The organism is Roseovarius sp. A-2, assembly GCF_002072155.1.
In the GTDB taxonomy this organism is placed as follows: domain Bacteria; phylum Pseudomonadota; class Alphaproteobacteria; order Rhodobacterales; family Rhodobacteraceae; genus Roseovarius.
Map to the genome: position 1 here is coordinate 1 of NZ_BDIY01000004.1, position 113358 is coordinate 113358.

At 64.3% G+C, this 113358-nt stretch carries 110 protein-coding genes, 1 tRNA gene and 1 pseudogene; 43 read left to right on the forward strand and 69 right to left on the reverse strand.

Going from position 1 to position 113358, the window contains the following annotated elements; all coding sequences use genetic code 11:
• Window positions 1-398 precede the first annotated feature (398 nt).
• From msrQ to BHD06_RS07240, 3 genes are all read right to left on the reverse strand, one after another.
• A complete protein-coding gene (gene msrQ, locus BHD06_RS07230; protein ID WP_080456330.1) occupies window positions 399-1001 on the reverse strand; it encodes a protein-methionine-sulfoxide reductase heme-binding subunit MsrQ in 603 nt (200 codons plus the stop codon).
• The gene (gene msrP, locus BHD06_RS07235) at window positions 1001-1906 is read right to left on the reverse strand and encodes a protein-methionine-sulfoxide reductase catalytic subunit MsrP (RefSeq protein WP_080456331.1); all 906 of its coding nucleotides are present in this window, start codon (window positions 1904-1906) and stop codon (window positions 1001-1003) included. Before msrP ends, msrQ begins: the two co-directional genes overlap by 1 nt.
• 76 nt (window positions 1907-1982) lie before the next feature.
• Complete coding sequence (locus tag BHD06_RS07240) at window positions 1983-3476, reverse strand: FMN-binding glutamate synthase family protein (RefSeq protein ID WP_080456332.1); 1494 nt, start codon at window positions 3474-3476, stop codon at window positions 1983-1985.
• A 383-nt stretch (window positions 3477-3859) separates the two neighbouring features.
• Here BHD06_RS07240 and BHD06_RS07245 point away from each other — a divergent pair, with 383 nt between their 5' ends.
• Window positions 3860-4339, forward strand: a complete 480-nt coding sequence (locus tag BHD06_RS07245; RefSeq protein ID WP_080456333.1) for a fasciclin domain-containing protein — start codon at window positions 3860-3862, stop codon at window positions 4337-4339.
• 13 nt (window positions 4340-4352) lie between these two features.
• Here BHD06_RS07245 and BHD06_RS07250 read toward each other — a convergent pair whose 3' ends face one another.
• The 6 genes from BHD06_RS07250 to BHD06_RS07275 all read right to left on the reverse strand — a co-directional run bounded on the left by BHD06_RS07250 (window position 4353) and on the right by BHD06_RS07275 (window position 9288).
• The gene (locus tag BHD06_RS07250) at window positions 4353-5300 is read right to left on the reverse strand and encodes a hypothetical protein (RefSeq protein ID WP_139784659.1); all 948 of its coding nucleotides are present in this window, start codon (window positions 5298-5300) and stop codon (window positions 4353-4355) included.
• Window positions 5301-5390: 90 nt separating this feature from the next.
• A complete protein-coding gene (locus tag BHD06_RS07255) occupies window positions 5391-6575 on the reverse strand; it encodes an amino acid aminotransferase (protein ID WP_080456335.1) in 1185 nt (394 codons plus the stop codon).
• Window positions 6575-7432, reverse strand: a complete 858-nt coding sequence (sseA, locus tag BHD06_RS07260) for a 3-mercaptopyruvate sulfurtransferase (protein WP_080456336.1) — start codon at window positions 7430-7432, stop codon at window positions 6575-6577. The genes BHD06_RS07255 and sseA overlap by 1 nt, the downstream gene beginning before the upstream one ends.
• A gap of 91 nt (window positions 7433-7523) precedes the next feature.
• Window positions 7524-7805 carry a hypothetical protein gene (locus BHD06_RS07265; protein WP_080456337.1) on the reverse strand — a complete coding sequence of 94 codons (282 nt, stop codon included), beginning with the start codon at window positions 7803-7805 and terminating at the stop codon, window positions 7524-7526.
• 43 nt (window positions 7806-7848) lie between these two features.
• Window positions 7849-8325 carry an SsrA-binding protein SmpB gene (gene smpB, locus BHD06_RS07270; protein ID WP_080456338.1) on the reverse strand — a complete coding sequence of 159 codons (477 nt, stop codon included), beginning with the start codon at window positions 8323-8325 and terminating at the stop codon, window positions 7849-7851.
• Between the two features lie 48 nt (window positions 8326-8373).
• Window positions 8374-9288, reverse strand: coding sequence for a serine/threonine dehydratase (locus tag BHD06_RS07275; protein ID WP_080456339.1), 915 nt, complete (start codon window positions 9286-9288; stop codon window positions 8374-8376).
• An 80-nt stretch (window positions 9289-9368) separates the two neighbouring features.
• Here BHD06_RS07275 and BHD06_RS07280 point away from each other — a divergent pair, with 80 nt between their 5' ends.
• From BHD06_RS07280 to BHD06_RS07290, 3 genes are read left to right on the forward strand one after another with little or no spacing between them, the layout of a single operon-like run.
• Entirely contained in the window at window positions 9369-10184 is an 816-nt protein-coding gene (locus BHD06_RS07280) for an LOG family protein (RefSeq protein WP_080456340.1), read from the forward strand.
• Between the two features lie 15 nt (window positions 10185-10199).
• Window positions 10200-10856 (forward strand): hypothetical protein, encoded by a 657-nt coding sequence (locus tag BHD06_RS07285; RefSeq protein WP_139784660.1) that lies wholly within the window; start codon window positions 10200-10202, stop codon window positions 10854-10856.
• Window positions 10853-11530: a hypothetical protein gene (locus BHD06_RS07290; protein WP_080456342.1), complete on the forward strand. Its 678-nt coding sequence runs from the start codon at window positions 10853-10855 to the stop codon at window positions 11528-11530. Before BHD06_RS07285 ends, BHD06_RS07290 begins: the two co-directional genes overlap by 4 nt.
• Window positions 11531-11541: 11 nt before the next feature.
• Here BHD06_RS07290 and BHD06_RS07295 read toward each other — a convergent pair whose 3' ends face one another.
• Both BHD06_RS07295 and BHD06_RS07300 read right to left on the reverse strand, forming a co-directional pair.
• Complete coding sequence (locus BHD06_RS07295; protein ID WP_080456343.1) at window positions 11542-12255, reverse strand: hypothetical protein; 714 nt, start codon at window positions 12253-12255, stop codon at window positions 11542-11544.
• A complete protein-coding gene (locus BHD06_RS07300) occupies window positions 12255-13289 on the reverse strand; it encodes a succinylglutamate desuccinylase/aspartoacylase family protein (protein ID WP_080456344.1) in 1035 nt (344 codons plus the stop codon). The genes BHD06_RS07295 and BHD06_RS07300 overlap by 1 nt, the downstream gene beginning before the upstream one ends.
• A gap of 127 nt (window positions 13290-13416) precedes the next feature.
• On the opposite strand from BHD06_RS07300, the gene BHD06_RS07305 reads away from it, so the two are divergent.
• Entirely contained in the window at window positions 13417-14073 is a 657-nt protein-coding gene (locus BHD06_RS07305) for a class I SAM-dependent methyltransferase (protein ID WP_080456345.1), read from the forward strand.
• Window positions 14070-14672 (forward strand): methyltransferase domain-containing protein, encoded by a 603-nt coding sequence (locus tag BHD06_RS07310; RefSeq protein WP_080456346.1) that lies wholly within the window; start codon window positions 14070-14072, stop codon window positions 14670-14672. Before BHD06_RS07305 ends, BHD06_RS07310 begins: the two co-directional genes overlap by 4 nt.
• On the opposite strand, the gene BHD06_RS07315 is transcribed toward BHD06_RS07310, so the two are convergent.
• Window positions 14656-15393, reverse strand: a complete 738-nt coding sequence (locus BHD06_RS07315) for a glutamine amidotransferase (RefSeq protein WP_254892338.1) — start codon at window positions 15391-15393, stop codon at window positions 14656-14658. The two genes, BHD06_RS07310 and BHD06_RS07315, sit on opposite strands and share 17 nt — an antisense overlap.
• Window positions 15394-15544: 151 nt before the next feature.
• Here BHD06_RS07315 and BHD06_RS07320 point away from each other — a divergent pair, with 151 nt between their 5' ends.
• Window positions 15545-16765 (forward strand): 3-deoxy-D-manno-octulosonic acid transferase, encoded by a 1221-nt coding sequence (locus BHD06_RS07320; RefSeq protein ID WP_080456348.1) that lies wholly within the window; start codon window positions 15545-15547, stop codon window positions 16763-16765.
• On the forward strand, window positions 16762-17772 hold the full coding sequence (lpxK, locus tag BHD06_RS07325) for a tetraacyldisaccharide 4'-kinase (RefSeq protein ID WP_080456349.1): 1011 nt from the start codon (window positions 16762-16764) through the stop codon (window positions 17770-17772). The genes BHD06_RS07320 and lpxK overlap by 4 nt, the downstream gene beginning before the upstream one ends.
• Window positions 17773-17781: 9 nt before the next feature.
• On the opposite strand, the gene BHD06_RS07330 is transcribed toward lpxK, so the two are convergent.
• Both BHD06_RS07330 and BHD06_RS07335 read right to left on the reverse strand, forming a co-directional pair.
• Window positions 17782-18384, reverse strand: a complete 603-nt coding sequence (locus BHD06_RS07330) for a DsbA family protein (RefSeq protein ID WP_080456350.1) — start codon at window positions 18382-18384, stop codon at window positions 17782-17784.
• 27 nt (window positions 18385-18411) lie between these two features.
• Window positions 18412-18921 (reverse strand): DUF721 domain-containing protein, encoded by a 510-nt coding sequence (locus tag BHD06_RS07335; RefSeq protein WP_080456351.1) that lies wholly within the window; start codon window positions 18919-18921, stop codon window positions 18412-18414.
• An 81-nt stretch (window positions 18922-19002) separates the two neighbouring features.
• Between BHD06_RS07335 and mutY the strand changes: the two genes are divergently transcribed.
• Together mutY and BHD06_RS07345 are read left to right on the forward strand one after the other, a co-directional pair.
• The gene (mutY, locus tag BHD06_RS07340) at window positions 19003-20064 is read left to right on the forward strand and encodes an A/G-specific adenine glycosylase (protein ID WP_080456352.1); all 1062 of its coding nucleotides are present in this window, start codon (window positions 19003-19005) and stop codon (window positions 20062-20064) included.
• 31 nt (window positions 20065-20095) lie between these two features.
• Window positions 20096-21235, forward strand: coding sequence for an alkane 1-monooxygenase (locus BHD06_RS07345; protein ID WP_080456353.1), 1140 nt, complete (start codon window positions 20096-20098; stop codon window positions 21233-21235).
• Window positions 21236-21290: 55 nt separating this feature from the next.
• Here the strand turns inward: BHD06_RS07345 and BHD06_RS07350 are convergent.
• Window positions 21291-22151: pseudogene (locus tag BHD06_RS07350) on the reverse strand (metal ABC transporter solute-binding protein, Zn/Mn family).
• Window positions 22152-22365: 214 nt separating this feature from the next.
• Here BHD06_RS07350 and BHD06_RS07355 point away from each other — a divergent pair.
• The 3 genes from BHD06_RS07355 to BHD06_RS07365 are packed head-to-tail and all read left to right on the forward strand — an operon-like array spanning window position 22366 to window position 26244.
• Window positions 22366-23325, forward strand: a complete 960-nt coding sequence (locus BHD06_RS07355) for an ABC transporter permease (protein WP_080456354.1) — start codon at window positions 22366-22368, stop codon at window positions 23323-23325.
• Entirely contained in the window at window positions 23322-24200 is an 879-nt protein-coding gene (locus BHD06_RS07360) for an ABC transporter permease (RefSeq protein WP_080456355.1), read from the forward strand. Before BHD06_RS07355 ends, BHD06_RS07360 begins: the two co-directional genes overlap by 4 nt.
• Window position 24201: 1 nt before the next feature.
• The gene (locus BHD06_RS07365) at window positions 24202-26244 is read left to right on the forward strand and encodes an ABC transporter ATP-binding protein (protein WP_080456356.1); all 2043 of its coding nucleotides are present in this window, start codon (window positions 24202-24204) and stop codon (window positions 26242-26244) included.
• Between the two features lie 193 nt (window positions 26245-26437).
• Here BHD06_RS07365 and rpoC read toward each other — a convergent pair whose 3' ends face one another.
• The 15 genes from rpoC to BHD06_RS23670 form a co-directional block, all read right to left on the reverse strand.
• The gene (gene rpoC / locus BHD06_RS07370; protein WP_080456357.1) at window positions 26438-30685 is read right to left on the reverse strand and encodes a DNA-directed RNA polymerase subunit beta'; all 4248 of its coding nucleotides are present in this window, start codon (window positions 30683-30685) and stop codon (window positions 26438-26440) included.
• Window positions 30686-30780: 95 nt separating this feature from the next.
• Window positions 30781-34917, reverse strand: coding sequence for a DNA-directed RNA polymerase subunit beta (gene rpoB, locus BHD06_RS07375; RefSeq protein ID WP_080456358.1), 4137 nt, complete (start codon window positions 34915-34917; stop codon window positions 30781-30783).
• Between the two features lie 240 nt (window positions 34918-35157).
• Window positions 35158-35535: a 50S ribosomal protein L7/L12 gene (gene rplL, locus BHD06_RS07380; protein WP_080456359.1), complete on the reverse strand. Its 378-nt coding sequence runs from the start codon at window positions 35533-35535 to the stop codon at window positions 35158-35160.
• A 74-nt stretch (window positions 35536-35609) separates the two neighbouring features.
• Window positions 35610-36128 carry a 50S ribosomal protein L10 gene (gene rplJ, locus BHD06_RS07385; protein WP_080456360.1) on the reverse strand — a complete coding sequence of 173 codons (519 nt, stop codon included), beginning with the start codon at window positions 36126-36128 and terminating at the stop codon, window positions 35610-35612.
• Between the two features lie 257 nt (window positions 36129-36385).
• Entirely contained in the window at window positions 36386-37084 is a 699-nt protein-coding gene (gene rplA / locus BHD06_RS07390; protein ID WP_080456361.1) for a 50S ribosomal protein L1, read from the reverse strand.
• Between the two features lies 1 nt (window position 37085).
• Complete coding sequence (gene rplK, locus BHD06_RS07395) at window positions 37086-37511, reverse strand: 50S ribosomal protein L11 (RefSeq protein WP_080456362.1); 426 nt, start codon at window positions 37509-37511, stop codon at window positions 37086-37088.
• Between the two features lie 108 nt (window positions 37512-37619).
• Complete coding sequence (nusG, locus tag BHD06_RS07400; protein ID WP_080456363.1) at window positions 37620-38153, reverse strand: transcription termination/antitermination protein NusG; 534 nt, start codon at window positions 38151-38153, stop codon at window positions 37620-37622.
• Window positions 38154-38344: 191 nt separating this feature from the next.
• On the reverse strand, window positions 38345-38542 hold the full coding sequence (gene secE / locus BHD06_RS07405) for a preprotein translocase subunit SecE (RefSeq protein ID WP_080456364.1): 198 nt from the start codon (window positions 38540-38542) through the stop codon (window positions 38345-38347).
• A 91-nt stretch (window positions 38543-38633) separates the two neighbouring features.
• On the reverse strand, window positions 38634-39194 hold the full coding sequence (locus BHD06_RS07410; RefSeq protein WP_080456365.1) for a hypothetical protein: 561 nt from the start codon (window positions 39192-39194) through the stop codon (window positions 38634-38636).
• Between the two features lie 298 nt (window positions 39195-39492).
• Window positions 39493-39568, reverse strand: a tRNA-Trp gene (locus BHD06_RS07415).
• A 132-nt stretch (window positions 39569-39700) separates the two neighbouring features.
• Complete coding sequence (locus tag BHD06_RS07420; RefSeq protein ID WP_080456366.1) at window positions 39701-40582, reverse strand: ABC transporter permease; 882 nt, start codon at window positions 40580-40582, stop codon at window positions 39701-39703.
• Window positions 40582-41529, reverse strand: coding sequence for an ABC transporter permease (locus BHD06_RS07425; RefSeq protein ID WP_080456367.1), 948 nt, complete (start codon window positions 41527-41529; stop codon window positions 40582-40584). Before BHD06_RS07425 ends, BHD06_RS07420 begins: the two co-directional genes overlap by 1 nt.
• Window positions 41530-41574: 45 nt before the next feature.
• Entirely contained in the window at window positions 41575-43347 is a 1773-nt protein-coding gene (locus BHD06_RS07430; protein WP_176214305.1) for an ABC transporter substrate-binding protein, read from the reverse strand.
• Window positions 43337-44356, reverse strand: a complete 1020-nt coding sequence (locus tag BHD06_RS23665; protein ID WP_176214306.1) for an ABC transporter ATP-binding protein — start codon at window positions 44354-44356, stop codon at window positions 43337-43339. The genes BHD06_RS07430 and BHD06_RS23665 overlap by 11 nt, the downstream gene beginning before the upstream one ends.
• Complete coding sequence (locus tag BHD06_RS23670) at window positions 44353-45324, reverse strand: ABC transporter ATP-binding protein (RefSeq protein WP_176214307.1); 972 nt, start codon at window positions 45322-45324, stop codon at window positions 44353-44355. Before BHD06_RS23670 ends, BHD06_RS23665 begins: the two co-directional genes overlap by 4 nt.
• Window positions 45325-45623: 299 nt before the next feature.
• Between BHD06_RS23670 and BHD06_RS07440 the strand changes: the two genes are divergently transcribed.
• Window positions 45624-47219, forward strand: coding sequence for a gamma-glutamyltransferase family protein (locus tag BHD06_RS07440; RefSeq protein ID WP_080456369.1), 1596 nt, complete (start codon window positions 45624-45626; stop codon window positions 47217-47219).
• A gap of 25 nt (window positions 47220-47244) precedes the next feature.
• Here BHD06_RS07440 and BHD06_RS07445 read toward each other — a convergent pair whose 3' ends face one another.
• The 9 genes from BHD06_RS07445 to BHD06_RS24230 form a co-directional block, all read right to left on the reverse strand.
• On the reverse strand, window positions 47245-49014 hold the full coding sequence (locus BHD06_RS07445) for an ABC transporter ATP-binding protein (RefSeq protein ID WP_080456370.1): 1770 nt from the start codon (window positions 49012-49014) through the stop codon (window positions 47245-47247).
• The gene (locus tag BHD06_RS07450; RefSeq protein WP_080456527.1) at window positions 49011-49952 is read right to left on the reverse strand and encodes an acetamidase/formamidase family protein; all 942 of its coding nucleotides are present in this window, start codon (window positions 49950-49952) and stop codon (window positions 49011-49013) included. Before BHD06_RS07450 ends, BHD06_RS07445 begins: the two co-directional genes overlap by 4 nt.
• A gap of 4 nt (window positions 49953-49956) precedes the next feature.
• Window positions 49957-51582, reverse strand: a complete 1626-nt coding sequence (locus BHD06_RS07455) for an ABC transporter substrate-binding protein (protein ID WP_080456371.1) — start codon at window positions 51580-51582, stop codon at window positions 49957-49959.
• Between the two features lie 23 nt (window positions 51583-51605).
• A complete protein-coding gene (locus BHD06_RS07460) occupies window positions 51606-52526 on the reverse strand; it encodes an ABC transporter permease (RefSeq protein ID WP_080456372.1) in 921 nt (306 codons plus the stop codon).
• A complete protein-coding gene (locus BHD06_RS07465; protein ID WP_080456373.1) occupies window positions 52523-53419 on the reverse strand; it encodes an ABC transporter permease in 897 nt (298 codons plus the stop codon). Before BHD06_RS07465 ends, BHD06_RS07460 begins: the two co-directional genes overlap by 4 nt.
• Window positions 53416-54006, reverse strand: a complete 591-nt coding sequence (locus tag BHD06_RS07470; protein WP_080456374.1) for an ANTAR domain-containing response regulator — start codon at window positions 54004-54006, stop codon at window positions 53416-53418. Before BHD06_RS07470 ends, BHD06_RS07465 begins: the two co-directional genes overlap by 4 nt.
• Window positions 54003-55124 (reverse strand): transporter substrate-binding protein, encoded by a 1122-nt coding sequence (locus tag BHD06_RS07475; RefSeq protein WP_176214308.1) that lies wholly within the window; start codon window positions 55122-55124, stop codon window positions 54003-54005. The genes BHD06_RS07470 and BHD06_RS07475 overlap by 4 nt, the downstream gene beginning before the upstream one ends.
• Before the next feature lie 319 nt (window positions 55125-55443).
• The gene (locus tag BHD06_RS07480; RefSeq protein WP_080456528.1) at window positions 55444-55860 is read right to left on the reverse strand and encodes an Rrf2 family transcriptional regulator; all 417 of its coding nucleotides are present in this window, start codon (window positions 55858-55860) and stop codon (window positions 55444-55446) included.
• Between the two features lie 201 nt (window positions 55861-56061).
• Window positions 56062-56460: a TRAP transporter large permease subunit gene (locus tag BHD06_RS24230; protein ID WP_254892339.1), complete on the reverse strand. Its 399-nt coding sequence runs from the start codon at window positions 56458-56460 to the stop codon at window positions 56062-56064.
• 96 nt (window positions 56461-56556) lie between these two features.
• On the opposite strand from BHD06_RS24230, the gene BHD06_RS07490 reads away from it, so the two are divergent.
• The 5 genes from BHD06_RS07490 (at window position 56557) to BHD06_RS07510 (ending at window position 59603) form a co-directional block, all read left to right on the forward strand.
• Window positions 56557-57057, forward strand: coding sequence for a LysR family substrate-binding domain-containing protein (locus BHD06_RS07490; protein ID WP_254892340.1), 501 nt, complete (start codon window positions 56557-56559; stop codon window positions 57055-57057).
• 383 nt (window positions 57058-57440) lie between these two features.
• On the forward strand, window positions 57441-57896 hold the full coding sequence (locus tag BHD06_RS07495; RefSeq protein ID WP_080456376.1) for a DUF3429 domain-containing protein: 456 nt from the start codon (window positions 57441-57443) through the stop codon (window positions 57894-57896).
• A gap of 9 nt (window positions 57897-57905) precedes the next feature.
• Entirely contained in the window at window positions 57906-58523 is a 618-nt protein-coding gene (locus tag BHD06_RS07500; protein ID WP_080456377.1) for a glutathione S-transferase family protein, read from the forward strand.
• Window positions 58516-58983 carry a ribonuclease HI gene (gene rnhA / locus BHD06_RS07505; protein WP_080456378.1) on the forward strand — a complete coding sequence of 156 codons (468 nt, stop codon included), beginning with the start codon at window positions 58516-58518 and terminating at the stop codon, window positions 58981-58983. The genes BHD06_RS07500 and rnhA overlap by 8 nt, the downstream gene beginning before the upstream one ends.
• Window positions 58980-59603 carry a trimeric intracellular cation channel family protein gene (locus tag BHD06_RS07510; protein WP_080456379.1) on the forward strand — a complete coding sequence of 208 codons (624 nt, stop codon included), beginning with the start codon at window positions 58980-58982 and terminating at the stop codon, window positions 59601-59603. The genes rnhA and BHD06_RS07510 overlap by 4 nt, the downstream gene beginning before the upstream one ends.
• Window positions 59604-59607: 4 nt before the next feature.
• On the opposite strand, the gene BHD06_RS07515 is transcribed toward BHD06_RS07510, so the two are convergent.
• From BHD06_RS07515 to def (BHD06_RS07535), 5 genes are read right to left on the reverse strand one after another with little or no spacing between them, the layout of a single operon-like run.
• Window positions 59608-59847, reverse strand: coding sequence for a GlsB/YeaQ/YmgE family stress response membrane protein (locus BHD06_RS07515; RefSeq protein WP_080456380.1), 240 nt, complete (start codon window positions 59845-59847; stop codon window positions 59608-59610).
• A gap of 3 nt (window positions 59848-59850) precedes the next feature.
• Window positions 59851-60093 carry a hypothetical protein gene (locus BHD06_RS07520; protein WP_080456381.1) on the reverse strand — a complete coding sequence of 81 codons (243 nt, stop codon included), beginning with the start codon at window positions 60091-60093 and terminating at the stop codon, window positions 59851-59853.
• A gap of 4 nt (window positions 60094-60097) precedes the next feature.
• On the reverse strand, window positions 60098-61006 hold the full coding sequence (gene fmt, locus BHD06_RS07525) for a methionyl-tRNA formyltransferase (RefSeq protein ID WP_080456382.1): 909 nt from the start codon (window positions 61004-61006) through the stop codon (window positions 60098-60100).
• A 58-nt stretch (window positions 61007-61064) separates the two neighbouring features.
• Window positions 61065-61559 carry a peptide deformylase gene (gene def / locus BHD06_RS07530; protein ID WP_080456383.1) on the reverse strand — a complete coding sequence of 165 codons (495 nt, stop codon included), beginning with the start codon at window positions 61557-61559 and terminating at the stop codon, window positions 61065-61067.
• Entirely contained in the window at window positions 61556-62074 is a 519-nt protein-coding gene (gene def / locus BHD06_RS07535) for a peptide deformylase (protein WP_080456384.1), read from the reverse strand. Before def (BHD06_RS07535) ends, def (BHD06_RS07530) begins: the two co-directional genes overlap by 4 nt.
• 96 nt (window positions 62075-62170) lie before the next feature.
• On the opposite strand from def (BHD06_RS07535), the gene BHD06_RS07540 reads away from it, so the two are divergent.
• Entirely contained in the window at window positions 62171-63340 is a 1170-nt protein-coding gene (locus BHD06_RS07540; protein WP_080456385.1) for a MalY/PatB family protein, read from the forward strand.
• Between the two features lie 80 nt (window positions 63341-63420).
• Here the strand turns inward: BHD06_RS07540 and BHD06_RS07545 are convergent, their stop codons facing one another.
• Window positions 63421-64173, reverse strand: a complete 753-nt coding sequence (locus BHD06_RS07545) for an EcsC family protein (protein WP_080456386.1) — start codon at window positions 64171-64173, stop codon at window positions 63421-63423.
• 56 nt (window positions 64174-64229) lie between these two features.
• On the reverse strand, window positions 64230-64712 hold the full coding sequence (locus BHD06_RS07550; protein WP_080456387.1) for a GNAT family N-acetyltransferase: 483 nt from the start codon (window positions 64710-64712) through the stop codon (window positions 64230-64232).
• 93 nt (window positions 64713-64805) lie between these two features.
• Between BHD06_RS07550 and BHD06_RS07555 the strand changes: the two genes are divergently transcribed.
• Window positions 64806-65408 carry a flavin reductase family protein gene (locus tag BHD06_RS07555; RefSeq protein WP_080456388.1) on the forward strand — a complete coding sequence of 201 codons (603 nt, stop codon included), beginning with the start codon at window positions 64806-64808 and terminating at the stop codon, window positions 65406-65408.
• Window positions 65409-65676: 268 nt separating this feature from the next.
• Here the strand turns inward: BHD06_RS07555 and BHD06_RS07560 are convergent, their stop codons facing one another.
• Together BHD06_RS07560 and cobT are read right to left on the reverse strand one after the other, a co-directional pair.
• On the reverse strand, window positions 65677-67341 hold the full coding sequence (locus tag BHD06_RS07560; RefSeq protein WP_080456389.1) for an iron ABC transporter permease: 1665 nt from the start codon (window positions 67339-67341) through the stop codon (window positions 65677-65679).
• A gap of 85 nt (window positions 67342-67426) precedes the next feature.
• Window positions 67427-68440, reverse strand: a complete 1014-nt coding sequence (cobT, locus tag BHD06_RS07565) for a nicotinate-nucleotide--dimethylbenzimidazole phosphoribosyltransferase (RefSeq protein ID WP_080456390.1) — start codon at window positions 68438-68440, stop codon at window positions 67427-67429.
• A gap of 78 nt (window positions 68441-68518) precedes the next feature.
• Between cobT and BHD06_RS07570 the strand changes: the two genes are divergently transcribed.
• Complete coding sequence (locus BHD06_RS07570) at window positions 68519-69277, forward strand: adenosylcobinamide-GDP ribazoletransferase (protein ID WP_080456391.1); 759 nt, start codon at window positions 68519-68521, stop codon at window positions 69275-69277.
• A 345-nt stretch (window positions 69278-69622) separates the two neighbouring features.
• Here BHD06_RS07570 and BHD06_RS07575 read toward each other — a convergent pair whose 3' ends face one another.
• From BHD06_RS07575 to BHD06_RS07595, 5 genes are all read right to left on the reverse strand, one after another.
• Window positions 69623-70132, reverse strand: a complete 510-nt coding sequence (locus BHD06_RS07575; protein ID WP_080456392.1) for a CarD family transcriptional regulator — start codon at window positions 70130-70132, stop codon at window positions 69623-69625.
• 296 nt (window positions 70133-70428) lie between these two features.
• On the reverse strand, window positions 70429-70767 hold the full coding sequence (fdxA, locus tag BHD06_RS07580) for a ferredoxin FdxA (protein ID WP_080456393.1): 339 nt from the start codon (window positions 70765-70767) through the stop codon (window positions 70429-70431).
• 52 nt (window positions 70768-70819) lie between these two features.
• Complete coding sequence (locus BHD06_RS07585) at window positions 70820-71200, reverse strand: RNA-binding S4 domain-containing protein (RefSeq protein WP_080456529.1); 381 nt, start codon at window positions 71198-71200, stop codon at window positions 70820-70822.
• Window positions 71201-71202: 2 nt separating this feature from the next.
• Window positions 71203-74046: a helicase-related protein gene (locus BHD06_RS07590; protein WP_080456394.1), complete on the reverse strand. Its 2844-nt coding sequence runs from the start codon at window positions 74044-74046 to the stop codon at window positions 71203-71205.
• Window positions 74047-74066: 20 nt separating this feature from the next.
• Window positions 74067-74627 carry a tetratricopeptide repeat protein gene (locus BHD06_RS07595; RefSeq protein WP_080456395.1) on the reverse strand — a complete coding sequence of 187 codons (561 nt, stop codon included), beginning with the start codon at window positions 74625-74627 and terminating at the stop codon, window positions 74067-74069.
• 71 nt (window positions 74628-74698) lie between these two features.
• Between BHD06_RS07595 and BHD06_RS07600 the strand changes: the two genes are divergently transcribed.
• Together BHD06_RS07600 and BHD06_RS07605 are read left to right on the forward strand one after the other, a co-directional pair.
• Window positions 74699-74989 carry an SCP2 sterol-binding domain-containing protein gene (locus BHD06_RS07600; protein ID WP_080456396.1) on the forward strand — a complete coding sequence of 97 codons (291 nt, stop codon included), beginning with the start codon at window positions 74699-74701 and terminating at the stop codon, window positions 74987-74989.
• Window positions 74989-75963, forward strand: coding sequence for an alpha/beta fold hydrolase (locus BHD06_RS07605; protein WP_080456397.1), 975 nt, complete (start codon window positions 74989-74991; stop codon window positions 75961-75963). The genes BHD06_RS07600 and BHD06_RS07605 overlap by 1 nt, the downstream gene beginning before the upstream one ends.
• A 57-nt stretch (window positions 75964-76020) precedes the next feature.
• On the opposite strand, the gene BHD06_RS07610 is transcribed toward BHD06_RS07605, so the two are convergent.
• From BHD06_RS07610 to BHD06_RS07635, 6 genes are all read right to left on the reverse strand, one after another.
• A complete protein-coding gene (locus BHD06_RS07610; RefSeq protein WP_080456398.1) occupies window positions 76021-76824 on the reverse strand; it encodes a DUF1217 domain-containing protein in 804 nt (267 codons plus the stop codon).
• A complete protein-coding gene (flbT, locus tag BHD06_RS07615) occupies window positions 76821-77228 on the reverse strand; it encodes a flagellar biosynthesis repressor FlbT (protein ID WP_080456399.1) in 408 nt (135 codons plus the stop codon). Before flbT ends, BHD06_RS07610 begins: the two co-directional genes overlap by 4 nt.
• Window positions 77225-77599 carry a flagellar biosynthesis regulator FlaF gene (gene flaF / locus BHD06_RS07620; protein WP_080456400.1) on the reverse strand — a complete coding sequence of 125 codons (375 nt, stop codon included), beginning with the start codon at window positions 77597-77599 and terminating at the stop codon, window positions 77225-77227. The genes flbT and flaF overlap by 4 nt, the downstream gene beginning before the upstream one ends.
• 77 nt (window positions 77600-77676) lie before the next feature.
• A complete protein-coding gene (locus BHD06_RS07625) occupies window positions 77677-78525 on the reverse strand; it encodes a flagellin (protein WP_080456401.1) in 849 nt (282 codons plus the stop codon).
• Between the two features lie 207 nt (window positions 78526-78732).
• On the reverse strand, window positions 78733-79086 hold the full coding sequence (locus BHD06_RS07630) for a hypothetical protein (RefSeq protein ID WP_080456402.1): 354 nt from the start codon (window positions 79084-79086) through the stop codon (window positions 78733-78735).
• Entirely contained in the window at window positions 79079-79366 is a 288-nt protein-coding gene (locus tag BHD06_RS07635; protein WP_376764844.1) for a rod-binding protein, read from the reverse strand. Before BHD06_RS07635 ends, BHD06_RS07630 begins: the two co-directional genes overlap by 8 nt.
• An 851-nt stretch (window positions 79367-80217) precedes the next feature.
• Here BHD06_RS07635 and BHD06_RS23680 point away from each other — a divergent pair.
• Complete coding sequence (locus BHD06_RS23680; protein WP_176214309.1) at window positions 80218-80895, forward strand: flagellar hook-length control protein FliK; 678 nt, start codon at window positions 80218-80220, stop codon at window positions 80893-80895.
• Window positions 80896-80907: 12 nt separating this feature from the next.
• Window positions 80908-81594 carry a flagellar hook capping FlgD N-terminal domain-containing protein gene (locus BHD06_RS07645; RefSeq protein WP_080456404.1) on the forward strand — a complete coding sequence of 229 codons (687 nt, stop codon included), beginning with the start codon at window positions 80908-80910 and terminating at the stop codon, window positions 81592-81594.
• Between the two features lie 21 nt (window positions 81595-81615).
• On the opposite strand, the gene ubiB is transcribed toward BHD06_RS07645, so the two are convergent.
• Together ubiB and ubiE are read right to left on the reverse strand one after the other, a co-directional pair.
• Window positions 81616-83148 (reverse strand): 2-polyprenylphenol 6-hydroxylase, encoded by a 1533-nt coding sequence (gene ubiB / locus BHD06_RS07650; RefSeq protein WP_080456405.1) that lies wholly within the window; start codon window positions 83146-83148, stop codon window positions 81616-81618.
• A 3-nt stretch (window positions 83149-83151) separates the two neighbouring features.
• Window positions 83152-83895 carry a bifunctional demethylmenaquinone methyltransferase/2-methoxy-6-polyprenyl-1,4-benzoquinol methylase UbiE gene (gene ubiE, locus BHD06_RS07655; protein WP_080456406.1) on the reverse strand — a complete coding sequence of 248 codons (744 nt, stop codon included), beginning with the start codon at window positions 83893-83895 and terminating at the stop codon, window positions 83152-83154.
• A gap of 86 nt (window positions 83896-83981) precedes the next feature.
• On the opposite strand from ubiE, the gene mutM reads away from it, so the two are divergent.
• Window positions 83982-84833, forward strand: a complete 852-nt coding sequence (gene mutM / locus BHD06_RS07660) for a bifunctional DNA-formamidopyrimidine glycosylase/DNA-(apurinic or apyrimidinic site) lyase (protein WP_080456407.1) — start codon at window positions 83982-83984, stop codon at window positions 84831-84833.
• A 63-nt stretch (window positions 84834-84896) separates the two neighbouring features.
• Window positions 84897-85673 (forward strand): enoyl-CoA hydratase, encoded by a 777-nt coding sequence (locus tag BHD06_RS07665; protein WP_080456531.1) that lies wholly within the window; start codon window positions 84897-84899, stop codon window positions 85671-85673.
• Window positions 85674-85936: 263 nt separating this feature from the next.
• Here the strand turns inward: BHD06_RS07665 and BHD06_RS07670 are convergent, their stop codons facing one another.
• Window positions 85937-86923: an adenosine kinase gene (locus BHD06_RS07670; RefSeq protein WP_080456408.1), complete on the reverse strand. Its 987-nt coding sequence runs from the start codon at window positions 86921-86923 to the stop codon at window positions 85937-85939.
• Window positions 86920-87564: an endonuclease III gene (gene nth / locus BHD06_RS07675; RefSeq protein WP_080456409.1), complete on the reverse strand. Its 645-nt coding sequence runs from the start codon at window positions 87562-87564 to the stop codon at window positions 86920-86922. The genes BHD06_RS07670 and nth overlap by 4 nt, the downstream gene beginning before the upstream one ends.
• Before the next feature lie 91 nt (window positions 87565-87655).
• On the opposite strand from nth, the gene BHD06_RS07680 reads away from it, so the two are divergent.
• Both BHD06_RS07680 and BHD06_RS07685 read left to right on the forward strand, forming a co-directional pair.
• A complete protein-coding gene (locus BHD06_RS07680) occupies window positions 87656-88495 on the forward strand; it encodes a bifunctional helix-turn-helix domain-containing protein/methylated-DNA--[protein]-cysteine S-methyltransferase (RefSeq protein WP_080456410.1) in 840 nt (279 codons plus the stop codon).
• Between the two features lie 124 nt (window positions 88496-88619).
• A complete protein-coding gene (locus BHD06_RS07685; RefSeq protein ID WP_080456411.1) occupies window positions 88620-89279 on the forward strand; it encodes an OmpA family protein in 660 nt (219 codons plus the stop codon).
• Between the two features lie 78 nt (window positions 89280-89357).
• Here the strand turns inward: BHD06_RS07685 and fdhF are convergent, their stop codons facing one another.
• Window positions 89358-92132, reverse strand: coding sequence for a formate dehydrogenase subunit alpha (fdhF, locus tag BHD06_RS07690; protein WP_080456412.1), 2775 nt, complete (start codon window positions 92130-92132; stop codon window positions 89358-89360).
• 218 nt (window positions 92133-92350) lie between these two features.
• Between fdhF and BHD06_RS07695 the strand changes: the two genes are divergently transcribed.
• The 4 genes from BHD06_RS07695 to BHD06_RS07710 are packed head-to-tail and all read left to right on the forward strand — an operon-like array spanning window position 92351 to window position 95845.
• Window positions 92351-93001 carry a histidine phosphatase family protein gene (locus BHD06_RS07695; RefSeq protein ID WP_080456532.1) on the forward strand — a complete coding sequence of 217 codons (651 nt, stop codon included), beginning with the start codon at window positions 92351-92353 and terminating at the stop codon, window positions 92999-93001.
• Window positions 93002-93018: 17 nt separating this feature from the next.
• Complete coding sequence (locus BHD06_RS07700; protein WP_080456413.1) at window positions 93019-93633, forward strand: glutathione S-transferase family protein; 615 nt, start codon at window positions 93019-93021, stop codon at window positions 93631-93633.
• Window positions 93634-93643: 10 nt separating this feature from the next.
• On the forward strand, window positions 93644-94699 hold the full coding sequence (locus BHD06_RS07705) for a saccharopine dehydrogenase (protein WP_080456414.1): 1056 nt from the start codon (window positions 93644-93646) through the stop codon (window positions 94697-94699).
• Window positions 94700-94702: 3 nt separating this feature from the next.
• Window positions 94703-95845 carry a saccharopine dehydrogenase family protein gene (locus BHD06_RS07710; protein WP_080456415.1) on the forward strand — a complete coding sequence of 381 codons (1143 nt, stop codon included), beginning with the start codon at window positions 94703-94705 and terminating at the stop codon, window positions 95843-95845.
• 38 nt (window positions 95846-95883) lie between these two features.
• Here the strand turns inward: BHD06_RS07710 and BHD06_RS07715 are convergent, their stop codons facing one another.
• Complete coding sequence (locus BHD06_RS07715; protein ID WP_080456416.1) at window positions 95884-97092, reverse strand: aminopeptidase P family protein; 1209 nt, start codon at window positions 97090-97092, stop codon at window positions 95884-95886.
• A gap of 152 nt (window positions 97093-97244) precedes the next feature.
• On the opposite strand from BHD06_RS07715, the gene BHD06_RS07720 reads away from it, so the two are divergent.
• The 6 genes from BHD06_RS07720 to infB all read left to right on the forward strand — a co-directional run bounded on the left by BHD06_RS07720 (window position 97245) and on the right by infB (window position 104526).
• Window positions 97245-98258, forward strand: coding sequence for a P1 family peptidase (locus BHD06_RS07720; protein WP_080456417.1), 1014 nt, complete (start codon window positions 97245-97247; stop codon window positions 98256-98258).
• Window positions 98259-98306: 48 nt separating this feature from the next.
• The gene (locus BHD06_RS07725) at window positions 98307-99038 is read left to right on the forward strand and encodes a hypothetical protein (protein WP_080456418.1); all 732 of its coding nucleotides are present in this window, start codon (window positions 98307-98309) and stop codon (window positions 99036-99038) included.
• 134 nt (window positions 99039-99172) lie between these two features.
• Complete coding sequence (gene rimP, locus BHD06_RS07730; RefSeq protein ID WP_080456419.1) at window positions 99173-99748, forward strand: ribosome maturation factor RimP; 576 nt, start codon at window positions 99173-99175, stop codon at window positions 99746-99748.
• 4 nt (window positions 99749-99752) lie between these two features.
• Window positions 99753-101366, forward strand: coding sequence for a transcription termination factor NusA (gene nusA, locus BHD06_RS07735; RefSeq protein WP_080456420.1), 1614 nt, complete (start codon window positions 99753-99755; stop codon window positions 101364-101366).
• A gap of 25 nt (window positions 101367-101391) precedes the next feature.
• Window positions 101392-102015: an RNA-binding protein gene (locus BHD06_RS07740; RefSeq protein ID WP_080456421.1), complete on the forward strand. Its 624-nt coding sequence runs from the start codon at window positions 101392-101394 to the stop codon at window positions 102013-102015.
• A gap of 6 nt (window positions 102016-102021) precedes the next feature.
• Window positions 102022-104526 (forward strand): translation initiation factor IF-2, encoded by a 2505-nt coding sequence (gene infB / locus BHD06_RS07745; protein WP_080456422.1) that lies wholly within the window; start codon window positions 102022-102024, stop codon window positions 104524-104526.
• 359 nt (window positions 104527-104885) lie between these two features.
• On the opposite strand, the gene mutT is transcribed toward infB, so the two are convergent.
• The 3 genes from mutT to BHD06_RS07760 are packed head-to-tail and all read right to left on the reverse strand — an operon-like array spanning window position 104886 to window position 107365.
• Window positions 104886-105284 carry an 8-oxo-dGTP diphosphatase MutT gene (gene mutT, locus BHD06_RS07750; RefSeq protein WP_080456423.1) on the reverse strand — a complete coding sequence of 133 codons (399 nt, stop codon included), beginning with the start codon at window positions 105282-105284 and terminating at the stop codon, window positions 104886-104888.
• Window positions 105281-106510 carry a bifunctional glutamate N-acetyltransferase/amino-acid acetyltransferase ArgJ gene (gene argJ, locus BHD06_RS07755; protein ID WP_080456424.1) on the reverse strand — a complete coding sequence of 410 codons (1230 nt, stop codon included), beginning with the start codon at window positions 106508-106510 and terminating at the stop codon, window positions 105281-105283. Before argJ ends, mutT begins: the two co-directional genes overlap by 4 nt.
• A 3-nt stretch (window positions 106511-106513) precedes the next feature.
• A complete protein-coding gene (locus BHD06_RS07760; RefSeq protein ID WP_080456425.1) occupies window positions 106514-107365 on the reverse strand; it encodes a peptidylprolyl isomerase in 852 nt (283 codons plus the stop codon).
• A 192-nt stretch (window positions 107366-107557) separates the two neighbouring features.
• On the opposite strand from BHD06_RS07760, the gene secA reads away from it, so the two are divergent.
• The 3 genes from secA (at window position 107558) to BHD06_RS07775 (ending at window position 112933) form a co-directional block, all read left to right on the forward strand.
• Window positions 107558-110266, forward strand: a complete 2709-nt coding sequence (secA, locus tag BHD06_RS07765; protein ID WP_080456426.1) for a preprotein translocase subunit SecA — start codon at window positions 107558-107560, stop codon at window positions 110264-110266.
• Window positions 110267-110360: 94 nt separating this feature from the next.
• Window positions 110361-111347 carry a hypothetical protein gene (locus BHD06_RS07770; protein WP_080456427.1) on the forward strand — a complete coding sequence of 329 codons (987 nt, stop codon included), beginning with the start codon at window positions 110361-110363 and terminating at the stop codon, window positions 111345-111347.
• Between the two features lie 26 nt (window positions 111348-111373).
• Window positions 111374-112933 carry a substrate-binding domain-containing protein gene (locus BHD06_RS07775; RefSeq protein ID WP_080456428.1) on the forward strand — a complete coding sequence of 520 codons (1560 nt, stop codon included), beginning with the start codon at window positions 111374-111376 and terminating at the stop codon, window positions 112931-112933.
• A 78-nt stretch (window positions 112934-113011) separates the two neighbouring features.
• Here the strand turns inward: BHD06_RS07775 and rpsO are convergent, their stop codons facing one another.
• On the reverse strand, window positions 113012-113281 hold the full coding sequence (gene rpsO, locus BHD06_RS07780; protein WP_050662966.1) for a 30S ribosomal protein S15: 270 nt from the start codon (window positions 113279-113281) through the stop codon (window positions 113012-113014).
• Between the last annotated feature and the right edge of the window lie 77 nt (window positions 113282-113358).

Below are 113358 nucleotides of genomic sequence, written 5' to 3' on the forward strand. Positions count from 1 at the left end.
TCGAAGCAAAACCAACCGGAAGCGCCAATCTACCTAGCGCAACCCGCCAATCATACCTCAGATATTTCTAACCGCTTCCCCTCTCAAGACATCCGCCTCAGTCCGGTCCGCGTCCCAGAAGCACATCGGCGCCGCCGGTGAAGGGGCTTTTACGGTTAGCCCCAAAGAGTCGCAAGAGGTTTTTTTGCCTTTCGTCATGTTTTTTTCACAGAAGCGGATTTTGACCTGATTTTAAGAGGTTAAGGGAAATTAACGTCGATTTCAAAGCGGCGAGCGCAACTTTATTTCGGGAGAGATTTCACCGCCATTTCTACATATAGGGTTATCCACAGCGTTATCCCCAACAGAGCGTGATTTGCCCCGGATTCCCGGCAAGATTTCTGCTCATGCCGACCGATTCACGCGCGCTGAGCCCGCCGCTTTGCCCGCAGACGCAGCGCCAGTAGCCCCAGAATCACCATCAGATAGATCAGCGGCTCGATCTGAAACCCCTTGCTCAGCCAGATGAAATGCACCGCACCCAGCACCGCCACCGCGTAAGTCAGCTTGTGCAGTTGCCGCCACCGTGGCCCAAGACGGCGCAGCGACCGGTCATTCGAGGTCAGAGCCAGCGGAATCGTCAACAGAAACGCGGTGAACCCCACCGTCACATAGGGCCGTTTGACGATATCGGCCCAGATCTGCGCCGGGATCTGTACGTCGAGCACCAGCCAGACCAGCAGATGCAGTCCCACATAGGTAAATGCCAGCAGACCGATCGCCCGGCGAAACCGGATCAGGTTGATGCCCAGGACCCGCCTCAGCGGCGTGATGCAGAGGCCCAGCACCAGAAGCTGTAACGCAACCTCCCCCAGTTCCCGCTCCAACGCCTTGATCGGCTCTGCGCCGAGCCCCCCTGTCAGGCCGAGCCAGAATGTCCAGACCGCAGGCACCAACAGAACGAGCCACACCGACCAGACCGGCACGCGCCGCGCCACGGCGTTGATCCGGTCCGCCATCATCAGAATTTCTTGGTCAGGTCCATGCCCTCATAGAGCGCCGCCACCTCTTCGCCGTAGCCGTTGAACATCTGCGTCGGAATGCGCGGCGAGAACAGCCCGCCGCCGATGCGACGCTCGGTGGCCTGTGACCAGCGCGGATGATCCACCTCGGGATTCACGTTGGAATAGAACCCGTATTCGCGGACATTGGCCTTGTTCCAGCTGGTCGGCGGCTCTGCGTCGGTGAGGGTGATCCGGACCACCGACTTAATCGACTTGAAGCCGTATTTCCACGGCACGATCAGGCGCAGCGGCGCGCCGTTCTGGTTGGGGATGGCGCGGCCATAGATACCCGTCGCCATGATCGTCAGCGGGTGCATCGCCTCATCGAGCCGCAGGCCTTCGACATAGGGCCAGTCAAGCACCGGGTAGGCAACGCCGGGCATTTCCTCGGGGCGCAGCGCGGTCTCAAGGGCCACGTATTTCGCGCCAGATTGCACACCGGCAAGGTTCAGCAGATCCGCCAACTCAAAGCCGTTCCACGGCACCACCATCGACCACGCCTCTACACAGCGGAACCTGTAGAGCCGCTCCTCGACCGTCATCTTCGCCATGATCTCGTCAAAGGCGTAATCGCCGGGCTTGTCCACCAGCCCGTCGATGCGCACGCTCCAGGGCTCGATGGTCAGCGCGTCGGCATAGCGGGCCGGGTCGCCCTTGTCGGTGCCGAACTCGTAATAGTTGTTGTAGCTGGTGATATCCTCCCAGGTATTGGGCTCCAGCGCACCGTTCTGCGCCTGCGCCCCCCCGGCCCCGCCGATGAGGCCAAGGCCCGCCGCCCCCGCGATCATCTGTCGGCGGTTGAGATAGACGCCCTCGGGGGTCACGTCACGCTCGCGTAGCGTATTTGTCCAACGGTTGGCCATGTCGTCCTCCTGATCTGTCCTTCACCATATAGAGACAGTCGCGCATCATGCCAGCCAAGGGTTTCAGATCACCAGATCACAAGCCCGCGTCCGGGTTGTAGCTTGGCCGGATCTTGTTGAAGGGAATCGAGGTGCCATCGGCCTGCACCAGCCGCACATGCCGCCGCCGCATCAGCCTCGGTTCGGCCACGCCCACGGAATGCGCGATCATCTCGACCTCCTTGATCACTGATTGCGCGTAGTTGGCGACCTTGAGATACTTGTCCTCGACAACCAGCCCGCGTTGCAGGTACGGATCGTGGGTGGTGATGCCGGTGGGGCAGGTGTTGCGATTGCATTTCAGCGCCTGGATACAGCCCAGCGAGAACATGAAGCCGCGCGCCGAGGTGACGAAATCCGCCCCCGCACAGAGCGCCCATGCCACGTCACCGGGGTTGATCAGCTTGCCGCTCGCGATCATGCGGATCCGCTCCTTGAGCCCGTAGCGGTCACGCAAATCCACCATGCGCGGCAGGGCGTCGCGGATCGGCATGCCGACCAGATCCATCAACGGCATGGGTGCCGCCCCGGTGCCGCCCTCGCCGCCGTCAATGGTGATGAAATCGGGCGCGCAGTCAGTACCGCGCGCGACGATCAATTCAAACATCGCCTCCCACGCCTCCGACGATCCGACGACCGTCTTGAAGCCGACAGGACGGCCCGTCACCTCGCGGATATGCACGATCATGTCGAGCAACTCGCCGAAATCGTTGATCTCGGCGTGGCGATTGGGCGAAATGCTGTCCTTGCCGATCTCGATGCCACGGATCTCGGCGATCTCGGAATTGACCTTCTCGCCGGGAAGGATACCGCCCTTGCCGGGTTTGGCCCCCTGCGCCAACTTCAACTCGAACATCTTGATACACGGATTATCGGACACCTCGCGCAGCCGGTCATCGCTCAGCATGCCCTGTGCATCGCGCACGCCATATTTGGCCGTGCCGATCTGATAGACCAGATCGCAGCCCCCCTTGAGATGAAACGAGCTGACCCCGCCTTCGCCGGTATTGAGCCAGATGCCCGCCTTGGCCGCGCCCCGGCTCAATGCCTCGACCGCCGGGCGCGAGATCGCGCCATAGCTCATGCCCGAGACATTGAAGATCGACTTGGCCTTGTAGGGAATGGCCGCCGTCGGCCCGATTTCCATCGGGGCCGTCGCCGCGAATTGACCGTCGAGCGGCGGAAAGGCGGCAGGCACGAAAATCGGCGTGCCCGGCACCCCGAGATTGCGGGTCGAACCAAAGGCGATGGTATTGCCCTTGCCCCTGGTCGCGTGGCTGACCCAATCGCGCTGCGCGCGGTTGAACGGCATCTCCTCGCGGTCCATGGCAAAGAAATATTGCCGAAAGAATTCGCCCAGCTTGGTGAACAGCCCGCGAAACCGCCCGATCACCGGGTAATTGCGCCGGATCGCGTCGCCGGGCTGCGTCTTGTCGAGGATGTAGAAAAGCACCGCGACAAAGACCACGGCCCCCAGAAGCAAAACGAACAAAAGCGCCAGAACCTCGAGGATCTGCGTCACATACCCCATTTGAAAATCTCCAATGATCCAATATCCCGCAGGCGGGCTGTTACCTCGCAAACTGCGCTTTTCGCGGAGGGCAGGCAAGCAGCGAAATCACGAGGCACGGGCCTGTGACAAAGCGTTATCACGCCATTCGGGCCAATTGCCCGCGGGCGGTGCAATGGCAGGACAGCCCGTTTGAAACGCCCCTGAAACACAGGCGATTCTCCGCAAGAACACAAAAACGTGACTGGATGTTACAAAGCAGCTTAGCTTAGCGAAACGCCCGCTTTCGTCAAATCGCATCGGCGGAAATCCCCTGTGAACCGACCGCACATTCGGCGCGTAAGTCCTGCCATGATGCCACGCAGGCATCACTTGAAACTGTTGCTCAAAAGGAGACTACACAGATGTTTCGCAGAACCTATCTCGCCCTGACCGCAGCCACCCTGATGGCAGGCCCCGCCTTCGCCGATGACCACTCCAAGGACATCGTCGACATCGCCGCAGGCAATGATAACTTCTCGACCCTCGTCGCCGCCGTGCAGGCCGCAAACCTTGTCGAGACGCTCAAGGGCAAAGGCCCGTTCACCGTCTTCGCTCCGACCAACGAGGCCTTCGCGGCGCTGCCCGAAGGCACGGTCGAAGACCTGCTCAAGCCCGAGAACAAGGACAAGTTGACCGCGATCCTCACCTACCATGTGGTGCCGGCCAAGGTCATGTCGGGCGACCTCAGCGACGGCATGATTGCCGCCACCGTGCAGGGCGGTGAGGTCACCATCGGCACCGAGGGCGGTGTAACCGTCGATGGCGTCAACGTGGTGCAGGCCGATATCGAGGCCAGCAACGGTGTCATTCACGTCATCGACGGGGTGATCATGCCGAAGTAAGCGTGCAGCGCACTCAAACCGGGGGGCGGCTCACAGGGGTCGCCCCTTTTGTTTTCGGCAATCCCACCACATCGCGCACCATCAGCCGCGACAGGATCACATCCAACTCGCGCGCCACCTGCGCAGGTGCCGACAGATCGCGCAGGTGGCGCATCCGGTCGCGCGCCTCGTGCCATTCGGCAGTATCGTAGATGCCCTGCGCCCGCGCGAACGCCTCGGATATCGTGGCGGGCGCATGATTCTCGACCAGAAACGGATAATCCCGGCCTAGATAAAACTCCGCATCATCGGTGTCGCGCGTCACCATCACATTGGCCCCGAAGGCGGCGGCGGTGAACCCCTTGGTAAACGGTTTCGCAAGGTCGCGCGCCAGCGTCTGCGCATGATCCGGCGGGCGGATCGCGTAATGCAGGTTGAACCCGCACAGCCGGTCGAACCCGGCCTCGATCCCGCCCTCACCACCCGCGTCGATCCGCGTGACATACGCCGCGATGACATCGGGAACGTAGATGTTGCGCGGATGACCCAGATAGGCAGCCCGCAGGCCACCCGGGCCGTCCATCTGCCGCCCGACAAGGCGCGGATCATAATGATGCGTCAGATGCGCGACACCCGCGCGCCCATCCCCCGCGCCCCGGCGCGCCAGAACCCGGTTCAATATCGCCTCGCCCTTGCGCGAGGCCGCAATGTGCAGATCGGCGTGGGGCGAAAAGCAGTCCCGGGCGCGCGCATCCACGTAGTCGATGGCAACGCCCCGCGTCCGGCCGCGCAGCATCTCCATGCCCGCCTCGCCCAGGATCGCCCCGGTGCCCTTGAGCAGGATCACTATCCGCCCCGTCAGGCTCTCGGCAAAGGCATGCGCCCCGGCCTCGGTTTCCAGTTTGGGCAACGCCCGCACCGCAAATGTGTACCGATCCCCCAGATGCCGCCGCCCGATATCGGCCAGCTGATCGCAGCGCATGATCTTGGACCCGGCACGCCAGAGGCGCCTGCGACAGATGAAGACGACTTCTTGCGTCACATGCCTGCCCGCCCCGCTCTGCCCTGAGCCCTAGACGCCGACGTCGATCATCGCCCGGGCGAGGATCGGCACGGTATCGGAGTTGAGCCCGGCAATATTGATCCGGCTGTCACCGATCATGTAAATCGCATGGTCCTCTCGCAGTCGCTCAACCTGCTCGGGCGTCGCCCCCAGCCGCGAGAACATGCCCCGATGCTGCGCGATGAACCCGAACCGGTCAGACCCCGACAGCCGCTGCAACTCGCCCGCCAATTGCTCGCGCAGTTTCAGCATGCCAAGCCTCACATCCTCCAGTTCCGACTGCCAGTCGGCGCGCAGGTCCGGGTCGGTCAGAACCATGCTCACCAGCCGCGCGCCATGATCGGGCGGAAAGGAATAGTTCTGCCGGTTGAGATAGGCGAGATTGCCCTGCGTCACCTTGCCAAGCGTCGCATCCTGCGCCACCGCCATCAGGATGCCGGTGCGCTCGCGGTAAATGCCGAAATTCTTGGAACAGCTTGCCGCGATCAGCATCTCGGGGCAGTTCGCCGCGACGAACCGCACCGCCGCCGCGTCCTCCTCCAGCCCGTCGCCAAAGCCCTGATAGGCGATGTCGATCATCGGCAGCGCGCCTTTGGCGTTCAGCAGTTCCACCACCGCCGCCCATTCGGTCATGTTCAGGTTGGCCCCGGTCGGGTTGTGGCAGCAGCCATGCAGCAGCACCACATCGCCCGCGCGCACGCCTTCCAGATCGGTCAGCATCCCGGCGAAATCGACGGCACAGGTGGCGCTGTCAAAATACCGATAATTCACCACCTCCATACCCAGATGCGCAAGAATACTAAGGTGATTGGGCCATGTCGGGTCCGACACGAAAACCCGCGCGCCGGGGTTCACCATCCGGACCAGTTCGAACGCCTGCCGCACCGCCCCCGTGCCACCGGGCGTGGCGATGGTCGACACCTGATCACGCGCCACCGCGTCGCCCAGAACCAGGCCCACCATCGCATCCGTAAACGCGGGATCGCCAGCCAGCGCGGTATAGGCTTTCGTGCTCTCGATCTCCCAAAGCTGCTTTTCGGCGGTCTTGACCGCGCGCATGATCGGGGTCACGCCCTCGGGCGTCTTGTAGACACCGACGCCAAGGTCGATCTTGGTCTCGCGCGGGTCTTCGCGATAGGCTTGGCCCAGCGCCAGGATCTTGTCTGCCGGTTTTTCCTTGAGTTTCTCGAACATCATGCCTCTCCAGTGGCGACGGGCAGCGTCGGAAACGCGCCCCATTCGGTCCATGACCCGTCATAGAGCGCGTGATCGGTCTTGCCGATCCGCTCCAGCGCCAGATTGATCACCGCCGCGGTCACGCCAGAGCCGCAGGTGGTGATGACCGGCTTGGTCATATCGACCCCGGCAGCGGCAAGGATTGCGCGCAAGTCGTCGGGGTCCTTCATCGTCATGTCCTCGTTCAAAAGCGAGGTATAGGGCACGTTCTTCGATCCCGGAATATGGCCGCTGCGCAGCCCTGCGCGCGGTTCCGGCGCTTCGCCGCGATAGCGCGTGGCAGCGCGGGCATCGAGGATTTCATAATCCCCCAGCTTGGCGGCGGCCGAGACCTGCGTGACATCCTTGATCATGTGGTTCTGACGCCGCACCATCATGTGCCGGTCGCGGATCACCGGCGGCATATCCTCGATGGCGCGCTCCTCGGCCTGCCATTTCGGAAACCCGCCATCCAGAACGGCGATGTTCTCTTGACCCATCAGCCGGAACAGCCACCAGACCCGCGCGGCGGAAAACAGCCCCTTGGCGTCATAGACCACCACCTGATGGCCGTCGCCCACGCCCATCGCACGCAGCTTCGACATGAATTTCTCGACCGGCGGGGCCATATGCGGCAAGTCAGAGCGCGCATCGCTGATCTCGTCGATATCGAAAAACCGCGCGCCGGGAATATGCCCGGCCTCGTATTCGGCGCGCCCGTCGCGGCCCTCGGCGGCCATGAACATGGTGCCGTCGAGTATGCGCAGGTCGGGGTCCTTCATATGGGCCGCCAGCCAATCGGTGGAAACAAGGGTTTTCGGATCATCAGTGGCCATATGCGCCCCCCGGGTTTAGACCTTGTCTGACTACAGTCTGACGGCGCAGAGGGCAAGACCGGCCACCGCCGCACGCGGCCCGGCGCAACACTTACCTGAACAGCATTTTGCGGATCATCCCGAGGACCTGCATCACCGCGCCCCCGCCCACGGCCCCCGTGACAATCGCAGCTGTCAGAACGCCCGTATCACCGCCACCGGCCAGCCCCGCCAGATCGCCCGCCCCGGCCATCGCCATGAGATAGGCGGCCATCGCGCCGCCTATGACACCCGCCAGCGAGTTACCAATGGTGCCAAGGCTCCGCGGCTTCAGCAGGCCACCCGCGACATTGCCCCCCACGGCCCCGGCGATCAGGCTCAGGATCAATTCCATGCCATGCTCCTCCGATATTCCAGGGACCGGGACGCGTCTCCGCTCACAGCCCCTCTTTCAGCAATCTCTGCTTCTGCCGGTTCCAGTCGCGCTTGGCATCGGTCGCCCGCTTGTCGTGGTTCTTCTTGCCCTTGGCGATCCCAATCTTGAGCTTGGCAATGCCGCGATGATTGAAATACAGCACCAGCGGCACCAGCGTCATGCCTTTGCGCTGCGTTTCGCTCCAGAGCTTGGACAGCTCCTTTTTAGACGCCAGCAACTTGCGCCGCCGCTTTTCGTCATGGCCGAATGTCTTGGCCTGTTCGTAGGGCGCGATATAGGAATTCACCAGCCACAACTCGCCATTCTCGACCATCGCATAGCTCTCGGCGATATTGGCGCTGTTGACGCGCAGCGATTTCACCTCCGAGCCTTCCAGGATGATACCGCATTCCAGATCGTCCTCGATGGCATAATCAAACCGCGCCCGCCGGTTCTCGGCGATCACCTTGTAATTCGGATTTTCCTTTGCCTTGGCCATCCGGCTCTCCTATCGCCGTGCGCATCCACTGTCCAGCGGACCCATCGGTCAGGCCAGCGGATCAGGGGCGATGTTGCCATCGCAGACCAGCACCGCGACTCGCTCGCCCGGCTCGGGGACATAGGCACCGCACAAGAGCGCGGCAAGGGCGGTGGCCCCTGCAGGCTCCACCAATTGCCGCATTTCGCGCCACAACACCGCCTGCGCATCGGTAATCGCCGCATCAGGCACCAGGACACTCTCGATACCCTGCGCCTGCGCCAGACCATGGCAGATATCCCCGATCCGTCGCGCCCCAAGCGCGTTGGCCGCGACCCCCGACACCTCTACATCGACCGGTCCACCGGCCGCCAGCGCAGCATGCAACGCGCAAGATGTCTCCGGTTCCACCGCCACAACCTTGCGCCGCCCCTCCAGCCAGCCCAGCGCGCCGGCAATCAGCCCGCCACCGCCCACCGCGATCAGCACCGTATCGGCGGACAGCCCCTGCTCCTCCCATTCCGCCATCACCGTGCCCTGCCCGGCAACCGTCGCCTCGGCATCATAGGGATGCACCTGCATCGCCCCCGTCGCGGCCTGCCATTCGGCGGCGCGGTCGGCGGCCTCGGCATAGGCGCCAGGCACCACCGTCAGATCCGCGCCCTGCGCGCGAATGAGGGCGATCTTGGCCGGGCCCGCAATCTCGGGCACATAGATGCGCGCCCGGTGCCCCAGCGCCGCCGCCGCATGGGCCACCGCCGCACCGTGATTGCCGCCCGAGGCCGCGACGACCCCCGCCTCCGGCACCTCGGCCTGTAGCAGCGTGTTGAACGCCCCGCGCGCCTTGAAACTGCCGGTATGCTGCATCTGCTCCAGCTTGAGCGTGACCTCACGCCCGTCCAGATCAATCCCCGTGACCGGCGTGCGCCGCACGTGCCCCGCAATCCGTTCGCCCGCCTCGGAAATCAACGCCTGCCATGCCATCACTCACACCTCTTTGCCTTTTCTTGCCCGTTCAAAGCCTATACGCCTGATATAAAAGACCCAAGCAAGGATCGCATGCGATGAAAGACGACCGCCTGAGCCAGTTCCGCGATGCCCATTCGGACCGGTCCACCGCCGAACAGGTGCCAGATACCGCCCAGACCCGCGCGCCGGCCTATCGTCTGGCCTTCGCCGATGATGAGTTTCTATGCCGCGATGAACTGCGCCCCGTGCGCCTGCAACTCGAACTCCTGAAACCCGAGATGATCCTGAACGAGCGCGGCATCCAGAGCACCGTCGTCCTCTTCGGCGGCGCGCGCATTCCGGAACCGGCCCACAAGGACACGGCGCGCACCAAGACCCTCGCCGATCTCTCGCGCTATTACGACGAGGCGCGCAAATTCTCACGCCTGATGACCGAGAAATCCATGAGCACCTATGGCCGCGACTACGTGATCGCCACCGGCGGCGGGCCGGGCGTGATGGAGGCCGGCAATCGCGGCGCGGCGGATGCCGGCGGGGCCTCGATCGGGCTCAACATCGTGTTACCGCATGAACAGGCCCCCAATGAGTATGTCACCCCGGGGCTGTGCTTCAACTTCCACTATTTCGCCATCCGCAAGATGCATTTCCTGATGCGCGCCCGCGCCATCTGCGTCTTTCCCGGCGGGTTCGGCACGCTTGACGAGACCTTCGAGGCGCTGACCCTCATCCAGACCGACCGGATGACCAAGGTGCCGTTCCTGCTCTTCGGCGAGGAGTTCTGGCGCAAGATCATCAATTGGGAGGCGCTTTCGGAGGCAGGCACGATCAGCGCCGAGGATCTCGAGCTTTTTCGTTTTGTCGAGACAGCAGACGAAGCGATGGAAATCATCGCGAACTGGCCCGAGGCGTGACCGGGGCGCGCGATCATGTCGGCGCGCACGGCTGAGCGATTACTGCTATGGGCAATCGCCATGCTGCTCGTGGCGAGCGTGATGCTTGCCATTGGCGCGCCCGCGTTCTTCGTGCAGGTCTTCGCTGCCGAAGACGGGCCGGTCGAGACTGCCACGGCGCTTTTCCTGCTGGTCGCGGGGCTGATGCTAGCACGGCGGATCCGGGGGCTGCCCGGACTCGGGGCCGCGCTGACGGTCGTCTACGCGCTCTTGTTCCTGTTCGCGGCGGGCGAGGAGATATCATGGGGACAGCGCATTTTCGGCTGGAACAGCAATGATTTCTTCGCCACGTACAACGCGCAGGGCGAAACCAACCTGCATAACCTGACGGTGGGCGGCCATCGGCTCGCGCGGACGCTGTTCGGCAGTGGCCTGACCACAGTGATCTTGTTCTATCTGGTTGTTTTTCCTATTTTTTACTCACGGATCGCCTGGATCAACCGTATCGCGGAGAGGCTTGCCGTCCCGATACCCGGATTGCGGCATGCGGGGCTCGCAGTTGCTGCGAGCGTGATCGTGGCGGGGCTCGACGTGCCGCGCAAATGGGAGGTTTACGAGCTGGTGTTCGCCCTACTTGCCACCGCCATTTTCATCCGTCATGCCAATCATTCGGGCTGGAGGCGGCAAAGATGATCGCGCACCGGTCCGGGCTGCGCTATTTCGACGGTCTGCTCTTTGGGGCGGCATATACAGTTCTGATCTTCACGGTAATCTACCAGGTCACTGGACTGCACGAGGAATTTCGCCGTGGCTTTGCTGCCGAGGACGGACCACTGGAATGGGTCACGGTCGCGGGCCTCTTGGCAACAGCCATTGCCCTGATACGTAGCGCTATGTTTTTACGCCGTAGAAACAGGCGGGGCGCAGCACTCGCCTGCGGGGTCTACGCGCTTCTCTTCGTCTTCGCGGCGGGAGAGGAGATATCCTGGGGGCAGCGCCTCTTCGGATGGGAGCCGGGCGATTTTTTTCTTGAAAAAAATGCCCAGCAGGAAACCAATCTGCATAACCTCGTGCTGGGCGATGTGGCGCTTGTGAAGACCGTGTTCGGTCCAGTTTTGACGCTGGCGATCCTGTTCTATCTCCTTGTTTTACCCATGATCTACGAACGATCCAGCCGCGTGCAACGACTCGCGACCCGGCTTGCCATTCCCTTGGCCGACCGGCGGCATATGATTCTTGCGCTGGTGGCGACGCTGGTCATCGCAGTGGTGCAATTGCCGCTGAAATGGGAAAGCTACGAATGCGTGTTCAGCCTGCTGATGCTGTCGATTGTCCTGCATCCGCACAACGACGAACAAGTAACGTAAGCGCCGCCGGCTCAGCCCACCACGCGCAGGCTGTCGCGCGCGGCGCGCAAACGGTCCTGCCGGTCACCGTGCAGCGCCGAGACGAGCCCCCCCTGCCCGGCCTCGCGGGTGATCCCGAGCGCGGCAAGCGCGGCCTCAATATTGATGGCGTTCTGCTTCAGCCGGGGCCGGTTCGAGCGGTTGTGATGCACCCCGTCGGGCGGTTCCCTCACGTCGAGCCCAAGAGCATCCGCGACGGCGGGCACCGCGCCCGGTGCCTCGATATTGACGGCAACGAAATCGTCGCGCCCCGCGAAATGCTCCAGCGCCCAGGCGAAATAGTCGGCCCGCCGATACGCCTCGTTGACAAAGTTGCGCACGCTGAACACACGCTGGTGATGCGTGGCGATGCTGACGAGATACGCGCGCAGCGGCCGGAAATTCAGGATGAACCTGGCGTTGGGATAGGTGCGGTCATATGCGGCCACCGGGCGGACCTGTCCGAAATCGGAAAACGCGTCGAATCTTCCGGTGGGCCAGTCGCGCGCACCGTGAAAGCTGCGCAGGCCATTGGCCTGAAAGAGCCGGTGCAGCGAGGTTGTGCCGCAACGCGGATGGCCGATGACGAAATACTTGACCGCCTGCCGGTCACCCTTGGTCGTCAGCATGAAATGCAGGCGCATCCGGGCGCGGATCACACCAAGGGCCATGTCGTTGAGATCCCATGAGCGCCGCGCCGCACCCATCAGATAATCTCGTCCTCGTCATAGAGCGGCACCGCGTCGATATGTGCGCTGATGCCCTCGGCGGCGGCCTCGGCGCGGGGGGTTTCGGCCACGTGAAACAGCGCGTCGCCCTCATAGACCACCGGCATGTTGGTGCGCCCGATGATGATGCCGCTCTCTTCGGCCACGACCTCGTTCTCGATATCGCCAAAGGCATTGGCGACCGCCCCCAGCACCGTGCCCTGCTGCACCGCGTCACCGACGGCGAGGTAGCCGCGAAACAGCCCGCCGCGCGGCGCGCGATACCAGCTTGAACTGCGCGCCCGCACCGGCTGCCCCTTCGCGCGCGGCACGCCCTTGGCACCGACCATCTTGAGATGCCGCATGACCCGCAGAATGCCCGACACGCCCGCCCGCGCGGCAAATTCGTCAAACCGCAATCCCTCGCCGCCCTCGTAGAGCAGCACGTCGACACCCGCCTCCTCGGCGGCCATCCGGAGTGAGCCGTCGCGCAGCTTCGACTCCATCATAACCGGCGCGCCGAATGCTTGCCCCAACTCCTCCAGCCGGTCATTGCCGGGCGTCAGGCGAAGCTGCGGCAGGTTGGTGCGGTGGATGGCCGCCGAATGCAGGTCGATACCCACATCGGCGCGCATCACCACCTCGTTCATGAAGATATGCGCCAGTTGCGACGCCATCGACCCCTCGCTCAGCCCGGGAAACACCCGGTTCAGATCGCGCCGGTCCGGAAGGTAACGCGAATGATTGAGAAACCCGAACGTGTTGACAATCGGCACTGCCAGCAGCGTCCCGGCCATGGACTTGACCGGTGCGGCGCGCAGCAACCGCCGCATGATCTCCACCCCGATCACCTCGTCGCCGTGAATCGCCGCCGAGACGAACATCACCGGCCCCGCGCGTTTGCCATGCACCACCTCGACCGACAGGTTAACCGGCGTGTGATTGGACAGCGTGCTGACCGGAATATCGACGCGGGCACGGGTGCCGGGGGCCACGGTAGCACTGCCGATCTCGAAGGGTTTGCGCTTTGCCATGCCATCCTCTCGTCCGTGTCGCTGGTGCAGGCTTAGGCAATCCGTGCGGTGCTGTCCATGCCACGCCCCGCTTGATCCCCGGCCCCGCCCCCGGCTAAGGCAGACGGAACCCGAGCGAAAGCGCCGCATGTCACATCTCCTGCCCCCTGCCTGCCCCGTCTGTCGCGCACCTGATCCCGCACCCTTCGGCCTGTTCGACGGCTTGGGATACTGGCGTTGCGATCAATGTCAGGCGCGCGGGCTGAACCCGGTGCATTACCCCGACGCCACCACCGAGCGCGCGGAATATGACACGCACCAGAACGACATACACGATCCCGGCTATTGCGGCTTTCTCGACCGGCTCGCCGCGCCGCTGCGGGCGCGGCTGCCCCCCGGCGCGCATGGCCTCGACTATGGCTGCGGCCCCGGCCCGGCGCTGGCGCATATGCTGCGCGAGGCCGGGCATGACATGGCGGTCTACGATCCGTTTTATGCCCCTGATAAGCGCGTGCTGGATGTGCGCTATGATTTCATTACCTGCACCGAGGCGGCCGAGCATTTCCACAGCCCCGCTGACGAATTCGACCGGCTTGGCGCGATGCTCCGCCCCGGCGGCTGGCTCGCACTGATGACCTCCTTCCAGACCGAGGACGCGCGCTTTGCCACCTGGCACTACCGCATGGACGCGACCCATGTGGTCTTCTACCGTGCCGCGACGCTGGCCCATATAGCCGCGCTACGCGGCTGGTCATGCGACATCCCGCGCAAGGACGTGGCACTGATGCAGGTGCCGGGGCCATGACCAGTGCGCTGCACGACGCGCGGTTGACAGCGGTCATCGCGGCAATCGCAGAGACGGGCGCGCAAACGGTGCTTGATCTCGGCTGCGGTTCGGGCGATCTGATCCTGCGACTGGCCCCCGTGGCCGCGATCACCCGGATCACCGGGCTCGACCTCGACGTGCCAGCCCTGCGCGTCTTGCAGGGTCGACTGGAGGATCTGCCCGACACCGCGCGCGCCAAGGTGCAAATCGCCCATGCCTCGATGACCGCCCGGCATGCCGCCCTGCGCGGTTACGAGTGTGCCTGTCTGGTCGAGACGATCGAGCATCTGCCGCTCGCGGATCTTAACCGGCTGGAGCGGGCTCTCTTCGGCGACATGCGCCCCCGGCATGTCATCGTTACCACCCCCAATGCCGAGTATAACCCGGTGCTCGGCGTGCCCGCGCACCGCTTTCGCCATCCCGGCCACCATTTCGAGTGGACGCGCGACCGGTTCGGCCAATGGGCCGATGGCGTGGCCGCGCGCAACAGTTACGACGTCACGCGCCGCGATGTCGGTGGCACGCATCCCACCCTTGGCGGCGCAAGCCAAATGGCGCTTTTCAGGCGTAGCGGGTGATGAAATTGCGCAGGATACGCTCGGGCGCATGCACGTCCGCCGCGCGGCACATGGCGATCAGTTCATCGGCGGTCTCGGGCGGGAAATAACCCTTGTGCCGATAGATGCGGATGCGCGTCTCGAACCCCGCCGCATCGGCCTCGGGGTGAAACTGCGTCGCGTAGACATTCGCGCCATACCGCACCATCTGAAAAGGACAGGTCGGCGAGGCGACAAGATGCACGCAGCCCTCCGGCAAGTCCTGCAAAGCCTCCTTGTGACCGACGAAGGCGGCAAAGCGACCGGGTATACCCTCCAGCAGCGGATCGTCACCGGCCTCGGGCGTGACAATGCAATCGGCGGTGCCCACTGGTTCGCCGTAGGCGCGCTTGGCCACATCGCCCCCCAGATGTTTGCCAAGGATGCCAATCCCGTAGCAGCAGCCCAGAAACGGGATATCCTCGCCGGTGATGCGCGGCATCAGCGACAGCACGGCCGCCTCGATCCGGGCCTCCTGCGGGGTCTTGTCGTTCGGCGCATCACTGACACAGCCGGGGCCGCCGCCGACGATCACCCCGGCATACTCGGCCAGCCGCAGGTCGTCGGGCAGGTCCTGCTGATCCAGCCGGATACGATGACTCCGCGCCGCCTCCAGCCCGCCCTTGCGCAGGATCGCGGAATATTCGTCATCCGCCGCCTCGGTCTCGGGGCGCAGTTGCAGGATGAGAAAGGGTTTTGTCACGGGGCATCTCCTCGGGCTTTTAACTGGTTGCCCCGCAACGCGCGCGTCGTCAAGCCGCCGCCTTGACGCCGACGCCCCCCGGGATAGGTTGCGCACAAGTCGAAAAGGACCACGCCATGCCCGGAATATCGCGCACACGGCCTCATACGGCATGACCCGCTCTCTCAGCCTTGCAGCCTATCTCGCCTATGCACGGCGCGCCGGCCCCCCCCCCACCCCCCCCGAGACGCCCCGGCCCGACGGCGCGGTAATCTGGGCGCACGCGGTCGATGCGGCGCGCGCCGACACGCTTATCCATCTGGCCAAGCGGCTAACCCAGACCCGGCCCGGGCTGCACATGGTGCTGACCGCCACGGTGCCCGAACCGCGCCGCAGGCGCGCCGGGGGCACGGTGATCTGGCAAACCCTCCCCGAGGACAACGTGCCCGCCGCAGAGGCATTTCTGGAACACTGGCGGCCCGATATCTGCCTCTGGACCGGCGGCGACCTTAAACCCGCACTGATGGTCTGCGCCGCGCGCAAGGACATTCCGCTCTATCTGGTGGATGCGGACGAGACGCTGCTCGAGCGTCCGGTCTGGCGCTGGTTTCCCGATCTGCCACGCGCCGTACTGGGCAGTTTCACCGAGATCCTCGCACGCAGCGACGCCGCGGCGCGGCAGGTGCGCCGCCTCGGCGCACAGGAGCGGATCGTGAGCGTGACCGGGCCATTTCAGGAAGGCGCGCTGACCCTGCCCTGCAACATGTCCGACCGCGAGGAGATGGCCGTGCTGCTGCTCGGGCGTCCTGTCTGGCTGGCCGCGATGCTGCAAGTGGACGAACTTGACATCGTGCTGGGCGCGCATCGCGAGGCAAGCCGCGCCGCGCATCGCTGCCTGCTGGTGATCGTGCCCGACGATCCGGCGGACAGCGCCACCATACGGCAGCGTCTGGATTCCGAGGGCTGGCGCTATGTCACCTGGTCCGAGGGCGAGACGCCGGCCGAGGCGACCCAGATCGTGCTCGCCGATACGCGCGGCGAAATGGGGCTGTGGTATCGCCTCGCGCCGATCACCTTCATGGGCTCCTCGCTGGTCTCGGGCCAATACGGCCGCGATCCGAACGAACCTGCGGCGCATGGCTCGGCCATCCTCTACGGGCCAAACGTGGCCCGCTACCTGCACCGCTATTCGCGTTATGCCGAGGCGGGTGCCGCGCGCATCGTGCGCGACACCGAAACCCTGTCGGGTGCCGTGCAACAGCTGATGCCGCCCGATCAATCCGCCGCTATGGCGCATGCGGCGTGGGACGTGGCCTCCAAGGGCGCGGCGGTGACCGACCGGATCGTGGACATGCTGCTCGACCGTCTCGACCGGCAGGACGCCGCAAGATGAGGGCACCCGGTTTCTGGTTCACCTCGCCCGAGCGCCCCGATCCACGCGCGCGGCTGCTGGCCCCTCTGGGCTGGCTCTATGGCCGGATCACCGCGCGTCGCGCGGGCCGCGCGCCCGACTGGCGCGCCCCTGTGCCGGTCATCTGCGTCGGCAACCTGAATGCGGGCGGCACCGGCAAGACCCCGACCGTGCAGGCGCTGGTCAGCCTGTTGCAGAACCGCGGGCACACGCCGGTAATCCTGTCGCGCGGTCACGGCGGGCGATTGAGCGGGCCGGTGGCGGTTGACCCGGCATACCATACGGATACGGATGTTGGTGATGAACCGCTGCTTGCCGCCGCCTTCGCCCCGACATGGATCGCCCGCGACCGTGCGGCGGGGGCGCGCGCAATCATGGCGCAGGCGCAGGCCAGTAGCGAACGGATCGACTGCATCGTGATGGATGACGGCCACCAGAACCCTCATCTTTTCAAGGATCTGTCGCTGATCGTGGTGGATGCGGTCAAAGGCTTCGGCAACGGGCATTGCATCCCTGCGGGGCCATTGCGCGAGCCTGTTCCAGGGGGCCTGAAGCGCGCCGACCTTCTGCTGTCCATTGGGCCACAGGCGGCGCAGAAGGCCTTTCAAGTCGAATGGGGCAACCTGATTAACTCGCCAAACATACGCTCGCGTATTGAGCCATTGCAGACCGGTATGGACTGGCGCGGCGCGCGGCTGCTGGCCTTCGCCGGGATCGGACATCCCGAGAAATTCTTCGCCACATTGCAAGGCCTCGGGGCCGATCTGGTGCGCAGCGAAGCGCTGGAGGATCACCAGCCGCTGACCCCCGCGCTGATGGCCCGTCTGGCGCGCGAAGCACAACTGCTTGGCGCGCAGCTGGTGACCACGGAAAAGGACGCAGTGCGCCTGCCGCCAGAGTTTCGACGCAAGGTGCTGAGTCTTCCGGTGCGATTACGGATCATGGACAGTGCCCCGCTCGACGCGGCACTCCGCCGCGTCGGGCTGTGACAACCGGCGTCACTCGGCCAGCTTTTCCTCAATGATGGCCTTGAGATCGTCATAGGCCATGTTGGAATATTTCTGCTCGTTGATGATCAGCGTAGGCGTCGAATTCACCTCATGCGACTCGGCGTTCTCCTGGTACCACGCAACCAGCGCCTTGGCCTTCGTCTCGTCGTTCAGGCAGGCGTCGAGCGCGTCCGGCTCGATCCCCGCGACCTTGCCGATCCGGCGCAGGTTGTCGGCGATCTCGCCGGGCTGGCCATTGGTCCATTCACGCTGCTGCTCATAGAGCATGTCGGAGATGCCAAAGAACTTCTCTTCCCCGCCGCAGCGCGCCACCATCGAGGCCCAGAGACCGAACCGGTCGAAATAGACATCGCGATAGATGAAATGCACGTTGTCTGTGTCGATATAGTCGGCCTTCAACTCCTTGAGCGGACCCTTGTGGAAATTGGCGCAATGCGGACAGGTAAACGAGGCATATTCGATAATCGTCACCTTGGCATCCGCCGGGCCCATCGTCATTTCGGTGATCTTCGAGGTATCGGCGTCCTGCGCCTGAACGGGGCCTGCAAGCATGGCAAGGGCCAACGCCCCGGTTGCGATCAGTTGTTTCATCATCTCACCTTTGTCTGTTCGAAAAGTTCAGCGTTGCGATCTGCTTAATACGTTGCGCGCGAGGGATTCCAGCGCCATACGCAACCCGTCATCACTCACCGGCGCGGCCAGTTCAGTAGCGGCGCGGGTGGTTTCCGGGGCGGGGGCAACCGGGGCCTTGGCCGGGGCGCGGTGATTGAAATCGACCTGCCCGTCGGCAAACCCGGTGGGGGCGGTCTGGGTGATGCGGATGCGCGAGATGGCATTGTAGCCGTAGACGGCGTTGACGCGTGTGCGCAGCTGTTCCTTTTGCATTTCCAGCATCGGGGCCTGTGCGCCGGTGGTCAGAATGGTCAGCGTCGCCCCCATCCCCTGGCGGGCATAGGACACCTCGATAGGCCGGGCAACAGCGGCGATATCCTCGCCCGCGATCTCGGCCCAGTGGGTCAGCAGGCGAGATTGCGCGAATCCCCGCGTTTCTGAGGCACGGCGAATGCTGGGCTGGAGCAGCGCCGAGGTGCGCTTGAACCCGTATGTCGTCTGCTTTCGGCTGGCCATGCTTGGCACCCTCCTCATCGGCGCTAATCTATGCCATGTGAGCCGGGATGCCAGACCTGATTGAGAGATGGGTAATAAACTATGCGTTATGCCGCCGATCCGCATGACTTGCTGCGCTGGTATGACGCCCATGCCCGCGACCTGCCGTGGCGCGTGTCGCCCGCCGACCGCGCTGCAGGCGTGCACCCCGACCCCTATCGCGTCTGGCTGAGCGAGGTGATGCTGCAACAGACCACGGTGGCCGCCGTGCGCGCCTATTTCGAGCGGTTCACCACGCTCTGGCCCACCGTGACCGATCTGGCAGCGGCGCCCGACGCGCAGGTGATGGGCGAATGGGCTGGGCTTGGCTACTACGCTCGTGCCCGGAACCTGCTGAAATGCGCGCGGGTGGTCGCGGCTGAGCATGACGGCCTCTTTCCCGGCACCCGCACCGGGCTGATGGACCTGCCGGGCATCGGCCCCTACACGGCGGCGGCCGTCGCCGCAATCGCCTTCGACCGATCCGAGGTCGTGGTCGATGGTAATGTCGAGCGGGTTATGGCCCGGCTGCACGACATCCACACACCCCTGCCCAAGGCCAAGCCGGAACTGACCGCAGCGGCGGCGGCGCTGACGCCCGAATCGCGCCCCGGCGATTACGCGCAGGCGGTGATGGATCTCGGCGCGACGATCTGCACACCGAAATCGCCGGCCTGCGGCATCTGCCCGTGGATGGCTTCCTGTGCGGCACGCCGCGCGGGCACCGCGGCAGACCTGCCCCGCAAGACGCCAAAGAAGCCCAAACCGGTGCGTCTGGGCTATGCCTATGTCGCCCGGCGCAGCGATGGTGCCTGGCTGCTCGAGGAGCGGCCCGACAGCGGCCTTCTGGGCGGCATGCTGGGCTGGCCCGGCAGCGACTGGAACGACGCCCCCGCGCCCGCGCCCCCCATGCAGGCCGACTGGCGCATGATCGACGCCGAGGCGCGCCACACCTTCACCCATTTTCACCTGCGATTGAGGATTCTCGTGGCAGAGGTGTCGCCGCACGACATGCCGGAACGCGGCACCTTCCACCCGCACCACAGCTTTCGCCCCGCGCACCTGCCCACCGTGATGCGCAAGGTATTCGATCTTGCGCAGGGGGCATTTGCAGATACAATCTGAACCAAACGGGACAGCCAGATAGAGGTGCTGAATGATCCCCGCCCCGCAGGTCGCCCGGTTCAGCCGGGCCATGCCGTTCTGGATGTCGCTGCTGCTCATACCCGTGGCGGTTCTCGGGGCGCTACACGGCGGTTGGACGGTGATTCTGCTGCCCGTGGCGACGTGGTATTTCTTCTCGATCCTCGATGCCTTCCTCGGCCTTTACACCGAGAACGCCGATCTCGACACATCCGAGGGTCAGCTACGCTGGTACAGGGCGATCACGCTGATCTGGGCCCCGCTGCAATTCGCGCTGCTCTTCTGGATGATCTGGTACGTGACCGGGCCCGGCGACGCGCATCTGTCGGCGCTGGAAACCATCGTGCTGTTTTTCGGCGTCGGGGTGATCACCGGCACGGTGGGGATCAATTACAGCCACGAGTTGATGCACCAAAAGGACCGGGGTGAGCGGTTCTTGGGCGACCTGCTCCTGGCGATGGTGCTCTATTCGCATTTTCGCTCGGAACATCTTCAAGTCCATCACCGCCATGTAGGTACTCCGCGCGACCCGGTCACGGCGCGCTATAACGAGGGGTTTCACCGCTTCTTTCCGCGCGTGCTCAGGGGCAGCTTCTTGTCCGCCTTCCGCGCCGAGCGCGACATGCTCGCGCGCAAGGGCCGACCCTGGCACGATCTGAAAAACCCGTTCTTTCGCTATTGGGCCTTGCAGGGCTTCATGGCGTTGCTGGCCATTCTGCTCGGCGGCTGGACCGGGCTCGCGCTCTTTATCTGGCAGGCCTTCGTCGCCATCTGGCAGCTGGAACTGGTCAACTACATCGAGCATTACGGGCTGACCCGCAAACATCTGGGCGATGGCAAGTACGAGCACGTCCAGCCGCGCCATAGCTGGAACGCGGCGCACAAGGCGTCGAACTGGCTACTGATTAACCTGCAACGTCATTCCGACCACCATTACAAGCCCGACCGCCGCTTTCCGCTGTTGCAGAATTATACCGAGGCGGACGCCCCGCAACTGCCCTATGGCTATCCACTGATGACCATGGCGGCGATGGTGCCGCCCATCTGGCGGCGGGTAATGAACCCACGCGTGCGCCGCTGGCGGCGGACCTATTACCCCGAAATCACCGACTGGCAGCCCTATAACAAGGCGCGCAACCCGTTGCCGCGCTAGGCGTGGGCAACGTGTCCGCCAAGCCGCAGCACGCCCGCGCCCCGGCATGGCCCGATCAGTGCGCCTGCACCGGCAAGCCCATACTGCGCGCGAAGCCCTCGTCGAAGGTGGAGATAACCAGCGCTCGCCACGACACGGCGGTGAAGATCACCACCCCCAGAATCACCGCCGCCATGCGCGGCAATTCCGACGGTAGAGCGCGCAAGATCTCGCGGTCCCAAAGCGCGGCCCAGCCATATTTTGCAGGACGCTCCCGACAAGTTCCAGGGCCATGCTCAACTCTCCGCCGCCAGACGGTCCAGACGGCCCCTTGCTGGCGTCTCGTCCCCGCGATCAACGCAGGCACGTTGCGATCCGACACGGTGCTTTCGACGAACACCGCCTTGATATCTTGTGCCACCAGTAGGTCACCAAGGTCGCGAATACGCGCCAGACCGGTCTGGCTCTCGGTGGAAATGCCCTGAATGCCCTCAACCTCGTAACCATAGGCGCGCCCGAACTAGCCGAACGCGTCATGCGCGGTGACCAGAACGCGAGCAGGGTCTGACACCGAGGCCAGACCGCCCGCGGCATAAGACCCGAGCGCCGTGATCTCATCCTTGTAGGCCTGCGCGTTGGCCTCGAACAGGGCGCTGTCTTCGGGGCGCAGATCGCTCAGCGCCCGCGCCGCCCGGTTCACCACCGGCAACCAAAGATCGGGCACCATCCAGACATGCGGATCGAATCGGCCCTCGTAATACTCGTGGCCGATGCGGTCCTCTTGCGGCATCGCCTTGCCCACGACGCGGGCGGCATCGGCGATCATGCCGGTGGTCGCCACGACCGACAGCTTGCCCGCCTGCGCCTGCGCCCCCCCCCCGGCCCAGAGTGCGGCCCCGGCGGCAAGGCTCAGAACATGACAGCGATGGATCGCCATTCGGTTCCTCCATCGGCTGAAACTGCGATTGGATATGAGAGTGACTCGCAGAATAGTCAGGAAGATTGCAACTCATTCTCAAGATAGATGGGGAACATAACATAATCCGAAGAAAGCGTGTTCGAGCCGCCCCCACTAAACTCTCGACGCAGGCGCGCGGGCTGGTCTAGTCTCGACCTGTCACATTTTGGGTTTCTGGGGAGAAACGGATAACATGCTGGCCTTGATCATCAGGCGTCTGGCCCTTGGGCTGGTCACGGTCTGGCTTGTGTCCGTGATCATCTTTCTGGGGGTCGAGGCGCTGCCGGGGGATGCCTGCACCGCCATTCTAGAGCGCGATGCCCATGGCGAAGCGCTGGAAAAGTGCCGCGAGATCATGGGGCTGACCACACCGGCCTTTGCCCGATACATGGAGTGGTCGGCGGGCCTTCTGACCGGCGATCTCGGCGTTTCCGCCAACGGGCAGGAGCGGATCGCGGAACTGGTGGGCTACCGGCTGCGCAACTCACTGCTGCTGGCGGCGGGGGCGCTAGGCGTTGGTATTCCGCTCTCGATCCTTCTCGGCGTGGTAGCGGGGCTCTGTCGTGACCGCTGGCCGGATCTGCTGTTTTCCACCGGCGCGATCCTGGCCATGACGATCCCGGAATTCGTCGCCGCCACGATCCTGATCCTGATCTTCGCCATCTGGCTTGGATGGGTACCCGCCATCGTGCTGACCCCGGCCGATGCACCGCCGCTCGAGTTCTTCCCGGAGTTCATCCTTGCCTCGACCGTTCTGACCATGTTGATGATCGCTCATATCATGCGCATGGTGCGCGCCTCGATGATCGAGGTGATGGCGGGCGATTACGTTCAGATGGCCACGCTCAAGGGCGTGCCGCATTGGCGTATCGTGTTTCGGCACGCGCTGCCCAATGCCTTGCTGCCCGCGATCAACGTAATCGCACTCACAGTCGCGTGGCTTCTGGGCGGGGTGGTGGTGGTAGAGGTGGTGTTCAACTATCCCGGCCTCGGGCGGCTGCTGGTCGATGCCATTTCCGACCGCGATCTGCCGGTGGTGCAGGCGATCACGATGATCGTGGCGATCACCTATGTTGGGGTCAACCTTGTGGCCGATATCCTCAGCCTCGCGCTCAACCCGCGCCTGCGCAGCCATCAGGCAAGGCGCACATGAGCACCGCCCCCCCTGCCCCACGCGGTCCGCGCAGCGTCGAGGTGCTGCGCGCCATGATAGCGCGGCCCTCGGGCGCGATCGGGCTGACGCTGGTGGGGCTGCATCTTCTGATGGCAGTTCTGAGCCCTTGGATTGTACCTTACGACTACAAGGCGATGGATGCGACAATCACACTGGCGGGGCCGTCGCCTGCGCATTGGCTCGGCACTGACCATCTGGGGCGCGATGTCCTGACACGGATGATGCTGGGCGGGCGCGAGGCGCTGCTGGTTACCGGCACGGCGACACCTGTCGCCCTGATCTGGGGCGGGCTTCTGGGGGTGTACCTCGGCCTCAAGGGCGGCTGGCGTGACGAGGTGGCAATGCGCCTGGTCGATGCGTTCCTCGCCCTGCCGGGCATCCTGCCGCTCCTGGTGCTGATCACCGTCTTCGGCAGCGGCGGCGAGGTGTTGATGCCGACGCTTGCGTTTTTCTTCGGCATCCCGGTGATCCGCGTGGCGCGCGCGGCCGCGCATGAGGTGGTGGCGCGAGATTTCGTCTCGGCGGCGCGGGCACGCGGGCACCACCCGCTCGATATCGTTCGGCGCGAGTTGTTGCCCAACGTGACAGATACATTACTGGTCGAAGGCGCGATGCGGTGGTCGTGGATGCTCCTTGGTTTCTCGGCGCTGTCCTTCCTCGGCTTCGGCGTCTCGCCGCCGAAACCCGACTGGGGGCTGATGATCTCGGATGCGCGGGTCTACATGTCGCTGGCCCCTCTGGGGGTGATCGCGCCGGTCATCGCCCTCTCGACCCTGATCATCGGGATCAATCTCAGCGCCGATGCGCTGGCCAAGACGCTTGGCCTCGATCGCAGCCGCAAGGCGGTGATCTGAGATGGCAGGCACCCCGCCCCTGATCGACATCCGCAAGCTTTGCGTGGGGTTTCGCGGGCGCGCGGGCGCGATCCTGCCGGTGCTGCACGAGGTCGATCTGACGGTCTGCCGGGGCGAGAGCATCGGCATCGTCGGCGAGAGCGGATCGGGCAAGAGCACGCTGGCGCTGGCGGCCATGGGCTATCTCAAGCATGGGCTGCAAAAGATATCGGGCGATGTGATCTATGACGGGGCCGAGATGTTCGGGCGCAGCCCGGCGGACCTGGCACGGATCAGAGGTGGCCAGTTGGGGCTGATCCCGCAGAATTCCGGTCAGGCGCTGACCCCGACGATGCGGATCGGCACGCAGATCCGCGAAGCCCTGCACCTGCATTGCGCCATGTCCGAGGGCGAGCATGCGACCCGCGCGCGCGATCTGCTGGCGCAGGTGCGCCTGCCCGACCCCGAGGCGATCCTGCGCCGCTACCCGCATGAGCTGTCGGGCGGGCAGCAACAGCGGGTGGCGATTGCCATGGCGCTCGCGGGCGAACCCGATGCCCTGCTACTCGACGAGCCCACCACCGGGCTCGATGTCACCACACAGGCCCACATCCTCGAATTGCTGCGCGAACTGGCACGGGTACGCAACATGGCGATGGTCTATGTCAGCCACGATCTGGGCGTCATCGCGCGGGTCTGCGACCGGGTGCAGGTGCTCTATGCCGGCGAGACCGTGCTGGAGGGGCCGACCCGCGCGGTGTTGCGCGAACCGGCGCACCCCTATGCACGCGGGCTTCTGGCCTCGATCCCGCGCCTGGGCGAGCAAACCTTGCCGCGCGCCCTCGATGGCCGCCCGCCCGGGCCGAACGGGCCGCGCGAAGGCTGTGCCTTCGCTCCGCGCTGCGCGCTGGCCACCCAGGACTGCCGCGCCGCCACTCCACCGATGATCGAAGGGGGCGCGGATCAGATGACCCGGTGTCTCTACCCCGATCGGGTGGATGAAATCACCGGCGATCAGGCGGGCAACGCGCCCCATGGCTGCGCCGAGGGCAGCCCCTGCGCGCTCGATCTGGCGGAGGTATCGATTCGCTATGATCGGCCCGGGCTGTTTGACCGGTTGCGCGGCGCGCCACGCCCGCCCGCCACGGTGGACGGCATCGACCTGCATCTGCGGCAGGGCGAGACGATCGGCCTTGTCGGCGAATCGGGCAGCGGAAAATCGACCATTCTCAAGGCGATTGCCGGTCTGCTGCCGCCCGCATCGGGCCAGATCACACTTGGCGACGGCACCGCCCTGCCCGCCGCTGTCGAGACCCGTCGCCCCGATCAACTGCGCCGCATCCAGATGATCTTTCAAAACCCCGATGACAGCCTCAATCCGCGGCAATCGGTCGGCGAGATCCTCGCGCAACCGCTGCGGCTCTATTTCGGGCTCAGGGATAAGGCGCTGCGCGACCGCGCGGTGGCACTGCTCGACACCGTGCGCCTCGGCGCGCCGTATCTCGAGCGTCGTCCCGGTCAGCTCTCGGGTGGCGAGAAACAACGCGTGGCGGTGGCGCGCGCCTTTGCCGCCGGACCCGAGATCGTACTTTGCGACGAGATCACATCAGCGCTCGATGTCTCGGTGCAGGCCGCCGTACTTGACCTGCTCAACGATCTGAAGGCCGCACACAAGACCGCCTTCGTGTTTGTCAGCCATGACCTGACGGTGGTGCGCGCGCTGTCGGACCGGGTGGCGGTGCTCTACCAAGGGCGGATCTGCGAGTTCGGCCCGGCGGCGGCGGTCTATGGCGCACCATCGCATCCCTACACGGCGGTGCTGCTCAATGCGGTGCTGACGCCCGACCCCGACCATGCGCCGCGCCTGATGGCCGAGGATGTCTTGGAACTGTCCCCCCCCGCGCGCGGCTGCCCGTTCCAGCGGCGTTGCCCGGTGAAATGCGGCACGATCTGCGACACCGATGCACCGCCGGCGCGCGAGACAGGCGACGGGCATGTAATTCGCTGCCACATCCCGCTCGATGAGCTATGTGCGAAACAGACGGGCGAACCCCCGAAATCTTGAAAAGATTTCGGTCCGCGTTCATTCAATGAAGGCGGCACACCACCAAAGCAGTCGGCGTGAACAGCGCTCCACCTTCGTGCTTCGACGTCAGGGCATGCGTGATTTCAGAACACGGCATTCCGCTTGAACGCCTGACACGAAAAAAGCCCGACCATATGGCCGGGCTTTTTCTTGGTTTTCCGTCTTGAGACGATCACTCGTCGCGGCTCTCCGGCGTTTCAACGAAATTATCGAACTCGTCGCCGCCAACCACGTCGTCGTCGATCACCGGCGCAGCCAATGCTGCCGCCGCGGCGGCCTCTTCCTGTCGCGCCTCGATGACGATGTTGTCACGCGATTGGGCGATGCGGCGCATTTCCTGCGTGGCACGACCCGTGCCCGCCGGGATCAAGCGACCGACAATGACATTCTCCTTGAGACCAACCAGCTTGTCACGCTTGCCCTGAACCGAAGCCTCGGTCAGCACACGGGTGGTTTCCTGGAAGGAGGCCGCCGAGATGAAGCTGCGGGTCTGCAGCGACGCCTTGGTGATGCCCAGCAGGATCGGCTCGCCCTGTGCCGGACGCCCGCCTTTGGCAACCGCCTTTTCGCAAGCCTCGTCAAACTCGACCTTGTCGACATGCTCGCCCTTGAGCAGGGTGGTGTCGCCGCTGTCCTGGATCTCCCATTTCTGGAGCATCTGGCGCACAATCACCTCGATATGCTTGTCGTTGATCTTCACGCCCTGCAGACGATAGACCTCCTGCACCTCGTCGATCATGTAATTGGCCAGCGCCTCGACCCCCATGATGGCGAGAATGTCATGTGGCGCGGGATTGCCATCCATGATGTAGTCGCCCTTCTGGACATAGTCGCCCTCCTGCACCGGGATGTGCTTGCCCTTGGGCACCATGTACTCCACGGGCTCCAGAGTATCGTCGGCGGGTTCGATGGTTATGCGACGCTTGTTCTTGTAGTCGCGGCCAAAGCGCACATACCCATCGAGCTCGGCGATGATCGCGTGATCCTTGGGGCGGCGCGCCTCGAAAAGCTCGGCCACACGCGGCAGACCGCCGGTGATGTCCTTGGTCTTACCGCCCTCGCGCGGAATACGCGCGACCACGTCGCCGGCCTGCACCTTCTGGCCTTCCTCAACCGACAGGATCGCATCGACGGACATCGGATAGGTCACCGGGTTGCCCGCGTCATTGCGCATCGGCTCGCCATCCTCACCGACGATGAAGACTTCGGGCTTGAGCTCGTTGCCGCGCGGCGCGGCACGCCAGTCGGTCACGATCTTCTGGGTCATGCCGGTGGCCTCGTCGGTCACATCGCGAACCGACACGCCCGAGGTGAGATCGACGAATTTCGCCGTACCCGATTTCTCGGCCAGGATCGGCAGGGTGTAGGGGTCCCACTCAAAGAGCTTCTGACCGCGCTCCACCTTATCGCCTTCCTTGACGAAAAGCTTGGTGCCGTAACCCACCTTGTGGCTGGCCAGTTCGACCCCCTTGTCGCCGATGATCCGGACTTTCATGTTCCGGCCCATCACGAGGGTTTCGCCACTGGCATTTTCCAGCGTCTGGGGCTGTTCGTATTCGATCACCCCCTCCTGGCTTGCCTCAAGGAAGGATTGCTGACCACCCTGGGCCACGCCGCCGATGTGGAAGGTCCGCATCGTCAGCTGCGTGCCCGGCTCGCCGATCGACTGCGCGGCGATGATGCCGACAGCCTCGCCGATATTGACCATCGTGCCGCGCGCGAGGTCACGGCCATAGCACATGGCGCAGACCCCGTCCTCGGCCTCGCAGGTCAGCGGCGAGCGTAGGCGCACGGTCTGCACCGCGGCCTCTTCCAGCGAATCGGCCATGCGCTCGTCGATGAGTTCTCCCTTGGCGGCGATCACCCGGTCGCTCAGCGGATCAACGATATCCTCCGCCACGACACGGCCAAGGCAGCGCTCGGCCAGCGAGGCCACGATCTCGCCGTCATTCACCGCCGCCTCTACGGTGACCGCGCGCTCGGTGCCGCAATCGTGCTCGCGCACGATGCAGTCCTGCGCCACGTCCACCAGGCGCCGCGTGAGGTAACCCGAGTTGGCGGTCTTCAGGGCGGTGTCCGACAGGCCCTTACGGGCACCGTGGGTCGAGTTGAAGTATTCAAGAACGGTCAGGCCTTCCTTGAAATTCGAGATGATCGGGGTTTCGATGATGTCGCCGTTCGGCTTGGCCATCAGGCCACGCATGCCGCCCAGCTGTTTCATCTGCGTGACCGAGCCACGCGCCCCGGAGTGGGCCATCATGTAGACGCTGTTGGGCTCCATCACGGCCCCGTTCGCGTCTCGGCGCTCGGCAGAGATCGAGCCCATCATCGCCTCGGTGACCTCGTCGTTGCATCTCGACCAGGCATCGACGACCTTGTTGTATTTTTCACCCTGGGTGATCAGGCCGTCCATGTATTGCTGCTCGAAGCCTTTGACGTTGGAGCGGGTCTCCTCGACGATGGTCCATTTGCCGTCGGGGATCACCATGTCGTCCTTGCCGAAGGAAATCCCGGCCTTGAACGCCTCGCGGAAGCCCATGGTCATGATCTGGTCGCAGAAGATGACCGATTCCTTCTGACCGCAATAGCGGTAGACAGTGTCGATCACCTGCTGAACCTCTTTCTTGCGCAGAAGACGGTTCACCAGGCTGAACGGGGCCTTGGCGTTCTGCGGCAGGAGCGCGCCAAGCCGGGCGCGGCCCGGCGTGGTTTCCGTCCGCACCATGACCTCGTCGCCATGCTCGTCGATCTGCGGCACGCGGACTGTGACCTTGGCATGCAAATTCACCTCGCCCGCGTCGAGCGCGTGCTGCACCTCGTCAAGCGAGGAAAAGACCATGCCCTCGCCCTTCATGCCTTCGCGCATCAGCGTCACATAATAGAGGCCAAGAATCATGTCCTGAGACGGCACGATGATCGGTGCGCCGTTGGCAGGGCTGAGAACGTTGTTGGTCGACATCATCAGCACCCGCGCCTCGAGTTGCGCCTCGAGCGAGAGCGGCACGTGCACAGCCATCTGGTCGCCGTCGAAATCGGCGTTGAAGGCGGCACAGACCAGCGGGTGAAGCTGGATCGCCTTGCCTTCGATCAGCGTGGGCTCGAAGGCCTGAATGCCCAGGCGGTGCAGCGTCGGCGCGCGGTTGAGCATGACGGGGTGTTCGCGGATCACCTCGTCGAGGATGTCCCACACCTCGGGGCGCTCTTTCTCGACCAGTTTCTTGGCCTGTTTCACGGTGCTCGACAGCCCCTTGGCTTCGAGCCGCGAGTAGATGAACGGCTTGAACAGTTCCAGCGCCATCTTCTTGGGCAACCCGCATTGATGCAGCTTGAGTTCGGGGCCGGTCACGATGACCGAGCGGCCCGAGAAATCGACCCGCTTGCCCAGAAGGTTCTGGCGGAAGCGGCCCTGCTTGCCCTTGAGCATGTCCGAGAGTGACTTGAGCGGGCGCTTGTTGGCACCGGTGATGACCCGGCCGCGACGGCCGTTGTCGAACAGCGCATCGACCGATTCCTGCAACATCCGCTTTTCGTTGCGCACGATGATATCGGGCGCGCGCAGCTCGATCAGCCGCTTGAGACGGTTGTTGCGGTTGATCACCCGGCGATACAGGTCGTTCAGGTCAGAGGTGGCGAAGCGGCCACCGTCCAGCGGCACCAGCGGGCGCAGTTCGGGCGGGATGACCGGCAGCACCGTCATCACCATCCATTCCGGGCGGTTGCCGGATTCGAGGAAGGATTCAACGACCTTGAGGCGCTTGATGATCTTCTTGGGCTTCAATTCGCCCGTGGCTTCCTTGAGATCGGCGCGCAGCGTGTCGGCCTCGTTCTCGAGGTCGATATTGGCCAGCATCTCGCGAATCGCCTCGGCACCGATATTGGCGGTAAAGGCGTCCATGCCATACGCATCCTGCGCATCCATGAACTCTTCTTCGGTCAGCATCTGGCCATAGGTCAGGTCTGTCAGACCGGGCTCGATCACCACGTAATTCTCGAAATAGAGCACCCGCTCCAAATCACGCAGCGTCATGTCGAGCATCAGGCCAATGCGGCTTGGCAGCGATTTCAGGAACCAGATATGCGCGCAGGGGGCGGCCAGTTCGATATGGCCCATGCGCTCGCGCCGGACCTTTTGCAGCGTGACTTCAACGCCGCATTTCTCGCAGACGACGCCGCGATATTTCATGCGCTTGTATTTGCCGCACAGGCATTCGTAATCCTTGATCGGGCCAAAGATACGCGCACAGAAAAGGCCGTCACGCTCGGGCTTGAACGTGCGGTAGTTGATTGTCTCGGGCTTCTTGATTTCGCCATAGGACCACGAGAGGATCCGTTCGGGGCTGGCCAGAGAGACCTTGATTTCGTCGAACACCTTGGCGGGGGCCACGGGGTTGAACGGGTTGTTTGTGAGTTCCTGGTTCATTTTACGATCCTTGAAGGCTGGCAGAGGGGGAGAGAGGGGCCCGGATTTTTCGCCGAAAAATCCGGGGGGTAGAATTTTCCGCGAAATTTCTGCCCTTACTCATCTTCCTCCGCATCCAGGAGTTCCATGTTGAGGCCGAGGCCGCGCACTTCCTTGACGAGCACGTTGAACGATTCCGGCACGCCGGCTTCGAAATTGTCCTCGCCCTTGACGATGCTCTCATAGACCTTGGTCCGGCCGGCCACGTCATCCGACTTGACGGTCAGCATCTCCTGCAGGGTGTAGGCGGCACCATAGGCTTCGAGCGCCCAGACCTCCATCTCACCAAAGCGCTGGCCACCGAACTGAGCCTTGCCGCCGAGCGGCTGCTGCGTAACGAGGCTGTAAGGCCCGGTTGAGCGCGCGTGGATCTTGTCGTCCACCAGGTGGTGCAGCTTGAGCAGATACTTGATGCCCACGGTCACCGGACGTGCAAACTGCTCGCCCGTGCGCCCGTCAAAGAGCACCGACTGGCCGCTCTGGTCAAAACCCGCCCGCGCCAGGGCGTCGTTTACGTCGCCCTCTTTCGCGCCGTCAAAGACCGGGGTGGCGATCGGTACGCCGCGCGTCACGGTGCCTGCCGACTCGATCAGCGTCTGCTCGTCCATGCCTTCGATGCCCTCTTCGTAGACATCGTCGCCATAGGCGATGCGCATCGCCTCGCGCACCGGCGTCAGATCGCCGGAGCGACGATACTCCTTGAGCGCCTCGTCGATCTTGAGACCCAGACCGCGCGCAGCCCAGCCCATATGGGTCTCGAGGATCTGACCCACGTTCATGCGCGACGGCACACCCAGAGGGTTGAGGCACAGATCAACCGGGGTGCCGTCCGCAAGGAACGGCATGTCCTCGATCGGGATGACCTTGGAGATCACGCCCTTGTTGCCGTGCCGTCCGGCCATTTTGTCGCCCGGCTGAAGCTTGCGCTTCACCGCGATGAAGACCTTGACCATCTTCATCACACCCGGCGGAAGGTCGTCACCGCGGCGGACCTTCTCGACCTTGTCCTCGAAACGTGCATCGAGCGTGCGCTTCTGCGCCTCGTATTGCTCGTGCAGCGCCTCGACGATCTTGGCGTCGGCCTCGTCCTTGAGGGCCAGCTGCCACCACTGACCCTTGGTCAGGGTGCTCAGCAACTCCTCGGTGATGTCAGAGTTGGCCTTGACGCCCTTGGGACCCTTGACCGCGACCTTGCCGAGGATCAGCGCTTTCAGACGCGCGTAGATATTGCGGTCGAGAATAGCCAATTCGTCGTCGCGGTCACGTGCCAGACGCTCGACCTCTTCGCGCTCGATCTGGAGCGCGCGCTCGTCCTTTTCCACACCGTGGCGGTTGAACACGCGGACCTCGACCACCGTGCCGAAATCACCCGGCTTGACGCGTAGCGATGTGTCGCGCACATCGCTCGCCTTTTCGCCAAAGATCGCGCGGAGAAGTTTTTCCTCCGGCGTCATCGGGCTTTCGCCCTTGGGAGTGATCTTGCCCACCAGGATATCGCCCGGCTCTACATCGGCACCGATATAGACGATTCCCGCCTCGTCGAGGTTGCGCAGAGCCTCCTCGCCCACGTTGGGAATGTCGCGGGTGATCTCTTCCGGCCCCAGCTTGGTATCTCGGGCCGCAACCTCGAATTCCTCGATGTGGATCGAGGTAAAGACATCATCGCTCACGATCCGCTCGGAGATCAGGATGGAGTCCTCATAGTTGTAGCCGTTCCACGGCATGAAGGCGGTGATCACGTTCTTGCCAAGCGCCAGTTCGCCCATGTCGGTGCAGGGGCCATCGGCGATGACCTCGCCCTTCTGAACGGTATCGCCCACCTTGACCAACGGCTGCTGGTTTATACAGCTGTTCTGGTTCGAGCGCTGGAACTTGCGCATGCGGTAGATATCCACGCCCGGGTCGCCGATCTCCAGATCGGCGGTGGCGCGGATCACGATCCGCTGCGCATCGACCTGGTCGATTACCCCGGCGCGTTTGGCCATGATGGCGGCGCCCGAGTCGCGGGCCACGACGCCCTCGATCCCGGTCCCCACCAGCGGTGCCTCGGCGCGTAGCGTCGGCACAGCCTGACGCTGCATGTTCGAGCCCATCAGGGCGCGGTTGGCGTCGTCGTTTTCCAGGAACGGAATGAGCGAGGCCGCGACCGAGACAAGCTGTTTCGGGCTGACGTCGATCAAGTCCACATGCTCGCGCGGAGCCAGCATGTATTCGCCGGACTGGCGGGTCGAGACCAGATCGTTGACGAAGCGGCCCGCGCCATCGAGATTGGCGTTGGCCTGCGCCACGGTGTGGCGCATTTCCTCGGTGGCGGACATGTATTGCACGTCATCCGTCACCTGGCCGTCCACGACCTTGCGATAGGGGGTTTCGATAAAGCCGTACTTGTTCACCCGCGCAAAGGTGGCGAGCGAGTTGATCAGACCGATATTCGGGCCTTCCGGCGTCTCGATCGGGCACATCCGGCCATAGTGGGTGGGGTGCACGTCGCGCACCTCAAAGCCCGCTCGCTCACGCGTCAGGCCGCCCGGCCCGAGCGCCGAGAGGCGGCGCTTGTGCGTCACTTCCGAGAGCGGGTTGGTCTGGTCCATGAACTGGCTGAGCTGCGAGGAGCCAAAGAATTCACGCACAGCGGCAGCGGCAGGCTTGGCGTTGATCAGATCCTGCGGCATCACCGTGTCAATCTCGACACTGCTCATCCGCTCCTTGATCGCGCGCTCCATCCGCAGCAGACCGACGCGATACTGGTTCTCCATCAGCTCACCGACCGAGCGCACCCGGCGGTTGCCCAGGTGATCGATGTCGTCGATATCGCCCCTGCCGTCGCGCAGTTCCACCAGCGCCTTGACGCAGGCAACGATATCCTCGCGATCAAGCGTACGCTGCGTATCGGGCTTTTCGAGGTTGAGGCGCATGTTCATCTTGACCCGGCCGACGGCCGAGAGATCGTAGCGCTCCGCGTCGAAGAACAGGGTCTCGAAGAGCGCCGCCGAGGCCTCTTCGGTGGGCGGCTCGCCGGGGCGCATGACGCGGTAGATATCCATGAGCGCGGTCTCGCGGTTCATGTTCTTGTCCGCCGCCATGGTGTTGCGGATATAGGGGCCGACATTGATGCCGTCGATATCCAGCACCGGAATGTCGGTGATCCCGGCATCGAGCAGTTCCTGCAGGCTGCCGCCGGTGATCTCACCGGCCTTGTCGTATTCCAGCGTCAGCTCATCGCCCGCCTCGACATGGATCGCACCGGTTTCCTCGTCGATGATATCACACGCCACGAACTTGCCGACGATATGCTCGAACGGCACCAGAAGCTCGGTTACCTTGCCCTCGTCGATCAGTTGCTTGACCGCGCGGGGGGTAACTTTCTTGCCCGCCTCAAAGATCACTTCGCCGGTCTTGGCGTCGATCAGGTCATAGGTCGGGCGGGTGCCGCGCACCCGCTCTGGAAAGAACTTGGTGACCCAGCCCTTTTTCTTCTTCAGCTTGAAATCGACGGTGTCATAATAGGCATTCATGATGCCTTCCTGGTCGAGACCGAGCGCATAAAGCAGCGTCGTCACCGGCAGCTTGCGGCGGCGGTCGATGCGGGCGAACACGATGTCCTTGGCGTCAAACTCGAAATCCAGCCAGGAACCGCGATAGGGAATGATCCGGCAGGTGAAGAGCAGCTTGCCCGAGGAGTGGGTCTTGCCCTTGTCATGGTCGAAGAACACGCCCGGAGAGCGGTGCATCTGGGACACGACCACGCGCTCGGTGCCGTTGACGATAAAGGTGCCGTTATGCGTCATGAGCGGCATGTCGCCCATGAACACGTCCTGCTCCTTGATGTCCTTCACGGATTTTGCGCCGGTATCCTCATCGACATCGAACACGATCAGCCGCAGCTTGACCTTCAGCGGCGCAGCATACGTCATGTCGCGCTGCATGCATTCCTCAACGTCATATTTCGGCTTTTCCAGATCGTAGCTGACGAATTCCAGCACGCTGGTCTCGTTGAAATCCTTGATCGGAAAAACCGACTGGAACACGCCCTTGATCCCCTCGCCATCGAGCGGCTGGGGCTGATCACCGGATTTCAGGAACAGGTCATACGAGGATTTCTGAACCTCGATGAGGTTCGGCATCTCCAGCACTTCGCGGATCTTGCCGTAATATTTGCGCAAACGTTTCTGGCCAAGGTAGGATTGAGCCATGGTCGATGTCACCTTTCATTTCTCACCGGTCGCGCGCGCTGTCGGGGCTCAGCGCCGCGGCCATCCGAGAGGGCTTGGTTCGATCAATTCCCGGCCATCGTCCCAATGACGGCCTCCCGATCCTGTAAACCTCGCCTTAGAAAAGCCCCGAACCGCGCAGGGCCTCTCTGAGACAGGTTTGGCCGGGCCCGGAAATCCGGGCCCAGCCTTCAAATTCACTCCGGGGCGACCCGGCGCAAATTACTTGAGTTCGACTTCGGCGCCAGCTGCTTCCAGCTTGCCCTTGATCTCTTCGGCTTCGTCCTTGGAGACCTGCTCCTTGACGGCCTTGCCACCGGCCTCGACGAGGTCCTTGGCTTCTTTCAGGCCCAGACCGGTGATCGCGCGAACTTCCTTGATCACGTTGATCTTCGATGCGCCTGCGGATTTCAGGATCACGTCGAATTCGGTCTGCTCTTCAGCAGCATCGCCGGCGTCGCCAGCAGGACCCGCCATCATGACCGCGCCACCGGCTGCGGGCTCGATGCCGTACTCGTCCTTGAGGATGGTTTTCAGTTCTTGTGCTTCGAGAAGCGTCAGACCAACGATCTCTTCAGCCAGTTTTTTCAGATCAGCCATTTTTCAGCTCTTTCCGTTCTCTAGATGTGTTCCAACGTCGGGACGTAAACCCTACGCGAATGTTACAGTATGCCTTACGCGGCTTCGGCCTTCTCTTCGATGGTCGAAAGGATGCTCGCGATGTTCGAAGCAGGTGCGCCAATGGCCCCCGCGATGTTCGAAGCAGGTGCGCCGATCATGCCTGCAATCGTCGCGATGAGTTCATCGCGCGACGGCAGTTTCGACGTAGCTTCAACACCGGCACGGTCCAGTGCCGTCTCGCCCATTGCCCCACCAAGGATTTCAAACTTCTTGTTGTCCTTGGCAAAGCCCTCCGCGACCTTGGCTGCTGCCACGGGGTCTTCGGAGAAGGTGAGTACGGTCATACCCGAGAGGTAGTCTGCAATGCTTGCGCACGGCTTGCCCTCAAGGGCGATCTTGGCGAGCCTGTTCTTTGCAACACGAACCGATGCCTCTGCCTCACGGGCGCGGGCACGCAGATCCTGCATTTCGGCAACTGTAAGACCCGTGTAGTGGGCAACCACTACGACGCCAGAGCTTTCGAAGATCTGGCCGAGTTCCTCGACCACTTTCTCTTTCTGGGCTCTATCCACAGTTTCACTCCAAATTTGGGGGTCTCCCCCCGGCTCAGTTGTGCCACCCCATGCAGGGCAGCGTTCGGGTCCAATGTCAGGGTCCCGAGGCCAAGATCACCCGAGGGCATACGCCCAGGCTGGAAATCTCATCTCGTTCCCCATCTCAGGAAGGAATTATTCACCGCGATTGCGACGAACCCTCCGTCTCGGACAGGACAGGGCCAGGTTGCGGCCCTGCCATTCGCTCCCGGGATCACGATCCCGGGCGCAAATTCTTATTCAACAGCCGCGCTGTTGATGTCGATCGACACGCCTGCACCCATAGTCGAGGTCAGGTTGATCTTCTTGACATAGGTGCCTTTTGCGCCTGCGGGCTTCGCCTTCTGCACGGCAGAGACGAAGGCGCGGACATTCTCGGCCAGCTTTTCGGCATCGAACGACGCCTTGCCAACACCGGCATGCACAACACCGGCTTTCTCAGCCTTGAACTGCACCTGGCCGCCCTTGGCATCCTTGACCGCCTGCGCCACGTCCATTGTGACGGTGCCAACCTTGGGGTTCGGCATCAGGTTGCGGGGCCCGAGCACCTTGCCCAGACGGCCCACGACGGGCATCATGTCGGGCGTGGCGATGCAGCGATCGAACTCGATCTTGCCGCCCTGCACGGTTTCCATCAGATCCTCGGCACCGACGATATCGGCACCTGCGGCTTCGGCCTCTTCGGCCTTGGCGCCACGGGCGAAGACAGCGACGCGCACGGTCTTGCCAGTGCCATTGGGCAGGCCGACGACGCCACGAACCATCTGGTCTGCGTGACGCGGATCAACCCCGAGGTTCATCGAGATTTCAACGGTCTCGTCGAATTTCGCAGTAGCGTTGCCCTTGATCAGGGCGACCGCGTCCTCGACGGTCAGATTGTCTTTGCCAACCAAAGCTTCACGCAGGGCACGGGTCCGTTTTCCAAGCTTTGCCATCTTACTTCACCTCGATGCCCATGGAGCGCGCGGAGCCGAGGATGATTTTCATCGCAGCTTCGACGTCGTTCGCGTTCAGGTCTTTCCACTTCGCTTCGGCGATCTCGCGCACCTGCTTGGTGCTGACGGTGCCTGCGGTGGCGCGGCCCGGGGTCTTGCCACCCGATTGCAGCTTGGCAGCCTTCTTGAGGTAATAAGACGCGGGCGGCGTCTTGATTGCCATGTCAAAGGATTTGTCCTGATAGTAGGAAATCACGGTTGGGCACGGCGCACCGGGCTCCATGTCTGCGGTCTTGGCGTTGAATGCCTTGCAGAATTCCATGATATTGATGCCGCGCTGACCCAATGCGGGGCCGACGGGCGGGCTGGGATTGGCTTGCCCGGCTTTCACCTGCAGCTTGAGCGTCCCTACGAGTTTCTTGGCCATGTGGCCTCTCCTTCACTTCCAACACCGTCGGGGCGCGCCCCTCCGGCTCTCTTGTTGTGTGGTCCGGTCCGATGGCCGCGGCCATCTCGCCTCCCACGGCTCACATCATCAGGCCTGTTTGGTGACCTGTGTGAATTCCAGTTCGACCGGAGTTTCCCGGCCAAAGATCGACACGGACACCTTGAGGCGCTGGTTGTCCTCGTCGACATGCTCAACCATGCCATCGAAATCCTCGAACGGCCCCTCGTTGACCTTGACCTTCTCGCCGATCTCAAAGTGGATGAGCGTGCGCGGGCTTTCCTCGCCCTCTTGCACCCGGCCGAGAATCGACTGCACCTCGGCGTCGCGCATCGGCATCGGGCGGCCCTGCGGGCCCAGAAACCCGGTAACGCGGTTGATCGAGTTGATCAGGTGATAGCCGCGATCCGACATCTCCATATGCACAAGCACATAGCCGGGCATGAAGCGACGCTCAGCAGTCACTTTCTTGCCACGGCGGATTTCGATCACCTCTTCGGTGGGAACCAGCACCTCATCAATCTCGTCCTCGAGACCGTTGTCGGTGACGGATTGTCTGATCTGCTCGGCGATCTTCTTCTCGAAATTCGAGAGAACACTGACCGAGTACCACCGCTTTGCCATCGTTGACCTACGCCTTTGTTCCTACCGGCACCAAGCCGGATTTCCGTATTCTTCCAAGCGGTTGCACCCGCACGCCCTGCAACGAAAAGCGGCGCGCAACCCGAATCGCCGCGCGCCATGTCCAGAAGTGTTGCGTCAACTACCTTTGATCGTTCACGAATTCAAGGCCCGACGATGAAATAATGACCACCTCAGCCAAACAGCCCGAGCACCCCCTGCAACCCGCTGCGGATCCCGAGATCGACCAGTGCGAAGAAAATCGCAGTGATCGTGGCCATGATGAAGACCATCACCGTGGTCAGCATCACCTCGCGGCGGGTCGGCCAGACGACCTTGGCCACTTCCGATCGGACCTGCTGAATGAACTGAAGCGGGTTCGTGCGTGCCATCTGCGCTGTCTTCCATGATTTCGCTGCTGCGCGCGACATACGCGGGCTTGTCGGTGAATTCAAGGGCCGATGCCCGCGCGCGGCGCGGGCGTCAGTGCAATTCCTTGGCGATACGCTCGAACGGATCGGGATGGTCGGCAAAGGGATCCGGCGCCTGCTCTTGCCGCCGACGCCAGCCGCCCTGCATGCCGCGCAGACGGTCCCGCAGGCCGGTCAAACGCTCCACACCGAACAAGGCACAGCCGATCAGCGTGAGGCAGAAAATCGCGAAGACTGCGATCAGAACAACTCTCGGCCAGAGCAGCACGGCGGCGAAAGCCAGAGCCCAGCCAAGGTGCTGCGGCTTGGGCCGAAATGCCAGAATCCGTGCGCGCAACCCGGTGCCCTTCCGCGGCCCGGCGGCGGGCTGGCGGCGCTTTCGACCTCTGCGAGGTGCCACGGCCTCCATCGCCACCGGCGGCGCGAGTTCGGGCAGGGCTTCGGAGCCGCGACGGCGGCGGTCCTCAGCCATGATTTCACTGATTGTCGTGATCGCGTTGCGCACCGCGATCTCGGTCGATACGGCATCCGCAGGTGCATGACCTTCATATTCGGTATCTGGATGTGGCGGATACGGGACCGGAGCCCCGGCCCGAGGCAAATCGTGTTCCATGATAGCAATACTCTTTTTTCCACGCCCCCACGCGGATCGACGGCCCCATGCTCTGGAAGCACTTGTCGATTGATGGTCTAGATCGGGCGCAAATGTGGCGAAACCATGGCAAACCGATGGCTGGAACAAGGCATGTCCGATTTTCACCATATTTGAGCTACATTTTACCCGCATTCTAAGAATGCGCCATCACGCAACTCAACCTCAGGGAGTGCCCTCCTGACTTCGGGCGCATGTCCGATTCGCGACGAGCCGCTTTAGCGGCCCAGACAGGCAAACACGACACCGATTGGAAGGATGGCAGGGGCAGCAGGGTTCGAACCCGCGACCTACGGTTTTGGAGACCGTCGCTCTACCAGCTGAGCTATACCCCTAAGATGCGTGCCTGTTATTGTTTTTCACCAAGGCCGTCAAGCGGCCATGGCGCAATTATCGGGGGCGGTGCCGTCGTCGATCCGAGAGATCGGTCACCCATGCCTGGTGGGCAGGTCGCGCCAAGGGCCGCGTCATGGCCCCGTCTCGCGCACGTCAAGCGCATCGCGCAGCGCGTCGCCGACGAAATTGATCGCCAGCACCACCAGCATGATCGCCAACCCCGGAAACACCCCGAGCCACCAGGCCTGACTGATAAAACTCCGGCCATCGGCGAGGATCAGACCCCATGTCGGCGTGTCGGGCCGCACACCAAGGCCAAGAAACGACAGCGAGGCCTCGCCCAGGATGGCATAGGACACGCTGACCGTGGCCTGAACGATGATCGGTGCCAGCGCGTTCGGCAGGATATGGCGAAACATGATCCGCAGATCGGAAAAGCCCTGCACACGTGCGGCATCGACGAATTGCTCTTCCTTGAGCGTCAGCACCATGGAGCGCGCAACCCGCGCGAAGTCGTCGAGAAAGGCCAGCGCGATGGCGACGATGACATTCAACAGGCCGGTGCCGAACACTGCGACCAGATAGATCGCGATGATGAAATTCGGAAACGCCCATTGCAGGTCGATATAACGCATAATGATCATGTCGGCCCAGCCGCCGTAATAGCCCGCCACAACCCCCAGCGTGACGCCGAGGATCAGCGCTAGCGCCACTGTGGAGACGCCGACGAAAAGCGAGATCTGCGTCCCCCAGATGATCCTCGAGAGCAGGTCACGCCCCAGATCGTCAGTGCCGAGCGGATGCGTCAGCGACGGGCTGCTCATCATGTCGAGCGTCATCGCGTTGGGATCGAAGGGCGCGATCAGCGGGGCCAGCAGCGCCACGAGCAGGAAGGCCAGCAGGATGACCAGCCCGACCTGCGCCTTGCGGTCCCGCGCAAAACTTGCGCGCAACCGTGATGGGGCCGGTCGGATATCGGGTTCGGAGAGGTCCTTGGCGGGAAGGTCGGTCATCAGGAATACCGTATGCGGGGGTCGATCACCGCATAAAGCAGATCGACCACGAGGTTGGAGAGCACGAAGAACGCAGACACCACCAAAACGGCGCCTTGCACGACCGGGTAATCGCGGTTCTGGATGCCCTGGATCAGAACCCGCCCCAGCCCTTTGATCGCGAACACGTTCTCGACCACCACGGCCCCCGAGATCAGCAGCGCAAAGGCGATTCCGATCACCGTCACCACCGGAATGAGCGCATTGGGAAAGGCGTGGCGCAGCATCTGCACCCGCATCGGCAACCCCTTGGAGGCCGCCGTGCGCATGTAATCGGCGCGCAGCACCTCGAGCATGGATGAACGGATCATCCGCGCGATGATCGCCGAAAAGCCGGTGCCGATGGCAATTGAGGGCAGGATCAGGTGGCTTAACCAGGGCCAAAGCCCTTCGGAGAGCGGCACGTATCCGATCGCGGGCAACCATTGCAGATTGGCGGCAAAGACGATGATCAGCAGGATCGCCAGCCAGAAATCCGGCATCGACAGCCCCAGAAAGGCGAACAGCGACACCGTCGCATCGGTGGCGGTGTTGCGGCGCGTGGCCGACAGGATGCCCGCAGGAATGGCGATCACCAGCGCGATCACGAAGGACAGGAAGGCCAGCGACATCGTACGCGGCAGCGCCTCCAGAAGGATGGTCGAGACCGGCTGGTTGTTGCCGAAGATCGACACGCCCAGATCACCCTGCAAGAGGCCAGTGAACCATTTCCAGAACTGCACCACAAGCGGCTGATCGAGCCCCAGCTTGCGGGTCAGCGCCTCACGCGCCTCCTCGCTGCCGGCATCGGCCAGCATGGCGGCGACCGGGTCACCAGGCACCAGCCGTATCATGAAGAACACCAGCGCGGCCACGGCCAGCATCACCAGCGCGGAACCGACCAGCCGTCGGAGAATATAGGACCCCATGGCAATACCGGGCAGGCCGCGAGGGGCCCGCCCGCCTTTCCGTGTTTACTTGAGCGAAATGCGGTCGAGTTCATGCAGACCCGGAATGCGCGCCTCTTCCGGCACCTCGACCGAGGCGTTGTGCACCAGCACATCGACCGGATGATAGAGGAACGCGCAGGCCACCTTGTCGGAACTGATCGCATTGGCCTGACGCACCAATTCGCGCCGCGCGTTGGGATCGACCGCCACGGATTGCGCGTCGATCAGCCGGTCGGCCTCGGCCTCGCTGAAGAAGCCAAAGGATTTCGCCGCCTTGTCGCGGTCCGGCCCGTTGAACTTTGACGTGGTCTGCATCCAGTCCACGAGGCCATCATCGGGGTCGTAATCCCCGCCCGAGCCGCCGAGACGCAGGTCGATCTCCATCTTGTTGAATTCCTCGATACCGATCGAGAAATCCTTGGGATCGACGGTCACGGTAATGCCCAGCACCTGCCGCAGGATATTGGCGACAACCTGCCCCGCGCGCTTGGTGTTGGGCGTGGTCTGCAAAGTGAGCTCGGGAAAGCCCGCGCCGCCGGGATAGCCCGCCTCGGCCATGAGCGCCTTGGCCCCCTCGGGGTCGAACGCCTGCTCGGAACTGTCGGCCAGCGTCTCGTCGAAGAAAAAGCCCATCGCCGGGTTGATCGTGCCATGCGCCGCGACGCCGTAACCAAACAGGCCCTGCTTGATGAACAGCTCGCGATCGAGCGCCTTGGCGATGGCCAGACGCACCATGAAGCCCTTTTCCTTCTTCAGCTCCTCCAGCGGCTTGTCGAAATCGGTGACCCGCATCGCCTCGTGCCAGGGGTTGATCCAGATCGACTGAAAGCCCGGCCCCGGCTTGATATCGACAACCAGATCGGGATTGGCCTGCATCCGCTCGATCAGCTGGGTCGGGAACGGGTTGCCGCCAACGTAATGGATGTCGCCTGCCTCCAGCGCGGCGGCCAGCGGCTCCACACCATCCACCGGGGTGATCGTGATCCGGTCGAGCTTGGGCCGGTCGGGGTCGTAATACTCGGCGAATTTCTCGAGCACGACCCCCTGGCCCAGCTGGTGCTCCACCACCTTGTACGGCCCGGTGCCGATCGGCGTGAGGCCATATTGCGCCGTGCCGAGGCTCTCCAGCCCGCCGCGCGAAACGATGGTCATCGCCCGTCCCGAGGCACGTTCCAGCGATTTCGTGAGGAACGAGGCCTGCGGCTGCTTGAGCGTGAACCGCACCTCGTAGTCGTTGAGTTTTTCCAACTCGGCCACATTGGCGATGACCCGGCTGTGCACCGATTGCTCGGGATCGCGCGAGCGGTTGAAGGTGAACAGCACATCCTCCGCGTCGAACGGATCGCCATTGTGAAATGTCACGCCCTCGCGCAGCTTGAACGTATATTCGAGCCCGTCCTCGCTGATCTCCCAGCTTTCGGCAAGATCGCCCTGCGCCACCAGGTTGTTGTCGATATGCATCAGGCCGCTATAGATGTTCGACGTGATCTGGAATTGCAGCACCTGGCCGATCTGCGCGGGATCGAGGGTGACGATCTCGCCGACACCGGCCCAGGCGCATTTCAGCTCGCCGCCCATCTTGCCCTGCGCCATCGCAGACTGCGGTCGCAGACCGGGCAGCACCTGCGCAAGCCCGAGCGCGCCACCGGCGGCAAGCAGGCGCAGCGTGGCGCGACGGCTAAGCCGGTCGCCGCGCAACTCGTCGCGCGTGAGACCAAAGAGCGGGTCACGGGGATCGTAATCATGAGCCTCGCGCAGTTCCGCTTCGGCGCGTTTGATGAGATCTTTATCGGTCATCTCTCTCTCCTGTTGTGGTAGTTTCTGGTTGTGGTTGGGTGGTGACGGCATGACAGGCGACGGCGTGCCCCGATCTGACCGGCTCGAGTTCAGGCGCGATGCGCGCGCAGATATCCATCGCAAGCGGGCAGCGCGGGTGAAACACGCAGCCCGAAGGCGGGTCGAGCGGGCTTGGCACCTCGCCTTTCAGCAGCGCGGTGTCGCGGGCCTCTTCCGAGACCGGATCGGGGTTCGGAATGGCAGCGATCAGCGCTTGCGTGTAGGGGTGCTGCGGCTCCGAGAACAGCTCTTCGGAACTCGCGGTCTCCATCACCCGGCCGAGATACATCACCGCCACGCGGTCGCACAGATGGCGCACGACCGACAGGTCGTGCCCGATGAAAAGATAGGTCAGCCCATGGCGCAGCCGCAGTTCTTCCAGCAGGTTGACGATTTGCGCCTGAATCGACACGTCAAGCGCCGAGACCGCCTCGTCGCAGACGATCAAATCCGGATCGGTGGCCAGCGCCCGGGCAATACCGACACGTTGCCGCTGCCCGCCCGACATCTGATGCGGGAACAGATCGGCAAACCTCTCGGAGAGGCCGCAAAGCGCCAGCAATTCGCGGACCCTTGCGGTGATGTCTCCGGCGAAACGATGCACCTTCAGCACCTCGGCGATGATCGCGCCCGCCTTCATTCGCGGATTGAGCGAGGAAAACGGATCCTGAAACACCGCCGAGACCCGCGTACGATAAGGGGCCAGCGCCGCGCCTTTCAACGCGGTGATGTTCTCGCCATCGAACCAGACTGCACCGTCGGTCGCATCGACCAGACGCAGCACGGTGCGCGCGAGGGTCGTCTTGCCGCAGCCGGATTCGCCCACCAGGCCGAATGCCTCGCCGCGCCTGAGCGAGAGCGTGACGTTGTCCACCGCCCTGACGCTGGCGACCTGGCGTTGCAGCAGGCCCTTGCGCACCGGAAAATGCACGCAGAGACCTTCAATTCTGAGAAAGGCATCCGCAGTCATGACGCCTCCCTCGTCTCATCGGAGAGCGGGAAATGGCAGGCCACCTGCCCGTCGAATGCCGGGACGGTCGTTGTGCAGACCGCCTGCGCATGCGGGCAGCGCGGATGAAAGCGGCATCCGGTGATGCGCGCGAAGGGATCGACGGGGTTGCCGGCAATCGGCTCCAGCGGCTCAGAGCGCGGCCGGTCGAGCCTCGGCACCGAGCGCAACAGCCCCTGCGTATAGGGATGGCGCGGCGCGTAATACAGCGCCCGGGCAAGACCGCTCTCGACGATCCGCCCACCATACATCACATTGACCCGCCGGGCATAGCGCGCGACGACGCCAAGGTTGTGGGTGATCAGGATCAGCGCGGTGCCGTGATCGCGGCAGATCCGCGCCATGAGATCGAGGATCTGGGCCTGGATCGTCACGTCGAGCGCCGTGGTTGGCTCATCGGCGATTATAAGCTTCGGTTCGGCGGCGAGCGCGATGGCGATCATCACCCGCTGGCGCATTCCGCCCGAAAAGTGATGCGGATATTGCCGCATCCGCTGCTCGGCATCCGACACCCCGACCTCCTGCAAGAGCGCGACGGCACGTGCCCGCGCCTCAGCGCCCGACAGGCCCATGTTTTCCTCTATGCTTTCGGTGATCTGGCTGCCAATTGTACGCACCGGGTTGAGCGAGGTCATCGGCTCCTGAAACACCATCGAGATGTCTCGCCCGCGCCGCTTGCGCATTTCTTCGGAGGGTAATTCGAGCAGGTCCACCCCGTCGAACCGGATGCTGCCGGAGGTGATGTGCAGATCCTCGGCCAGAAGCCCCATCACCGCCAGCGATGACAGCGATTTGCCCGATCCTGATTCTCCGACGATGGCCAGCGTCTCGCCGGCCTCGACCTCGTAGGACAGGCTCTCGACCAGCGTCGCCTCGACCCCGTGCTTGCGCAGCTTGATTGTCAGGTTCTCAATGTCCAGAAGTGTCATTTTGGCTCTCGCGCTATTTGGGCCACCACATGCCAAGCGTCGGCGAAACGCGCGGACATATCAACCTTGCGGTTTGGGTTGCGGATTTTTCCCTTGAATTCATTGTGCTTTTTTAGCGTCCTCACGTGATCGTGACTGCTTGCGATGCAGATCTGCGCATGTTCGGGGTGCAAGGGCGTGTGCCGGTCGGCTGGACGCTGTGCCGCGGCCCCACTAAGGCTTGTGATCATGCAGGGTGCCACCTGTCCTCCGATGAGTCTGGACCGTGTGACACAACACCAGACGGAGACAGCCACCCCATGCAGATGCGTCAGGAATCCATCTATGCCTCTCGCCGCTCGCCGGTCCTTGCCGAAAATGTCGTGGCAACCTCGCAGCCGTTGGCCGCGCTGGCGGGGCTTTCGATGCTGGCGCGCGGCGGCAATGCCGTCGATGCCGCCCTTGCTGCGGCGATCACACTGACCGTGGTCGAGCCCACCGGCAACGGCGTGGGCTCGGATGCGCTCTGCATCCTGTGGGACGGTGAGGAATTGCACGGGCTCAACGCCTCGGGCGCCGCCCCGGCGGCCTGGACGCCCGAGCGATTCGCAGGTGCCACGGAAATGCCGTTCCGGGGCTGGGACAGCGTGACCGTGCCGGGGGCCGTGAGTGCCTGGGCAGAGCTGTCGCGACGCTTCGGCAAGCTCGATTTTGCGGCCCTGTTCGAACCTGCGATCGGCTATGCGACGCATGGTTTTCCGGTGTCGCCGGTGATCGCGCGGCTCTGGCGGCTCGGGGCGGACGAACTTTCCGATCAACCGGGCTTTGCCGAGACCTTTCTGCGCGACGGCGAGCCGCCCGCCGCAGGCGAGCGTTTTGTCAACGCCGCTTTGGCCGAAAGCCTGCACCAGATCGCCGCGACCGGGGGGCGCGCCTTTTACGAGGGTGCGCTGGCAGAAAAGATCGTCGCGGCAGCGCGCGCCCATGGCGGCGGCCTGACCCTCGACGATCTCGCCCGCCACCGCCCGGACTGGTGCGGCACCCTGTCGATGGAGTTCGACGATGTCACCCTGCACGAGATCCCGCCCAACGGGCAGGGCATCGCGGCGCTGATGACCCTGGGCATCCTGCGCCACACGCCGGTTCGCGACTTCGGCCCCGACGACGCGATGGCGCTGCATTACCAGATCGAGGCCACCAAGCTGGCCTTCCGCGACCTGGACGCCTATGTCGGCGACAGGTCGGCGATGACCGAGATCACCCCCGAGGCGCTGCTCGACGTCGAATATCTGGCCAGTCGCGCCGCGCTGATCAGTGCTGACTCGGCACAGGATTTCGGCTCGGGCGCGCCAAAAAACGGCGGCACCGTCTACCTGTCGGCGGCGGATGCAAACGGCATGATGGTGTCGTTCATCCAGTCGAACTATGCCGGGTTCGGCTCGGGCGTGGCGGTGCCGGGGACGGGCATTCACATGCAAAACCGTGGCGCGGGCTTCGCGCTCCAGCCCGGTCACCCCAACCAGGTCGCGCCCGGCAAGCGGCCGTTTCAAACGATCATTCCCGGCTTTCTGATGCGGGACGGCGCGCCGCTGATGAGCTTCGGGGTCATGGGCGGCCCGATGCAGGCACAGGGCCACGTGCAGATGACGCTGCGCACCCAGCTCTGGGGGCAGGATGTCCAGACCGCAGCAGACGCCCCGCGCTGGCGGGTCGTGTCGGGGCTGGAGGTGGCCTGCGAAACGGCGATGTCCCCGCAGACCATCGAGGGCTTGCGCGCGCTCGGCCACGCCGTCACGCTGGAGAGCCCCGACAATGCCTTCGGTTTCGGCGGCGCACAGCTTGTCCATCGCCTGCCCTCGGGGGGATATTGCGCCGGCTCCGATCCGCGCAAGGACGGTCAGGCCGTCGGCTTCTGAGTGATCTGTCGCTGCGCGAGCCATCTCAGGACCACCCCGCGACGCGATGCCCGTCGGCCACCGGCGTGAGAGTTACGCGCCGCATTGTCGCATCAAGCGGCAACACCGGACTTGGAGCCTCGGGCGCGGGCGGAAGCAGCGCGCGCGCCCGCTGCGGATCGGGGACCGGCACAGCCGCGAGCAGCCGTTTCGTGTAGGGATGGCGCGGATCGTGTAGCACCGCGTCGCGCGGCCCCTCTTCCATCACCTGGCCGAGCCGCAGCACCATGACCCGGTCAGCCACTTGGTCGATCACCGCCATGTCATGGCTGATGAAGAGATAAGACAACCCGTCGGCGTCCTGCAATTCCTGCAACAGCTCCAGCACCTGCGCCTGCACCGAAACATCCAGCGCCGAGACGCTCTCATCCGCTACGATCACCCGGGGCGAGAGGCTCAGCGCCCGCGCGATGCAGACCCGCTGGCGCTGGCCGCCGGAAAACTCATGCGGATAGCGCGCCAGCATGTCGGCAGATAACCCGACGCGCCGGAACAGGAACTCGGCCCGGTCCATAAGCTCCGTCCCCTGCGCCAGACCATGCACCCGGAGCGGCTCGACCACCTGCTCGCCCACGGTCATGCGCGCGTCCAGCGAGGCACCAGGGTCTTGAAACACCATCTGGATCTTGCGCAGCACCGGCCGCATCGCCGCCCGCGACAGCCCCTTGGTCTGCTGGCCATCGATCCGCACCGAGCCGCCCCACGGCACCAGCCCCAGTAGCGCCTTGCCGATGGTCGATTTACCGGACCCAGATTCACCCACCAGCGCCAGCGTCTCTCCCGCCCCGATTCGGAACGAGACGCCTTCCACCGCATGCAACCGCGCCACGGTCCGGTTGAATATCCCGCCGGTCACGTCGAAGCGGACGCTCAGATCCTCGACCTCGACGATGCTTTGCGCGCCACCCTTCGGCGCGCGCGCGGGTGCCGCACCCAGCCGGGGCACGGCGGCCAGCAATTGCCGCGCATAGGCCGAGCGGGGCGCCGCGAAGATCTGCCCCACCGGGGCAATTTCTTCCGGCGTGCCCTCGCGCATGACGATGACGCGGTCAGCCATCTCGGCAACCACGCCCATGTCATGGGTGATCATCAGAACGGCGGTGCCGTGATCCGTTTGCAGCAAGCGAATCAGGTCCAGGATCTCGGCCTGCACCGTGACATCGAGCGCCGTGGTCGGCTCATCCGCGATCAGGATCTCGGGCTCACAGGCCAGCGCGATAGCGATCATCACGCGCTGGCGCATGCCGCCCGACAACTCGTGCGGATATTGCCCGAGCCGCCGTTCAGGATCGGTCAGTTGCAGGTCCTCAAGCAGCTTGAGCGCGCGCGCCGGGGCCTCGCCGCTAAGGCACATGTCATGCTCCAGCAACACCTCGCAGAGCTGTTGTTCGACAGTCATCAGCGGATTGAGCGAGGTCATCGGTTCCTGAAAGATCATCGAGATCCGCCGCGCCCGGATGGCACGGTAGGGCCGCTCGCCCAGACCCGCAAGCTCACGATCCCCCAGCCGGATGGAGCCGCCGGTAATCCGCGCCATCGGACGCGGCAAAAGGCCCATGATCGCCAGCGCCGTCATCGACTTGCCCGAGCCACTTTCCCCCGCGAGCGCCAGCGTCTCACCGGGAAAGAGATCGAACGACAGCCCGTCAAGCACAGTCTTGCCGCCCGCGCCGGTGGCCACCTGCACGGTCAGATCGCGGACCGAAAGGGCGGGGCGCGCATCCGCGCCCCGCCCGTTGACGGCATCAGGTGTCATTCGAAGACGATCCGCGGGAAGTAAAACGACACCACCCAGTTCGGCATGTCCACGATTTCCGAGATCCGCAGATCCCCCGCGACCGAACACAGCAGATAGGCATCCTCCGCCGAGAGCCCGTGCTGCCTGCCCAGCAGGTCGATCATGCCGGAAACCGCGTTGCGCGCGCCTTCCATCATGTCCGGGCCTATCCCCGTCGTGACCTCGTAACCCTTGGCATCGAGGTGACGGGTCACCGGCCCGGGCGTCGAGAAGCGCGGAAAGTCGAGCCGCTCCTGCTTGATCAGGTCGAGCGTTATCTCGACATCCATCGGGCTTTCGATGGCGGTGCCGCAGACCTCCCCGTCGCCCTGCGCGGCATGGGTATCGCCCACCGAGAACAGCGCGCCCGCGACCTCGACCGGCAGGTAGAGCACCGATCCGGCGGAAAGGTCGCGAATGTCGAGATTGCCGCCCATTCGGCGCGGCGGCACCACGGAATGCAACCCCGGCTCTGCCGGGGCGAGCCCGATGGTGCCGGTGAAAGGCTTGAGCGGCACGCGGGCGGTGTCGGAAAAGAGCGACGGGGCCAGCGTATCCGGATCATAGGACCAGACCTTGAGATGCGGATCGGTGAACTGATCCGCGAGCAGGCCGAAACCGGGGATATTGGCGGTCCAGCCAAAGCCGGAGGGGTGGAACTGCTCCAGCGTGATCTTCAGCACGTCCCCCGGTTCGGCCCCGTCGACATAGACGGGGCCGGTGACCGGGTTGATCTTGCTGAAATCGAGACCGGGCACATCGGCCGTGGTGCTGTCGCGGGTCAGTTGCCCGCCTGAACTGTCGAGACAGCGGAAATGCACCCGGCTGCCCGGTGCCACGGACTGCGCGGGCGGGAGCCCATGATCCCACCCGTGGTGATGGTGGCCATGGATCGTGTAGTCACAGGTCTTGCACATGAGCTCACTCACCCGTTGCGGCATGGATGTAATCGTAGTTCACCGGGATATGCACCGGGTCCACGAAGAGGCTGTCATCGCCCGCGACATTGCCCGAGACCAGCGTGAAGCGCTGCTCGTTGAACACCGGCACCCAGGGCGCGTCTTCCATGATATCGACATAGATCGACCGCCAGGCCGCCTCGCGCTCGGCGGTCTTGGCCGGGTCGGCCATCGCATCGGCGGCGCTGGCGCGGGCGTCGATCTCCTCGTTGCAGTACCACGACCAGTTCCAGCCCCCCGGCACCGCGCCCGCACAGCCCAGGATGGGGCCGTAGAAATTGGACGGGTCCGGGAAATCCGCGATCCAGGCCATGCCGCCCGACCAGATCATCGGGGCCTGATCGGCCTCGCCGCCCGCCGCGATCACATTGGATTGCGCGAGGCTGCGGATCTCGGCGGTGACACCGATCTCGGCCAGATCCTGCTGGATCGCCTGGGCGATGCGCGGGTTCGGGTCGACATTCATCACGTAAAGCTCGGTCGTAAATCCGTCGGCATGGCCCGCCTTGGCCAACAGGGCGCGGGCGGCCTCGGGATCGAAGGCATAGCCCTCGTAGTCGTCGGCATAGCCGGGCATGGTCGGCGGCAATGGCTGATTGGCGGGCACCGCGCGCCCGTTGATCATCTGCACGATTCGCGCCTTGTTGATCGCCATGTTGACGGCGCGGCGCACATCGACATTGTCGAACGGTGCCATGCGTGTGTTGAGCGTGATGTAGCCGGTATGCAACTGGCCGCCCTCGACCACGTTCTCGGCCTGCGCGGGGTTGTTCATCACCTGCAGGAACTGCGCCGGTGGGATACCATCGCCCGGCACATCCGCCTCGCCGCTTTGCAGGCGTAGCAGCGCGACCGTCGGATCGAGCCCGATATCGAAGGTCACCCGATCAAGCTTGGGCACACCGGCGCGGTGATAGTCCCCGAACCGCTCGAACACGAGCTGCTGGCCCGGGGTCCAGTCGGTGAGGCGGAACGCGCCCGAGCCCACCGGCTCGCGCCCGAAATCCTCGCCCGAGGCCTCCACCGCCTCGCGCGGAACGATCGAGGCGAAGTTGAGCGCCATGACATGGCTAAAGGTGGCGTCTGGCCGCGCCAGGGTGATGCGCACGGTCTTGTCGTCCAGCACCTCGACCCCGCTCAGCCCCTCACCCTCGCCCGCGTTCCACGTGTCGAACCCCGCGATCATCCCGAAGAATCCGGCACCGGGGCTGCGGGTTTCGGGGTTTGTCACCCGATCCAGCGAGTATTTCACGTCCTCGGCGGTGATCTCGCGCCCGTTATGGAACTTGATCCCGTCCTTCAGCACGAAGGTATGGGTCATGCCATCCCCGGAAATCGCGTGACTCGCCGCCAGTTCGTTGCGCAGCGTGGTGGTGCCGGGCTCATACCCCATCAACCCGTCGAACAGTGACTTGATCATCGACCAGTTCTGCCAGTCATAGCCGATCGCGGGATCGAGCGTGGCCACATCGTCCTGATAGGTCACGACCATCTCGCCGCCCTGCGGGGCGTCCTCGTTCACCTGTGCAAGCGCACCGCCCGCGACAAGAGCCAATCCGGCGACGCCGGCCATCAATGCGTTTTTCATCGGTCTTCTCTCCTCTGTCGGTTTCATTTTGTCTTGATGCGGGGATCGATCAGCGGGGCCACCAGATCGGCGAGCAGATTGCCGAGCACGATGGCCGTGGCCGAAACCATGGTGACGCCCATGATCACTGGAATGTCGACGCGCTGGATGGCCTGCCAGGCAAGCTGGCCGATCCCGGGCCATCCAAAGACGCTTTCGACAACGACAATGCCCGACATGAACAATCCGATGTCGATGCCGATCATGGCAATGATCGGCAGGATCGCATTGGGCATGACATGGCGGGCGATGATGCGCAGTTTCGACAGGCCCTTGGCCCGGGCGGTGCGCACGAAATCCTGTTCCAGAACGTCGATCATCGACGAACGCATCATGCGGCTGTACCAACCCGCCCCCAGGAACCCGAGGGTGATCGAAGGCAGCACCAGATGCGCGAAGGTGCCATAGCCGCCGATGGGCAGCCAGCCGAGTTGCACCGCAAAGACATAGAGCAGCAGGATGCCGATCACGAATTGCGGCGCCGAGATCGACACAAAACTGAAGATCATCAGCGAATGATCGGCAAAGCGGTTGCGGCGCAGCGCGGCAATGACCCCGATACTCAGCCCGAGAATCAGCTCGGTAACGATGGCCGAGACCATCAGCAGCAGGCTTGCGGGCAGGCGCGCGGCGATCAGATCCGCCACCTCGGCGCGTTGCAGGTAGGACCGGCCCATGTCGCCCTGCACGAGGTTGCCGAGATAGCGGAAATACTGCACGAAAAGCGGATCGTTGAGCCCCAGCTGGTCGCGGATATTGGCGACCGTCTCGGCGGTGGCCGAACGGCCCGCGATCTGCCGCGCCGGATCTGCGGGAATCAGGTAGAGCAGCACGAAGGTCACCAGCGTGATCCCGAGCAGGATCAGCGCGCTTTCAAGCAGCCGCCGGATCAGATAGCCGCTCATCCGTGCCGCCCCTTCAGTGTCGGGTCGAGCACATCGCGCAGCGCGTCGCCCACCAGATTGAAGGCCAGCGCCAGGAGCACGATCAGCAGGCCGGGAATGAACACCAGCCAGGGCGCGGTCGAGAAATAGGTCTGGTTCTCAAAGATGATGTTGCCCCAGCTTGGCATCGGCGGCTGCACCCCCACGCCGAGAAAACTCAGCGTCGCCTCGAGCAGCACCGTGGTCGAGATGCCGAGCGTGCCGAAGACGATGATCGACGACAGCAGGTGCGGCAGCAGGTGCTTGCCCAGGATACGCAGCGGTGACGAGCCGATGGCGCGCTGCACCTGGATGAATTCGCGCTCGGCAAGGCTGCGGGTCTCGGTATAGATCACCCGGCTCATCTGCACCCAGTTGACCATGGCGATCACCAGCGCGACGATCATCAGGCTGGGCTGAAAGATCGCCGCCAGCACGATGGCCAGAAGCAGCGCCGGAAACGCCATCATCAGATCGGTAAAGCGCATCAGGATCGCCGCCGTCCAGCCGCCGAAATACCCCGCCGCGATGCCCACGCCCGCGCCGAGAATGACCGCGATGCCGTTCGCCACCACCCCGATGATCAGCGAGGTGCGCGTGCCCAGAATCAGCCGCGACGCCAGATCGCGGCCCAGCAGATCGGTGCCCAACAGGTACTCGCCGCCCGGCGGCAACGGGCCGCCCATCAGATCGAGCCCGTCAAAGCTCTGCTCGAACGGATCATGCGGCATGATCCAGGGTGCAAGCACCGCACAAAGGACCATCACCACGATCACCGCCATGCCGAAGGCCGCGCGCGGGCGGCGCATCAACTCGCCCATGATGCGCCAAAACCGGCCCGGTGCGCGCGGTCTTAGGGTCTGTGCGTGGCTCATCTCGCCCGCCCCCGCGCGGTGCGCCCCTCAGCCAATAGCCGGATCGCGGCCTCCTCGAGCGTGATGCGTTCGACCATCGCCAGCGTGCGCAACTGCTTGAGCGCCAGCGCCTCGTCGCGCCCCTCTTCCATCAGCGCGAGCACCGCGCGAATCACGTCGAGCCGATGATGACTGCGGCGGGCAATGTCCGCCTCGCGGGCGCGCCGCACGGCTTTTTTCGCGAACACCTCATGCGCGATGACCATCGCCGAGAACAAATTACCCAGGCCCCCGACCGGCAGGTAGGCGTCCACCTCCTGCGCCAGTGCCCAGGCCAGACGACCGGGGCTTTCCGACCCGATCAGCCCGATCAGCGGCATCGGTGCCTCGGCGCGCGGCCAGGGCAGCATGGCGTCATCGGTCGTGTCGATATCGAGGATCACCATGTCGGCATCGCGCGCGCTCCGGATATCGAGCGCGTTCTTTTCCAGACAGGCGCGCACGCCCAAACGGTCGCAGCGCGCCCCGATCCGCTGGCCGATCTCCGGCGAGCGGTGCAGGACAAGCGCGGTCTGTCCGGAAAAGTTATGCACGGGTGCATGGCTCATTTCACGACCCTCAGCCTCCTTTGTGCCTGCGCGGCGGGGGCGGGCCGTCGCGCCGATCGCGCGGTCATGTAAGGATCGGCGGCCACCGGCGCACCGGCGCATTGCACGACATCGAACTGCCCTTTGCATGCGATGGCCAGCCGTGGTGTCAGCATTGCATGCCGTAGCACCGGGTCAATCGGCATCGGTCCCATGACGGTGGACACAGGCCCGTCCGTCGCCGCGCGGAACACCGCCGGGGGCGAATCGCTTCCGGCCCTCGCCACGGCGGCCGAAATGATCTCCACCGCGGCAAAGGAGGTCGCGAAGAACGACGAGACGCGGCCGTTCGGTGCGTGCCGCCGGGCCACATCGCGCAACGCCTCGTCGGCATTGGTCTCGAAGAAACTGCCCGCCGACAGCAGCCCATCCGCCGCTGGCCCGATCTCGGCGAGATCGGCCTCGGTCTGGTTGAAACTGACCACGCGGACCGGCGGGCAGTCTGACGTGCGACGCGCGGCCAGCCCCAGGAGGAAACTGGTATTCGACGGCCCGATCAGGCTGTCGATGACGCAATCAGCCTGTTGATCGCGGATTTCGTTGAAAATATGCGCCGGCGTGTCCGCCCCGAGCGGCACATGACGTTCGCCCACCACTTCGATCCCGCGATCCATCAGGCATTCGCGCGCCAGCCGCAGGGTTTCCCAGCCCCAGACGTAATTCGATCCGACGAGAAAGGCGCGGCGCAGGCCCTGAGCCGCGATCCAGTCGGCCACAGGAACCACATGATGGTTCGGCGAAGCGCCGAGATAGACGACATGATCGTTGCTCTCGAACCCCTCATAAGGGCAGGGATACCACAGCAGCCCGCCATGCCGTTCGAGCAGCGGAATCATCTCCTTCCGGCTCCAGGAGGTGATCGCCCCGACGATATGCCGGACCCCGCTTTCCAGCATCTCGCGCGTCATCCGCTCATAAGCGGCCAGATCGCCACCGGGGTCAGCGATCACCGGCGTGATCGGCGCTGCACCGTGCCGCGCAAGGCGCTCGATGGCACCGAGCGCGCCCGCAAGCGCGCTTTGCCCGAGCGCGCCGTAACTGCCGGTCGTGGAAAAGACGAGACCCAAACGCAGTGTCACGATGACACCCTTTCCATAAAAAAACCCCGTCCCTCTGAATGAGGAAAAACGGGGCTCGATTGCCGATGGCTTTAGTTGCCAATGTGCTGACAGCTTGCGGGATCTGCGCCGCCCTGTCCAGTGTGTCGATGCCGATTCACCAAGCAGAACCCCGGATCTGACTGAAAATTGAGCAAAAATGGCGCGGGTAACGCGCATGATCCTCGCCGAAGTCGATCGGAATGTTCCAGGGCATTCACCCCGTCCCTTGCATCCAGCGCCCGGGGCCAGCACTGCCATCGGAAAACAGGATGGCAGTCGCCCTGCCTCGACCCCGAAGTTACTCTGCGGCTGAGGGGACGAGTGCGATGTCGGCGAGTGTGGAGCGGTCGAGATCGGCGAGAAAAGTTGCCTCCGCCGCGCGCAGCCGGGTCTTGAGCCTGCAACGGCCATCGAGAGTGCAAGCCCCGCCACCTTCGCTCAGGCACTCGACCAGGGATTGCCCGTCTTCCAGCACGCGCACGACAGCGCCGAGCCGAATCTCGTCCGCCGGTCGGGCCAGCAAAGCCCCGCCTCCGCCGCCGCGACGCGTCGTGATCAGCCCGGCGCGGGCAAGGCGCTGCATGATCTTGGCCAGATGATTTCGCGACAATCCGAATTCTTCCGAAAGCTCGGCAGTCGAGAACGAGTGCGACGGCGCACCCGCCATCCGCATCAACATGCGTAAGCCGTAATCGGTGAAAGAGGTGAGACGCATGATCGCTGGTTCCTCTGCCTTATGCAACTTCACAATACCAGTTAACATGATCGGCACCAGCAATAACACTGTCGCAGCCATGTCGCGGGGCGACAGCTCTTGACGCGGGATCGAGACACGATCCGTCACGCGCCCCCGCCACGGTGACGGGCAGTCAGATTGCGACACATTCGAATAGGGCCAACAGGTTCGTTCCGGTCACTACGGTCCCGTCAGTTTCCGGTGCAGACAATTCTCCAACAGGCGCGAGACATCATTGTCGAACCCGTTCCACGGCAAGCTGCCACAGCATGTGATCGAACCGACCGAAAAGACCGAGCCGCCCCTTTGCAGGTCGAAACAGATCAGATCCGCATGTTTTGTGTCTTCCTTGGTTCCGCCGGTCAGGAACCCGATTTCGCAGGTCATGACGGTGAAGATGCCGAACACCACCGGATCGACGCCGAGGCTGGTCACCAGCGGAAAGAACACCGCCGTAAAGATGATGATCTGCCGGATGCTCGCCAGCGGGAACGGCTCGGACGCCGTCCAAGCCGCCTGCGCCATCAGCGTCAGGGCGATATCGGCGATCAAGACGCCCGCCTTGGCGGCCGCCCGCATCACGGCGTCTCAACTTCAGGAGTTGCGGGACGACAAGCTCGATATCGGATTTGTCATCAGGCCGGTGCGTCAGCCGGGGGGGGGCACAGCCGCGTTGTGCAGGCCGACCGTCCCATCTGCATCGTGCCGGAGGGTCGCCGGCTAGCCTCGCGCGCCTCGGTTACGCTTGCGAATCTGGCGGATGAGGATTTCGAGCACGGCCCCGCCGAGGCCTGGGCATATTTCTACGATTACCTGTTTTCGCTGTGCCGCAAGGCGGGCTTTCAGCCGCACATCGTCCAGGAGGCATGCGATTCCATCGGCATTCCCGGTCTGGTCTCCTGCGGGATGGGCATCACCATCCTGACCGAAAGCATCTGCAATGTCGCGACTGGGCGGCTGGTGCCCTTGCCGATCAGCGACATCGCCGAGGTCATGGTGACGGAAGCGGTCTGGGCTTCCGAAAACCTGCGGCTCCCGACACAGCACTTCGTCGATGTTCTGGAGACCCATGACGGGCATCGAGGGAAGCACCCGTCGCAGGAGCTGCAGGCCAATTGGCCCCGACCCGTCATAGACGTCCGGAAACGCCCCGCTTCGGGGCGTGCTGTGCGGTGACAGTCGGACAAGCCGCCACCGCGCAGGAGACTGCCGCGTTCAGAATGCGACGTGGGGTCGCGCGTGGCCGAATCGCGCGTGCGTCGTGTCGGATGGCGGATGAGAGCCCAACGTGTGCATGACGGCACGGTGGAGCGGTCGGCAATGTTGGCCTTGAGCGGACCTTGGCCCTTATGCCTCTGCGCGGAATCAAGGCCGTAAGGCCGCCGCGCATCGCCGTGCCGCCCCCGGCGCGGCGATGCACGGCCCAGTCCAACTGACCGCTTCAGGCCATCATCAAACGCAAGGATATTTCGGCAATCGACCGCAAACTCTGCATCGCAACCACACCAGACGCCCCATCTGCCCTTGCTAACCCCGCGCCACCGCGCCAATTTGCGGCCATGTTCCAGACCATCCCGCGCGCCCCGCTGATACTTGGCCTTGCCGGTCTCCTGCCCTTTCTCTGGGGGGCGCTGACCGTGCTTCTCCCCGAACTCGGCCTGTGGACGGCGCAGACCGTCGGCCCGCGCTTTGCCGGGCCTTACGTGATGCTTTTTTATGGCTCGGTGGTCCTCTCGTTCATGTCCGGCGTGCTCTGGGGGTTTGCCACAAAGGCCACTGGCCTCCTCGCCACCACCGGCTACGCGCTCTCGGTGATCCCCGCGCTCTGGGCGTTCTTCATGACCGGCGGCGGGCCGGTCTCGGCGGGGACGAGCCTGATCTTCGGCTTTGCCGGGCTGTTGGCCCTGGATCTGCAATTCGCCCGCTGGGGTCTTGCGCCCGCATGGTGGATGCCGCTACGGCTCTTGCTCAGCGCCGTGGTGATCGCGTGCCTCGCGGTCGGCGTCTTTATCTGAGGGCCAAACATGAACGATCTGACGCTCTATTCGATGCCCTCCTCGGGCAACAGCTACAAGGTGCGGCTCTTGCTGGCGCTCGAAGGGCGGGCCTATACTCATGTGCCGATCGAGACCAACACCCCCGAACTGACCGAGGCCAAGGCGGCGGGGCATCTGCCACTCGGCAAGCTGCCCGCGCTGCATCTGGGGGGTGGCACGATCCTGACGGAATCGAACGCGATTCTTTGGTATCTGGGTGCGAGCACTGGCTGGGTGCCCGAGGATGCGCTGGAACAGGCGCAGATGCTCGCCTGGATGTTCTTCGAGCAGAACCGGCACGAGCCGGTCGTCGCCATGCGCGCCTCGCTCGCGACCTATCCGCATCTGGCACATGAGGCCACGCCCGAGCGTATGGCCGAATTGCTGGATCAGGGCCACGCGATCCTTGCGCTTATGGAAGAAGCGCTCGATGGGCAGGACTGGTTCTGCGGCCCCTCCCCCACGCTCGCCGATATCGCGCTTTATGCCTACACCCACACCGCCGGAACGCGCGGCGGCTTTGACATGGGCCGCTTTCCGCGCCTCACCGCGTGGTGCGCCCGCGTGGCAGCGCTACCGGGTTACGTTGGGCTCACGGATGGCTGATCTCTTCGCCTATACCGACGGTGCCTGCTCGGGCAATCCCGGCCCGGGCGGTTGGGGCGTTCTGATGCGCGCCATGGCAGGCGATGCCATCGTCAAGGAACGCGAGCTTTCGGGCGGCGAGGCCGACACCACCAATAACCGGATGGAGCTTCTGGCGGCGATCCATGCGCTGGAGGCGCTCTCGAAACCCTCGGCCATCACCATCGTCACCGACAGCGCCTATGTGAAGAACGGAATCACCGGCTGGATGCATGGCTGGAAGCGCAACGGCTGGAAAACCGCCGCCAAGAAACCGGTCAAGAATGTCGAGCTGTGGCAGCGTCTGGACGAGGCGCAGAAACGCCACGACGTGACCTGGCAATGGGTCAAGGGCCACGCGGGCCACCCCGAGAACGAGCGCGCGGATGAGCTTGCCCGCGCGGGTATGGCCCCGTTCAAGCCGGGCAAAGCCGGGGTATGAGCGCGCTCATCCTGCTCGATTACGCCTCGGTGCTGATCTTTGCGCTGACCGGCGCGCTCGTCGCCTCGCGCCAGCAACTGGATATCGTGGGCTTTGCCTTTCTCGCGTGCCTGACGGCGGTGGGCGGCGGCACGCTGCGCGACGTATTGCTGGATCGCAACCCGGTGTTCTGGATGGGCAATGCCGATTACATCCTGATCGCCTGCGCCGCGGCGCTCACGGTCTTTTTCACCGCCCATCTGGTCGAGAGCCGCTATCGCTGGCTCCTGTGGCTCGACAGTTTCGCCCTCGCCGTCGCTGTGCCCGCGGGTGTCAGCGCGGCCATGGCGATGCGCCAGACCGAGGTAATCGTGGTGCTGATGGGCATGGTCACCGGCTGCATGGGCGGGCTGATGCGCGACGTGGTGGTGGGCGAGGTCCCGCTGGTGCTGAAACAGGGCGAACTTTATGTCTCGGCGGCTTTCGCCGGCGCGCTCGGGGCGGTGGTGGCGGCGCGCGTCACCGACGACCTGCTCGTGATCCTTTGCATCTGCGCCGCGCTCACATGGGCCCTGCGCGCAGGCTCGCTCGCCTTCGGCTGGCGACTGCCGGTCTACCGCGCGCGCCCGCCACGCATGTAAGGCGTCACTTGCGACCCAGATACATCCGGTACAACCAGATCAGCAGTAACGAGCCCAGCACCGCGCCGATCAGCCCCCCCAACAGCCCGGTCACCATCAGCAACACCCGGATCACAACCCCGCCAATGAGCGCCCCCGCAATGCCGATCATCACGGTCTGCACCACCCCGGCCTCGATCCGCATCAGCCGGGTCGCGAGGAACCCCGCCGCCGCCCCGATGATGATCAGATAGACCACGCCCATGACTTACCTCCGCTTGCGCCAATGGGTCGGCACGATGATCAATGCCCCGACCGAGGACAGTATCGCATCAATCCCAGGCGCGCCAAAGCGGATGCCGAACATGATGCGGATGAAATAGAACAGGAACGCGCCGCCAATGCAGATGATAATCGACGGGAGATAGCCGTTGCGGGTAAAGCCGCTTTTCTCGCTGACATAGCCGACGATGCCCGCGATCACCACCGTGCCGAAAAGTTGCAGGAACATCGCGTCACTCCAATCGGCTGCCGCGCGGCCATGCCATGCCACGCAGGAACTCGGGCCCATCCTGCGCCGCACGGCCCGCGCGTTGCAAGCGCAAAAGCCGCACCGCGCCCCGCCCGCAGGCAACCGTTGCCGCATCGTCCAGCACCTCGCCCGGCGCGCCCTCTCCCTCGGCCACGCGCGCGGCCAGCAGCTTCACCCGCTCCTCGCCCGCCATGCACCAGGCACCGGGAAAGGGCGACAGGCCGCGAATGCGACGGTCCACCTCCTGCGCGTCAAGGCTCCAGTCCACCCGCGCCTCGGCCTTGTCGATCTTGGCGGCATAGGTCACGCCCGCCTCGGGCTGCGGTTGCGGCGTCAACCCGTCCAGCCGCTCCAGCGCCTCGACAATCAGCTTTGCCCCCAACCCCGACAGCCGGTCATGCAACTGCCCCGTGGTCTCGGCCTCGCCGATCTGCACCGGCGCGCGCAGCAGCACCGGCCCGGTATCGAGCCCCGCCTCCATCCGCATGATGCAGATGCCGGTCTCGGTATCACCCGCCATGATCGCGCGGTGAATGGGGGCTGCCCCGCGCCAGCGCGGCAGGAGGCTTGCGTGGATATTCAGGCACCCCTTGGCGGGCGCATCCAGCACCGCCTGCGGCAGAATGAGGCCATAAGCCACCACCACCGCCACATCCGCCCCAAGGGCCGCAACTGCCGCCTGTTCCGCTGCTCCCTTCAGGCTCACCGGGTGGCGCACGGTCATGCCCAACGCCTCGGCCCGCGCCTGCACTGGGCCGGGACGGTCCTTCTTGCCCCGTCCCGCCGGGCGCGGCGGCTGGCAATAGACGGCCACCACCTCGTGCCCGGCCTCGACCAGCGCATCGAGCACCGGCACCGAGAAATCGGGCGTTCCCATGAAAATCACGCGCATCCTGCCCCCTTCACCGTTCCCAAAATACTCAAATCCGACCGCGCCACAGGCGATGCGCTCAGACCCTCTTGCGCGCCCGCCTCAGCAGCATGTCCCGCTTGACCCGGCCCAGCCGGTCGAAATACATCCGCCCCTGCAAATGGTCGATCTGGTGTTGCACGGACGTGGCCCATAACCCCACGAAATCGCGCTCCTCGACCTCGCCGTTCTCATTGAGAAACCGCACCGTCACCGCGCGTGGCCGCACGATCACCGCCGAGACGCCGGGCAGGCAGGGGCTGGCCTCCTGATGCTCGCGCAAATGCACGCTGGCATGCAACACCTCGGGATTGGCCATGCGCACCGCCTGACCGCGTGCGTCGCTCGCATCGACCACCGCCAGCGCCTGCATCTCGCCCAGTTGGGTTGCGGCGAGGCCCACGCCCGGCATCGCTTCCATCACCGCAATCATCTCGTCCCACAGGCGATGCGTGTCCTCGGTGATCTCCGGCACCGGCGCGGCGGGCGTTCTAAGCCGACGGTCGGGCCAGCGCAAGACAGACCGCAGGCTCACGCGCGCGCCTGCTCGCGCTTGAGCTTTTGCATGCGCCGGGTGATCATCTGCCGTCGCATCGCGCCGAGGTAGTCGATGAAGAGCTTGCCGTTCAGGTGGTCGATCTCATGCTGCACGCAGGTCGCCCAGAGCCCGTCGAAGGTCTCGTTCTGTTCGTTGCCGTTCCGGTCGATCCAGCGCACATCGACCAGTTTGGGCCGCGTCACCTCGGCATATTGGTCGGGGATCGACAGGCAGCCCTCCTCATAGGTGTTGGTTTCGTCCGACGACGCCACCACGTCGGGGTTGAACATCACCAGCGGGCGCGGCGCCTCGCCCTCGTCCTTGACGCAGTCGAGCACGATCAGGCGGCGCGTCACGCCGACCTGCGGCGCGGCAAGGCCAATGCCCGGCGCGTCATACATGGTTTCCAGCATGTCGTCGGCCAACTGGCGCAGATCGTCGCTGAGATCGGAGACAGGCGTGCAGACCTTTTTCAGGCGCGGGTCGGGGTGGATCAGGATCGGGCGTTTCATGGCGCTTGACTTAGGCGATCGGCGCACAATCCGCAACGGTCTTGCGCCCGGCGTGCATTCGTCTAGCCTGCGCCGCGACATCCCAAGGAGAGCCCCATGAATTTCGACGAGATCATCGACCGCCGCGGCACCCATTCCGACAAGTGGGACATGATGCAAACCAAATACGGTATCTCACCGCAGGACGGGATCGCGATGTGGGTGGCCGACATGGATTTCCGCCCGCCCGCCTGCGTGACCAAGGCGATTGAGGGCATGGCCCGGCACGGCATCTACGGCTATTACGGCGATGACCGGGGCTACCGCGCCGCGATCCAGTGGTGGATGGCCGAGCGGCATGGCTGGCAGATAGAGCCAGAGTGGATCTTCACCACACATGGTCTGGTGAACGGCACCGCGATGTGCGTCGATACCTATACCGAGCCGGGCGATGCCGTGGTGCTCTTCACGCCCGTCTACCACGCCTTTGCGCGGGTGATCAACGCCGCCGGGCGCGAGGTGCGGGAATGCCCGCTGGTCAACCACGGTGGCCGTTACGAGATGGATTTCGCCGCCTATGACGCCCAGATGACCGGCAATGAACGGATGCTGATCCTGTGCTCGCCGCATAACCCAGGCGGTCGGGTCTGGAGCCACGCCGAATTGCAGGGCGTCGCCGATTTCGCCCGAAGGCACGATCTGATCCTCGTCTCGGACGAGATCCATCACGATCTGGTCATGCCCGGCCACCGCCATATCCCGATGGCGCATATCGAGGGCACTAGCGACCGGCTGGTGATGATGACCGCCACCACCAAGACATTCAACATCGCGGGCGCGCATCTGGGCAATGTGATCATCGCCGATGACGCGCTGCGCGCGCGCTTTGCCACGCGGATGGCGGCGATGGGGCTGTCGCCCAATTCCTTCGGCCTCTCCATGGCCGAGGCCGCCTATTCCCCCGAGGGCGCGGCCTGGGTCGATGCGCTCTGCGCCTATCTCGACGGGACACGAACGATATTCGACGCGGGCATGAACGCCATTCCCGGCGTCAAATCCATGCCGCTGGAGGCCACCTATCTGGCATGGGTGGATTTCTCCGGTACGGGCATGGAGGCCGCCGAATTCACCCGCCGGGTGGAACAGGAGGCGCGCATCTGCGTCAATCATGGCCCCACATTCGGCACCGGCGGCGAAACCTTCCTTCGGTTCAACATCGCCACCCCCCGCGCGCGCGTGGCCGAGGCGGTGGAGCGCTTGCAGGCGGCGTTTGCGGACTTGCAGTAGGGGTTTGCTCGGTCATCCTCGGGCGTGACCCGAGGATCTCTTGACCGCCCCCCCGGGTCACGCCCAGGGATAATGCCGCTCTATCGCCCTGCCCTTTCGCGAAACGCCAGAACCAACTCTTGCGGGTCGCGGTCGGCGTCAATGGCGAGGCGGCGCAGCCCGAAATGCACATGCGCCATATCCTGATAATACCGCGTATAGGCGTAATTCGTCGCCGCCCCGGCTGCCGCGCCCAGCACCGGCACGGTCTGCGCCGCCAGCTTCTGGCCCAGCACCGCCGCCAGACGCGGCGCGACCCGCGCGATCAGCGCACGCATAGCGACCCCGGTCAGCGTCACCCGCGTGCCGATGAATCCCAGGTTGGCCCCGTCATCCTCAGACAGCGGGCCTGCGGCCCCGAACACCTCGATGGAATCGAACCGCACGCCCGGCTCGGACGGATCGAACCCGTGCTCGCTCGCCACGTCCTGAATCGCGCGCAACAGGATCGTCGTGGTCGCGGGTAGTTCCGCCAGTGCCGTCGGCAACCCGCCAAAACCGCCCGCGGCACCCATCGCCGTGGTCAGCGCCCGGATGCGCCAGGCTGGCCCGTCACCCACTACCTCACGCGAACGATGCGCGGCCTCGGCGGCATGGCGCAGCGCCTCTTCGGTGGCGGAGTTGAGCCGCATGCGCACGGACGGTGGCAGGCGGTCCAGAAACCCCTCGGCCTGCCCGCCAATGAGGTTGAGCACATCCATCACGGAATTGCCGGCCTGCGCGTTGCGCTGCACAAGCGCATCAAGCCGTGCCTCGGTCGTGGTCTCGTCTATCGGTCGGCCCAGAAGTTCCATCGCCCTGCCCTGTCAGCTCTCTCAATGGATCAAGCTGCGCATGGCCTGCGAAAAAATCAAGCGGCGCGCGTCACCTCTCCGCGCACACCCTCCCACGCGCCGGGCTGCAGGGCCAGCCCGAGAACGCGCTCTGGATTGGTGGGCGGCGGCATCACGACGCCGTCCAGCCGGGCAAAGCCAAACCGACCGTAATAGGGCGCATCCCCCACCAGCATCGCGCGCGGCCAACCTGCCGCCCGCGCCCGCTCCACGCTGTCGCGAATAAGCCAGGCGCCCAGGCCCTCGCCCTGATGGGTGGGATGCACCGCCACAGGGCCCAGCAGCAGCGCGCGCGCGGCCCCCACGCACACCGGCCAATAGCGGATCGCGCCCGCGATAATCCCGTCCTCGCGCGCCACAAGGCATAGATCAGCGACCGGCGGCACCCCGTTACGCAGCCGGTAGGACGACAACGCCTCGCGCCCCGGCGCGAAACACAGGTCATAGAGCGCCTCGACCTCCCAATGATCTTCTGGCCGCTCGGGCCGCAAGTCCAACATGGCGCGCCATACCTTCGCGAATATCGACTGGCAAAGCGCGTAGCACGGCGTTACGGCTGGCACAAACCGGATCACCCCGAGAGGAGAGGCGCGATGTTCTACAAACCTGAGGATGGCCACAACCTGCCGCATAATCCCTTCAACGCGATCGTCACCCCCCGCCCCATCGGCTGGATCTCGACCCGCGATGCGCAAGGCCATGACAACCTCGCGCCGTACTCGTTCTTCAACGCGGTGGCCTATGTCCCGCCGCAGGTGATGTTCGCCTCGACCTCGGCCAAGCCCGACCGCGACGGCACCAAGGACAGCGTTGCCAATATCCGCGACACCGGCGTGTTCTGCGTCAATATCGTCAGCGATGCACTGCGCGACGCGATGAACCAAACCTCCGGGCCATGGGGGCGCGAGGTGGACGAGTTCGCCGATGCCGGGCTGGAGAAAGCCGCCTGCGAAACGGTGGACTGCGCGCGCGTGGCCGCGAGCCCCGCCAACCTCGAATGCAAGCTCACGCAGATCGTGCAACTGCCCGGCGAGGCGAATTTCGTGGTCTTCGGCGAGGTCACCGGCGTGCATATGCGCGATGACTGCATGGTGGATGGCCTCTTTGATGTCACCCGCTTCAACCCGCTGACACGGCTGGGCTATCAGGACTACTCGGTGATCCGCGAGACCTTCAGCCTGAAACGCCCGCAATAGGGGGGTCAGGGTCCGGTCGGCGGCGACGCGATTGGCCTTGAGCCGACCTTGGTTTGACAGACCCGGCGCGGAACAAGGCCGGAGGCCGCCGCGCCATCGCCAGGCCGCCCCCACGGACTGGCGATTTGTCTAAGTTCGCGCGCCAATCAGAGTTATTCGGATTTGGCAGACATAAAGTGCCCTGAAACAGCGTAAGATCACCAGTCCGCGGCCTGGCAATGGCGCGGCTCACAGCAACGACAGCTTCAGGCCAAATACGTCCAAGTCCCTACCCTGGCGCAATCGCCGTGCCCAGCTTGGCCGCGCGGCGCCCCGTGCTCTCGCGTCCCAGCGTCCGGCACAAGATCAGCACCGGCACCAGCCCGAACGCCACCAGCACCAGTGAGGGCACCGCCGCCTCCGAAAGCCGCTCATCGGCGGCCAGCCGATGCGCCTGCACCGCCAATGTCTGAAAGTTGAACGGGTGCAGGATCAGCGTCGCGGGCAGTTCCTTCATCACGTCGACGAAGACGATCAGCAGCGCGGTGAGCACCGAGGTCCGCGCCACTGGCAGATGCACCCGCGTCAGCAGCTTCGGCCCCGGCTGCCCGAGCGAGCGCCCGATTGCGTCGAGATGCCCCGGCACCGTCGCCATGCCGCTGTCATAGGCGTTGAGCGCGGCGGCCATGAACCGCACCACATAGGCCATCACCATCAGCCAGATCGACCCGGTCAGCAACAGCCCGGTGCGGATGCCGAAAACCTCCTGCATGAACGCATCGAGCGCGTTGTCGAACGCCGCCATCGGCACCATCAGCCCGACCGCGATCACCCCGCCCGGCACGGCATAGCCAAGCCCCGCACCCACCACCAGCCAGCGCGAGGCACGTCCGGGCCGGGTGCGCGCACGAAATCCCACGAGGATCGCCCCCAACACCGTCAGCACGGCGGCGACACTGGCTAGCGTCACCGAATTGGTCATGAACCCGATGTAACGCGGCGAGAAAAAATCCTGACCCGAGTCGACCGCCATCACTCCCAGCATGACCACCGGAATGACGAAACCCAGAAGCACCGGCAGAAAGCAGAGCGTGAACGCCCCCCAACCGGCGGCCCCGCGCAGTTCGGGACGCTCCATGGTCTCGAACCGCGCGCCGCGCCCGGCGGTGCGCGCGCGGCCCCGGCTTGCGCGTTCCAGCCCCGCCAGCAAAAGCGCGAATGTCAGCAGGCAAAGCGCCAGCTGCGCGGCCGCCGCGCGGTCGCCCAGGCTGAACCACGCCTGATAGATACCTGTGGCAAAGGTCTGCACGTTGAAGAACGCGACGGTGCCGTAATCGGCGATCGTCTCCATGATCGCCAGCAATGCGCCGCCGGCGATGGCCGGGCGCGCCATCGGCAGCGCCACCCGCCAGAACGCCCGCATCGGCGTGCGCCCCAGCGTGCGCGCCACCAGAAACGCATTGGCCGATTGCTGCCGGAACGAGGCGCGCGCCAGCAGGTAGACGTAAGGATAAAGCACGATTGTCAGCATCAGCGCCGCGCCGCCAAGGCTGCGCACCTCCGGAAACCAGTAATCGCGCGGCCCCCATCCCGTGAGGGCGCGCAGCGCGGTCTGCACCGGGCCGGGATGATCCAGCATATGGGTATAGGCATAGGCCATCACATAGGCGGGAAAGGCCAGCGGCAGCGCCAGCGCCACCTCCAGAAGCCGCACCCCGGGAAAGCGGTAAACCGTCACCAGCCACGCCGTGATCGACCCGATCACCGCCGTGCTGATCCCGACGATCACCACCAGCGTCAGCGTCGTCGCCGTATAGCGCGGCAAAACCGACGAGAGCACGTCGCGCCATGTCTGCAGATCGCCGGTAAGGGCCGCCAGCCCGGCGGCCAGGATCGGGGCCACGCAAAGCACGACCACGATCCAGGCGAGGCGGTGCAACAGGGTTTCACTCATGGGCGGCACGCTCCGGTTTAATCTGACGGTTTTGATCAGTATTCCGGTGCGGCGGAAGGGTCAAGCCAAGCCCCGTCATGCACCATCATCCGCCTGCCACCCCCGCCTCGGCAAACGTCGCCATCCCTGAATGACAGGCCAGCGCCGACTGTACGACGCCCATGGCCAGGACCCCGCCCGAGCCCTCGCCAAGGCGCAGGCCAAGCGACAGCAGCGGGTCCTTGCCCAACCGCTCAAGCAGTCGCGCATGGCCCGGCTCGGCGCTGACATGGCCCGCGAGCGTGTGATCGAGCGCGCCGGGCTGTACCACCTCCAGGCACGCCGCGGCGGCGGTGCAGATGAACCCGTCGAGCAGCACCGGCACCCGCATCATCCGGGCGCGCAGGATCGCCCCTGCCATCGCCGCCAGTTCGCGCCCGCCAAGGCAGCGCAACACCTCCAGACCGCCCGTCGCGCCTTTATTCACCTCGACCGCGCGCGCCACCACTTGCGTCTTGCGATCCAACCCCGCCGCATCCACGCCGGTGCCGCGCCCGGTCCAGTCACCCGCCCCACCGCCGAAGAGGGCCAACGCGATGGCCGCCGCACTCGTGGTGTTGCCGATGCCCATTTCGCCCACGACCAGCAGGTCGGTCTCGGGGGCGACCGCGTCCCATCCCGCACGCAGGGCGGCGATCACCTCGGCTTCGGACATGGCCGGGCCGGTGCTGATATCCGCCGTCGGCCGGTCGAGATCGAGCGCGTGCACATCCATCCGCGCCCCCGCCACCCGGGCCAGTTGGTTGACCGCCGCACCGCCCGCCTCAAAATTGGCGACCATCTGCGCCGTGACCTCGGCCGGAAAGGCCGAGACGCCCTGCGCCACTACCCCGTGATTGCCCGCGAAGACGATGACCTGCGGCGCGCTCACCCTTGCGCGCGCCTCACCGCGCCAGCCGCAATACCACAGCGCCAGTTCCTCCAACCGGCCAAGCGCGCCCGGCGGCTTGGTCAGCTGCGCGTCGCGCGCGCGGGCTGCGTCACCTGCGGCGGCATCGGGCGCGGGCAGATCGCGCAGCAACGCGGCCAGATCGGCAAGGGTGGAAAAACCGGCGTGCATGGCGTGCCTCGTTGCATAGGGACCTGCCCTTGATGTATCGCGTGAAGGGTCCCGGCCACAGCCCCAAAAGGCCCCCGCATGGCAGAAAACGACACCACCCTGATCCGCGCCCGCGATATCCCCCTCGCGCTCTCGCTCCTCAGCCGCCTGCCGGTGCGCTGCACATCTTTCGCGCGCGGCGCGCGTGCGGCCTGGGCCTATCCGCTGGCCGGGCTGGTCGTGGGCGGTCTGGCGGCGTTGGGCGGGCTGGTTGCACTATGGTGCGGGCTGCCTGCCCCTCTGGCGGCACTTGTGGTCCTGACCCTCGGGATCGTCAGCACCGGCGCGATGCACGAAGACGGGCTCGCCGACAGCGCCGACGGGCTTTGGGGGGGCTGGACGCAGCAAAGGCGGCTGGAGATCATGCGCGACAGCCATATCGGCAGCTACGGCGTGATCGCCCTCTGCCTGTCACTGGCCGCACGGGGGGGCGTGCTATGGCTGCTCTTCGCACAGTCCGCGGCGGCGGGCGTTGCTGGCGTGCTGGTCGCCGCAACCCTGTCACGCGCGGCGATGGCCGGGCTGATGGCCGCCCTGCCCCATGCCCGCCGCGACGGCCTGTCTCACAGCCAGGGCCGCCCGCCGATGGCGGCGGTCCTGCTTGGTCTGGGCCTGTCAATCGGGGTCGCACTGATTCTCGCTGGCGGGGCCGGGCTCTGGGCGGCGCTCTGGGCCGGGCTCGGCACGGTCGCGGTGGCGGCCCTCGCCCAAGCCAGGATCGGTGGGCAGACCGGAGATATTCTGGGCGCGACGCAACAGATGGTTGAGATCGTGGTGCTGGTCAGCCTGCTGGCGTGATATGTGGTGAACTTGGGTGGATTTGGCCTGTTGCTGCCGTCACCATTTCAGGGACTAGCCGCGCAGCGCCCGACCGCGGGTGGGCGCTGCAATCTCAGTTGGGTACGCTTTATGGCAGCCAAATACTACTACGGCTACGCGGGCTTGTGACGTTGCGAAAGCGCCCGCCCGGGGGAGGGCGGTCGGGCGCTGCACGGCGGCGCGTTCCGCGCCTTGATTCCGCGCATTGGGGTTGGCCTTCAATGGCAACGACAGACCATCTGCTCCCCCTCGCTCAACCTCACTATACCCCACGAAAAAGACCGCGCCCCGAAGGCGCGGCCCAATACTCATCGGCAAGCCAGCTTACGCCGCGCGCGACACCAGAACCTCGTCAACCTGCTTGGCGGCCAGCACCTCGTCGCCACCGGAGACGGCGGCAACCTCACGGGTCAGACGCTCGAGCGCCGCCTCGTAAAGCTGACGCTCGGAATAGCTCTGCTCGCGCTGATCATCGCTGCGATGCAGGTCGCGCACGACCTCGGCGATGGCGATCAGATCGCCCGAGTTGATCTTTTGCTCGTATTCCTGCGCGCGGCGCGACCACATCGCGCGCTTGACCTTGGCCTTGCCCCTAAGCGTGGTCATCGCCTTGGAGATCACGTCGGGGCTGGACAGGCTGCGCATCCCGATTTCCGTAGCCTTATTGGTCGGCACCCGCAGGGTCATCTTGTCCTTCTCGAAGGAGATCACGAACAGCTCCAGGGTGATCCCGGCGATTTCCTGCTCTTCGATGGACACGATCTGACCCACGCCATGGGCGGGGTACACGACATAATCGTCAGGGCGGAATTCGGATTTCTTGGATTTCGACATTCGGTTCATTTCCTAGCAAGGGGGCCCGTCCAGGCGACGCAGACAACCACATGCCTCGGGCCAATTGCAGACCGGGGATATGTGGGGCTGTCACAAGGAAATCCACCCCAAGCAGCACGGTGGGTGAATATATGTCAGGCATCTCTCATTGTTTGTGAAGGAAATGTATCACAAAAACGAGCCCTGTGAAAGGCCATGCATCACAGGGGAGGTAAACCCATCGTGAAAACAATGGGTTCTGCGGTATTCTCAGCCCGCGCGGCGCCGTGTGGACGCCCAGGCCGCGCGAATCGGTCTCAGCCGCCCTCGCCGGGGGCCTCGGAAAAATACTTCTCCAGCTTGCCGGTCTCGCCGTCGCGTTCCTCGGCCTCGGGCAGCGGATCCTTCTTGGTGATGATGACCGGCCACATCTCGGAATACTTGCGGTTGAACTCCACCCACTTCTCCATCTCCGGCTCGGTGTCCGGGCGGATCGCATCGGCGGGGCATTCCGGCTCGCAGACCCCGCAGTCGATGCACTCATCGGGGTGGATGACCAGCATGTTCTCGCCTTCGTAAAAGCAATCCACCGGGCAGACCTCGACGCAGTCGGTGTACTTGCAGGCGATGCACTTGTCGTTGACGATATAGGTCATGGCCGTCTCTCATTTCTGCCGGATTGCGCTTCACCTAATCCAGTGAACCGGATCAATCAAGCGTCCCCGGCCCATTGAGATCGAGTTTGCGGCGGTCGCGCTTGGTCGGGCGTCCTTTTCCCTCGTATTTCGGCGCGGGCGGAACATTGTCCTGCGGCTTGGGCTCGGTCAGATCATCATAGAGGGTTTGCGCCTCGGGGGCCGGGCCGCGCCGCGTGCCGGGGGCCAGAATGCGCACCACCCGCACCGCATCGCCCTGGACGAAGGTCAGCACATCCTCGGGCCCCACCGCCTGCGCCGGTTTCGACACCCGATTGCCGTTGACCCGTACATGCCCGCCCGACACCTGCTTTGACGCCAGCGAGCGCGTCTTGAAGAACCGCGCCTGCCAGAGCCATTTATCGAGGCGGATGCGTGACGCGCCCCCGGTCAAAATCAACCTTTGGTTTTCAGCCCCATCAGGGCCGCCGCAAAGGGATTGTCAGGGTCGATGCGGTCCTTTTTCTCGGGTTTGGCCGAGAAATTCCTCGGGCTTTCCTCGCGCGGCTTGCCCTTGGGGCCACCCTTGCCTTTGGGTTTGCCCTGCGCCTTGCCTTGCGGCTTGCCACGCCCGCCCTGTGCGGGGCGGTTGCCGCGCGGCGCTCGCGGGGCCCAGGTGAAGGTATAATAGACCTCGATCTCCGGCTCGGCCGTCTCGGGCGTCTCGCCGGGGATCACTTCCTCTTCCGGGGTTTCGGGAATGTCGGCGGTGACTTCCGCCTCGGGCTGCGGTTCGGCGGCAATCGGGGCCTCCCCCTCGTCGACGATGGCCTCGACAGCATCCTCCGCGGTCTCGACCGGGGTCTCGTCAGCGGCCAGCGCGGCAGCGGCGGGCGCGTCTGCCACGACCTGATCCACTGGCTTGACCTTCTCGCGCTCAGCCTTCTCGGCCTTGTAGCCCAGGCCCTGCATCAGCGCCGCGAACTGCTCCAGCGTCATGCCGGTGATCGACAGCATGTCCGCCTTGGCCTCGAATCCGGCCCGCGTGTCCTCGCTGCGCAGCATGTCGGCGAGGCGCTCCAGCATGTCGATGCGAATCGCCCGCTCTCCCGCCGCGCGGTAGCCTGCCATGCTGTGATAGCCCTTGGGTGCATCATCGCGCGCGGGCACCGTCACCAGACCCGGCGGCGGGGCCTCGGGGAACTCCTGCAGCCCGTTGCTCAGCGACCACAGCACCAGCCGCAGCCGCGTCGGCGCGGGTTTCAGCAGCGCAGGCATGAACACCGTGAACTGACCGAACCGGATGCCATGCTTGCGCAGCACGCTGCGCGCCTCCTGATCGAGCGCCTTGACCTCTGCCACCACATCGCCGCGCGGGATGATGCCAAGCGCCTCGACCATGCGAAAGCCGAAACCGCGCGCCAGCCCGCTCAGCGTCTCGTCGCGTTGCAGGTTCATCAGCGGCTCGAACAGCGTGGCAATCTTGCGGTCGATGAAATGCTGCAACCGGCGCTGCACCTTCTGCGCCACGTCCGCGCCCGCCTCGTCATCGACAAAGGCGGCAACCTGCGGCTTCAAGGGATCGGAGCCAAGCACCAGCTTGCCCACCGCCTCCTTGCCCCAGAGCAACCCACCCTGTTCGGTAAAGTCGATCTCGGTATCGGGCGCGTTGTAAAAGCGATCCGCCTTGAGATGGAAATGCGGCGCCAGCGCCTGCAGGCTTGCCTGTTGCAAGGTGCGCGCCTCCTTGCCCGCTGCCGCCTTGTCCTGCATGAAGCGGAACCCTTCGAGTCGTCCGACGAATTCGCCTTCGACGCTCACATCACCTTGATCGTTTACCTCGGCCACCATGGCTTCCTTCTGCTTGAGCCGGCGCAAGAGCACGGATGTGCGCCGGTCCACAAATCTCTGCGTCAGACGCTCGTGCAGCGCGTCCGACAGGCGGTCTTCTACCGCGCGTGTCGCGCCGCGCCAATGTTTTTCGTCATCCACCCAGCCCTTGCGCTGTGCGACATAGGTCCATGTGCGGATATAGGCCAGTCGTTTCGACAATGTGTCAATATCGCCATCGATGCGGTCGATCCGCTTGACCTGACGCGCCAGCCAGTCATCGGGCACCCGCCCATAGTGTACCAGGTCACCATAGATCGTCTCCAGGAGCCCGGTATGTTCGGCATGGCTGATGCCGCGAAAATCGGGAATGCGGCAGACATCCCACAACAGCCGCACCGAGGGCGCATCACTGGCGCGCGCCGCCACATCGGGCTGTGCCGCCAGCGTCTTGAGCGCGCCCAGATCGTCGGCCTCGCGGGCTCGGGCCAGCAACTCGTGCTCGGGCTTGGCCTCCAATGAGGCGATCAACGCCTGCGTGCTGCCAAAAGCCAGCCGCGCATTTCGCCATTCCAGCTTGCGAATGGGGGCAAAGCGATGCTCCATAATCGCCTGCGCCAGATCGGGGTCGAGATCAGGCGCCTCGCCGGTCACACCGAATGTGCCGTGGCTCATCCCCCGCCCCGCGCGCCCCGCGATCTGGCCCAGCTCATTGGGTTGCAGATGCCGCATCCGCCGCCCGTCGAATTTCGTAAGCGACGAAAACGCCACATGGTTGATATCGAGGTTGAGCCCCATGCCGATGGCATCGGTCGCCACCAGGTAATCCACATCGCCATTCTGATAGAGCGCGACCTGCGCGTTGCGCGTGCGCGGGGAAAGTGCCCCCATCACCACCGCCGCCCCGCCCTTTTGCCGTCGCAGCAACTCGGCCATCGCATAGACGTTTTCCACCGAAAACCCGACAATCGCGCTGCGCGCGGGCATTTTCGAGATTTTCTTCGGCCCCGAATAACTCAGCTGCGACATCCGCTCGCGGCTCAGGAATTCCACCCCCGGCACCAGGTTGGCAATGACGCTGCGCATCGTGTGGCTGCCCAGAAACTGCGTCTCGCGCAGACCCCGCATGCGCAACAGCCGGTCGGTAAAGACATGCCCGCGCTCAGGATCGGCACAAAGCTGGATCTCGTCCACGGCAACAAAATCGGTCCCCATCCCGTCGGGCATCGCCTCGACCGTGCAGACCCAGTATTGCGCGCGCTCCGGCACGATGCGCTCTTCACCCGTCACCAATGCCACCACGGACGGGCCGCGCACCGCCACGATCCGGTCATAGACCTCGCGCGCCAGCAGGCGCAGCGGCAGGCCAATCACCCCCGTGCGATAGCCCAGCATCCGCTCGATGGCGAAATGGGTCTTGCCGGTATTGGTGGGGCCCAGAACCGCAAGGGTTCTCGACTGCTCGGACATGGCCCGCGTTCCTTATGCCGTCAGAGTTCCGCGCCACCCAGTTCGCGGACAACACGCTCTTTGGCCTTGGTTACGTCCTCATGGTGGGGATGTATAGCCAGCGCGCGCGAAAACGCGTCATGCGCCAGATCGGGATGCCCGGTCTCGTCAAGCAGCACGCCCAGACCGTAGATCACGTTGAAATGGCGCGGTTCCAGCGCAAGCGCCCGCTCGATATCGGCCAGCGCCAGCCCGTATCGGTCCTGTTTGAAAAACGCGACCGAGCGCAGATGCCAGCCTTGGGCAAAGTCCGGCGCATGATCAATCAAAGCGCTCAAATGCTCGACCGCGGCCCCCAGATCACCGGCCTCGATCGCATCTTCACCCCGACGCAACAACAGATCCATCGCGGGCGAGCCGGATTTCGACCATTCCAACTCGACGTCGGCAGCGATCTTGCGCGCTTCTGCCGGTTCGGCCTTGGAAAGGTCCGACAGCAGCGCATCAAGCCGCGTGTCCTGCGCCACGGCGGGTAAGGAAAACGTGACTACCGTCACACATGCCGCGACGATACGGTTGAGATTGGTAATTACTGCGCCCATAACAGGAGTGAGTTTAGCGCATAATGCCGGGATTCAAAGCCCCGACATCGTAATTGTGAAAGGAAGCGCAGATGAGCGACGTGATCAATGCGGCTGTAAAGGCCCTCAACGAAAAGATGGGCGAGGACGGCTTTGACGGCATCGCAAAATTCGTGATCGAAGGAGAGGGCAGCATCGTCATGGACAAGGACGGCGCGCGCGCCACCGATGATGACGCCGACGTCACACTCACCGCCGATGCCGATACCTTCGAATCGATTCTCTCCGGCGATCTCGACCCGACAGCGGCATTCATGTCGGGCCGTCTCAGCGTCGATGGCGACATGGGACTGGCGATGAAGCTGGGCAGCGTTCTCGCCTGATGGATACGGCACCGTTCTTTGCAGATGTGGCCGAAGGGCCCGGGGACGGTGCCGCTTGGTGGATCAGGGCGGACGATAACGTGCGCCTGCGCGTCGGCCTCTGGAACCGCGCGGCCCCCCGGGGCACGGTCCTGCTCTGGCCCGGGCGCACCGAATATATCGAGAAATACGGCCGTGCCGCGACGCGGTTCGCCGCGGGTGGATATGCCACTTTCGCCATCGACTGGCGCGGTCAGGGGTTGGCCGACCGCCTGTTGGGCGATGCCATGTCCGGCCATGTGCATCAGTTCATCGACTACCAGCACGATGTCGCCGCGATGATGCGGGCCGCCGAACGGCTAGACCTGCCGCGCCCGTGGCACCTGCTGGCGCATTCGATGGGCGGCTGTATCGGGCTGCGCGCGGTGATGCAGGGGCTCGACGTCGCCAGCGTCGCCTTTTCGGGGCCGATGTGGGGGATCAGGATGGCCGACGCGCTGCGACCGGTGGCGTGGTCGCTGTCCTGGGGCAGCCGTCAGGTCGGGCTGAGCCATCGCTACGCCCCCGGCACCGCGCCCGAGCATTACGTGCTGAGCGAGCCGTTCGCGACCAACAAGCTGACAAATGACGCGGGTATGTGGGCCTATATGGAGCAGCAGATCAGGGCGCATCCGGAACTTGGCTTGGGCGGGCCGAGCCTGCACTGGCTGTTTGAGGCGCTACGCGAAACCCGGGGTCTCGCACGCCGTCCCTCGCCCGCCCTGCCCTGCCTGACGATTCTTGGCAGCGACGAGGAGATCGTCGATGTGCCGCGGGTGCATGACCGGATGGCGCGATGGCCTGGCGGACGGTTGGAACTCGTGCCTGGCGGTCGCCACGAGACGCTGATGGATACCGAGGACACGCAGGCGCATCTTTTCGGTCTGCTGTGCGATTTCTACGGCAGCGCAGCGGCAAACCCGGATAGCGAGTGCCGCATCGCCGACCTCTTCTGACGTTTCAGCTCCGCTCAGTGATCCGCACCGTTTCGGCCATCGCAGGGCGTCCCTGCCTCAGAACGCCCGAGGTGCCGATTGCAGCAAGGTGAGCGCAATCGTCTGTGACGACAGTGCGGTAATCTCCGAGAGCTGATCGCGAATCAGGAACCGCCGGACGACATCCTCCTGCAAGGTTTTGTCGCTCAGATCCGAGAGACTGGCAATATTGAGTTGGCGATCGGCGCGCGAGCGTATCTCGGTCAATTGCCGGTCGAGGTCGAGTTGAGCAAAACTCTCAGGTAGCCCGAGGGCGGCCTCAAACACACGGCGCAAGGGCGGATCCCCGAGGATCCGCAACCAGCGGGTATTCTCAGAGGCATCATCTGCGGCAATCTCGTCAAAGCTGCGCTGCGCGTTGAGTGCGAGGCGAAATCCCTCATCCTGATCGCCCACCGCGACCTCGAACGCCTGTCGACGAAATTGCGTGGTGATCGTCGCCCCGAAGCCCGGATCTTGCGTGGCCGGCACCGGGCGATCGGCAAACCCGAAGGCATCGGCCAGTTTCTTGTAACGGTCGTCGGTCAGGCGATTGGCAAAGGCATCGTCGCGTTCCGTGCCCTCCTCAAGGATCTTGCGGATAAAGGCACGACTGTCGATATCCTCCTGCAACCCGAACGCCCCAAGCGCCACACGCAGCAGACGCCGATCCGAGACCAGGTCTTCGGCAGTCTGAACAGCGCCGATATTCTGTTCGAAATAATCCGTATCCCGGACGATCTCCGGAGACGCGTTGAACAGCTCCGTCTGCCGCTCCAGCGTTCGATTGAGCAGAACCCAGCCGGGCAGGCCGCCAAGCGGCAGGACCGGATCGAAGGTCACTGGCCACGCCCTTGAACAAGCAGGCGGGCCTCGCGCGGCAAGAGCGCGCGCAGCGCCTTGAGACCCTGGTAATACTGGTCCGCCAGGATGGCCTCGGTCGCGCGGGTGAGATGCGCCCGGCTGTCAGGGTCGCGCAGGATCTGGCTCAATTCCTCGATGCGCCGCAGGATCTGAAGGCGCGCGGTATCCGGGTCGCAATCACCCGACAGGACAAGCTGCATGGCATAGCAGACGCGCCGCACCGGGGTCGTCGCCTCCTCGGGATGGATCGCATCGCGCAGCCGCAGGATATTGGCATCCGGGGTCACGATGGCGAGACGCGCGCGCCGATCGCCATTCTCGATCACGGCACCGTTTATGAGCACGCGCTCCTTCGGGCCGAGCTTGAGCACAAGACCGCTCATGCCGTGCCGCCATTACCGTTCAGCCCGCGCATGATCGCAAGGTTGATGTCGATGAGCGGGGCCACGTCCGCCCCGTCGCGCAGCACTCTGCCGCTATGCTGCCGGGTAAACTCGGCCAGCGAGATGATTCGGGCGCGCAATTCGCCGGGCAAGGGATTGGCGCGGTCTGCGGCCTCGGTGGCGAAGACCGTCCAGAGCCGCCGGTTGTCATGCACCGCAGAGGCAAGCGGGCCGATGCCACCGGCCTCCTCGGCCGCGGATTTGAGACGGTGTGTGATGCGCGCAAGCGCATCGTATTCCAGGCCGCGTTCGGTCCGGATGGTCCGGGCCTGGGCGCGGTAGGCGGCCTTTGCCTGCAGGATCGCGTTCACGTCATGTCCTTTCCAGATCTGTCGTATCGGTCAGAGAACCGGAGATCAGGGGCGTCCGGGGGACGCCCCTGACGGGATTAGTTCCCGAACAGCGACAGGATCGCCTGGGGTGCCTGGTTGGCGATCGACAGCGACTGCGTCGCCAGCTGCTGCTGCACCTGAAGCGCCTGCAACCGGGCCGATGTTTCCTCCAGGTCGGCATCGACGAGCGCCCCCACCCCAGAGGTCAGCGAATCGGTGAGCTTGGAGACGAAGGAGCTCTGGCTCTCGAGCCTGCTCGAGGCGGCACCGAGCGCCGCGGCACCATCGACCGCCGTCTGGATGAAGCCTTCGATATCGCCGAGTGCCGTCGCCGCGCTGGCGGTATCCGTGATCTCGGTCAGGTTCGTGGCGAGGTCGAGATTGCTCTCGAAATCCACCGTCGCCACGTCGATGCTGGAGGCGGCGGGCGCGCCGCTACCGACACGGTCGAGCGACGACAGCACGCTCAGCCCAGTCGCGCCATTGCCATCGACATCGGCCGCCAGCAGGTTGGCCCCATTGAACTGGGCCGCCCCGACGATCGATGCAACCTGCGCGGTCCGCTGCGCGATGTCGTTCTGGATCGTTTCGTGATCGACATTCTCGCTTTGCGCCGAGACGATCAGTTCCTTGATGCCGTTGAGTTCCTCGACGATCTGTTCGGCGGCGGAAGAGGCCACCGCAACCGTGGCCTCGCCCAGGGAGAGGCTGTCCGAAATGGCCTTGAAGCCTGAGATATCGGATTCCATGACCTTCGAGATCGCGAAGATGGCCGAATTGTCCTTGGCCGTCGCGATATCCTTGCCGGTCGAAATCGCGTCCTGCGTCTTGGCCAGGTTGGAATTGACCGATTGCAGGGTTTGCAACGCCACCATAGCGCTGTTGTTTGTCAGAATGCTGGACATAGCTTTTCCTTTGACTGCGGCGCTTTACGCCGGTTTCACTGTCCGCCCCAAAGGCGGACGATGGCGGTGTCATTCTGACAGATGCGACCCGAACCTGATTGTGCCGGACGCGCCACCCGTTTCCGGATGCAATGGCAGAATGGCGCGACAAACCCTAAAGGAGTGCTAAGCCCGACACCTAATTCGCGTGGCATTTGAAACAAATCCTCATGCGCGTTTCTCGACATTGCGCACGACGTCGCCGGGGATGGTCTGTTTGCGCCCCTGCCGGTCATAGGTGTGCATCGACTTGCGGATACGGCGAAAACTCGCGATCCGCTGCGCGACAGACCTGATACCCTGCAAGGCCCCGTCAAACAGCACCTGATTGCGACGAACCTTGGCTTGCAGATCCGCGAGGCCCGCATACGGCGCGCCAAGCGCCTCGAACGCCACGATCAGCCGTTCCTTTTCCTCGACACCTGCCGCGATTGCCTTGAGATCGCCCTGCAACAAGGCAGCGCGCTCGGTTTCGAGCAATGCATCGAGCAGCGCGGCAAGCCGGTCCGGATCGTCATTCATCCCGTGTCCTTTCCATCAAGGTCGCGGCGAAGATGTCGGCGAGGCCAATACCGCCTGCGCGCACCATTTCACGCGCGAGCATGTCGCGGCTGAACGAGGCGAATTGCTCCTCGCCGATGCCGCCTCCAAAGCTGTGCTCTTGCGCCCCGAGACCGGCGGATTTGAGCATCTCCGCCAGAAAGCTCGCCTCCAGTTGCTCTGCCGCATCGCGAACCGTCACGCCGGGATGTGCCGCCGGGGGCCGGGTTGCGACCGGGACTATGGGTAAAAAATCTGTCACCGGATTACCTCCAATTTCTCGAACTCACCCGCATCAAACAGCAATGCGGTAAAGAATCGGTAACCGGCATCTGTCAGTCTGCTCGCACAGAAATCACGAGTCGCAACATGTCCATACACGCGCCAAGTCCGCTGACCGAGGGTCGGCCCTTCACATCGGGTACCGCTCCCGCGGCCGCCAAAGTGCAGCCATCGGCTCTCGCTCAGGCAGAGCGACCAGAGCCAAGCTTCAGTGCGCTTTTTCACGCCGAAGGCCCGAAGCCCGAGGACACTGTCGCCGCACCCGCTCCGCAGGGGCAAGCATTGCCTCCGAAAGAGACGCCCTCTGCAGGCGAGCCGCCTGAATCGTCTCTGCCCCCTTCGGCGAGCAGACATGACACTACGGACAATCCGCACCCCGTGGTCTCGGCGACCGACGACACGGTATCGCATCGGACCCCGCCAGTCATCGCGGCCAGGCAGGCAGCGCCCGGAGATGACAGCCCCGCCCCACCGCCGCCCGGCGCGGCACCCGGAGAGTCCGGCGCGCGGCATGACCAGCATGACGCGGCTGTGCCAGATGTGGCACCCGATCCGGCACCACCAGGTGCGCTACCCGGTGCGCTCGCGTCCGGCTTGCAAGCCCTGCCTTTACAGGCAATCCCCGTCCGGAACGGGAATGCACCCGGTCAAGACGGTCTCGCGCGCCCATCTGGACAAACGGTGTCCGGACCGCAAGGCGACACCTCCCCGGGCCCGCGCGGTGGACCTTCGCCGCCCGCACATATGAAGGATATGGTGAGCGCAGTCCTGCAAGAGACCGGCACACTCAGGGCTGCTCACATGCAGTGGCCAGAACAATCAGGTGGCGCGATGACCGCCCCTGCTTCGGGCCGTGATGACAAGGCCGCACCACATATGCGGGACCACCCGACGGTGCGGAATGGGCTGCCATCATTCGCTTTGCCACAGGCGGCCGCCACCGTCCCGACCGCCCCTGCCGCCGCGCAGATTGCCGGGCTCGTCCTGCAAGAACCGCAAGCAGAACTTGCCGCAAGCGAGCACGAACCAGAGGCTCATCTTGTTTTCGAGACCCGTACGGGCAGCGGCGCGGCACCGCCGCAGCAGGCATCTCACATCGCCCTTCGTGCCGATCTGCCGCAGCAGATCGCGATGCAGGTCGCGGCCGACGCAGGGCGCGCGACCCCCGGGTCGGACCGCCTGATCAACCTCACACTCAGTCCCGAGGAGCTGGGATCGGTGCGTCTGAGCCTGCGGCACACCGACGATGGTCTCTCTGTCGCGATCTTTGCGGAGCGGCCCGAAACGCTCGAGCTTCTGCGTCGCAACATCGACCTGCTCGCACGGGACTTTCTGGATATCGGCTACGAGTCTGCGGAATTCACCTTCGACCAGGAAGACCCCGGCTCCGATGCCAGACAGGACAAGCCCATCGCTGCTCCAGGACTCGGACTGCCCCCCGATGTGGAAAGCCCGCGCCCCACAGCCATCGCGATCCATCTCGGGGATCGCCTCGATATTCGTCTCTAGAAAGGTCTGCACATGGACATTACCGACCTCACACAAGCGACCGGGCAAACCACAGCCACCCGTGCCACAACCGCAGAAGCCACCCAAAGCGGTGGCGCGATCAGTGCAGATTTCGAAACATTCCTCAAGATGCTGACCACGCAGATGCGCAATCAGGATCCCCTGAACCCGGTCGATTCCTCCGATTTCGCGGTGCAGTTGGCAACCTTCTCGACGGTCGAACAACAGGTGCGCACCAATGATCTGCTCACCGGGCTCGGCGCGCAGATGGGCGCGCTCGGACTGGGGCAACTGTCCGGCTGGATCGGGCTGGAGGCGGAGGCAAAGCTACCCGTGGCCTTCGACGGCACCCCCGTGCAACTGACCGCGACGGTCGACCCATTGGCCGACGCAGCCGAACTCGTGGTCACCGATCCGCAGGGGCTGATCGTCCAGCGCCAGGCCATCGCCCCGCAAAGCGGGCGTATCACATGGGACGGACGGGACGTCGCCGGCATCCCCCTGGCACCCGGCACCTACGACATTTCGGTTCAATCCCAGCGGCAGGGCGAAATCATCGCGCGTCACGATGTCCATGTGAACACCCGCATTTCAGAGGCGCGTCAGGAGGGCAATGAGACACGTCTCGTTCTCGACACGGGCCAAACGGTTGCGGCCAGCGATGTACTCGGCCTGCGCACGCCCGAGGCTGCCCCGTGACCGCGCAGTGATCCCGCCCGCTCAGGCCAACGCCATCGCCACGAGAAGCCCCGCCGCTCCGCAGGCCGCACCAAGCCCGGTGAAGGCCAGATAGACCGGCCAGCGCGCGGGCTGGCTCTGTTCCGGTGGGCTCGCCTGGCGGATCAACGCGGCCTCAACCAGCCCGGGAAGGCGCGGCCCGTAGCGCGACAAAACCGCGGCAGTGCGCCCGAAATCGCGCAGCGCGGCGCGTGGGCCGATTGTTTTCCTGATGTAATCCTCGACCACCGGCCGCGCGACCTGCCAGATATTGATCTGCGGATTGAGGCTCCGGGCGACGCCCTCGACCACCACCATCGTGCGTTGCAGCAGGATCAATTCGGTTCGCGTCTCCATCCCGAATCGCTCGGTCACCTCGAAGAGATAGCTGAGCAGGCTGCCCATCGAGATGCGGCTGGCATCCATGCCGAAGATCGGCTCACCCACGGCGCGCAAGGCCCGGGCGAAAGCGTCGACATCACGGTCGGCCGGCACATAGCCCGCCTCGAAATGCACCTCGGCGACGCGGCGGTAATCGCGCTTGATGAAGCCGTAGAGAATCTCGGCATAGACCCGGCGGGTATATTCGTCGATATGGCCCATGATGCCAAAATCATAGGCGATGATATCGCCATTGCCGGCCACCTTGAGATTGCCCTGATGCATGTCGGCGTGGAAATACCCGTCGCGCAGCGCGTGGTTGAGAAAGAGTTGCAGCACCCGCTCGCCCAGTTCGGCCCGGTCATGGCCCGCCGCATCGAGCGCCGCATTGTCGCCGAGCGGCAGACCGTCGGCCCAGCCTATCGTCATCACCCGGCGCGATGACAGATGCCATTGCACGGAGGGCAACTGAAAACCGGCGTCCTCCGAGGTGTTGGCCGAGAACTCGGAGGCCGACGACGCCTCGAGCCGCAGGTCGAGCTCGCCCATCACCACGCCTTCGAAATGCGCAATCACTTCTGTGGGCCGCAGGCGTCGCGCGCCGGGGGCCAGCAATTCCACCATGCGCGCGGCAAAGTAAAACGCGTCGATGTCGCGGCGAAACGCCTTCTCAATCCCGGGGCGCAGCACCTTGATGGCCACCGCCTCGCCCGTGTCGCGCAGCCGTGCCTTGTGCACCTGAGCAATCGAGGCCGCGGCGACGGGCGGGCTGAAATCGTCGAACATCTCTTCGACGAGATGCCCCAGCTCATGGGTGATGCTCGCCTTGGCCACATCTACCGAGAAGGGCGGCAGCTTGTCTTGCAAGACGCGCAATTGCCCGGCCAACTCCTCCCCCACCAGATCGGGGCGGGTGCTGAGAATCTGGCCGAACTTGATATAGGCCGGGCCCAGTGCAGTCAGCGCGCGCGGTGCGGGCGGGGTTGTCTCGTCGCCCTTGTAGCCCAACCACTGAAACGGCCAGGCCAGAAAGCGCATGGTCCCGCGCACCAGCGCCGGGGCCTCGAACGCGTCCATGATCAGACCCATTGCGCCGGTGCGCTCCAACGTGGCACCGGTGCGAATCAGCCGCAGGATATTATGCGGTCCGCGCATCGCTCAGATCTTCCAGCCGGAGTGCAGACAGGCGATGCCCATACTGAGATTGCGATATTTCGCCTGTTCGAACCCGGCCTGTCGCACCATGCCCAGAAACGTCTCCTGATCGGGGAACTTGCGGATCGATTCGACCAAATACTGATAGCTGCCGCGATCATTGGCGATCGCCTGCCCGAGACGCGGAATGATGTTGAAACTGTACAGATCATACACCTTCTGCATCATCTCATTGGGGATCTGGCTGAATTCCAGCACCATCAGCCGTCCACCGGGCCGGAGCACGCGAAACGCCTCGTTCAGCGCCTCTTGCGGGCGGGTCACGTTTCGGATGCCGAAGCTGATCGTATAAACGTCGAAACTGTTAGCCTCGAACGGCAGCGCCATCGCATCGCCCACCACCCAATCGAGGCTCTCGGCCATCTGGTCCGCCTCGGCGCGTTTGCGCCCCTCGACCAGCATCGGCTCGGTCAGGTCGAGCACGGTGGCATGCCCATGTCCGGCCCGCTTGAGAAAGCGAAAGCTGATATCGCCGGTGCCGCCCGCCACATCGAGCAGGCGCTGGCCCGCGCGCGGGGCCAGCCAATCCATCATCGCGTCTTTCCAGATGCGGTGAATGCCCATGCTCATCGCATCGTTCATCACGTCGTATTTGCTGGCCACGCTGCCAAAGACCCCACGCACGCGCCCGGCCTTCTCCGACTCGGGCACATCCTGAAATCCGAAATGGGTGGTTTTCTCGTTCATGGGTCTTGCCGCTCTTGTGACTTGCCCTTCTTATAGGGCGCAAGCGGGGGGTTACAATCCGCCCCTTGCACGCAGCGAGGTGCCAATTGCCCGAATTGCCTGAGGTTGAGACAGTCCGCCGCGGCCTTGCCCCGGTGATGGAAGGGCAGGTGATCGCGCGCGCCGCCGTCAACCGCCCCGACCTGCGCTGGCCCTTTCCGCCCGACATGGTGGCACGGCTGACCGGGCAGCGGGTGCTGATGCTGCGGCGGCGGTCGAAATACATCCTCGCCGATCTCGGCTCGGGTGAGACGCTGCTCATTCACTTGGGCATGTCCGGGCGCATGCTGATCTCGGGCGATCCCCTGGGGCGCTTCGTGCATGCGCACCCCGCGCCGGAAAAGCACGATCACGTGGTGCTCGACATGGAGAGCGGCGCGCGGATCACCTTTAACGACCCGCGCCGCTTTGGCGCAATGGACCTGATGCCGACAGCCACGACAGAGACGCATCCGCTGCTGGCGAAACTGGGGCCGGAGCCCTTGGGCAACGACTTCAACGCGCCCTATCTCGCCGCCATGCTCAGGGGTCGCAACACGCCCGTGAAATCCGCGCTTCTCGATCAGCGGATCGTTGCGGGACTGGGCAATATCTATGTCTGCGAGACGCTCTTTCGGGCACGTATATCGCCGCGCAGGCGCGCCGGGAACATCTCGGGCAAACGCGCGGGCGCGCTGGTGCCGATCGTCCGCGACGTGCTGCGCGATGCGATCACGGCGGGCGGTTCCTCATTGCGGGATTTCCGGCAGGCGGATGGCGAATTGGGCTATTTCCAGCACAGTTTCGACGTCTACGGGCGCGAGGGAGAGGCGTGCCGGACGCAGGGCTGTGACGGTGTGATCGGGCGCGTCGTGCAGTCCGGGCGGTCCAGCTTCTATTGCCCGCGCTGTCAAAGATAGGTTGAACGCGCGGCCAACAGTGGTAATGAATCGGTCTGATGGAAACAAATGAAAGCTGATTTCATGGCCTATGAGACGATCATCGTCGAAATAGAAGACCACGTCGCCCTCATCAAACTCAACCGCCCCGATGCCCTCAACGCGCTCAACGATCAGCTGATGTCAGAGCTGGCGCAGGCGCTTGGCGAGGCGCAGAAGAATGACAAGGTGCGCTGCATCCTGCTCACCGGCTCGGAAAAGGCGTTTGCGGCGGGGGCCGACATCAAGATGATGAGCGGCAAGGGATTCGTCGATGTCTTCCTCGAGGATCTCTTCACCGAGGACAGCGACGCGATCATGCGCGTGCGCAAGCCGATCATCGCGGCCGTGTCAGGCTATGCTCTGGGCGGCGGCTGTGAACTGGCGATGATGTGCGATTTCATCATCTGTTCGGACACCGCCAAATTCGGCCAGCCCGAAATCAATCTCGGGGTCATCGCGGGGCTGGGCGGCACGCAGCGCCTGACCCGTCTGGTGGGCAAGTCCAAGGCGATGGACATGAACCTGACGGGCCGCTTCATGGATGCCGAAGAGGCCGAGCGCGCGGGGCTGGTCAGCCGCGTGGTGCCCGCCAAGAAGCTGATGGAAGAAGCGATGTCGGCGGCGCAGAAGATCGCCGAGAAATCGCAGATTTCGGTGATGGCGGCCAAGGAGGCGGTCAACCGCTCCTATGAGACCACTCTGCGCGAGGGGCTTCTCTTCGAGCGGCGCGTGTTCCACTCGCTCTTCGCCACAGAGGATCAGAAAGAGGGTATGGCCGCCTTCGCCGAAAAGCGCGAGGCACAATTCCGCGACAAGTGAACGTGTCTGCGGCGTGAGGGGCGCTGCCCCTCTTGGCCTGCGGCCAATTCACCCCGGAGTATTCGGACCATAAAGAAACATGAAAATGCGCGCCCGGGTTTGACACACGCAACACCCGGGCGCGGCTTCTTCATGGACGGTCATCGGCTCTCCAGCCTGTACCGCAGGTCGAGATTGCCACGCGATGGTTAACAAACCCTGCTGTGGGTTTCTTTATGGCAAAAATACTCATATGCCGCGCTCTGCCCCGATGTACGATCCTGTTATATGAGCCCTTCGGCAGCAAAGAGCGCCTTCACATCCGCCTCGGGGCGCGCGCCGTAATGGCCGATCACCTCGGCCGCCGCGATGCAGCCCATACGTCCGGCCACGTGCAGCGGTTGCCCGGTGGCAAGGCCGTAGAGTAACCCGGCGGCAAATTGATCGCCCGCGCCGGTCGTGTCCACCGGCTCGACGCGATGTACGGGCACGGTCACCGTCTCTTCGCCGTCGACCAGCACCACGTCATGGCCCGACCGGGTGCAGACGATCAGCCCGCTTTCCTGCGCCGCCTGCTCCAGTGCCTCGCTGAGATCCTCGGTCTCGTAGAGCGCGCACCATTCATGCTCGTTGCCGATCACGTAGTCGAGTTCGCGCAGCAGGCCACGAAAATCGGCACGGTGACGCTCGACGCAAAACGGATCGGACAGCGTAATCCCTGCTTTGCCGCCGCCTGCCCGCGCCGCGCGCGCGGCTGCCTGAAACGCCGCCTTGCCCTTGGGCTTGTCGAAGAGATACCCCTCGAGAAACAAGAGCCCCGCCTGCCCGGCCACATCCGCAGGCACATCGCCCTCATCCAGCTCTGTGGAAATCCCGAGATAGGTATTCATCGACCGCTCGCCATCGGGCGAGACGAAGATCATCGAGCGCGAGGTGGGCAATGCGCCGTCGCCGCGCGGGGCGTTGACGAAATCGGTGCCGACCTCGGCCATGGCCCGCACGTAATAATGACCCAACTCGTCATCGCTCACCCGACCGATGAAGCCGGTGGAGAGGCCAAGCGCCCCCAGCCCCGCGATGGTATTGGCGACCGACCCGCCCGGCATCTGCCACCGGTCGGTCATGTTCTCGTAGAGAAATTCGGCGCGCTCGGTCTCGATCAGTTGCATGACACCCTTGTCAATGCCCATCCGGGCAAGAAAGGCGTCATCGCATTGGCTGATCACATCCACCACGGCATTGCCGATACCGACGGCCTGATATTTTGTCATAGGGTCTTGTCCTCGAATAAGCATAGATCACGAATAAGGCAGGTGCCGCAGGCGGGCTTGCGCGCCTTGCAGGTGTAGCGGCCATGCAGGATCAGCCAGTGATGCGCGTGGCGCTGGAAATCCACCGGGACATTGTCCTCAATGGCGCGTTCGACCGCGTCGACGTTCTTGCCGGGGCAGATGCCACTGCGGTTGCCGACGCGAAAGATATGGGTATCCACGGCCTGCGCCGGGTAGTGCCACCACATGTTGAGCACGACATTGGCGGTCTTGCGCCCCACCCCGGGTAGCGATTGCAGGGCGGCGCGGGAATTGGGCACCTCGCCGCCGTACTCCTCGACGAGGATGCGGCTGAGTTTCATCACGTTCTTGGCCTTGTTGCGGTAGAGGCCGATGGTCTTGATATGCCCGATCAGCCCCGCTTCGCCCAGATCCAGCATCTTCTGCGGCGTGTCGGCAATCTTGAACAACTCCCGCGTGGCCTTGTTCACGCCCACATCGGTCGCCTGCGCCGAAAGCGCCACGGCAACCACCAGCGTGTAGGCGTTGACATGCTCCAACTCGCCCTCGGGTTCGGGCTCCGCGGCCTCGAACCGGGCAAAGATCTCGCGGATCGTGTGATAATCGAGTTGACGCGCCATGCGCGCTTAATGCCGGGATTTGGCGGGATGCGCAACATTCGGGTCGCGGGCCGTGCGCGCGCGGCCTATCTTGTGGCAAAGCAGTCAGGATATGCCGATGACCGACCTGGAACAAAGTTATCACTACAACGTCATGCGCCGCGCCATTGACCTGATCGACGCAGGCGGCGAGGCGCGCCCGCTGGAGACGCTGGCCGCCGAGATGGGCATGAGTGCGGCGCATTTCCAGCGGCTTTTCTCGCAATGGGTGGGTGTGTCGCCCAAGCGCTACCAGCAGTATCTGACGCTTGGCCACGCCAAGGACCTGCTGGCGCAGCGCTATACCACGCTGGAGGCGGCGGATGCGGCGGGATTGTCGGGGTCTGGGCGGCTGCATGATCTCTTTCTGCGGTGGGAGGCGATGAGCCCCGGTGAATTCGCGCGCAAGGGCGCGGGGCTGACCATTCATCACGGCTGGTTTGACAGCCCGTTCGGCGAGGCGCTCGCCATGGGCACGGAGCGCGGTCTCTGCGGGCTGGCCTTTGCCGGGGAATTCGGGCGAGACGTGACCATGACCGACATGCGCACCCGCTGGCCCGAGGCGACCTATATCGAGGCCCCGGAGAGAATCGCCCACTGGGTCCGTGCCGCCTTCGAAGGGCGAGGCGAGGCCGCGCTCCACATGATCGGTGCGCCGTTTCAGATCAAGGTCTGGGAGGCGCTGCTCACCATCCCGTCGGGCCATGTCACCACCTATTCCGAAATCGCGCAGGCCATCGGCAACCCGCGCGCCGTGCGCGCCGTGGGCACCGCCGTGGGGCGCAACCCGGTCAGCTTTCTGATCCCCTGCCACCGGGCCTTGCGCAAATCGGGGGGATTGGGCGGCTATCACTGGGGTCTGCCGGTCAAGCGCGCAATCCTCGCATGGGAAAGCGCCCGAGCCGAGGGATAGGCGGAAACCCGCGCGCCGCGCTGTATCTTTCCCCGTGACCGGACCTTGGGAAACGCGTTGTTATTGCATATCATGGCCCGATACCCGATCCATCGGGCCGATCAATCAACAGAGGCGACCTTCCATGATCCGAGCACGCAATCCCATTCTCCTTCTTTCCGGCGCATCGCTCCTGCTGGCCACGGCCTGCACCGATCCGAATTACGTCGCGGGCAGCGATCCGAACCGCAACGCCAAGACCGGTGCCATCATGGGCGGCCTGATCGGGGCGGGCACCGGGGCTGTCATCGCCGATAACGACGCCAAGGGCGCGATCATCGGCGGCATCCTCGGCGCGGCGGGCGGCGCGGCGCTTGGCACGTCGCTCGACCGGCAGGAGGCCGAACTGCGCCGGCAACTCGACGATGACGTGCAGATCGTCAATACCGGCGATCGGCTGATCCTGACCATGCCGCAGGATATTCTCTTCGATGTGGACAGCGCCACCGTGCGGCCGGTCTTGCGTGACGACCTGTTCAAGGTGGCCGACAGCCTTCAGAAATATCCCGACACAACCGTGCAGGTGGTGGGCCATACCGACAGCGACGGCACGGCCAGCTACAACCAACAACTGTCGCAGCGCCGCGCCAATGCGGTGGCCGATGTGCTGATGAGTGGCGGCGTGCCTTATGCCCGCGTCAACGCCTTTGGCCGAGGCGAGGATCAGCCGGTGGCCTCCAACCTCACCGCCGAGGGCAAACAGCAGAACCGTCGCGTCGAGATCGTGATCCTGCCCAACCGGTGACGCCGCCCGCACGGGCGGGATATGAGTATTTTCCGGAACGGTGAATGAGGGGGCGATTTGCGGATCGCCCCCCGACTTTTATTCCGCCGCCATCTCCGCCGCCTCGACCCGGACCGCCGAATACTTGAACTCGGGGATCTTGCCATAAGGGTCGATGGCGGGATTGGTGAGGATATTGGCCGCCGCCTCGACATAGGCAAAGGGCAGGAACACCATGTCGGGCGCGACCGCCCGGTCGGCGCGGGCCATGATCCGGATCGAGCCGCGCTTGGTGGTCAGGCGCACCATGCCGCCCGGCTCCACCCCCATGTTGCGCAGGGTCGAGGGATGCATCGAGCAGTTGGCCTCGGGTTCCACCGCGTCAAGCACGCTGGCGCGGCGGGTCATCGAGCCGGTATGCCAGTGCTCCAGCTGCCGACCCGTAGTCAGCACCATCGGATAGTCGGCGTCCGGCACGTCATCGGGCGGGATGATCGAGGCGGGGGTAAAGCGCGCCCGCCCCTCGGGACGCGGGAAGCCGTCGCCGAACACCACCGCCTCGCCCGGGCCATCGGGTGTTTTGCACGGATAGGTCACGGCGTTTTCATGCTCCAGCCGCTCCCACGAGATATTGTCGAGCGAGCGCATGTTCACCTTCATCTCGGCAAACACATCCGCCGGGCTATCGTAGTGCCACTGCAAACCCATCCGGTTGGCCAGATCGACGGTGATGCGCCAGTCCTCACGCGCCTCGCCCGGCGGGGTGACGGCGCGACGGCCCATCTGCACCTGACGGTTGGTATTGGTGACGGTGCCGGATTTCTCATAAAAGGCCGAGGCGGGCAGGATCACATCGGCATAATTCGCCGTCTCGGTGATGAAGATGTCCTGCACCACCAGATGTTCCAGCTTGGCGAGCGCGTCGCGGGCATGCTCCACATCCGGGTCGGACATGGCCGGGTTCTCGCCCAGGATATACATGCCCTTGATCTTGTCCTCGTGTACCGCATCCATGATCTCGGTCACGGTGAGGCCTTTTTCGGCGCTGAAATCGCCCGTGTTCCAGACCTCGGTAAAGGCGCGGCGCACGCCGTCATCCGTCACCGTCTGGTAATCGGGCAGGAACATCGGCACGAGCCCCGCATCCGAGGCACCCTGCACGTTGTTCTGCCCGCGCAAGGGATGCAGCCCGGTGCCGGGGCGGCCCACATGGCCGCACATCAGCGCCAGGGAGATCAGGCAGCGCGAATTGTCGGTGCCGTGGATATGCTGGGAAATGCCCATGCCCCAGAAGATCATGCCTGCCTTGGCACGGGCGAATTCACGGGCCACGTCGCGCAGCGTCTCGGCGGGGATGCCGCAGACCGCCTCCATCTTCTCGGGCGGGAACTGCGCCAGATGCGCCTTTTCGGCCTCCCAGTTTTCGGTGAAGGCCTCGATATATTGCTGATCGTAAAGTCCTTCCTCGACGATCACATGGCAGATCGCGTTCAGCATCGAGACATCCGCGCCAGGCTTGAATTGCAACATATGCGTCGCAAAGCGGCGCATGCCAACGCCACGCGGGTCCATCACGATCAGCTTACCGCCGCGCTTGGTGAACTGCTTGAAATACGTCGCCGCCACGGGGTGATTCTCGACCGGGTTGGCACCGATGATGATCGCCACATCGGCATTCTCGATCTCGTTGAACGTGGCCGTCACGGCACCCGAGCCGACATTCTCGATCAATGCGGCCACCGAGGAGGCATGGCACAGCCGCGTGCAGTGATCGACGTTGTTGTGGCCAAAGCCCTGCCGGATGAATTTCTGAAACAGATACGCCTCTTCATTGGTGCATTTGGCGCTGCCAAATCCCGCAACACTCGCACCGCCATGGGCATCCTTGAGCCGCTTCAACTCACCCGCCGTCAGGTCGAGCGCCTCGTCCCACTCCGCCTCGCGGAAGAACTCGTGCCAGTTTCCGGGATCGACATTGAGACCCTTTGGCGGCGCGTCCTCGCGCCGGATGAGCGGTTTGGTCAGGCGGTGCGGGTGGTGGATATAGTCATAGCCAAAGCGCCCCTTGACGCAGAGTCGTCCTTCGTTGGCGGGGCCGTTGATGCCCTCGACATACTTGACCTTGCCATCCTTGACCTTGAGCGAGACCTGGCAGCCCACCCCGCAGAACGGGCAGATGCTCTGCACCTCCTCGTCATAATCGGCGCTGTCGCCCTGCTGCGCGTCATCCACCACCGAGGCGGGCATCAGCGCGCCGGTCGGGCAGGCCTGCACGCATTCGCCGCAGGCCACGCAGGTGCTCTCGCCCATCGGGTCGTCGAAATCGAAGACCGGATAGGCATCGTGGCCGCGCCCGGCCATGCCGATCACGTCATTGACCTGCACATCGCGGCAGGCGCGGACGCACAGGTTGCATTGAATGCAGGCATCCAGATTGACGCGCATCGCCACGTGGCTGTCATCGAGCAGTGGCACGCGCGGCTTTTCAAGCTTGGGAAACCGGCTATGGGTCACGCCATTGGCATCGGCCATGTCCCACAGGTGGCTGGAGGCATCGTGCGAGGCATCACGCTCGGGCTGATCGGCAAGCAGCATCTCGACCACCATCTTGCGCGCACTTTCCGCGCGATTCGAATTGGTGGTGACGATCATCCCGTCCCGCGCCTCGCGGATGCAGGAGGCCACGAGCGCGCGCTCGCCCTCTACCTCGACCATGCAGGCGCGGCAGTTGCCGTCGGGGCGATAACCGGGGTTCGGTTTGTGGCACAGATGTGGGATCTTGAGCCCGCGACCATTGGCCACCTCCCAGAGCGTCTGGCCCGCCTCGGCCTCGACCTCAGTTCCATCCAGTGTGATCTTGATCGTTTCAGACATGCGCGCGACTCCTCTTGACGGCCATGGCATACCACGCACCACCCCCGTGTGTACCCGGCAATCCCGACACGGCACCGCATTTTTGCGGCGGCGCACACGGGTGGATGTCCTATAGGCGTCAGCCACAGGTCCGACCGGGCGATTATTATTTCCCTTGTGCCATCTTTCACCCGCTGCCGCGCGGCGTTAACGTCACGATCAAACGCGGAGGCGACATCTTGGCAGAACTTATTCTGGTGCGACACGGGCAGGCGAACAGCCATGCGACCGACGAGGCGGACTATGACCGGCTGTCGCCGCTCGGCGTGCAGCAGGCGGAATGGCTGGGCGCGCATCTGCGCGGGACCAATCCGCATTTCGACCACGTGATCACCGGCACGCTGCACCGGCAGACCGGCACCGCGCGGGCCATGGGCTACGCGATCACCAAACAGGATGCGCGGCTAGATGAGCTGAGCTATTTCGCGCTCGCGCAGGCCATCGAGGCGCAGCATGGCATCCCCGCGCCCTCGGACGCCACCGAATTCGCCCGCTACTTGCCGCAGGTAATCGAGCATTGGGCGCGCGGCGACCTTGCGGATGTGCCCGAGACGTTCGATCATTTCACCACCCGGATCACCGGCCTGATCGACGATATCTGCCATCATCCCGGGCGCATCCTGATCGTTACCTCTGGGGGTGTGATCGGTATGGTGATGCGGCACACGCTCGGGCTTGATATTCCCGGCATGTCCAAGGTCATGCTGCAAGTGATGAACAGCTCGCTGCACCGGCTTGAACATGTCCACGATATGCTGATGCTGGGCACGTTCAACGCCACCCCGCATCTCGACCTTCCCGACCGGGCGCATGCCCGCACTTTCATCTAAACAACAGGACACGCACCATGAAACTCTATTACGCCAAGGGCACCATCGCCATTGCGACGGCCATCGCATTGCACGAGGCGGGGCTTGATTTCGAGCCGGTACGCCTCGATTTCCGCGCCGGAGAGCAAACCGGGCCGGAGTATCAGACGATCAACCCCAAGGGCCGTGTGCCCGCGCTTGTCACCGAACAAGGCATCCTGACCGAGACGGCGGCGATCCTTGATTACATCGCCGATATCGCGCCCGCCACCGGGCTGCGCCCCTCTGGCCCCTATGAGGCCGCCAAGATGCGCGAGGCGATGTGCTATCTCGCCTCGACCATGCATGTGAACCACGCCCACAGGATGCGCGGCCACCGCTGGGCCGATCAGCAAAGCTCGTTCGACGACATGAAGGCCAAGGCAGTCCAGACCATGACCGACAGCGCGGCCCATGTGGAACATCACCTGCTCAAAGGGCCGTATGTGCTGGGCGAGACGTTCTCATTGGCTGATCCCTACCTCTATGTCGCCTGTAGCTGGCTGGAGGGGGACGGCGTGACCGTCGCCGATTACCCCAAGATTACCGGCTTCATCGAGGCGATGCGCGGCCGTGCTTCGGTGGCGAAGGTCATTGCCGACAACATGATCTGAGGGCTGCCGCATGACACATCTCTGGGTCCGGGCCGAACAGCGGCCCAACGAGGAGCGCGTCGGGCTGACCCCCGAGGGGGCGGCGGCGCTGATCGCCAAGGGCATCCGCGTGACGGTGGAGGACAGCCACAACCGCGCCATCCCGATTGACGGCTACCGGGCGGCGGGCTGCGAGATCGCGGGCGAGAATACCTGGCCTTCCGCCCCGTCGGATGCGATCATCTTCGGCCTCAAGGAACTGCCCGAGGACGGCACCGCCCTGCCGCATCGCCACATCATGTTCGGCCATGCCTTCAAGGGGCAACATGCGGGCAAGCGCCTGCTCGCGCGGTTCAAGGCCGGGGGCGGCACGCTCTATGATCTGGAATATCTGGTGGATAAGGACGGGCGGCGCGTCGCCGCTTTCGGCTATTGGGCGGGCTATGCGGGGGCGGCGGTGTCGCTGATGACATGGGCGGCGCAGCAGGGCGGCGGCACCTGCCCGCCGGTTGCGACCTGTCCGGGGCGCGATGCGCTGCTTGCGGGTCTTGGGGCGCAGCTTGATGCAGCGGGCAAGGACCGCCCCACCGCCATCGTCATCGGCGCATTGGGGCGTGTCGGCACCGGCGCGGCGGATCTGTGCGAAGCGACGGGCGTGACCGTCACCCGGTGGGACATGGCCGAGACTGCCAAGGGCGGGCCGTTCCCGGAAATCCTTGACCACGACATTTTCCTCAACTGCATCCTCGCGCGCCCTGGCACACCGGTCTTCGTGCCGAAATCCGCCTTGACCGACCCCCGCCGCCTGACCGTGATCGGCGACGTGGCCTGCGACCCGGACAGCGATTACAACCCCGTGCCGGTCTATGACCGCGCCACCACATGGGCCGAACCGGCGCTGCGCGTCCACGATGCGCCGCCGCTCGATGTGATGGCGATCGACAACCTGCCCTCGCTCCTCCCGGTGGAATCCTCGCAGGATTACGCGGGCCAGCTTTTGCCATCCCTGCTGACGCTCGACGCGCTCGATCAAGGCGTCTGGGCGCGGGCCGAGGAAACTTACAAGACACATATGAAGGAGGTCTGAGACATGACAATCCATTGGTGCGGCACCGGCCTTTCGGCGATTCCCGGATTGCGGCGACTGATCGAGGCGGGCCATGACGTGACCGTCTGGAACCGCTCGACCGACAAGGCAGAGGCGGCGGTGGGCGACCTGACCGACCGGATCAGCGCCTTTGACAAGGACGCGCTCGCCGAGGCGCTAAAGCCCGGTGACGTCGTCGTCTCGATGCTGCCCGGCGACTGGCATGTGCCACTGGCGGAGCTGTGCTTGTCAAAGGGCGCGCATTTCGTCTCGTCCTCCTATATCGCGCCCGAGATGCGGGCGCTCGATCAGGCGGCGCGCGACAAGGGCCTGTGCCTCGTCAACGAGATCGGCCTCGATCCCGGCATCGACCACCTGATGGCGCATCACCTGGTGGCCGAGTATCGCGCATCGGATGCGTTCGACGCGGGCAATGACCTCAGCTTCACCTCCTATTGCGGCGGCGTGCCGAAAGTGCCCAACCCCTTCCGCTACAAGTTCAGCTGGTCCCCCTTGGGCGTACTCAAGGCGTTGCGCTCGCCCTCGCGTTCGATCCGTGATTTCTCGGAACTCAACGTCGCGCGGCCCTGGGATGCGCTCTCATCCTACGACGCGCCGCTGCCTGCGCCTGAGACATTCGAGGTCTACCCCAACCGCGATTCGATCCCCTTCATCGCCGATTACCGGTTCGATCCCGACTGGCGGATCAAGGATTTCGTGCGCGGCACGCTGCGGCTGAATGGTTGGTCCGAGGCGTGGAAGGACATCTTCGCCGAGATCGAGACGCTTGAGGGCGAAGCGGGCGAGGCCCGTCTCAAGGAAATGTCTGATCAGTTCTGGCAAGAGAACGCCTATGATGAAGGCGAGGCCGACCGCGTCGTGCTCTGCGTCGATCTGAAGGCGGAAAAGGCCGGACAACCGGTTTGGCACAAGACCTACGTGATGGACGCCTGGGGCGATGCGCGCGGCACGGCGATGGCGCGGCTGGTGTCCATCCCGGTGTCGCTGGCCATCGAATCGGTCCTCAACGGCGAGATCCCGGCAGGTGTCAGCCCCGCACCGCACGACCCGAAACTGCTCGCGCGCTATCTGGGTGAGGTCGGCCACCTCGCGCAGCATTTGCAGGTGGTCGATCATCTGGCCTGACGGCGGGCGGGGCGGCACTGTGCCGCCCCGCAGATGTCTTACTCGACGACGTTGAACTCCGGCCCATAGGGATAACCCGTGATGTTCTCGTGGCCGTCTTCGGTGATCACGAGAATATCGTGCTCGCGATAGCCGCCTGCGCCGGGCTGACCCGCGCCAAGCGTCAGCATCGGCTCCATCGAGATGACCATGCCCGGCTCCAGCACCGTATCGATATCCTCGCGCAGTTCCAGCCCCGCCTCGCGGCCATAGTAATGGCTCAGGATGCCGAAGCTGTGGCCATAGCCAAAGGTGCGGTATTGCAGCAGGTCGCGGTCCTCCAGGAAGGCGTTGATCCGATGCGTGACCTCGGCGCAGCTTACGCCTGGCTTGAGCAGCGACATGCCATATTCATGCGCGGCGACGTTGGCCTCCCATATCTTGCGGCTCGTCGCATCCACCTCTGCGGCAAACATCGTGCGTTCCAGCGCCACGTAATAGCCCGAGACCATCGGAAAGGTGTTGAGCGACAGGATATCGCCGCGCTCGATCGCCCGCGCCGTCACCGGGTTATGCGCGCCATCGGTGTTGATGCCGGACTGGAACCACACCCATGTGTCGCGATACTCGGCCTCGGGAAAATGCCGTGCGATCTCGGCCTCCATCGCGTCGCGCCCCGCCATTGCGACGTCGATCTCGCGTGCGCCGATTTTCACGGCGTCACGGATGGCATATCCGCCCACATCCGCCACCTGCGCGCAGGACCGGATAAGCGCGATCTCGGCCTCGGATTTGCGCATTCGCTGGCGCATCGTGGCCGGTGCCACGTCCACCATCGTCAGCGGCGTCAGAAAATCCTCCAGCTTGTCGCGCTGCATCAGCGTCAGGTGATCGCCCTCGTAGCCGATGACACCGCCCTCGCCCGCCACCGCGCGCACCGCGCGCCAGAAATTGTCGCGCTGCCAGTCGGTATAGGTGATGTTGTCGCAAAAGCACCGCCGCCACGGCTGGCCCGCGTCGATGCCTGCGCTGATCGTCACGCAGTCGGTCTCGGTCACGACAAGGCCATAGGGGCGACCAAAGGAACAGTAGAGAAACCCCGAGTAATAGGCGATGTTGTGCATCGACGTGAAGACGACGGCGCTTGCCCCCGCCTCCTCCATGATCGAGCGCAGGGCCGCGATGCGCGCCTCGTATTCGGATACGTCAAAGGGCAGCGGGGCCTTTTCGCCATTGTGGAAACGATAAAATTCAGGACGTGCAGTCATAGTGACCCTCCTTGCAAAAGAAGGTCCCGGCGTTCAGGACTGTTGGGAAAGGCCCTGATCGGAGCGACGCCATCGCCCGGGCCTGACACCTTTCCTTGCCTATCCCGCGCACTCTGGCAAGATCATTCGCGACCCAGAAGGAGATTTGCGGCATGAAAACGCAGACGGGCGCGCGCAACCTGATCACCGATGTGGCGGGGCTGCGGGTTGGCAACGCGCAGGATGTGGGCCTGCGCTCAGGCACAACGGTGCTGGTGGCCGATGCGCCCTTTACCGCCGGGGTGCATGTCATGGGCGGCGCACCGGGCACGCGCGAGACGGATTTGCTCAGCCCCGACCGGGTTGTCGAACAGGTCGATGCGCTCGTGCTCTCGGGCGGGTCGGCCTTTGGCCTCGATGCCGCGTCGGGCGTGGCGGACGGGCTGCGCGACATCGGGCGCGGCTTTGCCGTGGGGGATGTCCGTGTGCCCATCGTGCCGGGCGCGATTCTCTTTGATCTCTTGAACGGCGGCGACAAGGACTGGTGCGACAACCCCTACAAGGCGCTTGGCCGCGCGGCCCTTGCGGCGGCGTCAGACGCGTTCGAGATCGGCAGCACGGGGGCGGGCACCGGGGCGACAACCGCAACCCTCAAGGGCGGGCTTGGCTCGGCCTCGGTCGTGCTGCCGGATGGCACAGTCGTGGGCGCTTTGGTGGCGGTGAACGCGCTCGGCTCGGCGACGGTAGGTGACGGGCCCGCATTCTGGGCCGCGCCGTTCGAAATCGACGCCGAGTTCGGCGGGCTCGGTCCCGCCACGCACCACCCCGATCCGATGACCGCCTCCACCAAGCTGGCACAGCACGCCAATACCACCATCGGCATCGTCGCCACCGATGCGACGCTGACACAGGCGCAGTGCACACGGCTGGCCACTGCTGCGCATGACGGGTTCGCCCGCGCGTTGGTGCCGTCGCATACGCTGATGGATGGCGACCTGATCTTTGCCGCCGCGACCGGCACGCGGCCCGCCCCCGATCCGGCAGGCCAGGTGTTGCTGGGGCATGCGGCGGCCGGTGTCATGGCGCGGGCAATTGCGCGCGCGGTATTCAGCGCACGCAGCCTGCCCGGCGATCCCGTAGGATCATGGCAGCAGCGGTTCGGCGGCACCGCTTGTGCGGGCGGCTGACGCGCCATATGGTCCTTGCCAAGAACCAGAGCAGGAAAAACCGCACACATGACCTCTGTCGGCCCCCGCATGACCGAATGCCTCGGCCCGATCCGGGTCATCAATCTCGTCTCGCGCCCCGATCGTCGCCGGGAGTTCGCCGCACAGCTGGCGCGAATCGGGCTCGGCTTCGATCATCCGCAGGTTTCGATCTTTGACGCGATCCGGCCCGACAGCCTGGCCGGGTTTCCCACACTTGGCACGCGCGGCTGTTTCCTGAGCCAGATCGAAGTGCTGCGGCAGGCGCGCGACGATGGCCTGTCGGGCTTTGTACTGTGCGAGGACGATCTCGATTTCAGCGCGGATTTCGAGCATCGCGCACCGCAGGTGCTGGAGGCGCTGAGCGCGCGCGACTGGGATATCTTTTATGGTGGCTTCGATGCCGCAGCGCATGGTCTCGTGGTTGAGGACGGGCTGCTGCGTCTCGACCCCGCGCAGTCGGTTTTATGCAGTCACTTCATGGCCTTCCGCAGACCCGCCATCGAGGCACTGGTGCCCTACCTGACCGCGATCACTAAGCGCGAGGCGGGCGATCCCGCGGGCGGGCCGATGCATGTCGATGGCGCCTATTCGCAATTCCGGGCCGATCATCCCGAAATGGTGACGCTGGCGGTCTCGCCCACATTGGGGGGGCAACGCGCCTCGCGCACGGATATTCACGAACTTCGCTGGTTCGACCGGCTGCCAGTCCTGCGCGATGTCACGCAATTCGGTCGCCGTCTGCTGCGGGCGCTGCGCTAGCGCCGAAAAGCCTGCTTGCAAATCCGCGACAGGCGGCCTATATCCCCACCAACAGCGGCGCTTTCGGGTCCACTCCGAAGGCTCCACCGGAGAGTGTAACGGGCCGCGCGCCCGTTTTTTTGTGTCTGGATACAATGACCAACGACCTGATTGCCAAAGCCGCGATTGATCGCCGACTGGCCGAGATCATCACACCGGTGATCGAGGACATGGGCTATGAGCTGGTGCGCGTGCGCCTGATGGGCGGCAAGACCCATACCCTTCAGATCATGGCCGACAAGCCCGACGGCGGGATCGAGGTGGATGACTGCGCCGAGATCAGCACCGCCGTCAGCGCCACTCTCGATGTCGAGGACCCGATCCTCGACGCCTACACGCTCGAAGTGTCGAGCCCCGGTATCGACCGTCCGCTGACCCGGCTCAAGGATTTCGAGATGTTCGAGGGCTACGAGGCCAAGCTTGAGACCTCCGAGATGATCGACGGGCGCAAGCGCTTCAAGGGCATGCTGGCCGGTGTCGAAGGCAACGAAGTGCTGATCAATGTCGAGGAGGGCACCATCGGGCTCGACTTCGACTGGCTGAGCGACGCCAAGCTGGTGCTGACCGACGAGCTGATCCGCGAGATGCTGCGACAGCGCAAGGCGGCGGGCACCATCAACGAAGAAAATTTTGACGAGATCGAAACCGATAGCGGTTCTGAGGAGGACTGAGACCATGGCAATCACATCGGCCAACCAGCTTGAGCTGTTGCAGACCGCAGAGGCGGTGGCACGCGAGAAGATGATCGACCCTGGCCTCGTGGTCGAGGCCATGGAAGAAAGCCTCGCCCGCGCCGCCAAGAGCCGCTACGGCAGCGAGATGGACATTCGGGTCAGCATCGACCGCAAGACCGGCCGCGCGACATTCACGCGGGTGCGCACCGTGGTCGAGGACGAGGAGCTTGAGAATTACCAGGCCGAGTTGACCGTGGAGCAGGCCAAACAGTATCTTGATGAGCCCAAGGTCGGCGACACCTTCGTCGAGGAAGTGCCCCCCGTCGAGATGGGTCGCATCGCGGCGCAAAGCGCCAAGCAGGTGATTCTGCAAAAGGTGCGCGAGGCCGAGCGCGACCGCCAATACGAGGAATTCAAGGACCGCGCGGGCACCATCATCAACGGCGTCGTCAAGCGCGAGGAATACGGCAACGTCATCGTCGATGTGGGCGCGGGCGAGGGCATCCTGCGCCGCAACGAGAAGATCGGGCGCGAGGCATACCGCCCCGGCGACCGGATCCGCTGCTACGTCAAGGACGTGCGCCGCGAGCAGCGCGGCCCGCAGATCTTCCTCAGCCGGACCGAGCCGCAATTCATGGCGGAACTGTTCAAGATGGAAGTGCCCGAGATCTATGACGGCATCATCGAGATCAAGGCCGTCGCCCGCGATCCCGGCAGCCGCGCCAAGATCGCCGTGATCTCCTATGACAGCTCGATCGACCCGGTGGGTGCTTGCGTCGGCATGCGCGGCAGCCGCGTGCAGGCGGTGGTCAACGAGCTTCAGGGCGAGAAGATCGACATCATCCCGTGGAACGAGGATCAGGCGACATTCCTCGTCAACGCATTGCAGCCCGCCGAGGTCAGCAAGGTGGTGATCGACGAGGACGCGATGCGCATCGAGGTGGTCGTGCCCGAAGAGCAGCTGAGCCTCGCCATCGGGCGGCGCGGTCAGAACGTGCGTCTGGCAAGCCAGTTGACCGGGCTCGACATCGACATCATGACCGAGGCCGAGGACAGCGAACGCCGTCAGAAGGAATTCGAGGAGCGCACCAAGCTCTTCATGGACACGCTCGATCTCGACGAATTCTTCGCGCAGCTTCTGGTGGCCGAGGGCTTCACCACGCTGGAAGAGGTCGCCTATGTGGAACTGGACGAACTTCTGGTGATCGACGGGGTCGATGCGGACACCGCGGGCGAGCTTCAGGCGCGGGCGCGCGACGTGCTGGAGGCGCAGGCCGCCGCGGCACTCGCCAAGGCGCGCGAACTGGGGGTCGAGGACAGCCTTGTTGAATTCGAGGGTCTGACACCCCAGATGGTGCAGGCACTGGCCGAGGATGACGTCAAATCGCTCGAAGATTTCGCCACCTGCGCCGATTGGGAACTGGCAGGCGGCTGGACCACCGAGAACGGCGAGCGCGTCAAGGATGAAGGCATACTGGAGAAGTTTGACGTCTCGCTCGAAGAGGCGCAGAATATGGTCATGACGGCACGCGTCATGCTCGGCTGGGTTGACCCGGCAGATCTGGAACCTGCAGTCGACGAGACAGACGGCGATGACGCGGAGGTCGAGGCCTGATTTTATCAGGCCTCGGAAGCACCTGATGGGGCGCGGCGGGCAACCCAAAGACCGGAGCGACGGTCCAGAGCGTAAATGCATCGCCACGGGCGAGGTGCAACCAAAACATGGGCTGATCCGCTTCGTGATCGGCCCCGAGGGCCAGATCGCCCCCGACTTGGCAGAAAAGCTGCCGGGGCGCGGCATCTGGGTCGCGGCGGATCGCTCTGCACTAGCCAAGGCCGCCAAAAAGGGGCTGTTCGCCCGTGCGGCGCGGCAGCCGGTGAAGGTGCCCGAAGATCTGGTCGATCAGGTCGAGGCGCTGCTGGCGCAACGGGTGCTGAACCTGATTAGCCTCATGCGCAAGGGCGGCGCTGCGACCTCGGGCTATGAGCGGGTCAAGGACTGGCTGGCCAAGGACGAGGCCGAAGTTCTGATCCAGGCCAGCGACGGCTCGGAGCGCGGAAAATCGAAATTGAGCACGCCCTATGGCGGCTCATTCATCGGCTGGCTGACCGCCGATGAACTGGGTCAAGCCTTCGGGCGTCAAAGCACGATCCATGCCGCACTGGGTGCTGGAGGTTTGTGCAAACGTGTTGTAGAGGAGGCGGCAAGACTGAAGGGTCTGCGCGTCTCGGACGGCGGGACAGCGCGCCGGAAAGGAAAGTAAGAGAATATGAGCGACAACGACGGAAAGAAACCTTTGGGTGTGCGTGGCGGCGGGTCCCGGCCCGGGAACGTGAAGCAGAGCTTCAGCCATGGCCGGACCAAGAACGTCGTGGTGGAAACCAAGCGCAAGCGCGTGGTGGTGCCCAAGCCGAGCGCGGGAACATCGTCCGGCGGCGCGGGAGGCTCTGGAAAATCTTCCGGTCCGGCAAGCTCTGCCAAGCGCCCCGCCGGCATTTCCGACGCTGAGATGGAGCGCCGGATGAAGGCGCTCGCCGCCGCCAAGGCGCGCGAGGCCGACGATGCCGCCAGGCGTGAGGCCGAGGAAAAGGCCCGCGAGAAAGAGCGTCTGCGCCGTCGCGAAGAGGCCGAGGCGAAGGAGCGCGAGCAGCGCGAAGCCGAAGAACGCGCCAAGGCCAAGGCCGAGGAAGACGAGCGCAAGAAGCGCGAGGCCGAAAAGGCCGCCGCCAAACCGGCGGCAGCCCCGTCCGAGCCCGAGGTTGCCCCCGGACCCGCGCGTCAGACCCCCTCCAAGCCCGCGCCTGCCGCGCGCAAGCGTGAAGACGACGACAAGGGCGCGCGCCGCGGCAAGGGCCGTGGCGGCGACGATGGTCGCCGTTCGGGCAAGCTGACGCTCAACCAGGCGCTTTCAGGTGGCGAAGGTGGACGCCAGAAGAGCATGGCCGCGATGAAGCGCAAGCAGGAGCGCGCACGGCAAAAGGCCATGGGCGGCTCGCAAGAGCGTGAAAAGATCGTGCGCGATGTGCAACTGCCCGAGGTGATCGTCGTCTCCGAACTCGCCAACCGCATGGCCGAGCGCGTCGGTGACGTTGTCAAGGCGCTGATGCAGAACGGCATGATGGTCACGCAGAATCAGTCCGTTGATGCCGACACCGCCGAGCTGATCATCGAAGAATTCGGCCACCGGGTTGTCCGTGTCAGCGACGCGGATGTCGAGGACGTGATCGCCACGATCGAGGACAAGCCCGAGGACATGCAGCCGCGCCCGCCGGTCATCACAATCATGGGCCACGTGGATCACGGCAAGACCTCGCTTCTGGACGCGATCCGCGATGCCAAGGTCGTGGCCGGAGAAGCGGGCGGCATTACCCAGCATATCGGGGCCTATCAGGTCACCACCGATGGCGGCGCGGTGCTCAGTTTCCTCGATACGCCGGGTCACGCCGCCTTTACCTCGATGCGCTCTCGCGGTGCGCAGGTCACCGATATCGTGGTGCTTGTGGTCGCGGCCGATGACGCGGTGATGCCGCAGACCGTAGAGGCGATCAACCACGCAAAGGCGGCCAAGGTGCCGATGATCGTGGCCATCAACAAGGTCGACCTGCCCGCAGCCGACCCCGACAAGGTGCGCGCCGATCTGCTGCGGCACGAGGTGATCGTCGAGGCGATGTCAGGCGATGTGCAGGATGTCGAGGTATCGGCCATCTCGGGTCAGGGATTGGATGAACTGCTTGAGGCAATCGCGCTTCAGGCCGAGATTCTCGAACTCAAGGCCAACCCGAATCGCGCCGCCGAGGGCGCTGTGATCGAGGCGCAGCTTGACGTGGGCCGAGGCCCCGTGGCCACGGTTCTGGTCCAGAAGGGCACGCTCAAACAGGGCGATATCTTCGTGGTGGGCGAGCAATTCGGCAAGGTTCGCGCGCTGATCAACGACCGCGGCGAGCGCGTCAAGGAGGCTGGACCCTCGGTGCCGGTCGAGGTTCTGGGTCTTAACGGCACGCCCGAGGCCGGCGACGTTCTCAATGTCGTCGAGACTGAAGGCCAGGCTCGCGAAATCGCCGAATACCGCGCCAATGCCGCCAAGGAAAAGCGCGCCGCGGCCGGGGCAGGCACCTCGCTCGAACAGCTTCTGGCCAAGGCCAAGGAAGACGAGAACCTCAAGGAACTGCCCATCGTGGTCAAGGCCGACGTGCAGGGTTCTGCCGAGGCGATCGTTCAGGCGATGGAGAAGATCGGCAACGAGGAAGTGCGCGTGCGCGTGCTGCACTCGGGTGTCGGTGCGATCACCGAATCCGATATAGGTCTGGCCGAAGCCTCTGGTGCGCCGGTTCTGGGCTTCAACGTCCGGGCCAATGCGCCTGCGCGCAACAGCGCCAACCAAAAGGGTGTGGAGGTCCGCTACTACTCGGTAATCTATGATCTGGTCGACGATGTGAAGGCGGCGGCCAGCGGTCTGCTGGGCGCCGAAATCCGCGAAAAGTTCATCGGCTATGCCCAAATCCGGGAGGTCTTCAAGGTCACCGGCGTGGGCCGCGTCGCGGGTTGTCTGGTCACCGAAGGCGTGGCCCGCCGCTCCGCCGGTGTGCGCCTGCTGCGCGACGACGTGGTGGTTCACGAAGGCACCCTCAAGACGCTCAAGCGGTTCAAGGACGAGGTCGCCGAGGTGATCTCGGGTCAGGAATGCGGCATGGCCTTCGAGAATTACGACGACATCCGCGAAGGCGATGTGATCGAGATCTTCGAACGCGAGGAAGTCACTCGCACATTGGCCTGAGGTCAGTCACACAAAAAAGGCGGCCTTCGGGGCCGCCTTTTTTCTGACCGCCGCGTTCGTCACGTTCGGCTTGATACCGGACGTCCTGCATAGAGCCGGTCGCCGACGCGCACCTGCATGAAGCCGTTTGCAAGAAGTCGAACAAAAAGCCCCTGAACCAATGTGCTGGACCCGAGTTGAATCGTACGGAGCATTCATCGTCTTCCTTCTACGGTGTGCGCCGTGGCACGTGCTTTGACAGCATTGCACGAGATTACGCGGAATCCTCGACTTTTCGCTCAGTGATCAAAGGAATGTTACCGGGTATGTTTCGATAGCTTGAGCCCGGCTGCGCGCATACCGGTTCCAGCCCGGCGCTATCAGAGCCAATCGCGCAGGATCGGGATAAGCGGAATGTCGGCGGGCGGCATCGGATAGGTTTTGAGATCGCCCGCGCGCACCCACTTGAGGGCCTGCCCCTCACGACCCTGCGGGATGCCCTGCCATTTGCGGCAGGCAAAGAGCGGCATCAGCAGGTGAAAATCGTCGTAGGAATGGCTGGCGAAGGTCAGCGGAGCAAGGCACGATGCCCATGTGTCGATGCCCAGCTCCTCCTGCAACTCACGGATCAGGGCATGTTCGGGCGTCTCGCCCGGCTCGACCTTGCCGCCGGGAAATTCCCACAGCCCGGCCATGGATTTGCCCTCGGGGCGCTGCGTCAGCAATATGCGCCCATCGACGTCGATCAGCGCCACGGCCGAAACCAGAACCGTTTTCAAGACCGGTAATCCGCGTTGACGTCGATATAGCCATGGGTCAGATCACAGGTCCAGACGCGCGCCGTGCCGCCACCGAGACCCAGATCGACATGAATCACGATCTCCTCGTTCTTCATGTATGCCGCTGCTTTCGCCTCGTCATAGGCGGGGCTGACAAACCCGTCGCGCGCCACCTCCAGATCGCCGAACCAGATCGCAAGGCGGTCACGATCCGCGCGCGCGCCGGACTTGCCCACCGCCATCACGACGCGGCCCCAGTTCGGGTCCTCGCCCGCCACCGCCGTCTTGATCAGGGGCGAATTGGCAATGGCCTTGGCATGCACATGCGCCTCGGCATCCGAAGCCCCGCCAGTCACCGAGACCTCGACAAATTTCGTGGCCCCCTCGCCATCGCGCACCACCTGATGCGCCAGATCGAGCATGACCCGGCGCAGCCCCGCCATAAAGCCGACATTGGTCTCGGTCACGCGAATGCCCGAGGCCCCCGTCGCCGCCACCAGAAGCGTGTCGGAGGTCGAGGTGTCGCTGTCCACGGTGATGCAGTTGAACGTGGTGCGGTTAAGCGCGCTAACCATGTCTTGCAGGATGTCCTGCTCAATCGCGGCATCGGTGAAGATATACACCAGCATCGTCGCCATATCGGGCGCGATCATGCCCGACCCTTTGGCGATACCCGCGATATGCACGCTCTGCTCGTCGATGGTGATCGTGGTGCCCGATCCCTTGGGAAAGGTGTCGGTGGTCATGATCGCATGCGCTGCCGTCTCGATGGCATGCGGCGACAGTGCGGATTTGAGATCATCGAGGCAGGCGATGATGCGCTCATGCCGCAGCGGCTCGCCAATCACGCCGGTCGACGAGGAAAACACCCGCACCGCCGGGATGCCGAGCGTTTCGGCCACCGCCCCTGTCACCGCGCTGACCGAATCGGCCCCGCGACGCCCGGTAAAGGCATTCGCGTTGCCGGAATTGACGAGGATCGCGGCCCCGCCCTCGGGCGCGCCGCCGATCTTGTCCTGGCAATCCAGCACCGCCGCAGAGCGGGTGGCCGAGCGGGTGAACACCCCCGCCACCGCCGTCCCGGGCGCAAGGCTCGCCAGCATCACATCGGTGCGCTCCTTGTAGCGCACCCCCGCCGCTGTTGTGGCAAAACTCACCCCAGCGATCTCGGGCAGTTCGGGAAAGCCCGCCGGGGCCAGCGGGGAAAGCGGCGGTTTGGCGCCCATGGCTCAGTTCTCCAGAAGATCGGTCTGGTTGATCAACGCGGGGTCGAGCGCGTCGCCCGCGTCACGCGCGACACTGCTTTCGGCCTCAAGCTCTGCGATATAGGCGTCAAAAGCCGCTTGGCGCAGCTCGCCCGCCAACTCGTCACGCACCGCGTCAAGCTCGGGGCGTTCCTTGACCCGGGTCTCCTTGAGCTGGATCACATGCCAGCCAAATTGCGTCTGCACCGGGGCCGATACCCCGCCTTCGCCGAGGGCCGCCACCGCGTCGAAGAACTCAGGCACCATGACACCATCGCCGAACCAGCCCAGATCACCGCCCGAGGGGCCGGAAGGGCCGGTGGAATGCTCTTGCGCGAGGGCCGCGAAATTGGCCCCGCCCTCGATCTCCTCGATCAGCTTTTGCGCCTCTTCCTCGGTTTCCACGAGGATATGCGCGGCCTTGAACTCGGTCTCGGGGTCCGCATCGGAATAGCGCGCCTCATAGGCCTCTTGCAGCGCCTCGTCGGTGAGCGCGTCGTTGAGAACATCATCGGCCACATCCGCCGCAAGGATCGCGCGCTGCTCGTTGTCGAGCTGCATCTGCGCGGCCAGCGACGGCGTGCCCTCATGCGCCTGCATCAGAAGGCTCTGCTGCACCAGTTGATCCAGCACGCCTTTGAACAGCACCTCCGGCGGGACCTGATCGTATTGCTGCGGCAGCCCCGCGCGCAGCGCCAGCATGTGCCCCAGCGTAATCTCGGTATCGCCCACGGTGGCGACGACGGTCTCGGCGGTCGGCGCATCCTGCGCCAGAAGCGGCGTGCTCAGCACCAGCCCGGCGACAAGCGCGGTAGAGGTCATCAAATGGCGAAACATGGAAACATCCCTTTATTGCGTGACGCGGCACCGGATGGGACAGCGCGCGACGTTGACACTTTTCCGGCAGCCCCTTACATCGCCTTGTAACCAAGGCGCGAGCCGACAACTTGCGCCCGTTCTAGGGCGCACAGGCGAGCGGGGCAAGCGATTGCCTGTCACGGACAGTCAAAACACCGGAACGGATAAAACATGTTGGGTATTGGAACGGTCGCGCGCAAGATCTTCGGCACACCGAACGACCGCAAGATCAAGGCGACGCGGCCGCTGGTCGAAAAGATCAACGCACTGGAACCCGAGTTCGAAGCCCTGAGCGACGAGGGGCTGATCGCCAAAACGGATGAGTTCCGCAAGCGCATCACAGAGGGCGAAAGCCTTGATGCGCTCTTGCCCGAGGCATTCGCCAACTGCCGCGAGGCGGCGCGCCGGGCGCTCGGCTTGCGAGCCTTCGATGTGCAGCTGATGGGCGGTATTTTCCTGCATCAAGGCAACATTTCCGAAATGAAGACCGGCGAGGGCAAGACGCTTGTCGCCACCTTCCCCTGCTATCTCAACGCACTGTCGGGCCGGGGCGTGCATGTAGTCACCGTGAACGATTATCTCGCGCGGCGCGATGCGGAATGGATGGGCAACGTCTTTGCCGCGCTCGGCATGACCACGGGCGTCGTCTATCCGCAACAGCCCGAGGCCGAGAAAAAGGCGGCCTATGCCGCCGATGTCACCTATGCCACCAATAACGAGCTTGGCTTCGACTACCTGCGCGACAACATGAAGTCGTCCCTCGAAGAGATGAACCAACGCGGCCACAACTTTGCCGTGGTGGACGAGGTCGACAGCATCCTGATCGACGAGGCGCGCACACCGCTGATCATTTCCGGCCCGAGCCAGGACCGCAGCGAGCTTTACCAGACCATCGACGCGCTGATTCCGGAACTGAGCGACGATCACTATTCGCTCGACGAAAAGACCCGCAACGTCACCTTTACTGACGAGGGTAACGAATATCTGGAAAACCTGCTCAAGGCGCGCGGCATTCTCCCCGAGGAGCAATCGCTCTACGATCCCGAGAGCACGACCATCGTGCACCACGTCAATCAGGGCCTGCGCGCGCACAAGCTGTTCAGCAAGGACAAGGACTATATCGTGCGCGACAGCGAGGTCGTGCTGGTCGACGAATTCACCGGCCGCATGATGGCCGGACGGCGTTTGTCCGACGGGCTCCACCAGGCCATCGAAGCCAAGGAGGGCTGCCAGATCCAGCCCGAGAACGTGACACTCGCCAGCGTCACCTTCCAGAATTATTTCCGCCTCTATGACAAGCTGTCCGGCATGACCGGCACCGCCGTTACCGAGGCCGAGGAATTCATGGAAATCTACGGTCTCGGCGTGGTCGAGGTACCCACCAACCAGCCGATCGCGCGGGTCGATCAGGACGACGCCGTCTATCGCACCCAGCAGGAAAAAAACGACGCCATCGTCGAGGAAATTCGCGAGGCACATGGCAAGGGGCAGCCTATCCTCGTGGGCACCACCTCGATCGAGAAGTCCGAGATTCTGAGCACGCTTCTGACCAGGGCCGAGATCCCGCACAACGTCCTCAACGCACGCCAGCACGAGAAGGAGGCGCAGATTATCGCCGATGCGGGCAAGTTGGGTGCGGTCACCATCGCCACCAACATGGCCGGGCGCGGCACCGACATCAAGCTGGGCGGCAATCTCGATTTCCAGATCATGGAGGCGATCGCCGCCGACCCCGAGGGTGACCCTGAGGAAATCCGCCGCCGCATCGAAGACGCGCACACCGCGGATGAAGAGGCCGTCAAGGCTGCGGGCGGGCTTTTCGTTCTTGCAACCGAGCGCCATGAAAGCCGCCGCATCGACAACCAGCTGCGTGGCCGGTCGGGTCGTCAGGGCGATCCGGGCCGGTCAGCCTTTTTCCTCAGCCTCGATGATGACCTGATGCGCATCTTCGGCTCAGAACGGCTGGAAAAGGTACTCTCGACGCTTGGCATGAAAGAGGGCGAGGCGATCATTCACCCCTGGGTCAACAAATCGCTGGAACGCGCGCAGGCCAAGGTCGAAGGGCGCAATTTCGACATCCGCAAGCAATTGCTGAAATTCGACGACGTGATGAACGAACAGCGCAAGGTGATCTTCAAGCAGCGCCTCGACATCATGAAGGCCGAGGACCTGAGCGAGATCGTGCGTGACATGCGCGCCGAGGTGATCACCGATCTGGTCGATCAATACATGCCGCCCAAGACCTATGCCGATCAATGGGACACCGAAGGGCTTTATGCCGCGGTGATCGAGCAGCTTGGCATGGATGTGCCGGTGATCAACTGGGCCAACGAGGAAGGCGTCGACGACGAGGACATCATCGAGCGTCTCGACAAGGCCGCCGACGAGATGATGGCCGCCAAGGCCGCGCAATTCGGGCCCGAGAGCATGCGCATGATCGAGAAACAGGTGCTCTTGCAGACCATCGACGGCAAGTGGCGCGAGCATCTTCTGACACTCGAACATCTGCGCAGCGTCGTGGGGTTCCGCGGCTACGCGCAGCGCGACCCGCTGAACGAATACAAGAACGAGTCGTTCCAGCTCTTCGAGACCATGCTCGACAGTCTGCGCATGGACGTGACCAAGAAACTGTCGCAGATCCGCCCGATGACGGAGGAGGAACAGCAGACATTGATGCGCGAATTGCAAGAGCAGCGCGCCGCGATGGAGGCCTCCGCCCAGCCCGACACGCCAGCCGAACCCGCCGCAGATGCCGCCACCGACGAACCCTCCGGCTTTGTCGAGAACGACCCCTCGACCTGGGGCAATCCCGGCCGGAACGAGCCCTGCCCTTGCGGATCTGGAAAAAAATTCAAGCATTGCCACGGGCGGCTGGCCTGACCGGGCCGTCAGAATGACACCATTTCCGCGCCATCGCGAGGCCATTATTAACCCTTAACCTCCATGCCAACCGTGTATTGGTATGGAGAGGGCTATGTCCAAGTCTCGACGTTACATCATGGCGGGCGGCACCTTTGCCTGTGCGCTCGGCATCGGGTTTTTCATGCAAGCGCAGACCCCATCGGGCAGTATCATCGCCGCGCAGACCTCCGCGCTGCCCGTGATCGAGAAACCGGTCGATATCTCGCAGATCGAACTGACCTCGGCCGAGGCCGCGCCGACACCGCCCGCCGCCATGCCCGCGCCCGCCGCGCTTCCGGCCATGCCGGTCAAGCTCGCGGTGGCAGAGGGCATCGCCGCACCAGACGCCCTGCCCCAGGAAGAAACCGCACCCACCTTTGACTGCGCCTACGAGATGCAGGTCGCGACGCGCAAGGCCGCGATGGTCGAACTGACCCTCTCTGCCCCCTGCCGCATCAACGAAGGCTTTACACTGCACCACAACGGCATGATGTTCAGCGCCGTCACCGACGCCTCGGGCCAGGCCATGTTCGAAGTGCCGGCCCTCGCCGAGCACGCAGTCTTTATCGCCTCCTTCCCGGATGGCAACGGCGCGCTTGCGACCGCCGATGTCGACACGCTCGGCCTCTACGACCGCTTTGTCGTGCAGTGGAGCGGCAGCGCCGACAGCCTCGGGCTGCATGCGCTCGAATACGGCGCCGATTTCGGAGAGGCGGGCCATGTCTGGGCCACCGCCGGTCAAGACAAGGCACGCGGCATCGCGGGCGAAGGCGGATTTCTCACCCGTCTCGGCCTGCCCGAGGCCGACCGCGCCCTGATGGCCGAAATCTACACCTTCCCCACCGCCAACGCCCGGCGCGGCGGAGAAGTGACACTGCGGGTCGAGGCCGAGGTGAGCGCCGCCAATTGCGGGCGTGACCTCGAGGCGCAGACCATCGCCACCGCCCCAAGCGGCCTCAAGGTTCAGGATCTCGTGCTCGCCATGCCCGATTGTGCGGCGGTCGGAGAGTTTCTTGTGTTGAAAAACCTGTTCAATGACCTGAAGATTGCGCGAAACTGATAACGTGATCGTCAAGGGGGCAGGACATGACAGCATTGCGTGCGGCGATCCTCGCCGCACTTTCCCTTTGGGTCATGGCAATCCCCGTGACAGCACAGGACGTGACCCTGCGCTCGCATGACGGCGATGTCGAGATTTCCGGTAACCTTCTGGGCTTCGACGGCGAATTCTACCGCGTCGACACGGTCTATGGCGAGTTGACCGTCGACGGCTCGGGCGTGGCCTGCGACGGGCCGGGCTGCCCCAATCTCGAGGCCTATGTCGCGCGGCTGGTGTTTTCCGGCGCACCCACCGTGGGGCGCGTGCTCATGCCTGCCCTGCTAGAGGCCTTTGCCATTCGCGGCGAATACGTGCTGACCCGCGCCGCCGACACGCCGAGCGAGCTGCGTTTTGAGCTGCACGCCGCCGAGGACGGGCCGCTGATCGGGGAATTCACCTTTCGCCTGACCAATACCGACGAGGGCTTTGCCGATCTGCTGGCCAACGAGGCCGACATCGCGATGACGTTGCGCGAGATCCGTCAGCACGAGTTGGAACGCGCGCGCGAGGCCGGGCTCGGTGATCTCTCGGCCCCGGGCCGCGCGCGCATCCTCGCACTTGACGCGCTCATCCCGGTCGTCGCCCCCAGCAACCCGGTGCAGGGGATCAGCCTGAACCAGCTGTCACGCGCCCTGGCCGGTGAAATCACCAACTGGGCCGACCTCGGCGGACCGGATGCGCCGATCGACATTCACCTCTGGGCCCCCGAGACGGGTATCGGGCAGGCCAGCATCGACCAGGTTCTGACGCCTGCGGGGCGGCATATTCTGGACCGGGTCAAGCGCCATGCCAATGGCACGGATTTCGCCCGGACGGTATCGCAGGATCCCTTCGCCCTGGGGCTGACGACGCGGTCGGAGCAGGGCAATACCTGGCAATTGCCGATCACCGGGGCCTGCGGCTTTGCCCTGCGTGCCACGCGGCGCGCGGTCAAGACCGAGGATTACCCGCTCACCGCGCCGCTTTTTCTCTACCTGCCCGCGCGCCGCCTGCCCAAGCTGGGGCGCGAGTTCATGGCCTATCTGCGCGATCCGTCGGCACAGCTGGTGATCCGTCGCGCGGGGTTTGTGGATCAGACCCCCGAAGCGATAGAGATCAACGCGCAGGGTGATCGCTTCGCCAATGCGATCGCGCGGGCAGGCGAAGAGCTGGGCCTTGACGAATTGCAGCGCATGGTCCGCACGCTGGCGCCGCTGAAACGACTGACCACCACCTTCCGCTTCGAGACCGGTTCGGTGCGACTCGATGCACAGTCACGGTCCAACGCCGAACAACTCGCACAGGCGCTGGAGGTGGGGCTATATGACAGCCGCCGCCTCGTCTTTGTCGGGTTTTCCGATGGCGAAGGAGCGGCAGGCACGAACCGGGAAATCGCGCTGCGCCGGGCCGAGACCGTGCGCCGCGCAGTGACGCGCGCCGCCGAGACTGCGCGGCTCGACGAGATCGACATCGGTGTCGAGGCGTTTGGCGAGGCGATGCCCATGGCCTGCGACGACACTGCTTGGGGCCGCCAGGTGAACCGCCGGGTCGAGGTCTGGGTCAGATGACCGCGCAGCGCCTTTGAAAAAGCGAAACGCCCGCCTTTCACAAGGCGGGCGTCCGAAAACCTGTCTGGCGAGAGGTGCTCAGCGGCGAATGCCGAGGCGCTTGATGAGGTCCGTGTAACGGGCCTCTTCCTTGCCCTTGAGGTAGTCAAGAAGCTTGCGGCGCTGCGCAACCATCATCAAAAGACCACGGCGACCGTGATTGTCTTTCTTGTGGGTCTTGAAATGTTCGGTCAGCGTAGTGATCCGCGAGGTCAGGATGGCAACCTGCACTTCGGGCGAGCCGGTGTCGCCCTCCTTGGTGCCGAATTCCTTGATCAGGCGGTGCTTTTCTTCAACAGTGATCGACATCGGGATCTCCTTGTGATTCAGGGTTTCGGGCACAAGCCGGGATGTCGTCCAGCAAGGTCCATGAGATATGCCTTTGG

Bases quoted from the DNA above. Each gene is read 5' to 3' on its own strand.
- msrQ (WP_080456330.1), bottom strand. From the start codon at position 1,001: ATGATGGCGGACCGGATCAACGCCGTGGCGCGGCGCGTGCCGGTCTGG.
- msrP (WP_080456331.1), bottom strand. From the start codon at position 1,906: ATGGCCAACCGTTGGACAAATACGCTACGCGAGCGTGACGTGACCCCC.
- BHD06_RS07240 (WP_080456332.1), bottom strand. From the start codon at position 3,476: ATGGGGTATGTGACGCAGATCCTCGAGGTTCTGGCGCTTTTGTTCGTT.
- BHD06_RS07245 (WP_080456333.1), top strand. From the start codon at position 3,860: ATGTTTCGCAGAACCTATCTCGCCCTGACCGCAGCCACCCTGATGGCA.
- BHD06_RS07250 (WP_139784659.1), bottom strand. From the start codon at position 5,300: ATGCGCTGCGATCAGCTGGCCGATATCGGGCGGCGGCATCTGGGGGAT.
- BHD06_RS07255 (WP_080456335.1), bottom strand. From the start codon at position 6,575: ATGTTCGAGAAACTCAAGGAAAAACCGGCAGACAAGATCCTGGCGCTG.
- sseA (WP_080456336.1), bottom strand. From the start codon at position 7,432: ATGGCCACTGATGATCCGAAAACCCTTGTTTCCACCGATTGGCTGGCG.
- BHD06_RS07265 (WP_080456337.1), bottom strand. From the start codon at position 7,805: ATGGAATTGATCCTGAGCCTGATCGCCGGGGCCGTGGGGGGCAATGTC.
- smpB (WP_080456338.1), bottom strand. From the start codon at position 8,325: ATGGCCAAGGCAAAGGAAAATCCGAATTACAAGGTGATCGCCGAGAAC.
- BHD06_RS07275 (WP_080456339.1), bottom strand. From the start codon at position 9,288: ATGGCATGGCAGGCGTTGATTTCCGAGGCGGGCGAACGGATTGCGGGG.
- BHD06_RS07280 (WP_080456340.1), top strand. From the start codon at position 9,369: ATGAAAGACGACCGCCTGAGCCAGTTCCGCGATGCCCATTCGGACCGG.
- BHD06_RS07285 (WP_139784660.1), top strand. From the start codon at position 10,200: ATGTCGGCGCGCACGGCTGAGCGATTACTGCTATGGGCAATCGCCATG.
- BHD06_RS07290 (WP_080456342.1), top strand. From the start codon at position 10,853: ATGATCGCGCACCGGTCCGGGCTGCGCTATTTCGACGGTCTGCTCTTT.
- BHD06_RS07295 (WP_080456343.1), bottom strand. From the start codon at position 12,255: ATGGGTGCGGCGCGGCGCTCATGGGATCTCAACGACATGGCCCTTGGT.
- BHD06_RS07300 (WP_080456344.1), bottom strand. From the start codon at position 13,289: ATGGCAAAGCGCAAACCCTTCGAGATCGGCAGTGCTACCGTGGCCCCC.
- BHD06_RS07305 (WP_080456345.1), top strand. From the start codon at position 13,417: ATGTCACATCTCCTGCCCCCTGCCTGCCCCGTCTGTCGCGCACCTGAT.
- BHD06_RS07310 (WP_080456346.1), top strand. From the start codon at position 14,070: ATGACCAGTGCGCTGCACGACGCGCGGTTGACAGCGGTCATCGCGGCA.
- BHD06_RS07320 (WP_080456348.1), top strand. From the start codon at position 15,545: ATGACCCGCTCTCTCAGCCTTGCAGCCTATCTCGCCTATGCACGGCGC.
- lpxK (WP_080456349.1), top strand. From the start codon at position 16,762: ATGAGGGCACCCGGTTTCTGGTTCACCTCGCCCGAGCGCCCCGATCCA.
- BHD06_RS07330 (WP_080456350.1), bottom strand. From the start codon at position 18,384: ATGAAACAACTGATCGCAACCGGGGCGTTGGCCCTTGCCATGCTTGCA.
- BHD06_RS07335 (WP_080456351.1), bottom strand. From the start codon at position 18,921: ATGGCCAGCCGAAAGCAGACGACATACGGGTTCAAGCGCACCTCGGCG.
- mutY (WP_080456352.1), top strand. From the start codon at position 19,003: ATGCGTTATGCCGCCGATCCGCATGACTTGCTGCGCTGGTATGACGCC.
- BHD06_RS07345 (WP_080456353.1), top strand. From the start codon at position 20,096: ATGATCCCCGCCCCGCAGGTCGCCCGGTTCAGCCGGGCCATGCCGTTC.
- BHD06_RS07355 (WP_080456354.1), top strand. From the start codon at position 22,366: ATGCTGGCCTTGATCATCAGGCGTCTGGCCCTTGGGCTGGTCACGGTC.
- BHD06_RS07360 (WP_080456355.1), top strand. From the start codon at position 23,322: ATGAGCACCGCCCCCCCTGCCCCACGCGGTCCGCGCAGCGTCGAGGTG.
- BHD06_RS07365 (WP_080456356.1), top strand. From the start codon at position 24,202: ATGGCAGGCACCCCGCCCCTGATCGACATCCGCAAGCTTTGCGTGGGG.
- rpoC (WP_080456357.1), bottom strand. From the start codon at position 30,685: ATGAACCAGGAACTCACAAACAACCCGTTCAACCCCGTGGCCCCCGCC.
- rpoB (WP_080456358.1), bottom strand. From the start codon at position 34,917: ATGGCTCAATCCTACCTTGGCCAGAAACGTTTGCGCAAATATTACGGC.
- rplL (WP_080456359.1), bottom strand. From the start codon at position 35,535: ATGGCTGATCTGAAAAAACTGGCTGAAGAGATCGTTGGTCTGACGCTT.
- rplA (WP_080456361.1), bottom strand. From the start codon at position 37,084: ATGGCAAAGCTTGGAAAACGGACCCGTGCCCTGCGTGAAGCTTTGGTT.
- rplK (WP_080456362.1), bottom strand. From the start codon at position 37,511: ATGGCCAAGAAACTCGTAGGGACGCTCAAGCTGCAGGTGAAAGCCGGG.
- nusG (WP_080456363.1), bottom strand. From the start codon at position 38,153: ATGGCAAAGCGGTGGTACTCGGTCAGTGTTCTCTCGAATTTCGAGAAG.
- secE (WP_080456364.1), bottom strand. From the start codon at position 38,542: ATGGCACGCACGAACCCGCTTCAGTTCATTCAGCAGGTCCGATCGGAA.
- BHD06_RS07410 (WP_080456365.1), bottom strand. From the start codon at position 39,194: ATGGAACACGATTTGCCTCGGGCCGGGGCTCCGGTCCCGTATCCGCCA.
- BHD06_RS07420 (WP_080456366.1), bottom strand. From the start codon at position 40,582: ATGACCGACCTTCCCGCCAAGGACCTCTCCGAACCCGATATCCGACCG.
- BHD06_RS07425 (WP_080456367.1), bottom strand. From the start codon at position 41,529: ATGGGGTCCTATATTCTCCGACGGCTGGTCGGTTCCGCGCTGGTGATG.
- BHD06_RS07430 (WP_176214305.1), bottom strand. From the start codon at position 43,347: ATGACCGATAAAGATCTCATCAAACGCGCCGAAGCGGAACTGCGCGAG.
- BHD06_RS23665 (WP_176214306.1), bottom strand. From the start codon at position 44,356: ATGACTGCGGATGCCTTTCTCAGAATTGAAGGTCTCTGCGTGCATTTT.
- BHD06_RS23670 (WP_176214307.1), bottom strand. From the start codon at position 45,324: ATGACACTTCTGGACATTGAGAACCTGACAATCAAGCTGCGCAAGCAC.
- BHD06_RS07440 (WP_080456369.1), top strand. From the start codon at position 45,624: ATGCAGATGCGTCAGGAATCCATCTATGCCTCTCGCCGCTCGCCGGTC.
- BHD06_RS07445 (WP_080456370.1), bottom strand. From the start codon at position 49,014: ATGACACCTGATGCCGTCAACGGGCGGGGCGCGGATGCGCGCCCCGCC.
- BHD06_RS07450 (WP_080456527.1), bottom strand. From the start codon at position 49,952: ATGTGCAAGACCTGTGACTACACGATCCATGGCCACCATCACCACGGG.
- BHD06_RS07455 (WP_080456371.1), bottom strand. From the start codon at position 51,582: ATGAAAAACGCATTGATGGCCGGCGTCGCCGGATTGGCTCTTGTCGCG.
- BHD06_RS07460 (WP_080456372.1), bottom strand. From the start codon at position 52,526: ATGAGCGGCTATCTGATCCGGCGGCTGCTTGAAAGCGCGCTGATCCTG.
- BHD06_RS07465 (WP_080456373.1), bottom strand. From the start codon at position 53,419: ATGAGCCACGCACAGACCCTAAGACCGCGCGCACCGGGCCGGTTTTGG.
- BHD06_RS07470 (WP_080456374.1), bottom strand. From the start codon at position 54,006: ATGAGCCATGCACCCGTGCATAACTTTTCCGGACAGACCGCGCTTGTC.
- BHD06_RS07480 (WP_080456528.1), bottom strand. From the start codon at position 55,860: ATGCGTCTCACCTCTTTCACCGATTACGGCTTACGCATGTTGATGCGG.
- BHD06_RS24230 (WP_254892339.1), bottom strand. From the start codon at position 56,460: ATGCGGGCGGCCGCCAAGGCGGGCGTCTTGATCGCCGATATCGCCCTG.
- BHD06_RS07495 (WP_080456376.1), top strand. From the start codon at position 57,441: ATGTTCCAGACCATCCCGCGCGCCCCGCTGATACTTGGCCTTGCCGGT.
- BHD06_RS07500 (WP_080456377.1), top strand. From the start codon at position 57,906: ATGAACGATCTGACGCTCTATTCGATGCCCTCCTCGGGCAACAGCTAC.
- rnhA (WP_080456378.1), top strand. From the start codon at position 58,516: ATGGCTGATCTCTTCGCCTATACCGACGGTGCCTGCTCGGGCAATCCC.
- BHD06_RS07510 (WP_080456379.1), top strand. From the start codon at position 58,980: ATGAGCGCGCTCATCCTGCTCGATTACGCCTCGGTGCTGATCTTTGCG.
- BHD06_RS07515 (WP_080456380.1), bottom strand. From the start codon at position 59,847: ATGGGCGTGGTCTATCTGATCATCATCGGGGCGGCGGCGGGGTTCCTC.
- BHD06_RS07520 (WP_080456381.1), bottom strand. From the start codon at position 60,093: ATGTTCCTGCAACTTTTCGGCACGGTGGTGATCGCGGGCATCGTCGGC.
- fmt (WP_080456382.1), bottom strand. From the start codon at position 61,006: ATGCGCGTGATTTTCATGGGAACGCCCGATTTCTCGGTGCCGGTGCTC.
- def (WP_080456384.1), bottom strand. From the start codon at position 62,074: ATGAAACGCCCGATCCTGATCCACCCCGACCCGCGCCTGAAAAAGGTC.
- BHD06_RS07540 (WP_080456385.1), top strand. From the start codon at position 62,171: ATGAATTTCGACGAGATCATCGACCGCCGCGGCACCCATTCCGACAAG.
- BHD06_RS07545 (WP_080456386.1), bottom strand. From the start codon at position 64,173: ATGGAACTTCTGGGCCGACCGATAGACGAGACCACGACCGAGGCACGG.
- BHD06_RS07550 (WP_080456387.1), bottom strand. From the start codon at position 64,712: ATGTTGGACTTGCGGCCCGAGCGGCCAGAAGATCATTGGGAGGTCGAG.
- BHD06_RS07555 (WP_080456388.1), top strand. From the start codon at position 64,806: ATGTTCTACAAACCTGAGGATGGCCACAACCTGCCGCATAATCCCTTC.
- BHD06_RS07560 (WP_080456389.1), bottom strand. From the start codon at position 67,341: ATGAGTGAAACCCTGTTGCACCGCCTCGCCTGGATCGTGGTCGTGCTT.
- cobT (WP_080456390.1), bottom strand. From the start codon at position 68,440: ATGCACGCCGGTTTTTCCACCCTTGCCGATCTGGCCGCGTTGCTGCGC.
- BHD06_RS07570 (WP_080456391.1), top strand. From the start codon at position 68,519: ATGGCAGAAAACGACACCACCCTGATCCGCGCCCGCGATATCCCCCTC.
- BHD06_RS07575 (WP_080456392.1), bottom strand. From the start codon at position 70,132: ATGTCGAAATCCAAGAAATCCGAATTCCGCCCTGACGATTATGTCGTG.
- fdxA (WP_080456393.1), bottom strand. From the start codon at position 70,767: ATGACCTATATCGTCAACGACAAGTGCATCGCCTGCAAGTACACCGAC.
- BHD06_RS07590 (WP_080456394.1), bottom strand. From the start codon at position 74,046: ATGTCCGAGCAGTCGAGAACCCTTGCGGTTCTGGGCCCCACCAATACC.
- BHD06_RS07595 (WP_080456395.1), bottom strand. From the start codon at position 74,627: ATGGGCGCAGTAATTACCAATCTCAACCGTATCGTCGCGGCATGTGTG.
- BHD06_RS07600 (WP_080456396.1), top strand. From the start codon at position 74,699: ATGAGCGACGTGATCAATGCGGCTGTAAAGGCCCTCAACGAAAAGATG.
- BHD06_RS07605 (WP_080456397.1), top strand. From the start codon at position 74,989: ATGGATACGGCACCGTTCTTTGCAGATGTGGCCGAAGGGCCCGGGGAC.
- flbT (WP_080456399.1), bottom strand. From the start codon at position 77,228: ATGAGCGGTCTTGTGCTCAAGCTCGGCCCGAAGGAGCGCGTGCTCATA.
- BHD06_RS07625 (WP_080456401.1), bottom strand. From the start codon at position 78,525: ATGTCCAGCATTCTGACAAACAACAGCGCTATGGTGGCGTTGCAAACC.
- BHD06_RS07630 (WP_080456402.1), bottom strand. From the start codon at position 79,086: ATGAATGACGATCCGGACCGGCTTGCCGCGCTGCTCGATGCATTGCTC.
- BHD06_RS23680 (WP_176214309.1), top strand. From the start codon at position 80,218: ATGACCGCCCCTGCTTCGGGCCGTGATGACAAGGCCGCACCACATATG.
- BHD06_RS07645 (WP_080456404.1), top strand. From the start codon at position 80,908: ATGGACATTACCGACCTCACACAAGCGACCGGGCAAACCACAGCCACC.
- ubiB (WP_080456405.1), bottom strand. From the start codon at position 83,148: ATGCGCGGACCGCATAATATCCTGCGGCTGATTCGCACCGGTGCCACG.
- ubiE (WP_080456406.1), bottom strand. From the start codon at position 83,895: ATGAACGAGAAAACCACCCATTTCGGATTTCAGGATGTGCCCGAGTCG.
- BHD06_RS07665 (WP_080456531.1), top strand. From the start codon at position 84,897: ATGGCCTATGAGACGATCATCGTCGAAATAGAAGACCACGTCGCCCTC.
- BHD06_RS07670 (WP_080456408.1), bottom strand. From the start codon at position 86,923: ATGACAAAATATCAGGCCGTCGGTATCGGCAATGCCGTGGTGGATGTG.
- nth (WP_080456409.1), bottom strand. From the start codon at position 87,564: ATGGCGCGTCAACTCGATTATCACACGATCCGCGAGATCTTTGCCCGG.
- BHD06_RS07680 (WP_080456410.1), top strand. From the start codon at position 87,656: ATGCCGATGACCGACCTGGAACAAAGTTATCACTACAACGTCATGCGC.
- BHD06_RS07685 (WP_080456411.1), top strand. From the start codon at position 88,620: ATGATCCGAGCACGCAATCCCATTCTCCTTCTTTCCGGCGCATCGCTC.
- fdhF (WP_080456412.1), bottom strand. From the start codon at position 92,132: ATGTCTGAAACGATCAAGATCACACTGGATGGAACTGAGGTCGAGGCC.
- BHD06_RS07700 (WP_080456413.1), top strand. From the start codon at position 93,019: ATGAAACTCTATTACGCCAAGGGCACCATCGCCATTGCGACGGCCATC.
- BHD06_RS07705 (WP_080456414.1), top strand. From the start codon at position 93,644: ATGACACATCTCTGGGTCCGGGCCGAACAGCGGCCCAACGAGGAGCGC.
- BHD06_RS07710 (WP_080456415.1), top strand. From the start codon at position 94,703: ATGACAATCCATTGGTGCGGCACCGGCCTTTCGGCGATTCCCGGATTG.
- BHD06_RS07715 (WP_080456416.1), bottom strand. From the start codon at position 97,092: ATGACTGCACGTCCTGAATTTTATCGTTTCCACAATGGCGAAAAGGCC.
- BHD06_RS07720 (WP_080456417.1), top strand. From the start codon at position 97,245: ATGAAAACGCAGACGGGCGCGCGCAACCTGATCACCGATGTGGCGGGG.
- BHD06_RS07725 (WP_080456418.1), top strand. From the start codon at position 98,307: ATGACCTCTGTCGGCCCCCGCATGACCGAATGCCTCGGCCCGATCCGG.
- rimP (WP_080456419.1), top strand. From the start codon at position 99,173: ATGACCAACGACCTGATTGCCAAAGCCGCGATTGATCGCCGACTGGCC.
- nusA (WP_080456420.1), top strand. From the start codon at position 99,753: ATGGCAATCACATCGGCCAACCAGCTTGAGCTGTTGCAGACCGCAGAG.
- BHD06_RS07740 (WP_080456421.1), top strand. From the start codon at position 101,392: ATGGGGCGCGGCGGGCAACCCAAAGACCGGAGCGACGGTCCAGAGCGT.
- infB (WP_080456422.1), top strand. From the start codon at position 102,022: ATGAGCGACAACGACGGAAAGAAACCTTTGGGTGTGCGTGGCGGCGGG.
- argJ (WP_080456424.1), bottom strand. From the start codon at position 106,510: ATGGGCGCCAAACCGCCGCTTTCCCCGCTGGCCCCGGCGGGCTTTCCC.
- BHD06_RS07760 (WP_080456425.1), bottom strand. From the start codon at position 107,365: ATGTTTCGCCATTTGATGACCTCTACCGCGCTTGTCGCCGGGCTGGTG.
- secA (WP_080456426.1), top strand. From the start codon at position 107,558: ATGTTGGGTATTGGAACGGTCGCGCGCAAGATCTTCGGCACACCGAAC.
- BHD06_RS07770 (WP_080456427.1), top strand. From the start codon at position 110,361: ATGTCCAAGTCTCGACGTTACATCATGGCGGGCGGCACCTTTGCCTGT.
- BHD06_RS07775 (WP_080456428.1), top strand. From the start codon at position 111,374: ATGACAGCATTGCGTGCGGCGATCCTCGCCGCACTTTCCCTTTGGGTC.
- rpsO (WP_050662966.1), bottom strand. From the start codon at position 113,281: ATGTCGATCACTGTTGAAGAAAAGCACCGCCTGATCAAGGAATTCGGC.